Origin of the sequence: Fructilactobacillus ixorae, assembly GCF_024029915.1 — a bacterium.
GTDB lineage: Bacteria > Bacillota > Bacilli > Lactobacillales > Lactobacillaceae > Fructilactobacillus > Fructilactobacillus ixorae.
This window is the reverse complement of the sequence record NZ_CP097478.1, coordinates 980,415-1,095,757: the sequence shown is the minus strand read 5'-3', so window position 1 is coordinate 1,095,757 and position 115,343 is coordinate 980,415. Positions and strand designations below refer to the sequence as shown.

Below are 115,343 nucleotides of genomic sequence, written 5' to 3'. Positions count from 1 at the left end.
ACACCTTACATTGTGGGGGAGCGCACTCCGTATGCCGATGCTGACATCCGGGGCAGTTTTATTGGAATGGATGCGACGCAGGACCGGGGTGATTTTACCCGGGCAGTGTTAGAGGGAATTAGCTTTAGTTTTCGCGATTGCTTAGCAATTTACCAAGCTGCTGGGGCGGATTTGCAACGCATCGTTGCCATTGGTGGCGGGGCGCAAAGTCCACTGTGGTTACAGATGTTAGCAGACATCTTGCAGGTACCAATTCAAAGCTTGGCTAACGAACAGGGTCCCGGATTAGGGGCCGCCATGTTAGCAGCGGTCGGGTTAGGTTGGTACTCTGATTGTGCGAGCTGTGCGCAACAATTTGTACACGTTGGGCATCAGTACGATCCGTTGCCAGACCACGTGACTAAGTATAATCAGCTCTACGCCCTGTACCAGCAGGTTTATCCGGCTACCCGCAAGCTTAGTCAGGGACTCCGTGAATTTTTAAGGTAACTAACCAAGCAAAAAGCCACCCATTTCGGGTGGCTTTTTAGGGTCAATTAATTTGATTTCGCAATTTCTTCGCGAATTTGCGGGCTCTGATAAGTATCAGTGGAGAAGATGATTTTGTCGTGTAAGCGGAGCACCGTATCACCAGTTGGTTGGATAATCTTTTTCCCCCGGAAAATCCGGTTGATGGTGATGCCAGTTCCAAACGGTAGGTCTTTAATCCGCGTCCCAGCAAATTTACTGTTTTGAAGGGTAACTTCGTGGAGCTTGACGCTGTTGGATTTAATCATGTTAAAGGTAGATGGGACTTCGATTAACTCCCGTAACATGGCAACGTTGACGGCGAAGGTACTGTAAACTTCGACGCCGAGGGCGGTCAGTTCCTTTTCCTGTTGGTTGTGAACGTTTTTGTCTTCAAATCTGGCAATCACCCGCTTCACGCCGTATTCTTTGGCTGCCTTAGCCAGACGGTAGTTGGTATCGGAATTAAGGTAGGCAAACACGATGATGTTACAGTCAAAGTATCCGTTTTCAATGAGCTTCTGCACGGCTAAACTATCGAGCAGGTGCACGTTAGCTTCACTGTTAAAGGTCTGGAAGTTTTTCTGACTGTCAGTGTACACGTTGACGTCGTACCAACTCTTGCCCAGTTCTTGGGCGACGGGGATGGTGACAAGGTTAACCCCGAAGATGTTCACGCGCAGCTTGTGGTAAATGTCAGCCTGCGGATTGAAGCAGTGGTTGAACGCCAAGGGTCCGATCAAACAGGTGATGATGGCTGCCAGTAAGAAGGCCCCTGATTGTTGACTGGTGAGGACCTTGAGGTTGTTGGCCACGCTTAAAATGGCTAACACCATGGTTAGGGTGGTCATTGGTAAGGCCGTTCCTGCCAGCGCATTTTGGCGGTTAAAGCGAAGCCGAAAGACGGGGTAGAGCCCGAATTTCGCAATTAAATACCCTAATAAAATGAGCGGAATGAGGAGCAGCGCCTTCGGATCCGCTAGAATTTTTTTTAAATCGAGTCCCACTCCACTCATGATAAAGAAGATTGGGATGAAAAAGCCGTAACCAATCGAATCCAATTTTTCGCGGGTCGCTTCGGATGGTTTCAGCAGTTTATACACCATTCCGCCGACAAACGCCCCTAAGACGGCTTCTGAACCAACCGTAACCGCTACAACCGAGAGGAGGGCAATGATGAAAAAGGCTAACCGCACGTCAATTTGGGTGGTTGATTTGTTGATTTTATCGAAGTAGTCAAAAAAGTTGTGGAAACGCAGGAGTAGTAAAGCCGCTACGGCAAAGAGAATCAGAATCAACCACAGGGATTTCGATTCGGTCCCAAAGATGGAGGCGTAAATCGTGAGGCCAAACACCGGGACGATTTCTCCTAAGGCCGAGATCAAGAGGATGGTCTGGCCAAAGGGAGTACTGAGGGCATCACGTTCCTTCAGAGCGGCGAGGACAATTCCTAATGAAATCGTCATGAAGAGGATCGAAGCCAGCCACACGTCACTGAACAGGCCGGTAACCTTCGTCAGGTAGCCGAGGACGAACGATAGCACAATAATCGTGAGGTACCCATACAAGGCTAGCCGTACCGGCGTGTATTTGGAGACCTGTTGGCGGGCCTTTTGTTCTAATTGGCTGGGATTTTTGGTTTTGGGCTGAAAGAGGTCAAAGTCGATTTCAATCCCACTTAAAAACAAGAGGACAATCACCCCAATGCTCGAGAGGGAGGTTAAAATGGTTTGGTGGGGATTAATCCAGTTTAACAAGCTGGGACCTAAAACAATTCCAACCAGGATTTCAACCACTGAAGTCGGCAGGGCCGAGATCTTGAAGCGACTCATGAGGAGTGGAATCAAGAGGGCGGCCAGTAAAATGATAACAAGGGAAAGTTGATTCATAGGTTCCTCCAATGAAATGTCAAAATAAGCAATTCACAGTTAGTTATAAAAGACTTGGACGAATTTGTCCATGAGAAAGCCATTAAAACATAAAAAAACTGGTTTCTGCGCCCCCTATAAGGGTTAGAAACCAGTTTTTTAGTGTTCTAGGTTGAGCCTATTTACAGTTGAACTTCTTTGTCGGAAGTCCCGGTTTGAATTAAGGCTTGGTTAGCATCAAGGGCGATTTGCACCATGTTCTTAACGGCCACCTTCGTGTAGAAGGCAATGTGGGGGGTAATTAAAACGTTGTCCCGTTGCATCAAGTTCTTCAAGCGTTCGTCAGGAATTTGGTCGAAACTCCCAAAATCAGTGTTGAAAATCCCAACTTCGTTTTCGTAAACGTCGAGCGCCGCTCCGGCAATTTGACCACTGTCAAGGCCACGAATCAGGGCGTCAGTATCGATTAAGGAACCTCGCGCAGCATTGATTAATCGAATGCCTGGTTTCATTTGGGCGATTGTGTCGTCGTTAATCATATGGTCGTTTTCCTTTAAAGCTGGCGCATGCAACGTCAAAATGTCGGAGTTTGCGTACAACTCAGCCGGCGTGTCCACGTAGATGCCTTCCTTTTGTAATTCCGGATTAGGAAAGGGATCGTAGGCAATCACCTTGGCGCCAAAGCCACGGACAATCTTGACTACTTCACGACCAATCCGACCGGTCGCGTAAACCCCAACGGTTTGTTGGTTCATTTCTTCGGCAATGTCTGGAGCCCAGGTCAGGTCACCGTGGCGCATTTTATCTTCAAACTTCTTCGTGTTTCGCAGGAGTCGCATCATTTCAGTAACCGCTAATTCGGCGATGGCAGCTGGGGAATAAGCGGGAACGTTCGTTACGTGAATGTCGTTGGCCTTAGCAGCCGCAGCATCGACGTTATCGACACCGACGTTCCGTAAGGACAAAGCGTGAATTCCGTACTGACCGAGCTTGTCAAGCACCGCTTTGGTGTAGGGTTTTTGTTGGTAAGCAACGACCCCGTCAAAGCCCTGGGCTTCAGCCACCGTTTGCTCGTCTAATAGGTCCGCTTCACTTTTCACCTCAACGTCTGGGTGTTGAGCTTCCCATTCTTTTAAGTATGGTTCTTCATCGTTCCGAATTCCATAAGCAATAATCTTCATGATTACATCCTCCTTTGCTTTTTCGAGTTCATTATAGCATTTTATCGTGGTGAGCGGGTTCGTAGGTCTCAAAAAGGAACAATTATTGTAATTCAAGCCAGTTGAGCCAGCTCGGGGTGAAAAACTGCTCCAACTGGTGGATCAGGACGAGGGTTTCTGGTTGGGGGTAGTCGTGGCGCAGAATATCGACCACCGTGGCGTAGAACGCAAAGGCGTGAAAATGGAGTTCCTGGTAGTTAAATTGAAAGGTAATGGGCAGAATGCCCCGTTCCTGCATGGCGTTAATGACACGAATAATCTGGGTGGTGAAGTACTGGGTCGCGAGTTCCGCAAGCGGTCCGTACTTAGAACCGTTCGCACAAAAGAGGAGCAGTTGTTTCAGATTTGGTTGCTGGTATAACTCGTTCATGACCGAGTCGAGGTTCATGACCGTTGCCTGCCAAAAAGCCGGGGCATTCTGGGTCGTGAGCTGCGTTAAACCGGCCGTTAACTGCTGGTCATAGGTCGTAGTGAGGGTGGTTAAGAACGGTTCGAGCAGTTCTGCTAACAAGTCGGCTTTGGAATGAAAGTATTGGTAAAAGGCGCCGGTGGTGCGCTGGGCCCCGCGGCAGACTTCGCGCAGGGTGGTTTGTTCGTAACCGTGGTCGAGAAAGGCGGCTAACCCGGCTTGCAAGAGCCGGTCGTGGGTGGATGCGGGTGAATTGGTCGTTGCCATGGATGACCCTCCTTGGGTTTAAACTAGTTGCCAGCATTTAGATAACAGTGTTATATTAGTAAACGAACTTTGAGTTAGTAGATAAAAGATGAATGTAACACTGGTTCAATTATAGGAGGAAACGGAGTAAATGGCAAAATTACGGCGAATATTACTGATGGCGATAACACTGTTGTGCGCAGTCGGATTGACGGCGTGTGGTAAACAAGCGAAGCAGGCCGAACCGGCGCGGCATCCCAACCAGATTAAGGTGGTGGCAGCGACCAACATTTATGGTCAAATGGCCGAAGCGGTCGTGGGAAAGTACGGCAAGGTAACGTCCCTTGTTAACAGTGGAGTGGATCCGCATGAGTTTGAACCTAGCATTCAAGCTGCTCACCAGGTGAGTGATGCGAACGTGATCATTCAAAACGGGCTTGGCTACGATGACTGGATGCAAAAACTGACCCAAAACGCCAGTTCTCGGACCACGCAAATCAACGTGGGCCAACTACTGCACAAGCATAATGGGGACAATGAGCACCTCTGGTATAATCCGGAAACGGCGCCAGCGGTGGTCCAGCGATTGGTCAAGGTGGCCAGTCAGTTACAACCAGAACACCGCCAGACGTTTGAAAAAAACGGGCAAGCTTATTTAGAGCGCTTAAAACCCGTGAACGAGTTAGCCAAAACCAGTCGTAGCAACTTACAGGAACACGATTTAAAGCGCAAGGTGGATGTAAGTGAACCGGTGTTTGATGAGGCGCTTCATGCGATGGGCTACCAGGTTAACAACCGCGACTTTGAAAATGCGACTGAAAAAGAGGTGGATCCGTCACCTGCGACGATTAAAGCAATGCGACGGGACCTGACCGAGCAACGGGTGGCCTTTTTCGTTGATAACACCCAAACGGACAGCCAAACTGTGAACCAGATGGTGAAACTCGCAGAGCAGCACCACGTCCCGGTGGTCAAGGTCACGGAAACGATTCCCAAGGGGCAAAACTACGTGGATTGTTTAACGAAAACGTACCAGGCAGTGCTGAAGGTGCAAGAGCAGGAAATCGAAGCCAAATAATTTTTCTAATCTTAGGTTAATGGTGGTAGTTTTCGGCGAAATGTGCTACATTTAAGGCAAAATAAAAGGAGGGTGTAATCATGAAAGACTTATTTTTAGGAATTAGTTTAGCTGCGAACGCCGCTTTAGGTTACTTGTTATTAAAGGATACGGATGCTTTGAACGACTTATCCGACAAGTTTGACGACTTAAGTAGTAAAGCTGCCGCAAAGATTGATAGTTTTACTGACCAAGCAGAAGGTAAAGCTAAGCAAGTTGAAGGCGCTGTGAAGGATGACCCGAAGGCCAAACTCGAAGGGGACTTTGAAAACGGCAAGGGCATCGTGAAAGACAAGCTGAATGACGCCAAGGATGCTTTAACTGACTAATGCACCTTAAAAAGGCGCTAATCAAAATGATTAGCGCCTTTTTAGTTGGTGGTGGGGCTTTACCGGTTGGCGTACCAGGAGAGCCCAATCAGGGACAACCCGATGAGTACGAAGGCAAAGCCCACTAACCAGTTTCTCAGTTTCATGCACGCATCCCTCCCGTTCCTAGTGTAGCATGAAGTGGTGCTTAGCTAACTTAGTTGACACTAATTCTGAATCTTGGTACGATGAGATGCGTATTTAAGAAAAACTTATAAATTAACTTTAAAAATGTCTCGACGCCAAACCGACCTGATTTGCAACGGAGACATTTTTCTTTTAGAAAGGTGTTGAAAATGACAGATAAACCACAACAACAGCAATCCCAGGACTTAAACCGGGGTTTAACCTCGCGCCACGTCCAGATGATTGCCATCGGGGGCGCGATTGGAACCGGACTATTCTTAGGTTCTGGGGAAGGAATCAAGTCCGCCGGACCGGCTTTAATCCTCGCCTACCTGATTACCGGGATTTTCTCATACTTAATGATGCGGGCCGTGGGGGAATTGTTATTATCAAACCTCAAGTTTCACTCCTTCATTGACTTTGTCCGGCAGTACTTAGGGGAAAAGTGGGAGTTTGCGATTGGCTGGGCATACTGGTTGAGTTGGGCCAGTCTCGCGATGGCAGATTTAACCGCCTCCGGGATTTACATGCATTTCTGGTTCCCCCAGTTGCCCCAGTGGATTATGCCCCTCATCGTGGTGACCATTTTAGTCCTGTTTAATCTAATTAACGTGGCCTGGTTTGGTGAACTAGAATCGGCCTTTTCCAGCATTAAAATCTTTGCGATTTTAGCGCTCATCGTGGCCGGAATCGGGATGATTGCCGTTGGCTTCCACACGCACGGCACGACCGCGTCGCTGGCCAATCTGTTTGACCACGGGGGCTTCTTTGCAACCGGACTAATTGGCTTTATCATGGCCTTTCCAATCGTAATTTTTGCCTTCACCGGGATTGAAATGGTCGGGCTGACTGCCGGAGAAACCCGCGATCCCCAAAAGGACATTCCAAAGGCAATTAACTCCGTGCCCATGCGGATTGGATTGTTCTACGTGGGATCAATGGTGGTGATTATGTCAGTGTACCCTTGGAACCAAATTAACCCAAACCAGTCGCCGTTCGTACAAATCTTTTCGGGGCTGGGAATTCGGTATGCAGCTGACATCATTAACTTCGTGGTGCTGACTTCAGCCCTCTCGGCGGCGAACTCAGCAATCTTTTCCACGTCCCGGACCTTGTACATCCTTGGGAAAAATGGCCAAGCGCCCCAATCGTTTAGTAAATTATCCCGGCATAACGTGCCGTACGTGGGGATTCTCTTTTCCTCAATTCTCTTTTTAGGAATCGTGCTGTTGAACTATTTCTATCCCAGTCAGATTTTCTTGCTGATTACGGGAGTAGCTACAATGTGCTTCATCTTCGTGTGGATCATCATCATGATTACGCACATTCAGTACAAGCGGACCCAACCGAACCCGGCGGACCACTTTAAGATGCCGTGGTTCCCAGGTTCCAGTTACGCTACGATTTTATTTTACGTGGCCGTGTTAATTGTGTTACTCGTGAACGCCAAAACGCGGATTTCAGTAATTGCGACGGTGATTTTCTTTGCGGCCCTTATTGTGGGGTACGTATGGTTTGAACGCCGGAAGGCGCATTAATTAGTTTGATAAGCTCCTGGCCAATTGGTCAGGAGCTTTTTTAATCCTTGCGGGTTAATATTATACGTTGTATAATATTAAATGACCAATAGATGAGAAGGAGTTAGGCACATGAACTTTCAATTATTAAAACAAAAAACGTTGCGGAGTTTTGCAGGGAACTGGGCGGCGGCCATCCTGGTAGGGCTGCCCTTTGTAGTCATTACCTACTTTACGGGTAGTACCGGCATCATTTACATCATCCTTGCGAGTTTGACGACGGTGGGAATGGTCTTTACCTTCAGCGACTGGGTTGCATTTGAGCACGCCCCAGCGACCCCACTGACGACCACCTTTCGAAACATGCTCAGCACGCCCCGACCATGGGGACCGTTTTTGTTGTGTATCGTGGTGACCATTTATACCTTTTTATGGTCACTGTTGTTATTTGTTCCTGGAATTATAAAGGGATTAGCCTATTCGCAGGCCCTGTTTCTTTATCGAGAACAAGTCATTCGGGGTGAAAGTACCCCAGATTTAAACGAAGTGATCACCGAGAGTCGCCAGTTAATGGATGGGCATAAACTAGAATTATTTTGGTTGAACCTGTCGTTCATTGGTTGGGCGTTACTGTCCGTCTTGACGCTGGGAATTGGCTTTTTATGGCTGGTACCGTACTACGTTGGGACCATGGTGAACTACCATGCAGCGCTCCGGGCGGGAGCCGATTTAATTTAACTTGTTAACCAACCTAAAAACCGGTGCACTCCGAATGATCGGGGCGCACCGGTTTTTAGGTAAGGATTAATTTAAGGCATTCAGTGCCGTTTCGATGGGTGTGGAACCACTTTCCATCGTAATTACCTGGTGGTAGGTGTGGGGATTCTGGAGACTATCCTTAAGGACAGCAGCCACGTCGGCAATTGGATTGCTGGTGGTGTTAGTGGTTGGATTTAAGGTTACGAGTCCGGTCCCGGGGGCTTCCGTCAGAGAACTTGGTTGCAGAATCGTGTAGTTCAGGTTCGTGCGGTGGCTGAGATAGTCATCGGCCATAAACTTCGCGGCTTGGTAAGCCTGTAAGCTCGCGTAACGTTCCTGGTTCAGCCAGCTGTTAATCTCTAAAGCACCAAACGAGCTCAACATGAGGTAGCGCTCAACGTGGGCGGCTTCCGCAGCTAACATCGTCTTGATGGCGCCAAAACTGTCAACGTTAATCAGATCCAGGTTTCGTGATCCGGCAACGAAGTAAACGGCGGAAAAGCCCGTCAGTAACTGGGTTAAGGTCTGTAAGTCGCTGGTTGCGAGGTCCAGGTTGTGGACCGTCACCCGGTCGAGTGCGGCGAGGTCCGCCGCTTTTTCGGGATGTGCCACGGCAATGGTTACCTCAGTAGCGGGATCCGTGAGTAATTCATGGGTTAAAGCGGTTCCAACCCGTCCTGATCCACCAAAGAGCATGATTTTCATCAGTAAACTTCCTTTCCAATGCTAAACTACCGTTATTATAGAAGCTTTAGGCGGACTTTACGAGGATTTTGGTTTGTAAAGGGGTTGAGACTTGTATCAGGGGATTATTTCTAGTAGTATTTTAATTACTAAAAGTAAGTGGAAAGAGGAAGCAAAATGAAAAATCGTGTGACAGCAATTTTAGGAACCCGGTATCCCCTGATTCAAGCTCCGCTAAACTGGTTAACGGATGCGAAAATGGTGGCGGCGGTGGCTAATGCCGGGGGGTTAGGGACGTTTGGTCCGAATGCTGGCCGTGATTCCCTTGACCAAAATTCGATGGAGGTCATGGAAAATCAGATTAAAACGGCCCAGCACCTGACGAAGCAGCCAATTGCCATGACGCTGGGATTAAATCCGCAAGGCGAGGAGCAAAGCTACGCTCACAAGATCTTGGATCGGTCCCTGGCACTGGGCATTAAAATCTTTATGGTCGGGGGAGAACCAGATGCTGAGATTTACCACCAGATCAAGGCTGCCGGAGCAACCCTAATTGCCCGAAGTTATAATCCCACGCCCGCAGAGGCCCAACGCCAAGTTGAACTGGGAGCGGATCTGATTGTTGCCACGGGCTATGATGAAGGGGGCGTCATCCCCGTTCATGGCGTGGGGACCTTTACGACCGTGCCGCGCATCGTGGACGCAGTTTCGGTGCCGGTCCTAGCCGCTGGGGGTATCAATGACGTGCGCGGAGTGCGGGCAGCGATGGCGCTCGGCGCCGAAGGGGTGTTCGTGGGTAGCCGTTTCATGGTCACTCAGGAGTCACGGACGGCGCCGGCGGCCAAACAAAAGTTGCTTGCTAGCAGTGCAGATGACCTGTTGTTAGTAGCACCGAACCAGCGGTCGCTCGCTAATCCGCGCATGGCAGAGTTAGCGGACCGGTTTGCGGCAGGTGATTCCACGACCTTCCAAGCCACACGGAAGTTAGGTGGCGTGCGCCCGGCCATGCTTCACGGTGATTTGGAAGCCGGAGAAGTGAGTGTGAACACCGGGGTGGATTTAATTCGTGACGAACCCCGAGTGGCCGATTTAATCGCAGAATTAATGCAAGACTTTCAATAAAAAAACTCGACCTCGTAATGAGGTCGAGTTTTTTTATGCTTGTTGGTGATTACGCTGGCGCATCACTTTGAAGTAGTAAACCGGCACCCCAACGGCAACGATCCCAAGCGAAACGAGCACTCCGATTGGGTCAGAAAGAATTTCGGAGCCAATCACGAAGAGCGAACCGAGGATGGCCATAATGGGCGTGAACGGAAAGAGTGGAACGGAGAAGATCCGGACTTGGTGCGGGTTGCGTTTCCGGAGTAGGAAGACCCCGACGAAGGCCATAACGTAGAAACAGTAGACCGTAAAGATGCAGAGCTCAGAGATGCGGTCGGGGTTCGTAAAGCAAATCATCAAACCCGCGATGACCAGCGTGGCCATGATGGCAAAGATGGGCGTCCGGGTTTTGGGATTGAGGTAGGACAACCACTTGGAACCAGGCAGTTGCTGTTCTTCGGCCATAGCGTACATAATCCGGGGGAAAGTCATGATTTTCCCGTTCATGCACCCAATGATTGAAATGATGATTCCGATGCTGAGAGCTTTCCCGCCCCACATCCCAAAGTCTTGATTGGCAATGTAAGGAATGGCCGTCGTGCCCAGTTCATGAATCTTAGCGGGACCGATGCTCTTTAAGACCCCGTAAGAAACCAGAAGGTAAATGACCATTACGGCCATAATTCCAAGTGAGATGGCGCGGGGGAGCAACTTTTTCGGGTTTTTAATTTCACCCCCGAGGTTTGCAACTAAAATCCAGCCGTCAAAGGCAAACAGCGTGGCTAACATGGCCACCCCAAAGCCACCGGCCGTGGTGTGGAGATCTTGAACGCTTTGGCCGAGGGCATCGGCGTGGCCAAAGAAAAGGCCAAAAATAATCAAAGCGGCGACGGGGACTAACTTACAAATTGTCGTGATGATAGCAAAGGCCCCACCGTACCGGTTGGGGAAGATGTTCAAAATGCCGACAAGGATAATTGAACCGAGGGCGATGGGAAGGGTCCAGAAGCTCGGTAGGTGGAAGAAATCAAGTACCAGGATGGCTAAGTAGGATCCCAGCGCTGCAATCATCGCCGGACCGTACACGATGATTTGCATCCAACCGGACAAGAAGCCCCAAAATTTGTTATAGATGGCTTCCATGTAGGCGTATAACCCCCCGGTACTAGGAATTTGGGAAGCAATTTCTGCAATCGTGAGGCCGGCAGCCAGGGTTAAGAGTCCTCCCGCTAACCAGGCAAGCAGGGCCGCTTTAGCGGACCCCGCGTCGTTAATCACCGCCGCCTGCCGAACGAAGATCCCTACTCCAATGATGGTTCCTACCACCAGGGCGAGCGCGGACCATAGTCCGAGGGAACGGTTGAGTGAAACATCTGCTTGTAAATCTGGTTTTTTCATGATGCATCCTCCTTTAAAGGTGGGAAAATCGAACAAAAAACGCCCCTATCAAGCGATAGGGACGTTGTTACGCGCGGTTCCACCCAAATTCTTTCAGTCAACCTGAAAGCACTTTTAGTTAGTTAACAATTTGGCAACTTAAAGCGGCTAAATAAGGGGTCTCATCCAATCACAGCGCCTTGGATTCTCTGGGCAGACGGTTCCTTAAATTTCATCTTTAAGTAATGTAAGTATTGTACAAAGAAAATGAACAACTGTCAACAATTAACTAACTAAAGTTCATATTGATGGTAACGGGCGGCTGCGGTAGCGGGTAAAGCAACCGTTAGTTTGGTGCCAGCGGCTTCGTAAGCAGTCGCTTGGACGTCAAAGTTTTGGTTCAGGTCAGCGACCAGGTCGCCTGCCGTAAACGGAATCAGATAGGTCTTTTGGACGTAATCGGCAAAGAGTTGCTCGCTCATCATGGTGACCAATTCATTAATTGAGGCGGGATCCTGAGCCGACATGATCAGATTAGCACCAGTTCGTTCTGGGAACCGACTGCCAGTGCGGTCCGCCTTGTTAAAGACGGTGATCATCGGGAGGTCCGGCACCCCAATCGCCTTTAAGGTGTTGGTAGTGGTCTCCATCATGAGTTCCTGGTTCGGATCAGAATAATCGACCACTTGGATTAACAGGTCGGCCTCAGCGGCTTCGGCCAGGGTCGCTTTAAACGCCTCAACTAGTTTGTGGGGTAAGTCGCTCACAAATCCAACGGTATCACTGGCGAGCACCTGCTTGTTACCTGGGAGTTCAAGGTTTCTGACGCTCGTGTCGAGGGTGGCAAAGAGCATGTTTTTCACAAAAACTTGCTTTGCTTCGTTGGTGCCAAAGCGCCGGACTAACTGGTTCATAATGGTTGATTTACCGGCATTAGTATAACCAACGAGGGCCACGGTTTTGACCTGGTTTTCCTTACGGCGCTTACTCTGGGTGGTGTACGCCCGTTGCAGCTCCTTGAGTTCGTGGCGGACGTGGGTAATTTGCCGCTCAATGGTCCGGCGGTTAAGTTCTAGCTGGGTTTCCCCGGCTCCCCGGTTCGCTAAGCCCCCGCCCGCTGCTTGTTGGTCTAAGCGTTGACTAGCACTCGTTCGTAACCGGGGCAGTTGATAGCGCAGTTTCGCTAGTTGCACCTGTAACTTGGCTTCTTTGGTGCGAGCCCGGTTGGCAAAGATTTCCAAAATAAGCCCGGTGCGATCAATCACCGTGGCGGAGGTCGCCGTTTCGATGTTGCGAATCTGGCTCGGGCTCAGTTCATCGTTCGCAACGATGGTGGAGGCACCCGTTCCGTTCACGAGGTCGGTTAACTCAGTCAGCTTGCCCTTGCCAAAGTAGGTTCCGGCATCCGGGTGGTCCAGCTTTTGGGTGAGGGTTGCAACAGACGTCATGTGGTTTGCAACCACGAGTTGTTGTAATTCTTCCATTGAATAATCAAAGTGCGGATGATTGACGTTGAGGCCAATCGTAATGACGGGGGTTGGTTCCATTAATGCTCCTTCTTGTTGTAATAAGCGACACTAAACTGGTCCTTGCTGTACGTGACTTTCGTGACGCTTCCATTTAAAATGGCTGCGGCCACGTTTAGGTTACTAAACCGACTTACCACACTTTTAATCAGGGTTCCGTGGGCGGCAATCAAGATGTTTTGCCCCGGTTCAGCAAGCGCCACGATCTCATCGAGGCCGACCTGGAGGCGGTGCCAAAATTGTTCGTCCGTTTCGGCTTCACCGTACGGATCGGCAGCGGCAATCAGATTCCGCGTTTTTTCCATGCCAAACTTGTCGATTAGATCCGCGTAGGAATAACAGCCATGGGGTCCCCCGACGATGTTCCAGGTTTGCCCGGTATCGTTCCCTTCAAAGTAGCCGAAGTTTTCTTCACGGAAGGCAAACTTTTGCACGGGTTCAGTAAGGGGGGCGGGATTGGCTTCTAAAATGATGCGGGCGGTTCGACTGGCCCGTTTGGTATCACTGCTGTAGGCCTGGTCGAACGAGATCCGTTGTAACTGCTTTCCAGCTGCAACGGCATCTTGAACTCCTTGGTCGGTGAGGTCTGAATCAGACCAACCTTGGATCCGGTGGTAGTGGTTCAAATGGGTTTGTCCATGACGAACAAAGAATAGGTTAATTTTGGCCATGGGGAAGTCCTCCTTGAAAATTATCAGTTAGTTCAGTTTACCATACTTAGTGGCTAGTTCATCGTGTTTACGGGCTGGGTATGTTAGAATAGTTCATCGATTAGACTAATGGAGGTGCACGATGGGAGCAGAGCAGGATCAGATTCGACAGGCAGAACAGCAGCATTTAGACTTTGTCCGCCAGCAACTGAAGGTGGCAAAACGCCAAACGGCCACCACAATTATGAAGGCCAAGCAGGGTCAACAGGAACTGGAGGACAACTTTTATGATGACGTCCGCTTAAAGACCAGTACCTACGAAGGTCAGCTGGAAACCGGGGTGTCGGTGCGCCAACAGCAACAAATGTTGGAACAACGTCAAACCCGATGGCAATCGGCAACTAGGGACATGCAGACGTTACAAAAATTGGATCAGAACGCCTACTTTGCCCGGGTCGACCTTCAAGAACAGGGTGAAAGTGAGTCCGAACGTTTGTACATTGGGCTCGCGTCCTTTGTCGATCCAGATCATCCCGACCAGTATTTAATCTATGACTGGCGGGCGCCCATTAGTAGTGTGTACTACGACAGTGGAATTGGAAAGCTGACCTATGACGCTCCTAGTGGCCCCCAACAGGTGGATGTCTCGTTAAAACGCGAACTCCAAATTAAAGCCGGACGGGTGACCCAGGTCTTTGATACCGATGAGGCGGTCGGGGACCGGTTGTTGTTAGAAAACCTCAAACACCAGTCCGATACCAAGATGAAGAGCATCGTGACGACCATCCAGCAGGAACAAAATGCGATTATTCGAGACACCAGTTCCGATTTGTTGTTCGTGCAGGGGGTCGCTGGGTCGGGAAAAACGGCCGCGGTGCTCCAGCGGGTGGCTTATTTGCTCTATCGCTACCGGGGCAAGCTGACGCCCGGTCAGGTAATTCTGTTTTCCCCGAACCAGCTGTTTAATGACTACATTAACCAGGTGTTGCCCGAACTAGGGGAGCAAAACATGGTACAGATGACCTACTACCAGTTTATGCGGCGGCGGGTGCCCCGCTTAACGGTCGAAACCCTCGAGCAGCGGTTCGACGAAAGCCTAACCGATGAAACCCAGAACGTGACGACCTTGAAAAACAGCTTAGCCATGTTTAACGCGGTCAACCGGTATGCCACCAGCCTAAACCAGACGGGGGCGGACTTTCGCAACATTAAGTTTCAGGGAGAAAGCTTCATTTCGAAGGAACAGATTGCGGAAATTTATCGCAGTTTCAACGCCAACTATAACCTCAGAAACCGACTCGCGGCGACCAAAAAGGAGTTGTTCCACATTTTGAACCGGCGGATTGCCGCAGAGACAAAGCAACGGTGGGTGGAAGAGGCGGTTGAGGGCTTAACCTCCGACCAGATTGACATGTTGTACGCCCGGGCTGGTCGGACCCGGACGGATACCGATCAAGACTACCGCTTCTTAGCTAAACAGTTGGTAACCGCGGCGTTTGCCAAGGTGCGGCAGCAAATCAAACACAACCGGTTTTTCAACATTAACCAACAGTTTGTGGACTACCTCCGCGCCGTTCCCCAGCTAGTTCAGCTGGCGGATTGGCACGTCACTCCCCAGGAATGGCAGGCCAGCGTGCGTGCGACCGTGGACCGGTTTCAAGCCGGGACAATCAGCATGACGGATGTTTCCATCTACCTGCTCCTCTTTGATTTGGTCACTGGAAAACGTCCCGATCTAAAAATGCGCTACCTATTTGTGGATGAAGTTCAGGACTACACGCCCTTTCAGTTGGCGTACTTACAATGGAATTACCCCCGGGCCAAGTTTACGGTGCTCGGTGATTTAAACCAGGCCATCTTTACCCGCGATAGCAGTCAAACCCTGATGACCGACCTCCAACAGCTCTTTGATCCGGAGCGGATGCGGGTCATTAAACTGCTGAAATCCTATCGTTCGACCGCGCAGATCACGAACTTTACGAAGCAATTGCTACCAGATGGAGCAGAGATTGAAGCATATGCCCGCCAGGGTGAGTTACCAATCATAGCGATTACTAAGACCAAACACCAGGCGTTGCAGACGCTCGTTTCGACCATCAAACGCAACAACCAGGCCCACGATACGACGGCTGTGATTGGCAAAACGCTTGCCGAGTGCCAGCAGTTAGCCGCGGCCCTTAAAACGGCGGGCGTTTCGGCAACTTTATTACAGACCGAAAACCAACGATTAGTGAACGGAGTGGTGATTGTACCGGCCTACCTCGCCAAGGGACTGGAATTTGATGCCGTGGTGATGTGGAATGGTTCGGCGGCAAACTATCCGGACAAATCCTTCGATAAGTTGGTTTACACCATCTGTACCCGGGCCATGCACCGGTTGACGGTGATTAGCATTTCGACGCCGTCGCCCCTCTTTGCTTCTGTTTCACCGGAAACGTACCGGCTAGTAAAGGAGTAGCGATGGAAAACTTTGTTAGGTATGATAAGCAAGCCTGGGCTGATCTATATCCCACCACCCTGCAACCGATTGCTCCCCAGACGCTCGAGCACCTGAAGGCGTTTCATGATCAGGTGGCGATGACTGACGTGCAACAGGTCTACATGCCTCTGATTCAGCTATTGCGGGGGGCGTTTGATGCCTATCGGCAGTGGCAACAACACAAAAGCGCCTTTTTCCACCAACCGGCCCGCACGATTCCCTTTATCATTGGAATTTCTGGGAGCGTGGCGGTCGGGAAATCAACGACGGCGCAGTTGTTACAGGATTTGTTAACGGAACTATTGCCGAACCAGACTACCCAGTTGGTTACCACTGACGGCTTTTTGTACCCGACGAAGACGTTACAAGCTAAGGGCTTGTTAGCGCGCAAGGGCTTTCCGGAAAGTTACGATTTACCGCGGTTAATCAACTTTTTACTGCAGGTGAAGGCTGGGGAACCACTGGTGAAGGCGCCGGTCTATTCCCATCAGACCTATGATCTGGTCCCAGATGAATTCACCGCGGTGCGGCAACCGGACGTTTTAATCGTAGAGGGGATTAACACCCTCCAGCAGCCGGCCACCGCCCACCGGTACGTGAGCGATTTTATGGATTTTGCGATCTACATTGATGCCGACCCGAAGTTGATTGAAACGTGGTATCTGAAGCGGTTCCAAAAACTGTTGCAGACCGCCTTTACAGATCCAGATAACTATTTTTATCGCTACACTCAAGCTGATCCGGAACAGGCCCTGGCGCACGCCCGTCATACCTGGGCCACCGTTAATTTACCCAACCTCCGCGATTACATTTTGCCAACCAGAGATCGCGCTAATTTGATCATTCATAAGGGGCAGCGGCATCTGATTGACCGCTTGTACCTGCGTAATTACTAAGACAAAGCACTTCCCACCCGGGAGGGCTTTTTTTAGTGAGCCAATTAGTTGCATAGTTTACAGCTGTAAACTATACTTAGAATTGAATTTACAAATGTAAACGAAGTGGGGTGAGCAAATCACAGCTAAAAAGGTGCCGGTGGACATTACCCCGGCAGAATGGAAGATTATGCGGTTACTGTGGTCGTTAGGCCCCAGCTCGACGACGGAAATTATTACGGAATTGCAACAACAGTCGGACTGGACGGCGTCGACCATTAAAACCTTACTGCGGCGCTTATGTGCCAAGGACCTGTTGACCACGACGAAAGATGGCCGCCAGTTTATGTATCATCCGCAGGTGAGTGAACAGCTCGCCATGAACGACACGGCGGAAGCCCTGTTTAGCCAACTCTGTGAGATGCATAAGGGGCAGGTGCTTCTTGATTTAGTTAATAAGACCGAGATTAGCCGGGCAGACATCGAGGCGTTACAGGCCAAACTAGCCGCGAAGTTACCGACGGCTCCTGAAGAAGTTGACTGTAACTGCCTGCCGACGCGGCAATCGTCCTGTCATGAACACGAAAAGGAGTAGATGTAGATTATGAAACCAACAGAACACAGCCACGAGATGCAGCACATGGATCACAACATGAACATGTCATCAGGGAGTGGCATGCAGATGAACCACGGCTCGATGAACCACGGTTCCATGTCAATGGACATGGGCGGTGGTCACATGATGAACATGGGCAACTTTAAGCGACGATTTTGGATTTCCCTTATTTTAGCGATTCCAATCCTATTATTGTCACCCTTCATGGGGATTGTTTTGCCCTTTCAAATGACGTTCCCTGGTTCTAACTGGGTGGTAATGATTCTTTCAACGATTCTTTTCTTCTATGGGGGAGAACCATTCTTCTCAGGCGCACAGGGAGAACTAAAGGCGCACGCCCCAGCGATGATGACGCTAATTACGATGGGGATTTCGGTGGCCTACCTCTACAGTTTATACTCGTTTGTCATCAAAACCTTTATTAATCCCAAGGCCCACGTGATGGACTTCTTCTGGGAATTAGCCAGCTTGATTGTGATTATGCTGTTAGGGCATTGGATTGAAATGGGTGCGGTGACGAACGCTGGGAATGCGCTGCAAAAAATGGCCGCCTTATTACCAGACACGGCCTACTTAATCACGACGGGCGACCAAACCAAGGACGTGCCGGTGAGTGAACTGCAAACGAAGCAGGTCGTTGTGGTTCAACCAGGCGAAAAGATTCCGGCCGATGGTCAAGTCGTTTCTGGTTCCAGTGCGGTCAACGAAGCACTGGTAACGGGGGAAGCCAAGGCGGTTACCAAACAACCCGGGAGCAAGGTGATCGGTGGTTCCGTGAACGGTGACGGTAGTTTGCACGTTGAAGTGACCGCCACGAGCAGTGACGGATACTTGTCCCAGGTTATTAAGTTAGTACAACAGGCCCAAAAGGAAAAATCAAAGTCCGAAACGCTTGCCAATCGGGTTGCCCGCTGGCTCTTCTACGCGGCTTTAATCATTGGGATTTTAGCACTGGTAGTATGGACCATTATCAGCGGCTTTAGCGTGGGATTGGAACGGATGGTTACGGTCCTCGTAATCGCTTGTCCCCACGCCCTTGGTTTGGCAGTCCCCCTCGTGATTGCCCGGAGTACCTCAATTGGAGCCCAAAACGGGTTGCTAGTTAGAAACCGGCAGGCCTTAGAAGAAGTTAAACACTTAGACTACGTTTTCATGGATAAGACCGGAACCCTGACCAAGGGGGTCTTCCAACTAAACGATTTGATTAGTACGAGTGACCTATCGAAGCAGGAGCTGTTAAACCTGTTTGCCGACGTGCAAGCGAACTCCAGCCATCCCTTGGCAACCGGCTTGGTTAGTGAAGCCAAAAAGCAGGGCTTAACCATCACGCCCGCCACTGACATGCAAGCCATTCAAGGGGTCGGGGTAACCGGAACGGTCAACGGCAAGTTCTACCAGATTGTGACGGCCAAGTACTTGGACGAACACCACTTGCCATATGATCGGAATCAGTTTGAAACCCTCGCGGGAGCTGGAAACTCAGTCAGCTACCTGATCCAAGCACAGCAGGTGTTGGGCTTAACGGCGCAAGGAGACGTGTTGCGGCCGGAGTCGCACCGGTTGATGCAACAACTGCAACGGATGCACATTAAACCTGTGATGTTAACGGGTGATAATAAGTTAGCAGCGCAACGAGTGGCGCATGAACTAGGTGACATTGAATACCACGCCGAACTCTTGCCCCAGGATAAGGAACAGGTCATTGCCAAGACGCAAGCCCAGGGGAATGACGTGATGATGGTTGGAGACGGAATTAACGATGCCCCGAGTCTCTCCCGGGCGAACATTGGGGTGGCGATTGGAGCCGGAACCGATGTGGCCATTGATTCCGCGGACGTCGTGTTAGTCCGTAGTGATCCGGAAGATATCATCAACTTCTTAGACCTGGCCAAGGCTACGAACCGCAAGATGGTGGAAAACCTCTGGTGGGGAGCTGGTTACAACATTATCGCCATGCCCCTAGCAGCCGGAATCCTGGCTCCGATTGGGATTGTCCTCTCTCCCGCAGTGGGAGCAATCATCATGTCGCTATCAACGGTGATTGTGGCTGCCAATGCGTTGACGTTACATTTGAAAAAAGAAAATTAATGCGTAAAAAAAGGTGTTACTCAAAAACTGAGTAACACCTTTTTTGTGGTAGAACTAGCTCTAGTTATTCTGATCTTCTTTGTGCTTGATGGACACGTGTTGTAAGTCCAAATCGCCACCATCAGGATTAATGCTACTGTGGTTAATCTTGGCATTTTTAATCTGCACGTCGCCGGATTCACTGTTCAGTTTCAGTCGGTCGTACGTGGCTGGCTTCTGGCTCGTCATGGTGACGTCACCAGAACCGCTGTTCAGGGTAAGGTCCTTGGCGATTAGATCGTGGGTTTCAATTTCTCCACTGCCGGAGTTCAGCGTAACCTTGGTTAAGTTGGTTTGGTTCAGGGCAATGTCGCCCGCGCTACTGTTAATCTTAACGGGACGGTCGGCATCGACCTTTTCAAAGGCAACGTCGCCACTGCCGGATTCTATCTGGATGGACTGCGCTTTGGTGTTTTTAAAGTAGACGTCTCCACTCGCGGACTTAATTGAAGTTTGCCCGAGGTCGCTGTCCTTACTCCGCACGTCCCCGTTGGCACTTTCCAGCTTGGTTACTTTGAAGTGCGCTTGGTTCAGCGTCAGATTACTTCCGTTACTGGAGGCCTGAAAGTTTTGAATGGGAGTTGAGGTTTTAAAGTTCAGGGGGCCGGAGTTAATCTTGACCGTCTTAGGCTTGGTGATCTTAGGGAGGGTAATGACCACCTGGTGCTTGCTCTGGTGGGTGTTTTTGATGGCATCCCAACGTTTCTGGTCCTTAAAGGTGACCTCGATGTGATCGCCGTTTTTACTAACTTCGGGTTTTTGTTGTCCCTGAAAGTTTGATTGCACGGTAAATTCGGTTCCTGATTTCACGGTGACCTGTGCCGGCACGTTGACCGCTAAGGTATCGAGCTGGGCGGTATTTTTGACTGTTTGGGTTTGTGAGCTGGCCGCCAGTGATGAAGGTGGGGTCAGGACGGTGGGGACGGCCGCCAGGGCGAGGCCGAGCACGGCCACCCCGATGGTTTTTTTGTACATGGGAAACATCCTTTCTTACGTTTCTTTTAAATTTAGCACGGTTTTTTCTCCATCACAAGCAAGAAATCGCGAAGAAACCTTTTATTTCGGCGTGGCTTTTTCTATACTGGTACGAGAACGAATGGTACGCCATTCGCATTATATTTATCGACAAAGGAGTAACAGGCATGGCAAAGATGAAACGGTTCAAATTTTCAGATTTGGTACGGGGGACGTATTCGCCAATGATGCGGTTTTCCCTGTTAGCAGTTTCACTGGTCCTCGCGAGTTCATTATCAGTATCGGCGGCGGTGCCTCAGTGGGAGAAGGCCTTTCCGGGGCATTCGTATTCCGCCATTGAAATCATTGCCACGATGCCATCCCTCGCTGTAATCATCATGTTGCTGTTGAGCAACTGGGTTGCCAAGTACATGAAACCCAAACGCACGGTGTTAGTCGGGCTCGGCATCAGTGGGGTGTTTGGGATCATCCCGCTGGTAGCGACCAACTACTACGTGGTGCTCTTGTCCCGGTTCTGCTTTGGAATTGGGCTCGGGTTAATTAACGGCCTCGCGGTTAGTTTGATTGGAACCTTCTTTGAAGGGAAACTGAAAGACCGCCTTATGGGGTACCGTAGTGGGTTTGAAATGCTTGGGAATGCCATTTGTGCCTACATTGCCGGGGCCCTGTTAGTTGATTACGGTTGGCACAGTTCGTTTCTTGTGTACGCCCTGGCCTTTCCGGTCGCAGGCTTGTTCTATTACTTTGTTCCAGAACCAAAGGAAGAGCCCAAAATGGAAGTGGATCAGCACTCACCACGGCTCAATCCGGACGTTGTGTTTTGGACGATGTTACTAGCGGCCTACCAAGTAACTTACGTGGGAGCAACGGTTCGGTTGTCGTCGTTTATTGAAAATACTCACATCGGAACGATTGCACAATCGGCTATGATTATCAGTATTGCCCCGTTCTTTGGACTGATGGGGGGGATCCTGTTTGGAAACGCCCTGAGTTCCTTTCGGAAGTTCATGTTGCCGTTTGCTCTGATTGCCACGGGAGTTAGTCAGTTAATCGTCGGGTTCGCGCACAGCTTCTTTACGGCAGCCCTAGGGATGTTCTTGGTAACGATGCTGGATACAATGGTGGTGACCTACATCTTGAACGTGGCAACGGACATTGCCCCTAAGGGAACTTTAAACGTGACCACTTCCATCCTGTTAATCGGGAGTAACGTTGGGATTTTTCTAGCGCCCGTGGTCTTAGGCAGTATCAATCAGGTCTTTAGTTCCAACAGTCCCCGGTTGGCCTTTTGGGTCTCTGGGATTGGCTTGTTAATTATGGGGGGCATCGGGATTTACGATCTCCTCTTCATTCGCCACAAGCTGTTTCGCTAACTAAACATGGCCATTAATTGCTCACGACCAGTTGGTTGTGAGCAATTTTTAGGCTCCCCCTTGATGAATTGGAGAAGTAGAATGCAAGCCCAGTTTCAAAATCACACGGCAGGATTCCTGTCCGTTAAAAAATTATTAACCACAGCGGGCGTCAGTAACCGCCTGTATCAAGAAGTGAAACGGCAGCCAGAGAGCCTGTTGGTCAACGGAACCCTAGTTACCCCGACCCGGTTAATTGCGCCCGCAGAAACCCTAACCGTCACCTTTCCCCCCGAACTTAGTGATCCAAACGTGCCGGCCAGTCAGGGACCCCTAGCGATTGTGTTTGAAGACGATCACTGGTTGGTGCTGAATAAGCCGGCGGGGTTAACCAGCGTCCCCGGGCCTACGAACCGCACCGATACGTTGGTGAATCGGGTCAAAGGGCATTTGATCGCTGCCGGTGCCACCGATTTACGCCCCCACGTGATTACCCGCCTCGACCGCTTTACCAGTGGCTTGGTGCTGGTAGCCAAGGATCGGCTCGCCAATAGCTACGCAAACCAGGCTCTCGCCCAGCACGCCCTTCACAAGGAATACCAGGCCGTGGTGACTGGCCAGCTTGATCAGCCCCATGGCGTGCTTGACTTTCCGATTGGACGGGTTGGAACAGAGATTGCCCGACAGGTGACTGCAAACGGTCAGGCCGCGCGGACCGAATACTGGGTGGAAAAGGCGGGAGCAACCTGTACCCGGGTTCGAGTGCAGTTGCACACGGGGCGGACGCACCAAATTCGGGTCCACTTTGCGTTTGTGGGGCATCCCTTACTCGGGGACCAACTATACGGTGGGCCGGTTTATCAGGGGATGACCCGGCAGGCCCTCCATGCGGCGCAACTGCGTTTTGATGACCCCTTTGTGGGGCAGGAGCGGAATTTTACGGCGCCCCTGCCAGCAGATATGCTAAAATATGAGTGACATGAAGGAGGCTAAAACCGTGGAAGATGGAATTAAGTTGGGGGAGCCCGCGTTTGCGAAGCTAATGTTTACCTTAAAAACGCCGGTTACCCAGCAGAATCATAAAGACTACAAGTTTATGGAATATGAAATGAGTGAAATTGCCCCCGACATCTGGGCGATGCCAGCGTACATGACCGATGAGGATGACTTTTCTCTATTCTTTATCGTGACGAAGATTGCCACGGGCGAAACTGTAGTGGCCTTTGCCACCGGAACTGCTGATGAAGCTGGTGAATTTCAGCTCAGCCAACCGATGAATACCGGAGCAGGATTAAACCAGTTGAACGAGCACGATTCACAACGGGCGGAAAACGTGTTACATTTCTTAACCCAAATTTCGAAGGCCAACGAAGGCGATTGGCGAATGGTCGAACAGGACGCGTAAGCGGAAGGGAGCACAACTGATGGCACAAATTTATTTAGCTGGTCCATTTTTTAGCGAGGATCAGATTGCACGCATTGAGAAAGTGGAACAGGCGTTGACGTCCAACCCCACGGTTCGGGACTTTTTCTCCCCCCGTAAGCACCAATCCACCCAGCATGCCCAGTTTACGAAACCCTGGGCCACTGAAATTTACCAGGCGGATATCAAAAATTTGCGGGCTGCGGAGGCGGTAGTGGCCATCATTGATTTTACCGAGGACCACGTGGATAGTGGTACGGCCTTTGAGATCGGTTATGCGGTTCAATTGGGGACGCCGGTTATCGTGCTCCATGAAAAGACCGGCACGGTTAACCTCATGATTGGGGAAAGTTTGCATGCCTACTTAACGAGTCCGGCAGCCCTTTCCGACTATGACTTTAACACCCTTCCCGCTAACGAATACGATGGTGAATTCATTTAACTAGGCAGACTGGGCGCCAATTAAAATCAGGGTGGCAAAGGAGAAACGGATGCCAGAACGAGAAGAACAACTAACGGGGCGGCGTTTTTTAAGCGTGACGTTGTTAAATTCGGCAATTACGCTCCTAGAGTTTATCGGGGGAGTGCTGTCGGGCAGTTTGTCGTTACTGTCTGACGCGGCCCATAACCTAGGAGATTCGTTGTCAATCATCTTTAGTTATGGGGCTCACGTGCTGAGTAAGCGAAAGCAAACGCGGGTGAATACCTACGGGTTTAAACGGGCCGAGATTCTGGCAGCCCTGTTTAACGCGCTCTTTTTGGTCCTGCTGTCGCTCTTTTTACTAGGGGAAGCTGTCATTCGGATCTGGCACCCGGCGCCCGTTGAAAGTGGCGTGATGATCTGGGTGGCGGTAATTAGTGCGGCTGCGAATCTCTTGTCAACTGGGCTCCTAAACCGGGGTGCGCAGCATAATTTAAACCTGAAGGCGACCTACCTCCATTTGTTAAGTGACGCGCTAGCCTCGTTAGGGATTATCGTTGGTGGGGGGCTAATCCTCTGGACCGGCTGGACCTTCATTGATCCCCTGATTACGATGGTGGTGGCGGTTTACATTATGGTGGAAAGCTGGCCGGTCATCAAAAAGACGGTGTCGATTTTAATGGAGTGTGCGCCGCACCTAGATTACGCCGCAATTAACCGCGACTTACTGGCGATTCCCGGTGTAAAGAAGGTGCACCACGTGCACGCCTTGATGGTTGATGAAAATAGCATCGTGTTTTCGGCCCACGTGAACATGGACAACATGGAGCTGAACGAGGTGCAACAGCTGTATGCCCAGATTAACCGGGTCTTACAGGATCGCTATCAGATTGAGCATGTGACCATTCAACCAGAAACGACGCAGGGTGCTGATGAAGCCTTCTTTTATGACCGTGATTATGATATTTAGCCGAAAAAAAGCAATCTCTTTGAAGAGATTGCTTTTTTGGTACGTACTTATAAAGTAGCAAAGGGATCGAGCTTGGTTGTTTCAGTGACATACCATTCGCGCCAGTCCGTGGTTGGGTTCCCATTCGCGAAAAAGGTTTGGGGAAGTTGACTTAGTAACGTTTGGTAGTCTTCGTGATTAAATTTGGCTGAAAATGCGCAAATTTCTGCGGGCACCTGGTTGCTAACGTCCATGATGGTGCGGTTGATGTCCGCGATGACGTGATTAAAGTCAAATGAAGCCATGACATCGAGTTCTTCGTTGTTTAAGAGGGAGACGTAAAAGGGAACAAAGTCGGCAATGGCCTTTTCCTGTGCGGTTGCATTTAACTCTGAAAATGATTGATTATCACTCATGCTAATCCTCCTGTGCGGTTGTGCCCAAATGTTATCTTGTTAATTATAACGATAACGAGGAAATTCGTAAAATCATTTTTCCAGTTTGGTTTTAAAACGTGGCCAAATATAGTAGGCTGGTAAGTACAGCAATTGGAACGAAGGTGGTGCTTACGGTGCGCAAACAGGAACGCAAAAAAACGCAATCATATAAAAATAAGGTCGTCCAGACGTGTCTGCTCGCGGGTAAAATTTTAATTGAAAACGGCTCCGAACTGAATCGGGTTTCAGATACAATTAAACGAATTGCCATGAACGCGGGGTTAGACGATTTAAACGCCTACGTGACGATTACCGGACTCATGATTTCTGCCAACGACGAGGCTGGCGCACAGATCAAGGAAGTGGAGCAACGTAACTTTGATTTACGCCGGATTGCCGCCGTCAACAAACTATCGCGGCGGTTTGCCGAACACAAGTTGACCATCTTTCAGTTTTACCGTTTGTTGCTCAAGGTGGAACACATTGGCCTCTACTATCCCTTCTGGCTGTTGATGGTGGCCGCCGCGGTCTTATCCGGAGCGATCACCGTGGTCTTTAACAATGATCTCCCGGATTTTTTCATCACCAGCCTGGTAGGGATGTTTGGCTGGCTGATTTTTCATGAGCTTAGCCTGCGGGTGCAGGCCAGTTTCATCAGTGAGTTTGTGTCCGCAATGGCAATCGGTGCGATGGCCATTTACGCGGTCCGGCTCGGGCTGGGGCAAAGTACCGATAACATCATCATTGGGGCCGTCATGCCCCTTGTTCCGGGGGTTCCGATTACGAATGCCGTCCGGGACTTAATCTCTGGGAATTTGATTAGTGGTCCAGCACGTGGGGTGGAGGCGCTGATTTGTGCCTGTGCCCTCGGGTTTGGGGTCTCGCTCGCATTGATTTGGTTAGGATAGGTGAGGCAAAATGTTACATTTAGTGATTGTCATTGTGGGCGTCTATGTGGCTACGTTAGGCTTTGCCTTGTTAATTAACGTTTCACCCCGGGCACTCAACCTTGGGGGCGTCGTGGCGGTGGCGGGCTACCTCGTGTACCTGGCGTACTTTACCTACATCGGTGGGTACGTAGTCGCCAACGTCGTGGGAGCCTTTGCAATTGGAATCTTTGGGATGATTGCGGCGCGTTACAAAAAAATGCCGGTGATTGTCTTTAATACGCCGGCCTTGGTCCCGCTCGTGCCGGGGGGACAAGCCTACCAGGTTATGAAGTACGTGGCGTTAAACCAACCCCACATGGCGTTTTTCTACCTGACTCAGGTCGCTATGATTGCCGGCTCAATCGCAATGGGCTTTTTACTAGCAGAGTTGTTTATTCAACTGTTTTATTACATGAAACGGCGCCTCATTCAAAAACGGAGTCCCTTATAGGGACTCCGTTTTTGGGTTGGTTAAACTTGAAATTCGATGCCGAGGACAAAGCTGGTTAAGAGAATCAGCAGCACCAAGCTGGTGATGATGACGTAGAGACGGTCGTGTTCCCGGTAAAAGGAGTAGATTGAGACGACGACCCGTAACCCGGGCGTGAGAATCAAGGCAAAAATGCCGACCATCATGATGGCATAAGGTTTACCGGCCATCAGGCCCTGAAGGAGTTGATGGAAGTTTTGCACGTGGTAGTTAGTAGCCACTCCCAAGCTGCCGTCTACGAGGTAGAAGAGCAGGCCCACGATCATAATGGTGGCTGCCACAATTACCCCCCAGCGGAGGATGGTTCCAATCGTCATTTCCACCCGGTGCATTTCCTGAGTTTCGTTTTTTGTTTCTGGTTTCATTAGATTGACACCCCAAATCCTTTGAGAATCATTTGGAAGCCGAGGTACAAGAGGATCGGAATAAAGATGATCCGCATGAGCCGGGTCGGCATGATTTGCATAATCCGGGAACCAAGCGCGGCTCCCCCGATAATCCCGAGAGCCATGGGAACGGCAATCTGGGGCAGAATGGAACCGTTAAAGAAGTAGATTGTAGCACTAGCAGCTGCCGTAACTCCCATCATGAGGTTACTGGTCGAACTCGAGGGTTTGAGCGGCATCTTCATGAAGGTATCCATGGCAATGACCTTAAACGCTCCAGAACCAATGCCGAGCAGTCCGCTCGCAATTCCTGCTCCAAACATGATGGAAAATCCGGTCGGGACGTTAGTAACTCCGTAGTCAATTTCTTTGTGGAGGTTCTTATCGTAGTAAGACCCGTTGAGACGCAGGTCCTGAGCCAGTTTGTCATCCTGGTGGGTAATTTGGTCACTGTTTTTTCCCCACAGCTTTTTAACCATGTTCGCGCCGGAAAAGAACAGGAGGAGACCAAACAAAAGGTAGAGGAACACGGGATTTAAGATTCCAGTCAAGAGGGCGCCGACGATGGCTCCGACGGAGGTCGCAATCTCTAAAAACATGGCTACCCGTAAGTTGAGGACGTTATCACGGAGGTAGGCAATCGTCGCCCCCGAACTCGTTGCGATGACGGCAATCAGGCTCGCGCCGATCGCGTATTTAATGTCTAATCCCATTCCAAGGGTCAGCACGGGGGTGATGATCATTCCCCCACCAATCCCGAGAATGGCACCGAGGATGCCGACCAAGACGCCGACCACTAGCATTAGTAAAATACTATTTAGCATGATGATTCTCCTTTAATTAAAATATAGTTTATTGTAACGCACTTCACAGCTAGACGCAGATTCGAACGGTTCGGTGCGTGGTTTAACCACGAGAATATGCTATACTAAGCGTATTGACTGAATCTGGAGGTAAGAGAAAGACATGATAATTAAAAAGGACCCAAGTCGCCCGTATAAATTAGTGATTGCGACCCTCCTGACGATTATAATCGCCGTGGCCGTTAAAACTAATTCCGGGTTCGTTAACTTTTTGGATACGTTGGTAATCGGTGGGGTGCAACATTGGGACTCGAACTTTATGACCAGTTTGTTTACCATTGTTAGCTTCATCGCGAGTCCCAAGCTGGACGTCATTTGGATGATTCTATTAGCCTTCATCCTGTGGGGCGGTCGGGATAAAATTCCGGCCGTGTTTACCATCTGCTTACTGATTGGTGGTGATGCCCTCGGGTTTGTGGTGAAAAACTTAGTGGCCCGGGATCGGCCGCCGATGCACCTGCTGAAGGATACGGGGTACAGTTTCCCGAGTGGGCACGTGCTGGGAACGGTTCTAGTGCTAAGTATCATTTGGATCGTGTTGGTTCCGATGCTGAATGACCGGACGAGTATGTGGATTGTGCGGATGATGCTAATCCTCTGGTTGATTCTGGTAATGCTGTCCCGAATTTACCTAAATGCCCATTTTCCTAGTGACGTAGTGGGCGCGGTGACCTTGGCCTATGCCTGGCTGCAAGTGGCCGAATACCTTTACGTGCGGTATGCGCCCCGGCTTGCGACCATCAAGGGATTTCAAAATAGTAACTATTAAAAAAGCTCCCGGCGGGGAGTTTTTTTTATGGCAACTGGTCCCGTTGGGAAGCCACGTAGTTTAAAAAGTGTTGGCTGGCCACGGACAGACTAGCATGATTTTGGTAGGCAAGTTCGATTGCTTGGGCAATTTCTGGCTCAGTGGCCGCCGCGTGGATGTGAAAGTCGGAATTACCGACCATTAGCTCAGAGACCAGGCTCACCCCGAGCCCGGCTGCTACCATGGCTAGGACGGTATAGTCGTCTTGGATTTGGTCCTTAATGTTGGGGTTAATTTTCAAGGATGCAAATGCCGCACGGACGTCACTGTGAGTGCCCTCGGGGATCAAAATCAGGTTGTGCGACTGGGCTTTTAAAGCGGCGAGAGAAACGACCGCCTGATCGGCTAACGGATGGTCGGTGGGCATCACCGCTAGCAATCGCTCACGTTTAAGCGGTACGGTGGTCAGACCCTTGGCTCGGGTCTGTTTTAAAAATCCGAGGTCAACTTTGCCACTATCAACGTCCGCGCGGATTTCGTCATAATCACCCTGAAAGAGGGTGAAGTGGACGTGCGGGTGTTGTTGTTCGAAGCCCTTGATTAAGCCCGGCAACCAGTAGCGCGAGATACTATTGCTCGCACCAATTCGGACCGTTCCGGTTTCCAGACCGTTGATTTGCTGGGCGAGGTGCTGGGCCTCCGTGTACTGACGTAACAAGCGTTGAAATTCGGGATAAAGTTTAACGCCCGCGGGGGTCAAACTGATGCCCCGGCGGGATCGTTTAAGCAGTTGCACGTTAAACTCGGCCTCAAGCCCGGCCACGGTTTGGCTAATGGCCGACTGGGTATACCCGAGTTCATGGGCCGCCTTCGTAAAGCTCCCGGTTTCAATGATTTTTTGGAACACGACAAAACGATTCATTACATCAGTTCTCCTAATGTTTAAATTGAAAAGATTAATTTTACTTATCTAAGTATAGTGGGTAAGATAAAAGACGTCAATGAAATTGGCTCGGCTTAGCCCGAGCACGAAGGGGAGACGCTTATGTTTAAACGCATTTTTCAGCGAGAATCAGTTGCTAACTACCTCAAGGCGGATGCCCGCTTAAGCCGGACCTTAACCGCATGGGACTTAGTGGCCCTCGGGATCGGGGCGGTGATTGGAACCGGGATCTTCATTCTGCCCGGTCACGAAGCTGCCCAGCATGCTGGTCCCGCGGTGGCGGTCGCCTTCTTACTAGCGGCCTTACTATCGGGGGTCGTTGGGATGGCCTATGCGGAATTCTCGTCCGCAATGCCGATTGCCGGATCCGCCTACTCATTTGGAACGGTAATCTATGGAGAAATTATTGGTTGGCTGATTGGTTGGGCCTTGATTCTGGAATATTTCTTAGCCGTTTCTGCCGAGGCCACCGGGTTTGCGGCCTACTTTAACAATAACCTATTAGCTCCGGTCGGCATTAAGTTACCGGCGGCGTTGCAAGCAGGCCCGCTGGAAGGGGGAGTGGTCAACCTGACGGCGGTCCTGATTATCGTGGTTATCGCGCTCATCATCGTGAAGGGAGCGGACCTTTCGAAAAAGGTAGAAAACACCGCGGTGCTGGTCAAAATTGCAATTATCATCATTTTCATTGGGATCGGCATTTTTTACATTAAATCCAGTAACTACGTTCCCTTTTATCCGAAGCAATTCCATGGCGCGCCCTTCGGCCTTGGTGGAATTTCAACCGCCGCGGCCACGGTCTTCTTTGCCTTTATCGGGTTCGATGCGCTGGCAGCTAACTCCGCAGAAACGATTAATCCACAGCGGAACGTGGTCCGGGGGATCCTGGGCACGGTTCTAATTGCTGTTGTTTTGTACGTGGCGTTCTCACTGGTCTTGGTCGGAATGGTGCCCTACACCAAACTGAACGTGGATGATCCCGCTGCCTATGCCCTTCACTTGGTTCACCTCGATGGGTGGAACAAGTTGATTACCATTGGGGCGCTGTTTGGAATCTTTACCGCCATGGTGACGATGTTCTTTGGGGGTCTCGGTTAGTCTACGCCCTCGGTCGGGACGGCTTATTATCGAAAAAGATGGGGCAGGTTCATGCTCAGTCGAAGGTGCCCAGGAACGCTGTCGTGGTCGCCTTACTCGTTCAAGCCTTCTTCGCGGGAGTTGTTCCGCTAGCCCAACTGGCTTCGCTGATTAACGCGGGGACCCTGCTGGCCTTTGCCAGCATTTCCTTTGGAATTATTCCCCTTAGGCACCGTCGAGACCTTCCAAACGATGGGTTTAAAATGCCGTGGTACCCAGTCCTACCGGTTTTGGCCGGCTTGTGTAGCATTTACTTCATCATGATGCTGCCCACCACCAAGGTTGCAGTGGGGATATGGCTTGCAATCGGGTTGGTAGTGTACTTTAGCTACGGTCTGTGGCACTCTAAACTGCAACACCGTAACGCAACAGACTAAAAACAGGATGGCCTTAGCCATCCTGTTTTTAGTCGTTAATCAGTTGAGCGCCGAGCGCGGTTTGAAAGTGTTGTAGGGCAAAGGCTTGGTTTTCCGGCGAAAAGCTTGCGGTGGCGTGCGGATGGATTACCAGTTGATAACCCAGGTTATAGGCGCTAACTGCCGTATGCAACAGGCAGATGTCGGTGGCTACTCCCGTGAGATGGAGTTCGGTGATGCCCCGCGCCCGGAGTTGAAGGTCAAGATCCGTGCCGGCAAAAGCGCTGTACCGGGTCTTGGGCATCTCCCACACCGTGGGTTCCGCTCGGTGTGCCTCGTACCAGGGTTCGAGTTCACCGTAAAATTGCCGCCCCCAACTGCCGGCGAGGTTGTGCGGGGCAAAGAGCTTGCTTTCGGGGTGGTAGGGATCGTGGGCGTGGTGTAAATCAGTGGGCAAGATGACCAGCTGGCCCGTTTCCCAGAAGCGCTGAGCGATGTTGATAATCGCCGGTTCGGCCGCCTGGGCGGGTTCTCCGAGTGTCAGGGCGCCGTTTGGTGCGACAAAGTCGTTGGTATAGTCGATAATTAGTAACGCGGCGGGTTGATTAGTATGAGACATGAACAAGACTCCTTTCTAAGTTCCTTGTTTTCCTTAGTATAGCAAAGCCAGCGGCTGATGGGGTGATTTGCATTTTAGTTGAGAAACTTCTATACTACTAAAAGAATTGCATAATTGAAAATCTAAATTTGAAATCTAAAAAGAGGAGCAATTTTCATCAGTAACCCGGCGGAGGGCACCAGCCCATTGAACCCAGGTGAAAGGGAACGTTGCCGAAATCGGATGGTTGGTACCCAGCTGGTTGGGCCTTGGTTCAACAAATCAAGGACTGTCGCACTTGCATGCGGAGCGCTTTAGCAGACGGAATACGAATGGCAAAGTGGGGACTCTTCTGGATTAAGAAGGGTCTTTTTTTAGGTTTTAGTAGCGTTAAAAACACAGGAGGAACGAAGATGGAAGCAGAAAAGGGAACCCAACACGTTAAGCGGGGCTTAAAGTCGCGGCACGTGTCAATGATCGCCCTCGGTGGGTGTATTGGAACGGGACTGTTTGTAGCAAGTGGCGGAGCCATTAGTAAGGCCGGTCCCGGTGGTGCGCTCGTTGCGTACGTGTTAATGGGAATCATGGTCTACTTTTTGATGACGAGTTTGGGTGAGATGGCAACCAACCTGCCGGTCTCTGGTTCATTTTCAACGTATGCCGCGAAGTACGTTGATCCGGCGTTAGGATTTGCCATGGGGTGGAACTACTGGTTTAACTGGGCGATTACCGTGGCCGTTGATGTGTCCACGGTTTCCTTGGTCATGGCGTTCTGGTTCCCCCATTTTCCCGCGTGGATTTGGAGTGCCGTGGCGCTGATCTTGATTTTTGTGATTAACGCACTGGCCGTGTCGGCCTTTGGAGAAACCGAGTTTTGGATGTCACTAATCAAGGTAATTACGATCATTATCTTCTTAATCGTGGGTTTTTTAACGATCGTTGGGATTATGGGTGGTCATGCCACGGGCTTAAGTAACTTTACCTATAAGCAGGCGCCGTTTGTTCACGGGATTCCGGGAATCATCAGCGTCTTCGTCGTTGCTGGATTTTCGTTTCAGGGAACCGAATTAGTCGGAATTACCGCTGGAGAAGCTGACGACCCGCAAAAGAGCGTGCCCAAGGCGATTCATGAGGTGTTCTGGCGGATCATCTTGTTTTACTTTTTGGCGATCTTTGTGATTGCCGCGGTGATTCCCTACACGAGTCCAGATTTACTGGGATCATCCGCTAGTGACGTCTCAATCAGTCCCTTTACGATTGTCTTTGAACGGGCCGGGTTAGCCGCGGCTGCCAGTGTGATGAATGCGGTTATTTTAACGTCCGTAATTTCCTCGGCAAACTCCGGGATGTATGCGTCAACGCGGATGCTCTATTCCATGGCTGATGAAGGGTATGCCCCGAAGTTCTTTGGCAAAATTAGTAAGAACGGAATTCCGTTCCTCGCCCTCTTAGCCACCACGGTTGTGGCCCTACTGACCTTCTTAACTAGCTTGGTTGGCCCGCAAATTTACCTCTGGCTCGTGGCCGCCTCAGGGTTAACCGGCTTTATTGCTTGGTTTGGGATTGCTTTATCCCACTACCGGTTCCGGCGGGCGTTCATTAAGCAGGGGCATCATTTGGATGAACTCAAGTACCACGCCACCTGGTTCCCCTTTGGCCCATTGTTATGTTTGATCTTATGTATCGTGGTAATTTTTGGTCAAGACATTGGGTCCTTTGTACAGGGCAAGTGGTTTGAAATTGCAGTGACCTACATCAGTGTGCCACTCTTCTTAATTTTGTTCTTTGGTTACAAGTTGGTGCACCACACGCATTTGATTCCGCTTGATCAGGTGGACGTGTCTCCCGCTAATTTAGATGACGAGCAGCAGGCGCACAATTAATGCTACAATGGAAACTGGTTAGAAACCAGTTGCAGGGGAGGAATCCACATGATCGTTTTATCAGGCCCCATTGGGGCGGGAAAGACCTCGTTAACCACCTTACTCGCCGAGCATCTTAATGCCCCGGCGTTTTACGAATCGGTCGATGATAACGAGATTTTACCGTTGTTTTACAAAGACCCACAAAAATACGCCTTTTTACTACAAATTTATTTTTTGAACAAACGGTTAGCGGCGATTAAAGCAGCGAATGCCGACCGCTACAGCGTCATGGACCGCTCGTTGTTTGAAGATTCGCTGTTATTTCATTTAAACGCCGATCTCGGGCGTTCAACGGCAACGGAAGTAGCCACCTACGATTCGTTGTTGCACAACATGCTCGAGCCAGTCGGTCCCGCTGACTATCAAAAGCTCCCCGATTTATTGATCTACTTACACGTTTCCTTTGATACGATGCTGCAGCGGATTAAGAAGCGTGGCCGCAGTTATGAGCAACTTGACCACGATGCGAGCCTCTATGACTACTACCGGGAGTTAAACGAACGGTATGATACCTGGTTTGCCCAGTACGAGCTCTCGCCGAAGTTGGAGATTGATGGTGATCAGCTCGAGTTTGTGGAGGATCCTGCAGCGCGTGACCAAATTTTTGCCCTGGTGGATGCAAAAATTAACCAAATCTTTGCCTAGATATTGTATAATGAAGAAAACACAAACTAATGGCGTAGTTTCAGTAGAACCACAGAGAGGTGACGGGGGGTGCGAGTCATCGTTCGAAATTCCGCTACGCTTCGGGGCAGTTAATCCTGCACGGTGATTCCGTTACTAATCCCAATGAGTGTCTGACGTAGTCAGGAACTTGGGTGGTACCGCGAACAAAGACCTTCGTCCCAATTAGGGCGGGGGTCTTTTTACGTAAATACAGCTAATTATAGGAGGTAGTAACATGATTGACATTAAGTTAGTGCGGCAAAAACCTGATTGGTTCAAGGAAAAAATGGCCACCCGGGGCGTGAGTGCCGAAACGGTGGATCACCTTTTGGAACTAGATCAGCGGCGCCGGGAATTGATTGTCCAAACAGAACAACTAAAGGCCGAACGGAATTCGGTCTCAGATCAAATTTCGCAGTTAAAACGGCAAAAAGCGGATGCTGAGGCGCCCATTCAACGGATGCGCGAGGTCGGAAAAGCGATTAAACAGCTGGACCAGGATTTAGAGCAAGTTGAACAAGCAGAACAGGATGTGGCGGCGCACCTGCCAAACATTCCTAACGATCAGGTGCCCGTGAGTCTGACGGAAGCGGGCGCCGTGGAACTGCGTAAGGTGGGGACGCCCCGCCACTTTAAGTTTCAACCGCAATCCCACTGGGAAATTGGGGAACACTTAGACATCCTGGACTTTCAACGCAGTGCCAAGGTTGCCGGAAGTCGGTTTGTCTACTACTTAGGGGCCGGCGCCATGTTAGAACGGGCCGTCTACAATTTCTACCTCGATGAAAATGACCGCGCGGGCTACACGGAAGTCTTGCCTCCATACATGGTTAACTCAGCTTCGATGTATGGTACGGGGCAGTTTCCCAAGTTCTTGGAAACAAAAGCCGGCTTTGAAATCGCTGATAGTGACCTCACCATGATCCCGACGGCTGAAGTTCCGTTGGTAAACTTTTACCGGGATGAAGTGATTCCAGCTGAGCAGCTCCCAGTGAAGTTTACCGCGTTAACGCCTGCCTTTCGGTCGGAAGCCGGCAGTGCCGGTCGCGATACCAAGGGCTTAATCCGGCTTCACCAGTTTAACAAGGTTGAGATGGTGCAATTTACGAAGCCAGCGGACTCCTGGGCAGCACTCGAAAACATTACGCACCAGGCGGAAAGTTCCCTGCAAAAACTGGGCTTACCGTACCACGTGATTACCCTAACCTCGAGTGATATGAGCTTTACGGCTGCTATGACCCACGACATTGAGGTCTGGATGCCATCGCAGGACTGTTACCGAGAAATCTCCAGTTGTTCGAATACGACTGACTTTCAGGCGCGTCGGGCGCACATTCAGTACCGGGATGAAACCGGGAAACTGCAGTACGTCCACACGTTAAACGGTTCGGGACTCGCCGTGGGGCGGACCGTGGCTGCCATTTTGGAAAATTACCAAAACGAAGATGGCTCGGTGAACATTCCGGAAGTCCTGCAACCATACATGCACGGGATGCAAAAAATCACCCAACAACAATTATTCTAAGTTCGAAGAGCGACGGATGCGTCGCTCTTTTTTCGTGGTTAAAATTCGTGATTTCGCCAATTTATGGCTATCCAAAAGTAAGTTACCGGTTTAAAACGATAAAATACGAACTATTTATCCGGTTTAGGTTGTAATTGTTAATTTAAATGTGGTAAAATAAAGCCATTCTTAGTTGAGGAGGAGCGCAATGAAGGTCAAAAAATTACTGAAGGTGGGTTGCTTAGCGCTGGTCTTGCTCGTAATCGGGGGCGGTCTGAGCGGATGTAAACATCACTCACGGGCGGAGAACTACCAACCCAAACGACTAGTGGTGGAATTTAATCCGTCTTCAAACGCCGGCAAGATGGAAGCCCGGGCGAAACCACTGGAAAAAATGCTGGAGCAACAATTACACATTCCGGTGAAGGTGGTCGTGGCGACCAGCGGGAGTTCGATGGTCGAAGCACTGGGGTCCAAGACGGCGGACGTGGCCTTCTTGTCACCAACGGCGTACGTGCTGGGGCACGCTAACTACGGGGTGAAAGCCATCTTACAAGCAACGCGGTATCGGTATGGATCAGATGCCACGGAAGACATTACGAACGTGCCGACGAACACCTACTTGGGTGAAATTGTGGTGAAAAAGAACGGTAAGGTGAACAAGCTGAGTGATCTAAAGGGAAAGAAGATTGCCATTCAGGATACGACGTCGACCGCTGGCTATATTTTCCCGGCCGTGGAATTAGCCGACCGCGGGATTAACATCCACAAAAACGGGATTAAGACCTTCACCGTGAAGGGAGCGGACCAAGGGGTTCTATCCGTATATAACGGGAATGCCGATGCTGCCTTTGTGTTCCAAGGAGCGCGGAAAATTGCGGCTAAGGATGATCCAAATATCATGAAGGAGACGGCTGTTTTGTATAAAACCCATCCCATCCCGAACGATACCATTTCGGTGCGGCGGGATATGAGTCCCAAGTGGGATAAGAAAATTGCCCGAGCCTTTCAAACGATTGCGAAGTCCAAACAAGGGCACCAGATTATCTATGAACTTTATAGTCATCAGGGGTATGTGCCGGTTCAGGATCATGAATTTGACAGTGTGCGGACCAATTTGAAAAAAGTCGGCCGGTTAGACGAGTAGGGGGAGACAGACTAGTGACGGAAAAAACGGTATTAGAATTAAAACACGTTAGTAAGGTCTATCCAAGTGGCGTGGTAGGCCTCGATGACATTAACTTTACGGTGCACGAAGGGGAGTTTGTCGCCGTCGTGGGACTATCGGGAGCGGGGAAAAGTACCCTGTTCAATTCGATTAACCGCATGCTTGACGTTACTGACGGTCAGGTGCTGGTTGATGGTGAAGACATCACCAAGGTTCGCGGCCAAGAGCTCCGGCGGATGCGACGCAAAATTGGGATGATCTTTCAAAACTTCAACCTCGTGGAACGAACGACCGTGCAAAAAAATGTGTTAGCCGGACGGACGGGATACTATCCCACCTGGAAAACGTTATTAGGGTGGTACTCAAAGGCGGACCAGCAACAAGCTGTCGCTCAACTCGACAAGGTGAACATGGTTAAGAAACTGTACCGCCGGGCGGACCAGTTGTCCGGAGGGCAGAAGCAACGGGTTGCGATTGCCCGGACGCTTATGCAGGATCCCACCCTAGTGTTAGCGGACGAACCGGTGGCATCGCTGGACCCAAAGACGAGTAAGGGGGTCATGGACGACCTCTATAACCTGAAAAAGTACGAGCGAATTACGGTTCTGGTTAACCTGCACTCCATGGCCCTGGCGTTGAAGTATGCCGATCGGATCATTGGGCTGCGGGACGGGAAAGTGGTCTACGACAAGCCAATTGCACAAGCCAACGAAGCCGAGCTCCGTGATGTTTACGAACACGGGAGGGATGACTAATGAAACAGGTACAGGTACCCGAACAACCACTGAGACAACGCTTTCACGTGGTGGGAATCACGGTGACCGTTGTTCTGCTGGTTTTAATTTATTATGCAGCCCTCGTTACGGGTGTTGATGTGAACGCCTTCTTTGAAAATGCCGACCAGTTCGGCGTGGTGTTAAGCCAGATGAAACATCCGGATTGGCCCTATCTGACGAAAATCATGGGGACGCTCGCCCAAACGTTACAAATGGCGATTCTAGGGACGACCCTCGGGGCCATTGTGGCCGTTCCCTTTGCCTTTCTGGCCGCCCGCAACATCGTGAAAAACCGGCTGGGGCGGTTGTTGATTCGATTGATTTTAGCGTTAATCAGAACCCTACCGACCCTCTTGTTAGCCGCACTGTTTGTGGCCATCTTTGGAATTGGGCCGATGACCGGGGTGATTACACTCGCTTTTTTCTCCTTCGGGATGATTGCCAAGTTATTTTATGATGTTTTAGAAACGATTAATTTAGGTCCGGTGTGGGCGTTACGTGCCACCGGTGCGACCATGCTCCAAACGATTCGGGTGGCTATTTTACCCCAAATCGCGGGGCAGTTTATGAGTTACTTCCTCTATACCTTAGAGATTAACGTGCGGGCCTCAACCGTTTTGGGGTATCTCGGAGCCGGGGGGATTGGATTATACCTCCAGCAGACGTTGGATCAGTTCGATTATCCCCGGACGGCGGTGATTATTTTGGCCATCTTTGCCGTTGTACTAGTCATTGACGCAATCAGTAATTACGTAAGGAAGCGACTTCAATAATGATGAATAAAACCAAACCAACCGCAACTACTCGTTTGAAATGGGGACTGGTGACCCTGCTAATCATTGCCATCTACTGGTGGTCAATCACCGGAATCCCCTTGACTGGGATTCAGCGCTCCGCTGGGCGGGTAAGTGCCGCCATTTTCAAAGGCATAATCCATCCGGACTGGTCGTATGTGTATAACGGGAGTGGGGAAGACTTAGTGTCCCAGCTCGTGATCACGCTGGCAATTGCCTTTTTAGGGACGATCATTTCAGCCCTGTTGAGTGTGCCGCTCGCGTTTTTCGCCGCCCAAACCACCAAGGGCTTTTTCCATCCCCGCTCAACGTTAGGTAAGCTTCTGCTGACGGCGATTCGGGCTTTTCCAGAAGTGGTATTAGCCATCCTGTTCATTAAAATGGTGGGACCGGGCTCCTTTGCTGGGGTGCTGGCCATCGGGGTTCATTCAATCGGGATGTTAGGGAAATTGTTCTCCGAAGCGATCGAAGAAATGGATCGCAGTGCGGAAACGGCCATCATCGCTACCGGCGGCACCAAGCTCCAAACGTTTCGGATTGCCACGTTACCAACGATTTTACCGGCCTTGCTGTCGTATACGCTGTATCGGTTTGAAATCTCCGTGCGGTCCGCTTCCATTTTAGGGTTAGTGGGCGCCGGGGGGATTGGAACGCCGTTGTTGTTCGCGTTGCAAACCCGTGATTGGTCGAAGACCGGGATTATCCTGATTGGAATCGTGGTCATGGTAATTGTGATTGATACGGCTTCATCCAGCATTCGAAAACGCTTAGGCTAATTAACCAGGGGTCCTTAGAAGGGGCGCCTGGTTTTGTTCGTTTAGGGGAGTTGACTTTTTCCGTTCGCAACGCTCAAAATAAGGAGATTAGGAAGGTGCGACCGGTTGCTGGTCGAAAAGGAGGATGTAAGATGCAAAGTGATATTGAAATTGCCCAAGCAGCGCACCCGTGGCCCATTACGAAGGTGGCGGCTGCCGCTGGGTTTCAACCAGAAGAAGTGCTTCCCTATGGACGGCAGAAGGCGAAGCTTGAACGGACGACGCCCGTTCAGCCTGACCACTTTGGCAAGCTAGTTTTAGTAACGTCGATTAATCCGACCCCGGCGGGAGAAGGAAAGTCGACGGTCGCCGTTGGGTTAGCGGATGCGATGCACCAAGCCGGGCACGAGACGATGTTAGCGTTGCGGGAACCATCGTTAGGTCCTGTGATGGGACTAAAGGGGGGCGCCACCGGGGGTGGTTATTCGCAAGTGCTCCCGATGGAAGACATTAACCTCCACTTTACGGGCGATTTTCACGCTTTAACCGTGGCCCAAAACACGCTAGTGGCCCTCGTCGATAATAGTATTTATCAGGGGAACCCCTTCAACTTAGACCCCCGTCAAGTCGTGATTAAACGGGTCCTAGACGTTAACGATCGCTCGTTACGGCACGTGGTGACCGGGCTCGGGGGTCGAACGAGTGGAGTCCCTCAGGAAGGGAGCTTCGAGATTACGGCTGCTTCGGAAATGATGGCCATTTTAACGCTGGCAACCGATCTTTCCGATTTAAAACGCCGGATTAACCGGATTGTGGTGGGTTATACCTACGACCAAACCCCGGTGACGGTAGCGGAACTGGGCGTCGGGGGCGCGATTGCCACGTTACTCAAGGACGCGATTCTCCCGAACCTCGTGCAAACGATTGCCCACACGCCGGCTTTGGTTCACGGTGGGCCCTTTGCTAACATTGCGCAGGGGACCAACTCCATTCAAGCAACCCAGTTAGCGCTCCAACAGGCGGATTATACGGTTACTGAGGCGGGATTTGGGGCCGACCTCGGGGGCGAAAAGTTCCTCGATGTCAAAACCCCGCTCCTTGGGAAGCATCCGGATGCAATCGTAGTCGTCGCTACGGTTCGCGCCCTTAAGATGCACGGTGGGCTTGCGAAGGATCAACTTGATCACGAGGATCTTGCCGCCCTGCAACGGGGCCTAGCAAACTTGGGTCGGCATGTCCACAGTATGAAACGGTATGGCGTCCCGGTGGTGGTGGCCGTGAACCGGTTTACCAATGATACGGATGCAGAACTCCAGCTGGTGGTTGAGTATGCGCGCCAGCTTGAAGTGCCCGCTTATCCTGCTGATGTGTGGGGCCACGGTGGTGCTGGTGCACAAGCACTGGCTGCCGGAGTGGTGAAAGCCACGGACCAACCAGCTGACTTTACGCCCCTGTATGCGCCAGATGCTGACTTATTAACCAAGCTCCAGCGGATTGTGACTGAAATTTATGGTGGTCAAGGGGTGGACATGGCCCCGAAAGCGGCTAAACAACTCCAACAGCTGACCGACCGGGGCTGGAATCGCTTACCAGTGATTGTGGCCAAAACGCAGTACTCGGTCACGGATGATGCGAACCGGTTGGGAGCCCCCACCGATTTTAAAATTCACATTCGGGAGTTAGTGCCAAAGCTCGGGGCTGGCTTTATCGTCGCGATGGCCGGCAACATTTTAACGATGCCAGGCTTGCCGAAGCATCCGGCCGCGGAACAAATTAAGATTACGGATGACGGCACGATTCAGGGCCTGTTTTAGTCGTCAAGACCGATTTGATAATAATATGAAAAAAGCAACTCTCGAAGTGAGAGTTGCTTTTTTATGCTTGTTCCGGGATGGTTAGGGTGCCAGTGCTGTTCTTTAAAGTGTAGGTAATCTCCTGATTACTCCGGGTGGTCATCTCAAAGTCCGTGGCGTAGAGCACTACTGCTAACTGACGGCCCCGGGGCAGGTGGTAGTACACCGGTTGAAAGTCTAAAGTTAACCGATAAAACTGGCCTGGTTTCAGGGGTTCGGTCACAGCAGGACTCGTTCGATTTTGGAAGTTGAGGTGGACCCGGGAAATGGTTTTGTGGTCGCTGGGGGTCGGTTCTAGCTGGAACTCCCGGACGTCATCTTGATACCACTGATATCCAAGGGGTAGGCCTCTTGGAGCGGAAACGGTGGGCGCGGGCTGCAACCGTCGGGCGTTGCCAACGTCCACCAGCTGGGCGCTGATCATCCCCACCGGGTGGTCGCTATTAACGGCAAGCGTGAGGCGCACCGTTCCGTTAATGGTTAGCTCGTGATCAAACTCAAGCTGGGCAACCGTTCGTTGGTCGGCTAGGGTCGGATCTGCCAGGGTGGTGAGCTGCGTTTCCCACCGCTTGGGGTGCTGACAGTAAGCAGCAAAGTGCTTTTCCGGATAGGCCTGTGTCCACTGAGAATGGTCAAAGTGGAGCTCGTGGTCCTTAGAATCGGCACTGAACCAGTTTGGTTGGGCGTGCCAGGTCTCTGGAGTCGCGTTGTCCTGAACAATCACCGTTGGCAACACTGTATCGGCGTGGTTGTTTACGGCGGCGAGCTTGTTACTTAACCAGAGGTTGACTAAGTCGGAATAGTCAAAGGACGGAAAGGCGTTTAGGTACATGTGTTGCCCCTGGTGGAGAATCAGCTTTTTACTGATTGGAAGGTGCTGGATGTCCTGCCAAAAGTTACCAGCGTTCTTAAGTTTGACGTTCCAGTCGTTGAGGCCATGGACCAGTAACACGTCGGCGCGAATCTGATCGTCCTGGTTCCGGTAGTTTCGGTCGTCCCAAAACTGATTATAGTTTCCAGTGGCGCGGTCTTGGCCCGCCTGAAGAGCTCGCAGTTGGGCGGTAAAAGCTGGTCGAGTTTGTAACTCATCACCGGGGCGCAGACTCCGGGAGAAGGTTTCTCCTGCGAGGACATCGGCATCTTCACCCTGAAACCCACCCGGGGCTACCACTAACCCGTTTTCCCGGTAGTAGTCGTACCACGAAGAGATGGCAGCTTCTGGGATAATCGTTTTTAACCCAGCAACGCCCGTTGTGGCAGCCGCAATTGCCAACGTCCCGAGGTATGAGCGTCCGGTCATTGCTACTTCCCCACTACACCAGTTTGCGGCAACGGTGATGCCGTCGGTGCGGTTGGTAAAGGCCCGGCGGTCCCCGTGCAACCATTCGATGACGGCAATCGTGCTGGCCGTCTGGTAGGGATCACCACACGTTTGGAGGCCATCCGAATCAAGGGTTCCGATTCCAGCCGCATAGACGCTGGCAAACCCCCGGGGTAACAGAAAGTCGTTGAGGGTGTAACCGGGATGGGGTTCATGGCTTAACGTGGCGTGCGGGGCCGACCCGCGGACGTGGTGCGGGGCTCCCGTCGTTAACGGTGCTGGTTCGGCTGGAACAAAGCGGTTGGCCGGTTTGTCAGTGAGCGGAACGTCAACGTGGTGGGTGAGGTGCGTCCCGAGCGCCTCATTAACCCCTTGATCGTAAGGTGAGGCCGTATAGACGGCGGGAACTGGTCCGGAAGCAGCCGGACGGGTAATCTCCACTTTGAGGAAATCGTTGTGCCCGTCTCCGTCGCTATCAAAGTCCGTTTCCACAAAGACCGTTTCATAGTGAAAATCGCGGACGTTGAACACGGCCTGGGCTTTGCCATTAAAAAAAAGCGGCCGGTGGTGGTCAAACTGCGTCTGAGTAAAGTAGCCCTGGGCGGCCAGTTGATCGAGGTAGGTTAATCCGCCCGGCGTATGCGTGGTGAGCAACTGGTACCAGGCTTGTTGCAAGGTGGCAACGTCCTGGATGGCTGGTAGGGGCGCCAATCCCAACTGCTTCCAACTCGCCACTGGTTCGGCCAGGTTAAAATCAGGACCCGCTTGAAAGCCCAGTAATTGGAGCGCAATTCGCGTAAAGCTTGCCGTGGTCAGCGGATTGTCACTCTGTAAAAAGGTTGGGATGGTCTGGGTCGGGGTAGCGAGCAGTTGGTCCAGCTGTGCGGTGAGCGCTGCTGCACTAGTCAATTCCCAGTGGACCGTTCGGCAGAAATCGTGCAGGGCTGCTTTCATGGTCGTAGCCGTGGTGGTGAAACCCACTCGGGCAAGTTCCGCTTCAATCTGAGCGGGAGCCACGTTGGTAAGTTGGGCAAATTGATTAATTTTCATAAGGACTCCTTGGGTAAAATGGGGACGGGCGAACTGAATTTCAGTTTAGCGCTTTAAGAATAGTGTAAAATAATTAATAACTAGATGAAAGATGAAAATAAATGTAGTGGGAGTAAGTTTAAGATGGTAAATTTAGCACAAGCAGTTCAACCCAACGTTCGCAACACCCGATTATCAGATATCTACGGCTTTAGCGAACAATTGGCGCAGATTCCGGATTTAGTTTCCTTAACCCTCGGAGAACCGGATTTTCCGACGCCAGAGCACGTTAAGCAGGCAGGGATCGCGGCGATTACGGCGGATCAGAGTCACTATACAGAAACGTGGGGACGCCTGGCCACCCGCACCGCTGCCACCGCTTATTTGAACGATCGGTACGGGCTTGATTACGATCCGACCAACCAGGTGGTGATTACGAACGGGGTAACCGAAGCGATGTACGCTACGTTGGCAACGCTCGTCGGGCCTGGCGACGAAGTGTTACTTCCAACCCCGGCTTTTCCGGTTTATGACTCCTTGGTGGAATTGAATGAGGGTCACTTAGTTGAAATTAATACCGAACCAGACGGATTTCTCTTAACGCCCGCGCGGTTGCAAGCAACGTTAGCGGCGCATCCCCGTGCGAAGGTCTTACTGCTGAATTTTCCGTCCAATCCGACTGGGCGCAGTTACTCGGCCAGTCAAATTGCCGCCCTCGCGCAAGTTGTGGCGCACACGGACCTCGTGGTGGTGAGCGATGAGATTTATAGTGAGTTAACCTACACGGGTCGGCACGTTTCATTTGCCAAGTACCTCCCCGAGCAGACGGTTCTATTTAACGGCCTTTCAAAGTCCCATGCGATGACCGGGTGGCGAATTGGAGTCATCGCGGGCCCGGCAGCCCTCGTCGCTGAGATTGCCAAGGTGCGGGAACTGATGTCGACCTCCGTGATGACTGCGGCGCAGGTGGCCGCCGCGGAGGCGTTTGGCAATGGGATGGACGATGCCGCGTCGATGCGGGCGGAATACGAACGGCGACGGGACTATCTGTACACAGCTGTGCAAGCCCTTGGCTTTCAGTGTGAAAAACCCCAGGGGGCGTTCTACCTCTTTGCTAAGATCCCGGACCGGTTTCACCTTGATAGCGCGGCCTTCTGTCAGGACGTGGCACAAACGGCGAAGGTTGGTCTGATTCCCGGTTCCAGCTTTGGGGCCGGTGGGGAAGGCTACGTGCGGGCGAGCTATGCCACTAGTATGGATAACCTGCACGAAGCGGTGCAGCGTTTACAAATCTACTGTGCTAAGCATTAAAATTAAAAAAGAACCGTCTCGGACATCCGAGACGGTTCTTTTTTGAACGGGAAGCTTAGGCTAAGCCAGTTTCTTCCATTCCTTTTTGGGTAATTTCTTTTAAGGTTTGGGCAGATGCATGCATCTTCGCTTGTTCTTCGTCACTCAGTTGAATTTCTAAGACATCGGCAATTCCGTGCGCATTTACCACCGCTGGCGTTCCGATGTAGGTATCAGTGAGGCCGTATTGACCATCAACGGGAGCACCCACAGGAAGGACAGCGTTTTCGTTTCGTAAAATCGCGCGCGAAATCCGCATCAAAGCAGTTCCCACGCCGTAGAACGTAGCGCCCTTTTTGTTGATGATTTGGTAAGCCTTGTTACGGGTGTCATCCTCTAATTCTAAGAGGGTCTCCTTCGAAACGCCACGATCATCAGCATATTTCAACAGCGGAACGTTTCCGATGGAAGCTTCGTCAAGGTCAGCGAATTCGGAATCACCGTGTTCGCCAAGAATGTAAGCATCCACGCTGGCAGGATCAATGTCAAACTTCTTAGCAACGGCCACCCGGAACCGGCTGGTATCGAGGGAAGTTCCTGATCCAATGACCTTTTCCTTCGGGAACCCAGAGATTTGTTGGGTTGCGTAAGTCAAGATGTCCACGGGGTTCGCAGCTACCAAGAAGATGCCGTCAAAACCGGAGTCGACAACAGGTGTAACGATCGATTTTAAGATGTTAAGGTTCTTGTTAACTAAGTCTAACCGGGTTTCGCCAGGCTTTTGTGGGGCACCAGCTGTGATTACGACCAGGTCAGCATCCTTACAGTCTGGGTAGTCACCAGAGTAGATGTTTTTAGCGGCAGTAAACGGAATGGCATCTTCTAAATCCATCGCGTCTCCTTCAGTCCGGTCCTTGTTAACATCAATGATTACAAACTCTTCGGCAATTGCTTGTTGCACCATGGCAAAGGCGTATGCGGAACCAACCGCCCCGTCACCAATTAAAACTACCTTTTGGTGTTTTTTCGTCATAATTGTCATCCTTTCGAAATTAAAGATAATTGTGTACCAAAATATTATAACATTGAAAGTGTGACTTTTCACATACCAATGTTAGGAGACGGCAGGTGGCCGCGCTCCAGTTTGACAGCAATATAAGGAAAAGACTTGTGCTTTGGGATTACCACACAAAAAAAGCAAAAAAAGATGTTGACGGTTTTTCCAACTGATGCTATGATTTAATAGTTGTCAAAACGATGTAATTGTTTTGCTTCTCATCTCATGGAAGATTAGCTCAGCTGGGAGAGCATCTGCCTTACAAGCAGGAGGTCACAGGTTCGATCCCTGTATCTTCCATTATATGAGCCGTTAGCTCAGCCGGTAGAGCATCTGACTTTTAATCAGAGGGTCGGCAGTTCGAACCTGCCACGGCTCATTTGTAAAAATAATAACATGCGGACGTGGCGGAATTGGCAGACGCGCTAGATTTAGGTTCTAGTGTCTTTGAGACGTGGGGGTTCGAGTCCCTTCGTCCGCATCCATTATTTTTGCCGACTTAGCTCAGTTGGCTAGAGCGCGTCACTAGTAATGATGAGGTCGGAGGTTCGAGTCCTCTAGTCGGCATTATGCGGAAGTAGTTCAGTGGTAGAACGCCACCTTGCCATGGTGGAGGTCGCGGGTTCGAACCCCGTCTTCCGCTTTTTTAGTTGCTTTTTCTTTTGCCGCGGTGGCGGAATTGGCAGACGCACAGGACTTAAAATCCTGCGGTCAGTAATGACCATACCGGTTCGATCCCGGTCCGCGGCATTTGCATTTATATTTTGCACCTATAGCGCAATTGGATAGAGTGTCTGACTACGAATCAGAAGGTTGCAGGTTCGACTCCTGCTAGGTGCATTGCTCGGGAAGTAGCTCAGCTTGGTAGAGCACCTGGTTTGGGACCAGGGGGTCGCAGGTTCGAATCCTGTCTTCCCGATTTAATTTAATCTTAACCAACAACGAGGTATTCGCTCATTTGGAGCGGTACCTTTTTTGTATCAGCACGGTCACGAAGTCCCTTTGCTTGTTATTTGCTGTGGATATTATATAATTAATGTCAAGATTAGTCAGAGATGAGATGGGATGAGGTTATGACACATCGAAGTATGTCAGATACAATCGAAGCATATTTAAAGCAAATGTTACTTAGTGCGGATACTGCTGAAGTGGAAATTCGCCGTTCCGACATTGCGGATCATTTTGACGTGGTGCCTTCTCAGATTAATTATGTCATCAAGACCCGTTTTACCCTGCGCGATGGTTACGTGGTGCAGAGCAAGCGCGGTGGGGGTGGCTACATTCGGATTGAACAAATTGACCTTGCCAGCGATGCTGATGTCTTCGAGCAACTGGTGGCGTCCATTGGCAACCGAATTACCCAAAAGGATGAAGAAGAAATCCTCACGACCTTGTATAACAACCAGATGTTATCGGCCCGTGAGGTGAATATGATTTCCTCCATCTTATCTCAAGAGGCAATTGCAGTTGCCGATGCTGAAACCGAAGAAAAAGTTAGAGCAAACGTCCTAAAAGCCCTCCTGGGGCGGTTACGGTACGAATGCTAGACGAAGGGAGAACTTATTCATGGCAGATTCATTAACTCCCAGTGCTAAACGAGTACTGGGCCTTGCTCAGGACCAAGCCCGCAGCTTTAAACACCAGGCAGTGGGAACCGAACACCTCCTGTTAGCATTAACCCTCGAAAAAAACGGGATTGCCTACGAAACCTTAACGCAACTTTCGATTACCGATCAGGATGTTTTAGAAGAAATTGAACAACGGGTGGGGTATGGCAACCTAACTGCTGAACCAGCCACGTATTTGAATTATTCCCCCAAACTGCGGGAACTAATTGCGCTTGCCGGCAAAATTGCCCAACAGTACGGGAGCTTAAAGATGGGACCAGAACACCTGTTGTTGGCACTGACAACCGATGAAAAGGGCGTTGCAGCCCGGATCATGGTTGGGCTGGGCACGACTCCCGAACAAGTACGCAAGATTACCATTCGTAAGATGGGCGTTCCGGACCAGGGCGTGGGTAGCGCGCAGGAACAACGGAATGCGGAAAGCCAAACTCCGACCCTTGATTCACTTGCGAAGGATCTGACCAAGGTTGCACGGGATGGGCAACTTGATCCAATTGTGGGGCGGGATGCTGAAATCAAACGGGCCATCCAGGTCCTGAGCCGTCGGACCAAGAATAATCCAGTGTTAATCGGGGAACCGGGAGTTGGGAAAACTGCGATTGCCGAAGGCTTAGCCCAGAAAATCGTGCAAAAGGCCGTTCCCGAGGACATGTTGAACAAGCGCATTATGATGTTAGACATGGGTTCGCTAGTTGCGGGCACCAAGTATCGGGGTGAATTTGAAAATCGCTTGAAGAAAGTGATTAACGAAATCCAAAGCAGTGGGAACGTCATCCTGTTTGTTGACGAACTCCACACCCTGATTGGAGCTGGGGGCGCAGAGGGCGCCATTGATGCTTCTAACATCTTGAAGCCCGCCCTTGCCCGGGGGGAACTGCAAATGATTGGAGCAACCACCCTCGACGAATACCAAAAACACATTGAATCAGATGCGGCGTTAGAACGTCGGTTTGCGACGATTCAAGTTAACGAACCCACTCCAGCCGAAGCTAAGGAAATTCTTCGGGGTTTACGGCCACGTTATGAGGAACATCACCACGTTCAAATTACGGACGCAGCGCTGGACGCAGCGGTTGATTTATCGCAGCGCTACATTAGCGACCGGTTTCTGCCGGATAAGGCCATCGATTTAATGGATGAGGCCGCTGCCAAGGTTCGAATTGACGAACTGCAGGGGACCAGTCCGGTACTGAAAAAACAACAGGAACTGGAAACCGCACGGCAAAAAAAGGATCAAGCAATTGAAGACCAACGCTTTGACGATGCCGTTACGATTCGAACGCACGAACAGGAGCTCGAACAAGAATTAGAGCGGTTACAGGCGGAAAGTGCTAAGCAACGCAAACAAGAAAACACCAACCATCAGTACGAATTACAAGAAGATGCGGAAGACGTGGCGCGGATTGTGGCAGAGTGGACCGGGATTCCGGTTACGAAGTTGCAACGAGAAGATTCCGAACAGTTAATTAATTTGGAAGCCAACTTGCACAAGCACGTGATTGGTCAGGATGAAGCTGTCTCTGCCGTGGCGCGGGCCGTTCGGCGGGCGCGCAGTGGTTTGAAGGATCCCAACCGACCGATTGGGTCGTTCCTCTTCCTCGGTCCTACGGGAGTGGGAAAAACGGAACTCGCTAAGGAATTGGCAGCCACGATGTTTGGATCGGAAGCGGATATGATCCGGGTTGACATGAGTGAGTTCATGGAGAAATACTCCACCAGTCGGTTAGTCGGATCAGCTCCAGGTTACGTTGGCTATGACGAAGGGGGGCAACTGACCGAAAAGGTTCGGAACCACCCGTACTCCGTCGTCCTCCTGGATGAGGTGGAAAAGGCGCACCCGGATGTCTTTAACATGCTCTTGCAGGTTCTTGATGACGGGTACCTGACTGATTCCAAGGGCCGGAAGGTTGATTTTCGCAATACGATTATCATCATGACCTCGAACCTGGGAGCGACCGCCTTGCAACAACAAAAGACGGTTGGCTTTGAAACGGCCCAAATGAAGGACCGGGATCGGGAAATGAAGCAGGTAATTGACGAACAGGTCAAGCAGTTCTTCCGTCCCGAATTCTTGAACCGGATTGATGAGACCGTGTACTTCCACTCCCTCACGAAACCAGAGTTACACCAAATTGTGAAGTTACTGACGAAGCAGTTGGTTAACCGGGTCAAAGCCCAGGGGTACGAAATTCGCATCACGCCGGCGGCCATCGATGCGGTGGTTGCCAAGGGGTACCAACCAGAGTACGGAGCACGACCGCTGCGGCGGGCCATCCAGACGCTGATTGAAGACCCGCTGAGTGAAGCCCTGCTGGCCGGGAAGTTTAAACCTGGCGCCCGGATTACGGTGGGCGCCCGTAAAAATGAAATTACGTTAACGAGTAAAACACCAAAGTTAGTTTAAAAAAGGAGCCAGGGACGGTTAGTCACCTGGCTTTTTCGTTGACGTTTGCTGGTTAATATTGTATACTACAGTAGTATTGACTATGAATTGAAATGTGCGATTGCGATCTATTGTCCGTAATGGCGTTTATAAGAAGCCAAAAATAAGTTTTCGACTTGTTTTTGGATTTTTTTTGCTTAAAATTGGGATTTTACCGCAATTGTAATCAAATTGTAACATTTCAGTTCGCGAGATTTATAAGGAGGGTGAACAGCTTGGCAGAAGACTTGAAGGTCAACACACCGCAAGCAATGGCCGGTAACGTTGTTAAGTACGGGAAACATAGAACCCGGCGGAGTTACGCCAGAATCAAGAAGGTCTTAGACCTCCCCAACTTGATTGAGGTGCAAACCGATTCTTACAACTGGTTCTTAGACGAAGGGCTCCGTGAGATGTTTAAAGACATCATGCCGATTGACGACTTCCAAGGGAAGTTATCGTTAGACTTCGTTGATTACCAACTGTTGGAACCGAAGTACACGGTTGCGGAAGCACGGGCTCACGAAGTTAACTACTCCGCTCCCCTGCACGTGACCCTCAAACTAACTAATCATGAAACCGGGGAAATCAAGACCCAAGACGTTTTCTTTGGGGACTTGCCCCTGATGACTGACCAGGGAACCTTCATTATTAATGGAGCAGAACGAGTAATTGTTTCGCAATTAGTTCGCTCTCCTGGGGCTTACTACCACAAGGAACTGGATAAAAACGGTCGTGAAATTTACAGTGCCACGGTGATTCCTAACCGGGGGGCTTGGATGGAATTTGCGACGGATGCCAAAAACATTTCGTACATCCGGATTGACCGGACGCGAAAGCTACCGATCACTGAATTAGTGCGGGCGCTCGGGTTTGGTTCTGATGACGAAATTACCGAAATCTTTGGTTCCACGAGTGATACTTTGAACCTAACCTTGGAAAAGGACGTTCACAAGGATGCCAGCGATTCCCGGGTTGAAGAAGCACTGAAGGACATCTACGAACGGTTGCGTCCCGGGGAACCGAAGACGGCTGAATCCTCGCGGAACCTGTTAACGACTCGTTTCTTTGATCCTAAGCGGTATGACATGGCACCCGTGGGTCGGTACAAGACCAACGAAAAGTTGAGCCTAAAGAACCGCTTGATGGGAGCTGCGTTAGCAGAAACCCTCGCGGATCCAGATACGGGTGAAATTATCGCCAACAAGGGTGACATCGTGGAAAAGGAACTCATGAAGCAACTGGCTCCATACTTGGATCGCCCTGACTTCAAGGCCTACACGTTTACCCCGGCTGCCGAAGCAGTTGTAACGGACCCCGTAACGGTTCAAATCATTAAGGTTTATTCCAATGCGGATCCTGAAAAAGTGGTTCCCGTAGTTGGCAATGACAACATTAGCTTGGATTACAAGCACATTACCCCAGCTGACATGCTAGCCCAGGTGAACTACTTCTTTAACCTGCAAGAAGGGCTCGGCTCAGTTGATGACATCGACCACTTGAGCAACCGACGAGTTCGTTCGGTGGGCGAATTGTTGCAAAATCAATTCCGGATCGGGTTATCCCGAATGGAACGGGTGGTCCGGGAACGGATGTCAATTCAAGATACGGCCACGGTAACGCCCCAACAACTGATTAACATTCGGCCGGTGGTAGCCTCTGTAAAGGAATTCTTTGGTTCTTCGCAACTATCTCAGTTCATGGACCAAACGAACCCGTTAGGGGAATTGACCCATAAACGGCGGCTTTCCGCCCTAGGGCCGGGGGGAATCACCCGGGACCGGGCTGGGTACGAAGTTCGAGACGTTAACTATACCCACTACGGCCGGATTTGTCCGATTGAAACGCCCGAAGGTCCAAACATTGGGTTGATTAACTCCTTCTCTGGATACGCGCGGGTTAATAAGTACGGCTTTATTGAATCACCATACCGGCGGGTGGATTGGAATACCCACAAGGTAACCGACAAGATTGATTACCTGACGGCCGGCGACGAAGATAAATACGTGATTGCCCAGGCCAACTCGCCGTTGAATCCCGACGGTTCCTTCCGCGATCACGAAGTAATGGCACGGGATAAGTCCGAATACGTGGAAGCCAACACCGATGACGTTGACTACATGGACGTTTCGCCTAAGCAAGTGGTTTCCGTGGCTACGGCATGTATTCCGTTCTTGGAAAACGATGACTCCAACCGGGCCCTGATGGGTTCTAACATGCAACGGCAAGCGGTTCCATTGTTAAATCCACACGCTCCTCTAGTGGGAACGGGAATGGAATACAAGACAGCCCATGACTCGGGAGTCGCTAAGATTGCGAAGTACCCGGGAACGGTGGAATACGTTGATGCACGTGAAATCAAGATTCGGCGCGACAACGGCACGTTAGATACCTACGAACTCACAAAGTTCATGCGTTCTAACAACGGAATGAACTACAACCAAACGCCAATCGTCAAAACTGGTGATCACGTTGATGCTGACGAAATCATCGCCGACGGACCAGCCATGGAAAATGGCGAATTGGCCTTGGGTCAAAACCCAACGGTGGCCTTCATGACCTGGCAGGGTTACAACTTCGAAGATGCCATCGCGATTAGCGAAAAACTCGTTAAAGAAGATGCTTACACTTCGATTCACATTGAAGAGTACGAATCAGAAACGCGTGACACCAAGTTAGGACCTGAGGAAATGACCCGCGAAATTCCGAACGTGGGCGAGGACGCCTTAAAGGACCTCGACGAAAATGGGATTGTCCGGATTGGGGCAGAAGTTCATGACGGAGACATCCTGGTCGGAAAGGTGACTCCAAAGGGAATGACGGAATTATCTTCTGAAGAACGGCTCTTACACGCCATCTTCGGAGAAAAATCACGGGAAGTTCGTGATACTTCCTTGCGGGTGCCGCACGGTGCCGACGGGGTGGTTCAAGACGTAAAGGTCTTCTCGCGTGAAAACGGGGACGAACTCCAACCGGGCGTTAACAAGATGGTCCGGGTTTACATTGCCCAAAAACGGAAGTTGCAAGTCGGAGACAAGATGGCCGGTAAGCACGGAAACAAGGGGACGGTGTCCATCGTGGTTCCAGAAGAAGACATGCCATACATGCCGGATGGAACTCCAGTTGACATTCTACTGAGTCCCATGGGAGTTCCATCGCGAATGAACATTGGTCAGGTGCTAGAAATGCACCTCGGAATGGCAGCGAAGAAACTGGGAATTCACGTTTCCTCACCAGTCTTTGATGGGGCAACCAGTGCCGACGTTTGGGACGCGGTTCGCGAAGCCGGCATGTCCCACGACGGTAAGACGATCCTGTACGACGGTCGGACGGGAGAACCATTTGATAAGCCAGTCGCCGTGGGGGTCATGGGTTACCTGAAGCTGAACCATATGTCAGAAGACAAGATTCACGCTCGTTCCATTGGACCGTACTCCTTGGTTACGCAACAACCACTGGGTGGAAAAGCTCAGTTTGGGGGTCAGCGGTTCGGTGAAATGGAAGTTTGGGCCCTGGAAGCATACGGGGCTGCGCACACCCTCCAAGAAATTTTGACTTACAAGTCCGATGACGTGGTGGGCCGGGTTAAAACCTACGAAGCCATCGTGAAGGGGGATCCAATTCCCAAACCCGGAGTTCCGGAATCCTTCCGGGTACTTGTCAAAGAATTGCAAGCCCTTGGATTAGACATGAAGGTGTTAGGAGCTAACCACCAACCAATCGATCTCCGTGATATGGATGAAGACGATGAAGTTGTCAACGTAAACGCTTTAAACAAGGTGGCGCACGAACAAGCTGCCAAACAAACCGAAGCCGAACCAGAAGCCAGTCACGCCGCTAGCCCTGATGACGCTGAGCAACAAGATCAGTAAAACTGAGTAAGGAGGGAATGCCAATGGTTGATGTCAACAAATTTAAGAGCATGCAAGTTGGTTTAGCCGCTCCAGAGACCATTCGTAGTTGGTCCTTTGGAGAAGTGAAAAAACCAGAAACCATTAACTACCGGACGCTGAAACCTGAAAAAGACGGATTATTCGACGAACGGATCTTTGGACCAACCAAGGACTGGAAATGTGCCTGTGGCAAGTACAAAGGGATCCGGTACAAGGGAATTGTCTGTGATCGGTGTGGAGTAGAAGTGACGCGGGCTAAGGTTCGGCGTGAACGCATGGGTCACATCGAATTAGCTGCTCCGGTAACCCACATTTGGTATTACAAGGGAATCCCAAGTCGGATGGGGCTAGTGTTGGACATGAGCCCCCGGTCGCTGGAAGAAGTCATTTACTTTGCGGCTTACGTAGTGACCGATCCCGGCAACACCCCGATGGAAAAGAAACAACTCCTGACGGAACAAGAATACCGGGACAAAAAGCGGGAATACGGCAACCGGTTCCATGCTGAAATCGGAGCCGAAGCCATTCGGACGTTGCTCGATGACGTGGACCTCGAAAAAGAGGTCACCGAGTTAAAGGCGGAACTGAAGTCCGCAACCGGCCAAAAACGGACCCGCGCCATTCGCCGTTTAGACATTCTGGAAGCCTTTTTGACGTCTGGAAACGAACTGGCGTGGATGGTTATGGATGCTATTCCCGTGATGCCACCTGACTTACGGCCGATGGTACAACTCGAAGGGGGTCGGTTTGCAACCTCCGATTTAAACGACTTGTACCGGCGGGTCATTAACCGGAACAACCGGTTGAAACGCCTGCTAGATTTGCACGCCCCCGGCATTATCGTCCAAAACGAAAAGCGGATGCTCCAAGAAGCCGTTGATGCGTTGATCGATAACGGGCGGCGTGGTCGTCCGGTCGCTGGTCCAGGAAATCGGCCACTGAAGTCCTTGTCGCACCTCTTGAAGGGGAAGCAAGGGCGATTCCGGCAAAACTTACTGGGAAAACGGGTCGACTACTCTGGTCGTTCCGTAATCGACGTGGGACCGTGGCTGAAGTTAAGTCAAATGGGACTGCCAGTTTCCATGGCACTCGAACTGTTCAAACCATTCATCATGCATGAACTGGTGGAACGGGGCTTAGCTTCCAACGTTAAGAACGCAAAACGGGAAATCGAACGTAAGGATGACGTTGTCTTTGACGTTCTGCCTGACGTAATTAAAGAACACCCCGTTCTCTTGAACCGGGCCCCAACGCTGCACCGGTTAGGAATTCAAGCCTTTGAACCGGTGCTGGTAAGTGGGAAGTCAATGCGGTTGCATCCCCTAGTTTGTGCCGCTTACAACGCCGACTTTGATGGAGACCAGATGGCCATCCACGTGCCGTTATCTGACGAAGCCCAAGCAGAATCACGGCTCTTGATGGCAGCTGCCGGGCACATTTTGGCACCTAAGGACGGAAAACCAGTGGTGGCCCCATCCCAAGATATGGTAATTGGGAACTACTACCTGACGATGGAAGAAGCCGGTCGGGAAGGTGAAGGCATGATCTTCAACGACCCAGACGAAGTGGAATTGGCTTACCGCGACGGTTTGGTTCACTGGCACAGTCGGATCGGGATTCCGGCCGCTGCTTATCCAGATAAACCCTTTACGGATGACCAACAGGATAAGATCATGGTGACGTCCGTCGGTAAAGTGGTTTTCAACAAGATTTTACCGAAGGCCTTTACCTACCTGAACGAACCAACGGAAACGAACTTACATGGTTACGTTCCGGATAACTACTTCTTGGAACCCGGCGAAAACATTCACGAGTACATTGACAATGCTGAACTGGTGAAACCCTTCAAGAAGAGCTTTTTATCAGACATCATTGCCGAAGTTTACAACCAGTACAAGGTGACAGAAACCTCTGAATTGCTGGACCGGATCAAGGATCTCGGAAACGATGAATCCACGAAGTCCGGGTTGACGGTCGGAATGGCCGACATCATGAACCTGCGTGAAAAGCCCGAAGTTGTCGCAGCTGCGCACAAAAAGGTGGACACGATTACGAAGCAATTCCGGCGGGGACTGATTACCGATCAAGAACGCTACGAACGGGTTGTGAACGTCTGGAACGATGCGCGGGATGAAATCCAAGATCAACTGATGAAGAACTTCGATCCAGAAAATCCAATCTTTATGATGAGCGATTCAGGAGCCCGGGGAAACATCTCTAACTTTACGCAGTTAGCCGGAATGCGGGGCTTGATGGCTTCTCCGGATGGAAAAATCATGGAGCTGCCGATTACCTCGAACTTCCGGGAAGGAATGTCCGTGTTGGAAATGTTCATTTCAACCCACGGGGCCCGGAAAGGGATGACCGATACGGCCTTGAAGACGGCCAACTCAGGGTACTTAACCCGGCGGTTGGTTGACGTGGCTCAAGACGTCATCATTCGGGAAAAAGATTGTGGGACCGACCGTGGTTTGACCGTAACGGCCATTAAAGAGGGGAACGAAATGATTGAACCCCTCTATGACCGGATTCTCGGTCGGAATGCCATGAAGACGGTCAAAAACCCGCAAACGGGAGCAATAATTGTGCGTCCGAACGACATGATTGACGACAAGAAGGCGCAAGAAATTGTTGATGCCGGAATTGAAGCCGTTGAAATTCGGTCGGCCTTCACTTGTAATACTGCCCACGGGGTTTGTGAACGTTGTTACGGGCAAAACCTCGCCACTGGTGATGAGGTTGAAGTTGGAGAAGCAGTCGGAACGGTGGCTGCCCAATCAATCGGGGAACCCGGAACGCAGTTAACCTTGCGGACTTTCCATACGGGAGGGGTTGCAAGTAACACTGATATTACCCAGGGGCTGCCCCGGGTTCAAGAAATCTTTGAGGCTCGGAATCCAAAAGGGAAGTCAACCATCAGTGAAGTAACTGGGGTGGTTGAATTAATCGAAGAGGATCCGGCTGAAGGGGTTAAGGAAATCACGATCCAAGGAAAAGCCGATACCAGAAAGTACAAGGTTCCATTGACAGCACGGATGCGCGTTGCTGAGGGTGACACGGTCCGCCGGGGAGAAGCCTTGAACGAAGGTTCGATTGATCCAAAGGAACTGTTGAAGATTCGGGATACCCTGTCAACGGAAACCTACCTCCTGACGGCCGTGCAAGAAGTGTACCGGCGTCAAGGGGTGGAAGTGAACGATAAGCATGCCGAAATCATGGTGCGGCAGATGTTACGGAAGGTGCGGGTCATGGATCCGGGCGACACTGACATTCTGCCAGGGACTTTGATTGACATTGATGATTTCAAGGAACAAAACCGGGATGCCGTGATGACTGGAAAAGTACCAGCCACGGCTCGCCCAGTGCTACTAGGAATCACCAAGGCAGCGCTCGAAACGAACAGTTTCCTCTCCGCTGCTTCCTTCCAAGAAACCACGCGGGTCTTGACCGATGCTGCCATTCGGGGCAAGGTCGATCCGTTGATTGGACTGAAAGAGAACGTGATTATCGGGAAGTTGTTACCAGCTGGAACGGGTGTTCATGAATATGAAGACATCGAACCAGAAGAACTGGGGCAAGCAACTGACCAAGAGGTTCCCGCCGCTTCTGATCCAACGGCGAACGTGGATCACGACGACGCACCTGAATAAAAACTGGAACTGAAAAAGGACGATTACAGCATGTAATCGTCCTTTTTTCTTTTTACTCTATATTCTGAATTAGTCGGCAAACGTCACCGTTTGCTCGGCTAACGAGGCAATTTGGGCCAGGGAAACGACCGGATAGCCGTGCTCTCGCAGATAGGCCCCACCTGATTGAAAGGTCTTTTCAATCACGATGCCGATCCCACCCACGTTGGCTCCAGCGGTCTCCGTGATCGTGATTAACCCCTTCGTGGCTTCACCGTTAGCTAAAAAGTCGTCAATGATTAACACCCGGTCGGTTTGCTGCAAAAAGGGCTTTTCAATGTAGATGTGGTTGGTTGTGTGCTTCGTGTAGGAGTACACTTCCGCACTATAGACGTCGTCTTTCACCACTAACGACTTACTTTTTCGGGCGAACACGACCGGGAGGTGCATAGCCAGTCCGGTCATGACCGCAGGTGCAATTCCCGAGGCTTCCACGGTCAACACCTTCGTGATTCCGGCGGTTTTAAACGCTTCGGCAAAGGTAGTACCGATTTGTTGCATCAGTTGCGGATCGATTTGGTGGTTTAAAAAGGAGTTGACCTTCAAGATGTTACCCGGTAAAACGGTTCCCTGTGTTTCAATGGCATGTTTAAGTGCTTCCATAATGTTCCCCCTAAATAAAAAGCCCATGGTGAGCGTGGTACCTTCCCACTGATAGTTGCGAATTGCGGTTCAAATTAGAAACGGTCAGCCGCTGCTGACCATAGATAAGTAGTTGGCTTTGCTGTTTATCTTACGCTGAATTACAAGGGGAAGCAACTAGCCCCAGCCAACACCAGCAGGGTACTAACAAATAAGACTGGTAAGAACGGCAGGGTCCGCTGGCGTCGCCACGCGAGTAATCCTAGGCCACCGAGGGCCGCGCCCAACACGATCAGGCACCAGGTTGAGAGCGGAAAAACGAGTAACAATAACCACAACACGTCGAGGTCGCCGTTGCCTAACCAGTGTTCGTGTCGGTTCATAATTAACAAGCAGAGGTACCCGCTGCTGATGACCAGGCAGACCAGTTGCGAGTGAATGGTAACTAGTAACCCCAGACCAACCAGGGGAATGAGACCCCAGCCCGGAAAGCACCGGCAGGTGGCGTCAAAGGTACTTAAAAGTTGCAAGCCCAGTAAGAAGGCTAACCAACTGACGTTCGCCCAACTAGTCGGCGGGCTAAGCAGTACGCAACTGCCGGCGGTTAGTTCCCAACCGAGCAGGTGAACTGGTAGCCGCACGTGACAGGTGCGACAGTGGCCCCGTTGCCAAATGAAACTCACCAGGGGAAGCAGTTCCCACCAGCGTAGTTGCTGCCCGCAGGTCTGACAGTAGGAGCGCCCCCGCCAAAACGGCTTCCCCGCGCCCATCCTTGTTCCCACTACGGTTAAAAATGAGCCCCAGCAACAGCCCCAATAAAACCAAATTAATCCCATCCAACTCCTCCTTTAACTAAGGAGAAATACGTAAGCGCGGTTGACAGGAGCAAGAGAGCGTGGTAAGCTACTCATTGTGCTTATCTTAAGTTAAGTTATTTTATCCAAAAAATGGTCCGCCTGGATGTGTGGACTTACAACTCAAATTTTACGAAAGGAGGACTTTTTAGATGCCTACCATTAACCAATTAGTTAGAAAAGGTCGTAAATCTAGAAGTTCTAAATCAAAGTCGCCAGCCCTTGGCTTCGGCTACAACAGTTACAAGAAGAAACCAACGCGAAATGCCTCACCACAAAAACGGGGAGTTGCTACTCGTGTGGGAACGATGACACCAAAGAAGCCTAACTCGGCCTTGCGGAAGTACGCTCGTGTGCGGCTTTCCAACTTGTACGAAGTAACGGCTTACATTCCTGGAATTGGTCACAACTTACAAGAACACAGTGTGGTCTTAATCCGTGGTGGTCGGGTTAAGGATTTACCTGGGGTTCGTTACCACGTTATCCGTGGTGCGCTTGATACTGCCGGAGTTCAAGATCGTCGTCAAGGACGTTCGAAGTACGGTACGAAGCGGCCGAAGGACAAGAAATAAATCGACTAATTGAGGAGGACCTTTAGATGCCTAGAAAAGGAAAAGTTCAACAACGCGAAATCCTTCCTGATCCAATCTATAACTCAAAGTTGGTTTCGAAGTTAATCAACCACTTGATGTTAGATGGTAAGCGAGGAACTGCATCAGAAATTTTATACGGTGCATTTGAAGAAATCAAAGACCAAACTGGTAACGATCCAGTGGAAGTTTTTGAAGAAGCAATGAAAAACGTAATGCCAGTGCTGGAAGTTAAGGCACGGCGGGTTGGTGGATCAAACTACCAAGTTCCGATCGAAGTTCGGCCCAACCGGAGAACTACTTTAGGGTTACGTTGGATTGTTAGCTACGCCCGGTTACGTGGGGAACACACCATGACGGACCGGCTTGCAAAAGAAATTATCGATGCTTCAAACAACACTGGAGCAGCAGTGAAGAAACGGGAAGATACTCACAAAATGGCCGAAGCCAACCGGGCTTTCGCTCATTACCGTTGGTAAGCAGCTGCTGATTACAGATTGGCAAGGTGAGGTGGCTAATTATTTAGCCACTTTTTTCGAATGATTAGAAAATAAAGGAGTTTAACATGGCTAACAAACGTGCATTTCCGTTAGACAAAACCCGTAACATCGGGATCGTGGCCCACATCGATGCTGGGAAAACCACGACGACTGAACGGGTACTTTACTACACGGGTCGGATCCACAAAATTGGTGAAACTCATGATGGAGCTTCCCAAATGGATTTCATGGAAGAAGAAAAAGAACGGGGAATCACCATCCAATCAGCCGCTACGACGGCCGAATGGAAAGGCTACCGAGTTAACATCATCGATACTCCCGGACACGTGGACTTCACGGCCGAAGTGGAACGTTCCCTCCGGGTGCTTGATGGTGGAATCGTGGTAATGGATGGTGAAGCCGGAGTAGAACCCCAAACTGAAACGGTTTGGCGGCAATGTTCGGACTTTAGTGTTCCCCGGATTGTGTTCATCAACAAGATGGATAAAATGGGAGCCGACTTTGACTGGTCCGTGCAAACCATTAAAGACCGGTTACACGCTAACGCCGTGCCGGTGCAAGTTCCGATTGGGGCTGAAGCCGACTTCGCTGGGGTTATTGACCTTGTGAAGATGAAGGCTTACATCTATGACGAAGATAAAGAAGGGGAAAACTGGGATACGGTTGAGATTCCAGCTGACTACCAAGCAAAGGCCCAAGCTGCTCGCGAAAGCATGATTGAAGCCGTTGCCGACGTTGATGATGACGTAATGGGTAAATTCTTAGAAGGTGAAGAACTAACCGAAGAAGACATCAAAGGTGGAATTCGGCGAGCCACTTTGAACTTGGAATTGTACCCAGTTTACGCTGGATCAGCTTACAAGAACAAAGGGGTGCAAATGATGATGGACGGTGTGATTGACTACCTGCCATCTCCACTAGAAGTTCGTCCTTACATGGCTACTGATCCCGAAAATGACGATGCCCAAGTAGAAGTTCGCGCTGACGATAACGGTGACTTCGCGGCCTTGGCCTTCAAGATCATGACGGACCCTTACGTTGGTCGGTTGACCTTTATCCGGGTTTACCGGGGAACGTTGGAATCTGGTTCGTACATCTTGAACGCTACCAAGGGCAAACGCGAACGGGCCGGTCGGTTGGTGCAAATGCACTCTGACCAACGCCAAGAAATCCCAGAAGTCTTCTCTGGTGATATCGCCGCTACGATTGGGTTGAAGAACACCACGACCGGGGACTCCTTGACGGACCAAGATCACCCGTTGATTCTGGAATCAATGGAATTCCCAGAACCAGTGATCCAAGTGTCCATCGAACCAAAGACCAAGGCCGACCAAAACAAGATGAACACGGCCTTACAAAAACTATCTGAAGAAGATCCAACCTTCCAAGCAAATACTGACCAAGAAACGGGTCAAACAATCATTGCCGGAATGGGTGAGTTACAGTTGAACATCATCATCGAACGGATGCGCCGTGAATTTGGCGTGGACGCTTCGATCGGGGCTCCTCAAGTTGCGTACCGGGAAGCCTTCAGCAAGCAAGTTAGTGCCGAAGGTAAGTTCGTACGGCAATCTGGTGGTAAAGGTCAATATGGTGACGTTTACATCGAATTCACGCCCAGTGCTGAAGGAGAAGGCTTCTCCTTTGAAGACGCCATCGTTGGTGGGGTTGTGCCTCGTGAATACATTCCATCTGTTGAACAAGGTTTAAAAGAAGCCATGGAAAACGGGGTTCTAGCCGGATACCCATTGATTGACTTGAAAGCCAAGTTATACGATGGTAGTTACCATGATGTCGATTCTAGTGAAGCAGCCTTCAAGATTGCCGCTTCATTAGCCCTCAGAGAAGCAGCTAAGAAAGCTGATCCTAAGATTTTGGAACCAATCATGAAGGTTGATATCCGGGTTCCAGAAGAATACATGGGTGACGTCATGGGTCAAGTTACCGCTCGGCGGGGGAACATCGAAGGAATGGAAGCTCGTGATGGGGCCGAAGACATTCACGCCATGGTTCCATTGGCAGAAATGTTTGGATACGTAACGGACCTGCGTTCGGCTACTCAAGGTCGGGGAACGTTTACGATGTCATTTGACCACTACACGGCCGTTCCAAAGAACATTCAAGAAGATATTATTAAACAAAACGGTGGCGAAGCCTAAGCGGGCTTTGTCTCCTACCAAAAAAGTTTTGCTGGCAATTTGCTGGCAAAACTTTTTTGCTTTCTTCGGCGAAAACCCTTGAAAGATCAGCGTTTATCAAGTAAGATGGAATAGTGCTTAAATTATGGGGGACAGTGTGCCCTAAATTGAGCGGATAGCGTTGATGTAGAAGGTTGCGGCACACCCGGCCGCTTTGCCATGGCAGGGACGCCGGTAATTTCTACGGAGTTAGTCAATTTTTGGAAAATAGACGAAGGAGGGATAATTATGGCAAAAGAAAAAATTCGTATCCGGTTGAAAGCTTACGAACACCGCAGTTTAGATCAAGCTGCTGACAAGATTGTAGCAACGGCACAAAGAACTGGGGCCAACATTGCTGGTCCAATTCCACTGCCAACGGAAAGAGCTTTATACACTGTGTTAGCATCACCATTTAAATACAGTAAGGCGCAGGAACAATTCGAAATGTTAACCCACAAGCGGTTAATTGATATTTTGAACCCCACTCCAAAGACGGTCGACTCATTAATGAAGTTAGACTTGCCTAGTGGTGTGGATATCGAAATCAAACTTTAATTTAATTACAAAATATTGGAGGTGTACTCATGACCAAAAAAGGAATCTTAGGGAAAAAGGTCGGCATGACGCAAGTGTTTGCTGACAACGGTGAGCTGGTACCAGTAACTGTTGTTGATGTAACGCCGAACGTTGTTTTACAAGTTAAAAACAACGAAACGGACGGTTACGAAGCAATCCAACTTGGGTTTGACGACAAACGTTCAGTATTAAGCAACAAGCCTGAACAAGGTCATGTTAAAAAGGCAAATACTACTCCTAAGCGCTTCATTCGTGAAATCAGCGATGTCGACTTGGGAGACTACAAAGTTGGTGACGAAGTTAAGGCTGACACCTTTGCAACTGGTGACATCGTTGACGTTACGGGTACTACTAAAGGTCATGGTTACCAAGGTAACATCCACAAAGATGGTCAACGCCGTGGACCGGCTACGCACGGTTCCCGTTACCACCGTCGCCCTGGTTCATTAGGGGTTATCATTAACCGCGTGGTTAAAGGCATGAAATTACCTGGTCGGATGGGTAACAAAACGGTTACCATCCAAAACCTTGAAATCGTTAAGGCTGACGTTGAAAACAACGTCTTATTGATCAAAGGAAATGTTCCAGGTGCTAACAAAACCCTAGTAACTGTTCGGACAGCTGCTAGCGAATCAAGAAAATAAAGAAAGGAGGAACCGTAAATGACAAGCGTATCATTATATAAACAAGATGGAAGTAAAAATGGTGAAGTGGAATTAAACGAAGCCATTTTCAACATTGAACCCAACGAAGCCGTTGTCTTCGACACAGTGGTAATGCAACGCGCTTCCCTCCGCCAAGGAACCAACGGAACTAAGTCCAGAGGTCAAGTTCGTGGTGGTGGAAAGAAACCATGGAGACAAAAGGGAACGGGACGTGCGCGTCAAGGTTCAATTCGGTCACCACAATGGGTTGGTGGAGGAGTTGTCTTCGGGCCACAAGCTCGTTCATACAGCTACCACTTACCAAAGAAGGTTACGAGATTAGCTGTTAAATCAGTACTCTCTGAAAAAGTTGCTAACGGTGATTTACTCGTGGTTGATTCTCTCAGCTTTGATGCACCAAAGACGAAGGAATTTGCTAACCTGTTGAAGAATCTTGATGCAGCTACGAAAACGCTAGTAGTTTTGGAAGACGGTAACGACAATGCAGCTCGTTCAGCACGCAACCTTGATAACGTTAAAGTTATTAGTGGTAAAGGGGTTAACGCCTTAGACGTCTTGAACAGTCAAAAAGTTATTATTACCAAAGCTGCTCTTTCTCAAGTAGAGGAGGTGCTCGCATAATGGATGCACGAGATATTATTTTACGTCCGGTTATCACCGAAGCTTCAACCGACCGGATGGATGAAAAGAAGTACACATTTGATGTTGATTTACGAGCAAACAAAAACCAAGTTCGCGACGCAGTTGCAGAAATCTTCGGCGTTAAGGTTAAAAAAGTGAACTTGATGAACGTGCGCGGGAAAGAAAAACGGCAAGGTCGTTACGTTGGTTTTACCAAGAAACGAAAGAAAGCAATCGTAACGCTCACCAACGATTCAGACGAAATCAAATTATTCTCTGAAGAATAACTCATAGAATAGGAGGGAAACAACGTGGCTTTAAAGAAATATAAACCAACCACTAACGGTCGGCGGAATATGACGAGCATTGACTACAGCCAAATTACGACGAACAAGCCGGAAAAGAGCTTAGTTGCTGCGAACTCCAAGACTGCTGGTCGAAACAACTCCGGTCGCATGACTGTCCGTCACCGTGGTGGTGGAAACAAACACAAGTACCGGGTGATTGATTTCAAACGGAACCATGATGATGTGCCAGCAACTGTAAAGACGATCGAATACGATCCTAACCGGAGCGCTAACATTGCGTTAGTTGTTTACGAAGATGGGATTAAAGCTTACATCTTAGCTCCTAAGGGCTTGAAGGTCGGCGATGTTGTCGAATCTGGAAAAGATGTTGACATTAAGATCGGAAACACGTTGGCATTACAAGATATTCCAGTGGGTAGTACCATTCACAATATCGAATTAAAACCTGGTAAGGGGGGTCAATTGGCTCGTTCTGCTGGAAACTCGGCTCAATTATTGAGTAACGAACCTGGTAGCAAGTACTCCTTGGTTAAATTACCTTCTGGGGAAGTTCGGATGATTCTGTCCGTTTGTCGTGCCACGATTGGAACGGTTGGAAACGAAGAACATTCCTTGATCAACTGGGGGAAAGCCGGACGGACTCGTTACCGTGGTCAACGGCCTCACGTTCGTGGATCAGTAATGAACCCGAATGATCACCCCCATGGTGGTGGGGAAGGGAAAGCCCCAATCGGTTACCCATCTCCATTATCTCCATGGCATAAAAAGACTGCTGGGAAGAAAACCCGGAAGAAGACTGCACGTTCAAGCAAGTTTATTGTACGTCGTCGTAAAGGCTCCAAGATGTAAGCTAATTGCAGCTTGAGCACCATCAGTACATGAAGAGGAGGTTTCATTAATGAGTCGTAGTTTAAAGAAGGGACCATTTGCCGACCAATCGCTCTTAAAGAAGATTGACGCGCAAAAAGACCAAGAAAAGAAAACGGTTATCAAGACTTGGTCACGTCGTTCGACGATTTTCCCAAGTTTCATTGGATACACTATCTCAGTTTACAACGGTAGACATCATGTCCCAGTGTTCATCCAAGAAGACATGGTAGGCCACAAACTTGGTGAATTCGTACCAACTCGGACATTCCACGGTCACGGAAATACCGACAAAAAAACTGTATAACAAGGAGGATATCTAATGGCTGAACAAGTTACATCAGCAAAAGCAATCGCTAAAACTGTTCGCATTGCCCCTCGTAAGGTCCGCCTTGTTTTAGATCTTATTAGAGGCAAGCAGGTTGCAGAAGCAACTTCAATCTTGAAGTTCACTCCCCGCGGGGCATCTCCCGTTGTGGAAAAAGTGTTACGCTCTGCCGTTGCTAACGCAGAAAACAACTTTGATCTTGACGGTCAAACCTTGGTTGTAAGCGAAGCTTATGCCGACGAAGGACCAACCTTAAAACGGTTCCGTCCCCGGGCAAAAGGTTCTGCTTCTCCCATTAACAAACGTACTAGTCACATCACAATCGTAGTATCAGAACAAAAGGAGGGATAGAACATGGGTCAAAAAATTAATCCGAATGGTTTACGAATTGGTGTTACCCGTGGTTGGCAAGCACAATGGTTTGCAAATGACGATAAATTCGCTTCATACTTAAATGAAGATTTGAAGATTCGTGGCTACCTCGAAAAACGCTTAGCGGACGCTTCCGTATCAGAAATTGATATCGAGCGGGCTGCGAAACGGGTTAACATCTCAATTCACACTGCTAAGCCTGGGATGGTTATTGGTAAGGGTGGATCAGAAGTTGAAAGCTTACGGCAAGCCTTGAACAAGTTAACTGGTCGCCGCGTGCACATCAACATCGTGGAAATCAAGAAGCCAGATCTCGAAGCTGACTTAGTTGGCGAAAATATTGCTCGTCAACTAGAAGGTCGGGTAGCATTCCGTCGGGCCATGCGCCAAGCAATGAAGGGTGTAATGCGGGCTGGGGCCACTGGAGTTAAAACGCAATCAGCTGGCCGGTTAAACGGAGCTGACATGGCTCGGATCGAAAGTTATTCAGAAGGTCGGGTTCCACTGCACACGTTACGTGCTGACATCGACTACTCATGGAACGAAGCCCACACTACTTATGGTTCAATTGGGGTGAAAACTTGGATTAACCGTGGTGAAGTTTTACCTGACAAACCTGAGGAAAATCGTAAGGGAGGTAAGTAAACATGCTTGTACCAAAACGTGTTAAGCACCGTCGTGAACACCGTGGTAAATTACGCGGTCACTCAAAGGGCGGAAATAGCGTTGCTTTCGGTGAATATGGTTTACAAGCCATTGATTCACATTGGATTACTAACAGACAAATTGAAGCTTGCCGAATTGCCATTACTCGTTGCATGAAGCGGGGTGGAAAAGTTTGGATCAAAATTTTCCCCCAAAAGTCATACACGGAAAAGGGTATTGGAGTTCGAATGGGTAAAGGGAAAGGTAGTCCAGCTGGATGGGTTGCTCCCGTTAAGCGCGGTAAGGTCCTTTTCGAAGTGGCCGGTGTTAACGAAGAGACGGCCATTAAAGCCTTGACTTTAGCTTCAAACAAGTTGCCAATTCGTACTAAGATTATTAAACGTGAGGAAGTAGGTGGCGAATCAAATGAAGGCTAAAGAAATTAGTAAGTTAACCACTGACGAAATGCGTGCTAAGGAACAAGATTACAAAAAGGAATTGTTCAATCTTCGGTTTCAATTAGCTACTGGTCAATTGGAAAACACCGCTCGTTTGAGAACGGTCCGGAAGACCATCGCCCGGCTCAAAACAGCTTTGCGGCAAAAGGAATTAAATCAATAAAATCCGAGAAAAGGAGGGTTATGTAGATGAGCGCAGAACGTAATGAACGTAAGAGATACAGAGGTCGAGTTGTTTCTGACAAGATGGACAAAACCATCACGGTTGCCGTTGAAACGACTAAAACACATCCAACTTATGGTAAGCGGATCAAATACACCAAGAAGTACAAAGCACGCGATGAAAACAATCGGGCTAAGATGAACGATATTGTTGAAATCATGGAAACACGGCCATTATCGAAGTCGGTCCACTTCCGTCTCGTTGATGTTGTTGAAGAAGCCGTTATTATCTAGCTTTGTGTCACTTGATCGTATTCTGATTTTAAAGCTGAAGGGAGGACACACTTACTATGATCCAACAAGAAAGTCGTTTGAAGGTTGCCGATAACTCTGGGGCCCGCGAACTTTTAACTATCAAAGTTTTAGGTGGTTCACGAGTTCGTTATGCTGGAATTGGTGACGTAATTGTTGCTACTGTTAAACAAGCAACACCAGGTGGCGTTGTCAAAAAAGGGGACGTGGTCAAAGCAGTGATCGTAAGAACTAAGGCGGTTTCCCGTCGTAACGATGGTTCGTACATTCGCTTTGATGAAAACGCCGCTGTTTTGGTTAACGATGATAAGAGCCCGAAAGGTACCCGTATTTTTGGACCGGTTGCTCGTGAATTACGGAATAACAATTTTATGAAGATCGTTTCATTAGCGCCTGAAGTTCTTTAATCCAATCACAAAAATAAGGAGGTGCCAGATTAATGTTCTTAAAAACTGGTGACAAAGTGCGCGTGATCGCTGGAAAAGACAAGGGAAAAGATGGCAAAATCACCCAAGTCATTGCTGCCGATAACCGCGTAGTTGTTGAAGGAATCAACAAAGTAAAGAAGCATGAAAAGGCTTCGCAAGGAAACCCCCAAGGTGGTGTTTTCGACGTTGAAGCACCGATCAGTGCCTCAAACGTAATGTTGATCGACCCATCAACTAACGAACCAACTCGGGTTGGCATCGAAGTTAAAGATGGTAAAAAAGTTCGTATTTCAAAGAAATCACACAAAGCAATCGACTAACGATTGTCAGTGAAAGGAGGAAACAATTCGCATGTCTACTCGTTTAGAAGAAAGATATAAGAAAGAAATTCTCCCAGCACTAGTAGAAAAATTCAACTATTCATCAATTATGCAAGGACCAAAACTTGAAAAAATTGTTTTGAATATGGGTGTTGGTGATGCAGTAACAAATTCCAAGAACCTAGATGAGGCCGTTAACGAACTAACGTTAATTGCTGGCCAAAAGCCGTTGGTTACGAAAGCTAAGAAATCGATTGCCGCTTTCCGCCTGCGGGAAGGAATGCCAATCGGAGCTAAAGTAACCCTCCGCGGTGACAAAATGTACGCCTTCTTGGACAAATTAATCAACGTTTCCTTACCACGAGTTCGTGACTTCCATGGGGTGCCAAACCGCTCCTTTGATGGTCGGGGGAACTACACGGTGGGAATTAAAGAACAATTGATTTTCCCAGAAATTAACTACGATGACGTTAACCGAGTACGTGGGTTAGATATCGTGCTGGTAACGACCGCTAAAACTGATGAAGAAGGCCACGAATTGCTCAAACAATTTGGAATGCCTTTCGCTAAATAGGAGGTTTTAATTTGGCTAAAAAATCGATGGTAGAAAAGAACAAGCGTCCAGCTAAGTTCTCTACTCAAAACTACACTCGTTGCGAACGTTGTGGTCGACCTCGTGCGGTTTACCAAAAGTTCCACTTATGCCGGGTTTGCTTACGTCAACTTGCCCACCGGGGTCAAATTCCTGGCATGAAGAAAGCTAGTTGGTAGAAAAAACAAACTAAAAGGGAGGTTCCACGCTAATGGCAATGACAGATCCAATTGCAGACTTTTTAACTCGAATTCGGAATGCCAACATGGCACGCCATACTTCAGTTGATGTACCTGCATCTAAAATTAAACGTAATATTGCTGAAATCTTGAAGCGCGAAGGATTTATCAGTCGGGTTGAATACATCGAAGACGATAAACAAGGCGTAATCCGGGTTTTCCTCAAATATGGAAAAAACGACGAACGCGTTATTTCGGGCTTGAAACGAATTTCAAAGCCTGGTTTACGTTCGTATGTTAAATCAGATGATGTTCCTAAGGTCTTGAATGGTTTAGGGATTGCGATCATCTCAACTTCAAACGGAGTTATCACTGACAAAGAAGCTCGCGACAAAAAAGTCGGTGGCGAAGTGTTAGCTTACGTTTGGTAATCATCACAACGGAAATGGAGGTGTTTAACAGATGAGTAGAATTGGTTACAAAACAGTTGAAATCCCAGAAGGGGTTACGGTCACTCAAAACGGTGACCAAGTGACCGTTAAGGGTCCTAAGGGTGAATTAACCCAAACTTTCTCTCCAATGGTGGAAATGAAGGTGAACGGGAACGAAGTTAACTTCGAACCAGCTGGTAAGTACGACAACAAAATGCGCGCCATGCACGGAACTTCCCGTGCGAACTTCAACAACATGGTTGAAGGGGTGGCCAACGGATTTAAGAAGAACCTTAAGTTAGTTGGGGTTGGATACCGGACCCAATTAAAGGGCAAAACCTTAATTTTAAACGTTGGTTACTCCAACCCCGTTGAAGTACCGCTTCCAGAAGACCTTGACGTGCAAGTTCCTGACAACACGACGATTCAAATCGAAGGAATTAACAAACAACACGTTGGTGATTTTGCCGCTAAAGTTCGTGCAATTCGTTCCCCAGAACCTTACAAAGGGAAAGGGATTCGTTACGAAGGCGAACGGATTGTGCTTAAAGAAGGTAAGACTGGTAAGTAGTTTTTAAACAGATAATAGAGGTGACTATTTTGATTTCAAAACCAAGCAAAAACAAAACACGAAAGGTAAGACATGCTCGTGTTCGTAGTAAAATTGCTGGTACTGCTGAGTGCCCACGTTTAGACGTTTTCCGTTCTAACAAAAACATCTACGCTCAAGTAATTGATGACGTAGCGGGTGTAACGCTAGCTAGTGCCTCAACTCTTGACAAAGAAGTAACTGGAAGCACCAAAACGGAACAAGCGAACAGCGTTGGGAAGTTAGTTGCTGACCGGGCTACTGCCAAAAACATCAAAAAAGTTGTTTTTGACCGTGGTGGTTACTTATACCATGGTCGTGTGGCTGCCTTAGCATCGGGCGCGCGCGAAAATGGACTCGAATTTTAATCAAAGGAGGAAGACACTCGCATGGCTAAATTTATTGATCCGAACAAATTGGATTTAGATGATAATGTTGTTGCCATCAACCGGATTACAAAGGTTGTTAAAGGTGGACGGCGGCTCCGGTTTGCTGCCCTAGCGGTTGTTGGTGACAAAAATGGTCACGTTGGTTTTGGAACTGGAAAAGCGCAAGAAGTTCCAGAAGCCATTCGGAAGGCCGTTGAAGCTGCTAAGAAGAACTTGATCGAAGTTCCTATCGTTGGAACGACGATTCCCCACGAAATCGTTGGAGTTTACGGCGGGGGTAAAATTATGTTAAAACCAGCCGAAGAAGGTTCTGGAGTAGCTGCTGGTGGTGCCGTTCGTGCCGTGATGGATTTAGCGGGCATTAACGATGTTACCAGTAAACGACTTGGTTCTGACACAGCAATCAACGTTATCCGGGCAACTTTCGAAGGGCTAAAGGGACTGAAGAGTGCTACTGAAGTTTCAGAACTTCGTGGTGTTTCTGCAGACCACTTAGCTGAATAAGGAGGAGATACAGATGGCTCAATTAAAGATTACTTTAGTTCACAGTGCTGCTCATCGTCTTCCCAAACAACGTAAGATTGTGGAAGCATTAGGATTAGGCCGGATTAACAGTAGTGTAATCAAGCCCGATAATGCAGCAACGCGGGGAGCATTATTCAAAATTGCTCACCTCGTTGACGTTGAACAAGTTAAGGATTAATTACATTTAAAGTAAGAGGAGGTGCAATTCATGAAGTTAGACGAATTAAAAGCTGCTGCAGGTTCACGTTCAGAACGGACTCGGAAGGGTCGTGGTCGTTCCAGCAAGGGTAAAACGTCTGGTCGGGGACAAAAAGGCCAAAAAGCCCGTGGCAAAACCCGTTTAGGTTTTGAAGGGGGCCAAATGCCTTTGTATCGTCGGATTCCAAAACGCGGATTCACTAACATTCACCGCAAGGACATTGTGATCGTGAACGTTAATGAACTGAACGCGTTTGACAACGGTGCCGAAGTAACTCCTGAAGCATTAGTAGAAACTGGGATTATCCGGAACCTCAAGGACGGAATCAAGGTGCTCGGTAACGGTCAACTTGACAAACAGTTGACGGTTCAAGCCAACAAGTTCTCTGCAAGTGCGAAAAAAGCAATTGAAGATGCCGGCGGTAAAGCTGAGGTGATCTAATGTTATCAACCTTAAAAAGTGCATTCCAAGACAAAGGCATTCGGAACAAAATTTTGTTCACGCTGGTTGTTCTCGCTGTGTTTCGACTGGGTGCTTACATTACAGTCCCAGGGATTAACGCAAAGGCACTTCAAGAAGTTGCTTCTTCTGGGTTAGTTAACGTTTTGAACATGTTCAGTGGTGGAGGTTTAACTAATTATTCGATCTTTGCGATGGGAGTTTCACCTTACATTACTGCTCAAATTGTGGTTCAGTTATTACAAATGGACATCGTTCCCAAGTTTGTGGAATGGGGGAAGCAGGGAGAAGTTGGGCGATTAAAGCTTGATAAAGTGACCAAGCGGCTAACCGTATTCCTCGCCTTTGCCCAGTCAATTGGAATTACGGCCGGTTTTAACGCCCTAAGTAGTTTAAAACTGGTGCAAAACCCCGGGATTGGAACTTACATTAGTATTGGGCTGATCCTGACTGCCGGAACCATGTTAACCACTTGGATGGGGGACATGATTACCGACAAGGGAGTTGGGCAAGGAGTTTCCATGATTATCTTTGCTGGAATTGTTGCGAACATTCCGACTGGATTTGACAGCATCTACCGGGATTACATTCAGGGAACGGCCATGGATCAAATGTGGAAACCCGCCCTCTTCATCGTAGCGTTGATCATCATTATGCTGATCATCGTGACCTTTGTGACCTGGGTTCAACAAGCCGAACGCCGGATTCCAATTCAATACACGCGGCGGGCCGCTGGGTCAGCTGATTCCAGTTACCTGCCCCTTAAGGTGAACGTTGCGGGAGTGATTCCTGTCATCTTTGCCAGTGCCTTTATCTCAACGCCCCAAACGATTCTGATGTTCTTTACGAAGAACTACGGTGAGTCGGGTTGGTTCAAATTCTTATCAGAATTGTTTAACATGCAAACTTCAATGGGAGCGACCTTTTACACGATTCTTATTGTGGTCTTCACGTTCTTCTACGCCTTTGTGCAGGTTAATCCGCAAAAACTGGCTGAGAACCTGCAAAAACAGGGGAGTTACATTCCTGGTGTGTGGCCCGGTCGAGGAACGCAGGATTACGTTTCGCGGTTATTGATGCGGTTAAGTACGATTGGGGCATTATTCTTAGGGGTCGTTTCAATTATCCCGTTGATTGCTCAAAACGTCTGGAACTTAAACAGCTCGATTGGACTTGGTGGGACGAACCTCTTGATTATTGTGGGAGTGACCATCGAATTCATGAACCAAATCAAGGGGTTAACCATGCGACAAGAATATACCGGGTTCATTCAGAATGATCCCAAGGCAAAGTAGGAGGCACAAACGAATGGCAATGAATTTGTTGATTATGGGTCTTCCCGGAGCCGGGAAGGGGACGCAGGCTGATTTTATTGTAGAGCAGTATGGGATTCCTCATATTTCGACCGGAGACATCTTCCGGGCGGCAATGAAGCAACAAACGCCGTTGGGAGTGAAAGCTCAAACGTACATTGATCGTGGGGACCTGGTTCCCGATGACGTGACCTGTGGAATCGTTGAAGAACGCTTACAACAACCTGATACCCAGCCCGGGTACTTGTTGGATGGGTTTCCCCGGACCATTGTCCAGGCCGAACAACTAGAAAAGATGACCACCAAGTTAGCCAAACCACTCGATGCGGTGTTAAACATTGATGTTGATCCGCACACCCTCGTGGAACGGTTGTCTGGTCGGTTCATTTGTAAAAACTGTGGTGCTACTTATCATAAATTGTACAAAAAGCCTCGTGTTGAAGGTACGTGTGATGTTTGTGGTGGACATGTCTTTTACCAACGAAGCGATGACAAGCCGGAGACCGTGAAGAATCGGTTAGAAGTTAATTTAAAGATGAATACCCCATTAATTGACTTCTATTCGAACCGCAACTTGTTGCACACGGTGGATGGAAACCAAGCCATCGCGGAGGTTACTAAGGAAATCAATCAAGTGTTGTCTCAATTGCACACCAAATAACAGCTTCGTTGTCGAATCCCCGCTAATATGCTATATTGGTAGGGATTGGGAACGGTTTTTAGAGCGGATTTGATTGATTTAAATTTTGGAGGATTGTTGTGTCGAAAGATAACGTAATTGAAATCGAAGGAAAAATTACCGAAACGTTACCAAACGCCATGTTTCGGGTCGAACTTGAAAACGGCCACGAAATCTTAGCGCACGTTTCTGGTAAGATTAGAATGCATTACATTAAGATACTTCCAGGAGACCGGGTAACTGTTGAGATGTCACCATATGATTTAACCAAAGGTCGCATTACTTATCGGTTTAAGTAAGACCGTTTATCTAGGAGGGTTATAAAATGAAAGTAAGACCATCAGTAAAAAAGATGTGCGAAAACTGCAAAATTATTAAGCGCAAGGGTCGAGTAATGGTAATTTGCTCTGCCAACGCTAAGCACAAACAACGCCAAGGAAAATAAGCTTAAATTAGAGGAGGTGGACATTAATGGCTCGTATTGCCGGAGTAGATTTACCACGTAACAAGCGTGTTGTCATTGCCCTGACTTACATTTACGGAGTTGGAAACACAACTGCCCAAAAAGTGTTGCAACAAGCTGGGGTTTCAGAAGACGTTCGGACGCAAGACTTAACTCCTGAACAAGAAGATAAGATCCGGGTTGCGCTCGATGAATACACCATCGAAGGTGACTTGCGTCGTGAAGTTAGCATGAACATCAAACGGCTCTCAGAAATCGGTTCATACCGTGGGTTGCGTCACCGTCGTGGTTTGCCTTCAAGAGGTCAACACACGAAGAATAATGCTCGGACCAGAAAAGGTAAGAGAACGAAAAAATAATAATTAAAAAGGAGGTTATCAGTCCCTATGGTTAAGAAGAATACTCGCAAACGGAAAGCAAGAAAGCACGTTGAAGCTGGGGTGGCTCACATTCACTCAACGTTCAACAACACCTTAGTAATGATTACTGACGTTCAAGGAAACGCGATTGCTTGGTCATCTGCTGGTGCATTAGGGTTCCGTGGTAGTCGGAAATCAACTCCATTTGCTGCCCAAATGGCTGCTGAAGCGGCCGCAAAAGCAGCCATGGAACATGGTATGAAGACTGTGGAAGTTGCAGTGAAGGGGCCTGGTTCGGGTCGTGAATCTGCAATTCGGGCTTTACAAACAACTGGACTGGAAGTTGCCGCAATTCGTGACGTTACTCCAGTTCCTCATAACGGTTGCCGTCCTCCAAAACGTCGTCGAGTTTAATATTAATGCAAGCTCATTTTGTAATAGACTCAACGCTGTTTGAAAGGGGTAGAAGTTAGAATGATTGAATTTGAAAAGCCAAACATTCACAAAATTGAAGAAACAAATAACTATGGTGAAGTAGTTGTCGAACCATTAGAACGTGGTTACGGGACAACCTTGGGGAACTCGCTACGACGAGTTTTACTAGCTTCTTTACCAGGCGCTGCAGTTACTAGTGTTCAAATTGATGGTGTTTTACACGAATTCTCAACCGTTAAAGGGGTTACTGAGGATGTCACAAAGATCATTTTGAACTTGAAAAAGTTGAAAGTGAAAATTGAAAGTGAAGACGATCAAAACGAAACCCACACGATGAGTGTGAACGTTACTGGTCCGGCCGATGTAACTGGGGCGGACCTCGTCACTGACAGTGATACCACGATTTTGAATCCCGATTTGCACATTGCAACGGTTGCTGAGGGTGCTACTTTACACATGACGGTAACGGCGAACAAGGGCCGTGGTTATGTATCAGCTGAAGAAAATAAAGCTAGAAATGACGAAATGCCAATTGGCGTGTTACCAGTCGATTCGATCTATACCCCAATCGAACGTGTTAACTATCAGGTTGAAGATACGCGTGTTGGACAGCGTGATGACTTTGATAAATTGACTCTCGATGTTTGGACTAATGGTTCAATTACTCCTTCCGAAGCGATTAGCTTGGCAGCCAAAGTGTTATCACAACACTTAGAAATGTTCGTGGACCTCACGGACAAGGCCCAACAAGCTAACGTCATGGTGGAAAAAGAAGAAAGCCATAAAGAAAAAATGCTCGAAATGTCAATTGAAGAATTGGATCTTTCCGTTCGTTCTTACAATTGTTTAAAACGAGCTGGAATTAATACCGTGCAAGAATTAACCGATAAATCCATGGCTGACATGATGAAAGTTCGCAACCTCGGACGTAAGTCCCTGGAAGAAATCGAACAGAAGCTGGAAGGGCTTGGATTATCATTTCGTAAAGAAGACTAATTAAAAAGGAGGCTCCCACTTATGAGTTATCGTAAATTTGGTCGCGAAAAAGGCCCTCGTCGTGCTATGCTTCGTAACTTGACTACTGAATTAATCGTCAACGATCGGATCGAAACGACCGAAGCTAAAGCAAAGACGGTGAGATCATTAGCCGAACAAATGGTGACGTTAGGTAAGAAGGGTGACTTAGCTGCACGTCGGCGGGCTGCTGCTTACTTACAAAACACGATTGCCGATGTGAAAGAAGACGGCGATGACATCAAAGTTACGACGGCATTACAAAAATTGTTTGATGAACTCGCACCGAAGTATCAAGATCGTCAAGGTGGTTACACTCGGATTTTGAAGACGATGCCACGTCGTGGTGACGGTGCACAAATGGTTATCTTAGAATTTGTTTAAGGATTAGGTTACCCCTAATTTCATATTTTCACTGAATCACTAAGGTTGAGGTATAAAGCGTTATGATGATGGAAGGTCCAAGTCTAGCTTGAATGTGGTCTGACCATGCGCCTCAATCTTTTAGTGATTTTTTTATACATAAAATTAAATTCCAATCTCAAGGAGGTGGTTGTAGTGACCGCGACAATTGAATTTCAGGGCGTTGACTTTTCGTACCAACCGGAAACTCCGGTGCTGGAGCAGGTTTCCTTCCAGATTCCAGCTGGGCAAACGGTTGCCCTGGTCGGGGCGAATGGAAGTGGGAAGAGTACGATTGCCAAGCTTATAACGGGCTTGTTGACGGCCGATCAGGGGCAGATCTTCCTTGATCAGGAAGAAGTCACGGCCACGACCATTACCCGGCTCCGGCAGCGGATCGGGATCGTTTTTCAAAACCCCGATGACCAAATTGTCGGCGCGACGGTTGCCGAAAACACCGCCTTTGGGTTGGAAAATCGGAACGTGCCGCGTTCCGTAATGCACCAACGGGTTCGCACGGCCTTAGACCAAGTGGGGATGTGGACGTACCGGGATCGCGAACCCGGCTTGCTCTCCGGGGGTCAAAAGCAACGGGTTGCTCTCGCCAGTGCACTAGCAGTGACGCCCGAAGTTTTAATCTTAGACGAAGCGACGAGCATGCTGGACCCCCAGGCTAAAGCTGAACTCAACCAGATTGTGAAACGCCTGCAACAACAAACCGGCCTGACGATCGTGCTCATCACCCACGACTTAGAAATGTTAGGGATTGCCGAGCAGGTCGTGGCGCTAGCTGATCACCAGGTGGCCTTTACGGGCACTCCGGCGGCGTTATTTCAGCAGGACCAGCTCCTGACGCAGCTACAGCTGGAACGGCCGTTTAGCTTGCAAGTCCAACGTGATTTAGCAACGGCCGGCGTCCCTGTCCCGGACCATGATTTAAACGAAAGGGAATTGATTCAATGGCTCACCAAGTTACTTTAAACCACGTTCACTATACCTATGGGGTTAACACGCCGGTGGCACACGCTGCGCTCCATGACGTGAGTTTAAGCGTGGCTGCAGGTGAGTTTGTAACAATCGTCGGGACGACCGGGAGCGGGAAATCAACGTTAGTGAAGCTTCTGAATGGACTCCAGTTCGCTCAGATGGGGACGGTTGACGTCTTAGGCGTTGCACTCCAGCCCCGGCTCAAGGCCAGTCAGTTACAACAGCTTCGGTCCCAGGTGGGGATGGTCTTTCAATCCCCTGAACAGCAGTTGTTTGCGGAAACCGTGCTCCAGGACGTTGCCTTTGGACCGCGGAACTTTGGAGCGACCGCGGAGGTGGCCGATCGCCAGGCCCGAGCAAGTTTGGCGCAGGTGGGAATTGCGCCAGAATTACTGTCCCGGTCCCCATTTGAACTATCCGGGGGCCAGATGCGACGGGTCGCACTTGCCGGCGTGCTGGCGAGCCAACCCAAGCTCCTGATTCTCGATGAACCAACGGTCGGTCTCGATGGCCATGGGCGGCGGGCCATTTTGGAATTACTGCACAGCTTAAATCGGGAGCAGCACGTTACCATCATCATGATTACCCACGAAATGGACATCGTGGCGCGGTATGCGCAGCGGGTGGTCGTGCTGCAAGCCGGCCGCATTACCCAGGACACGACGCCTCGAACCTTCTTTCAAACCACACCGAACCAGTTCGTGCTGCCTGGGGCGGTGCGGGTCGGGCGTGCGCTCCAAGCCCAGGGGATCACGTTCGACCAGCTGCCCCTGACCCGCCTGGAACTGGTAGCCCAGGTCCTCGCTCACCTTCGAAAGGAGGCGGCCAAATGAATCAACTGGTTTTTGGAAACTACCTGCCGGGTCACTCGCTTCTCCATCGCCTCCATCCCACCGGAAAAATTGTTGGGTTGCTGCTGTTAATTACCTGGATTTTACTGGCGAACAACGGGCTGAACTACGCCTGGTTGACCGCCGTCATCCTGGGGCTGGTCCGCCTCGCCCAGGTGCCATTACACCTGCTCGTGACCTCGTTACGCCCGTTTGTGTGGTTAATCGCGTTCACGGTTGTGATTCAGTTGGCCTTTGGCCACGGAGGCACGACCTACTGGCACTGGGGTCCGATCAACGTCACCAGCGTTGGGGTGACGACGGCCGGCTTAATCTTTGTCCGGTTCTTACTGATTATTATCGTTGCGATGCTTTTGACGGTGACCACGTCTCCAAACGCGATTGCGAAGGGGGTTGAAACGTTACTGACACCCTTGAAACGGGTCGGGGTCCCGGTCGCCATGATTGGAATCATGATCTCAATTGCGCTCCGGTTTATTCCAACCTTGTTGAACGAGATGCAGACGATTATGAACGCCCAGCGCTCCCGGGGTGTGGTCTTTAACAGCGGGAAGCTCTGGCACCGGGTCAAAAACGTCCTGGCGTTGATCATTCCCTTACTGGTCTCGGCCTTTCGCCACGCGGATAACCTGGCGGATGCTCTGGGTGCGAGCGGGTATGATGCGAGTCAGCCCCGCAGTAGCTACTACCAGTACCACTGGCACCGCTTAGATACCGCGGCTCTGGGCCTGATTCTGCTGGTGGGTTTGATTGTAATTGGATTGCGAGGGGTGTAAATGACACAACGCTATAAAATCACGTTTGCCTACGATGGGACCCAGTTTGCCGGCTTTCAACGCCAACCCCACCAGCGAACGGTGGAAGGGGTGCTGACCAAGCTTGTGAATCGGATGGCCAAGCAGCCGGACGGGACCTTCGGGGTGTACGGGTCGGGTCGCACCGATGCTGGCGTGCACGCCCTCGCGCAGGTTGCCCATTTCGACTTTCCGTTCCCGATTCCGGCGGACAAAATGCTGAAGGGCCTCAACAGTATGTGTCCCTTAGACATCCAGATTAAGGACGTCGAGATTGTTTCAGACACATTTCACGCGCGGTACGACGTGACGGGGAAAAAGTATCTGTACCGCTTGGCGCTTGGACCGTTTACGGACCCGTTTAAGCGGTTTTATACGGCGCACTGGCGCTTTCCGCTCGACTTTAACCGGATGGAAACGGCGATTCAGGATCTGGTGGGAACGCACAACTTTGCCTCGTTTGTGGCAGCGGGGGCCAAACCGGGAAGTCGAATCCGCACCATCTTTAGCACCCAGGCCACTTATGATGAAGCAGCCCAGGAAATTCAGTTGGAATTTTATGGGGACGGCTTTATGTACAACCAGGTCCGGATCATGACCGCGGTCCTGGTTGAAATCGGAATGAAAAAGCGGCCGGTCGATGACATTCAGCGCCTGTTAGCGGTCCAGGATCGCCAGCAGGCCCGGCTCACGATGCCCGCCCACGGGCTCTTTTTAAAACGGGTTTATTACCCGGGAGATGACCCCAAACACAGCGAGAAAAAGCGCCGCGAGCGTGATTAATTCCGCGAAGTGATTGACATTACGGGGGATTCTTTGTATTATGGTAGTTGGTATTGTTTGCCCCACATAAGCCCCGGAAACTTATAAGGTGTCGAACAAACACAGAAACATGGAGGAAGAAAAAGTGCGTACAACATACATGGCTAAGCCCGGTGAAATTGAACACAAATGGTACATCATTGACGCAGCAGGCGTTCCGTTAGGGCGACTTGCCAGCGTTACTGCTTCAGTTTTACGCGGTAAAAATAAACCCACATACACACCACACGTTGACTCTGGTGATCATGTCATTATTATCAACGCTGCTAAAGTGGCTTTAACTGGTCACAAGGCTAAAGATAAGATGCACTATCACCACACGCAATACATTGGTGGGATTAAGCAAGAATCATTTGGCATGTTACGCGAAAAGAAGCCAGCTAAGTTAATTGAGCAATCCGTAAAAGGAATGCTTCCTCATGGTACATTAGGACGTAAGATTGCTAAGAAACTTCACGTTTATGCAGGTGAAGAACACAAAAATGATGCACAAAAACCAGAAGTTTTAGATATTAACAACCTAATTTAAGGAGGAAACACAATTGGCTAAAGTACAATATACTGGCACAGGTCGCCGGAAAGATTCAGTTGCTCGTGTACGCTTAGTACCTGGGACTGGGAAAGTGATCGTCAACAAACGCGATGTTGAAGATTACATCCCATTCCCAAACTTGCGGGAAGTTATCTTACAACCATACAACGTTACGGAAACGCTCGGTAACTACGATACGTTAGTAAACGTAAATGGTGGTGGCTTCTCAGGTCAAGCTGGAGCCATCCGGCTTGGAATTGCGCGGGCATTGCTCGAAGTTGATCCGGACTTCCGGGAAGCTTTGAAGACTGCTGGTCTGTTAACTCGGGACCCACGGATGAAAGAACGGAAGAAACCAGGGCTTAAGAAAGCTCGTAAGGCTGGTCAATTCTCAAAACGTTAAGATTATTTTCAATCTTATTTGGCACTCACACGTTGGTGTGGGTGTTTTTTGTTATTGAATTGGAAGGATATATAAGATGGACCTAAAAACATATTTATTAGACATATTAAAAAATTATGATAATGAAAAAAATAAAGAATTTAAATCCAATGAATTAGCCAATTTTGTGCGAAACCAAGCAGTAAATACTATTCCATCTATAGTTTTAGGTAATGATCTTGAAGTACGTGCCTCATGTGGTCAAAGTAAATGGGCATTAGTTCCTTGGATGGGTCTTTTTAATAAGAATATTAGTACATCTACTCAAAAGGGTTATTATATTGTCTTCTTATTTAGGTCTGATATGAAGGGTGTTTATTTATCTTTAAATCAAGGATACACATTTTTTAAAACAAGATTTAAGCATAATTTTCCAAAACAAAAAATCAAGGAAGTTGGTAATTATTGGAAATCTAATTTAAAGTTTATAAAAAATGAGGATACGTTTGGTTTTACTAATAACCCAATAAATTTAATTGGTGATAGTACAATCAAAACTGATTTACCGGAAGGATATGAATTAGGAAATATATACAGTAAATATTATAGTTTTGATTATTTATCTAATTCTGACAATAATGAATTGTTGTATGATTTAAAACATCTAATCGAAGTTTTTAATGAATTAATTGCTTGTTTAATTAATGAAAAAGATTTTGTAAAAACTAATGATCAAATCATAAATAATGATAAATATAATGAGTCGAATCATGAATTACTCAATAATGAATATAGTTATGAAATGACTTTGGGGATAGATACCAAAGTTCCTAATGATCAAAAGTTGGAAAAAATTGATCATGTGGTGAAAATTAGTAAACATGATTATGTTAAAGAACTAAGCGAAAACATAAAATTGGGTTTGGGAGCCGATGATTTAGTAGTAGCGAATGAAAAAGAACGACTTGATAAGGATCCTAATGTTTATGATTTTGAGGTTCATCATATTTCTAAAGATAGTGGTGACGGTTATGGTTATGACATTGAAACAATAATATTTAATGATCGTGGAGAGACAATAAAAAGATTATTTATCGAAGTTAAAGCAACAGCGAAGACTAAAGAAACTCCCTTTTTCATGTCTGAAAATGAAATTCAAATAGCTAGGAAAAAAGGTGAGGATTATTTAATATATAGGTTATATAGAAATGAAGCAGAAACCGACAAATTTAATTTTTATATAATTAGAAATCCATATAGATACCTAAATTTTAAACCGATTAATTACATCGTATACCCCAAAAATCAATAGATTAATTGATGCTAATGTGCTTAAATATGATCATATATGTACAAATAATTTAACGAATTTATTTTAATTTGAATACTATAATTAACTAAAACAAATATATTAAGTATAATACATGCAAACAAAAATCGTCGTCCATTTGGACGACGATTTTTTAATGGCCACGATGTTTTTGCTTTCTTTTTTGTTGCTTTAGTTCAAACTGTTGTTGCTGATGTTCGCGCTTTAACTGCGAATGATTTCGTTTACGCTGAACCTTTTTCTGTTCAAATTCGGTTTGTAAAACAGCCTGAGCTTTGGTGACTGGATGCTTCTGCTTAAGTTGTTTTTGTACGGCGCGCTGCTGCCGTTTGGGGTTTATTTTATTCGGATGTTTAACTGTTGTTTGCGCTACCTCTGTGAAATGCAGTTGATGATAATGATGATTCAAGTAGCCACAAAGCTGTGGTAGGGATGGGACTGAACTACCTAAAATAATTTGCTCCACTTGATAGTTTTTCCCCGAGTTAACCTCAAAAATACCCCGATAAAACGATCCATCAAAAATGATGGTTAATTGACTTTGAACAAACATGGCGTTTATTCCTCCTATAAATTTATTGCCAAAGCTGGACATCCCTAGGAGGAAGGATACTGATAGCGAATGAGCTACGTCCGGACTACCAACCGAAGCTATGTTTTTGCTTTGGATTTAGTGTATCATAGAATATAAACTAATTATATTTTTACAATATCAGTAATATTATTTTAACTACAAGTACGAAAGGAGGCCATCATGTCCACCCAAACTAACATCAACATTCACCTCAACAACGACCTCCTCCACACCATCACCATGCTGGCCAGCGCCAAGGGCATCAGCGTTGCTGCTGAAATTGAAGCCATCCTCACGCAGCACTTTGCGAAACCAGAACTGGTCGGGATGACCGACCTTGTCGGCACCAAGATTTCGGACCGCCAGCTGCAGGACGACGGGTTGGTCAAACTGCACGGTGTGTTATACTTTTATCAACTTGTGGACACGAACCGTCACGCGCATGAAACGTACGTGGTAGCGGAAGTGTCCGAACAGAAAATCTATCTAGTCGCTAAAGGAGAATATTATGCTGGGAATTAAAATTGTACAACAGAATAACGTGGGCTTGGTAACGTTCTTAGGGAAGTACTCTCGCCAGTTCGAAAGTGGGTTGCACTTTTACATCCCGGTTTTTGAACGGGTTAAGACCGTTAGTTTACAATCCCAACCCTTAGCGCTTCCAGTCCAAACCGGGATCACACGCGATAACGCCAGCATTAGTATTCAGGTAACCTTGAACTATCGGATTACCAATGCCGAACGTTACACCTTCGGTAACAGTAACTCGATTCAATCGATGGCATACCAGGTGAGTGGGACGCTCCGGGACATCATCGGTAGCATGGATTTGGATGAAGTTTTGAATTCAACCGATAAGATCAACACTAAGTTAATGCAAAACATTGGCGATCTCACCAACACCTATGGGGTGATGATTGAACGGGTTCAAATTGGGGACCTGACGCCTTCCAAAGGAGTTAGCGAGGCAATGGAGAACCAGATCACGGCTTCGAAGAACAAGCAGGCCACGATTTCAGAAGCCCAAGGGAACGCGGAACAAATTCGCTTGAACACCGAAGCCCAGAATGCCGCTAAGATTGCGACCGCCAAAGCCGACAAGCAACAAACGGAGATTCACGCTGATGCTGCTGCTTACGCGACCAAGGTGCAGGCGGAAGCCGACCAGTACCGGATTGAACAGTTGCAAGCCGCCTTGGCCCATGTTGACCAGCAGTATTTGAATGCGCAATCGATTGAGGCGCTGAAAGCAGCTGGTGAACAAGGGAATCTGATTGTCGTTCCAAACGACAGCAACGCCGATTACGGCCAGTTAGCTAGTTTCAGCAAGATGTTGCATAAACAAGACCAATAGAAAAGAACCACCAATTTAGTTTGGTGGTTCTTTTTTTACGTAACTTTAGTTGTCGTCTTCGGCAGGCGCTTCTGCTTTTTTCGTGCGGGGTGCTTGCTTGACCATCTTTAGGTTTTGCCAGTTAATCACCGTTTTGTTGTGGTAGGTATCAATGATGTCTGGATCACTGCTTTCGAACCCAACTAAGAAAGCGTTCTTGTAGGCTTTTTCGATGGTTCCCGTAAAGTCTTGTTTTTTAATTTGAAAGGATACTTCGTCACCAATTTCAAAGGGTGACTTTTCGGTTGCAGTTTGTTCATCGTTCTTCTTTGGCACAGTCATCGCCTCCCTCAAGTATAGTTAACCTATGAAATATAAACGATTCCGCCACTTTTGTCAATTCTTAACTATTTTGTAGTACAATTTAACCATCTTGAACAACGCAGGTGGTAAACGTGACCAAAAAGCAACAACGACCGCATCGCAAACGCCGTAAGCGGCCGCGAAAACGGCAACCAACAACCGGATTCGGTGGGTTTAGTCTAATCATTTTAATCGTGGTCTTACTAGGAGGCGCCCTGTGGGGAATTAACTACGTTACGAGTCCCCGTTACACGCAAACGAACGTGAGTCAGCAACACCAAGCCTTCATTAACCAACTCCTGCCCGGAGCGCTAAAAGCGCAGAAGGAATATAAAATCCTGCCGAGCATTACGCTGGGCCAGGCAATTTTGGAATCCAACTGGGGGCAAAGTCAGTTAGCCGCCCAGTATCACAATTTATTTGGGGTGAAAGCGGGCCCGAACCAACGCGGAGTCGAACTGAAAACAACCGAGTTTACGGATGGTACGGCCAGTATGGTGACCGGCCGGTTCCGCGTTTACGATAATTTTGACGAATCGATCGAAGACCACGCCAAGCTCTTGGCCAACGGCACGGACTGGAACAACCTTCAGTACCGGGATGTGGTCCAGGCCGATAACTACCGTGACTCAGCGAATGCGTTAAGTAGTGAGGGCTATGCGACCGATCCGGGTTACGCCCAAAAGGTGATTGAGATTATCGAAAAGTACCACTTGAATCAATACGATCGGCAGGTGGGACAACGATGATGCCGACCTTACAACCCGGCCAGCGCCTTGGCATCATGGGAACGGGAGCCCCGGCCCAGCAGTTAGCCACCGTTGCCCGACAAGCGGGGCTGCAGGTGTTCACGGCCCCGGCGACGCCAGCAGGTGCAACCAATCCGCTCGCCGATCTCAGCGGCACCCGCGCCTTTGCTCAGCAGTGTGATCTCGTTACCAGTGTGACCCAACCGGTTGCTCCGTCCATCCTGACCACCATTGCGCAGTATACCCGGTTTCCGCAGGGGTCGGAACTAACCGAACTCAGCCAGGATCGCGCCTTAGAACAAGCTTTTTTCCAATCCTTGAATTTAAACACCCGCCCGGTGCAAACGGTGATTACGGTGGCGGATGTCGACCACGCGATCGCCACGCTCGGTTTACCAGCTCAGCTTCTTCCAATTATTAAGGGTAGTTCAATTTCAGCCGAGCTTAGCTTACAGACGCCAGCGGATGTAGCCCAGTTTGCCCCGTTAGCCGGACAGGGGAGTTATCTCTACGTGCCAGCGGTAGACGTGCAGCATCAATTCGTGGTATTCGCTACCAAAGCGGAACCTGGTGAGCTAAAACTGTTTCCACCGGTGGCGGTAGCGGCCAATGGGCGTCTGTTGACGATCATGGCTGCGAAAACGCTGGCTCCGGACCTGGCGGCAGCACTCCAGCAGGCAACCAGCAAGGTCGGGCAGGCGCTGAGCACCATTGGCAACTTTGGGGTTGCATTTTTACTCACCACGACGGGGCTCTTGTACGTAACCGGGCTGCAATTACCGTTATCCAGTTTAACGGTTAGTCTCTCCCGGGGTTGTAATTTCACCCCGGCCGAGTTGCATTTGCGTGCCCTCAGTGAGTTGCCGTTGCCCACCGTTGAACCATTAGTTCCGCAACAGTGGTGTGGCTTTTCAACCAACGCCGAACCAGCGGCACTAGTCGCCCGCCGGCAACATCCGGATTGGGAATTTGACTTTAGCTATCGATCGCCAACTGATGCAACCCGCACCGGGGGCGTCTGGGTGCCAACTACGGACCCGGAACGAACCAAACAGCAACTCCAGCAAAGCGGATTGCTGAATCTTCCCTCAGAAAAAGGAAAATAAGCAGAGTCAGCCATCAGCTGGCTCTATTTTTGCTATAATTAAAGTACAATTGAGAATTTGAAAGGACGAATCGAATGGCGATTGCAGACTTGCTAACGAATATGAATGATAAACAGCGCGAGGCCGTGGAGTTTGTGAACGGACCGTTGTTAATCATGGCCGGCGCCGGCAGTGGCAAGACGCGGGTGCTGACTCACCGCATTGCCTATCTGATCGAAGCCCAACACGTGTTACCGTGGAACATCCTGGCCATCACCTTTACGAACAAGGCGGCCCGGGAAATGAAAGACCGGGTGAACCAACTCCTAGAAGTCGGCGGCGACGACGTGTGGGTTTCGACCTTCCACGCCCTCGGGGTGCGCATTTTGCGCCGTCACATTGAAAAGTTAGGGTATCACCAGGCCTTTTCGATTGCGGGAACCAGTGAACAAAAAACACTCGTAAAACGAATTTTGTCCGATTTCGACTTGGATCCCAAGAAAAACGATCCGCGGGCGATTTTAGGGGCGATTTCAAACGCTAAAAATGACTTGGAAACCCCTGCCGACTACCGAAGTCGCCATGACGATGGCAATCCCTTTCACACCGTGGTGGCCGACGTGTACGCAGAGTACCAAAACCGGCTGCGGGCCAATGATTCGGTCGACTTTGACGATTTGATCATGTTAACCATTCAACTCCTGGAACAATTTCCCGATGTGTTAGCCTACTACCAACAAAAGTTTCGCTACATTCACGTCGACGAATACCAGGATACGAACGAAGCCCAGTACAAGTTAGTCCAAATGCTGGCTGATAAGTACCACAACCTCTGCGTCGTGGGGGATGCCGACCAGAGTATCTACGGTTGGCGGGGAGCCAACCTGAATAACATTCTGGACTTTGAGTCCGACTACCCGGATGCCCATGTGACCCTCCTGGAACAGAATTACCGTTCTACCAAAACGATTTTGCAGGCGGCCAACCAGGTGATCCAAAACAACGAAGAACGCAAGGATAAGAACCTCTGGACCGAAAACCAGCAGGGCGAGAAGATTACCTACTACCGGGCTCAGAGTGAACGCGATGAAACCCAGTACGTGGTGGCTAAGATTAAGGAAGAGATGCAAAAGCATCATTATAAGTACAACGATTTTGCCGTTTTGTATCGGACCAACGCCCAGTCCCGGGTGATTGAAGAAACCTTTTTGAAAGCCAACGTTCCCTACACGATGGTCGGGGGTCACAAGTTCTACGAACGAAAAGAAATCATGGATATCTTGTCGTACCTGACGTTAGCCGCCAATCCTAATGACTCGCTGAGCTTTGAGCGGGTGATTAACGTCCCAAAACGGGGGATTGGGGCGACGAGCTTTACGAAACTGCGGGACTTTGCGAGTGCGAACGACTGGGGCTTATCAGAAGCCGCCCAGAACGTGGCCTTGGCCAATGACATCTCGGCGCGGGCGCGGAATGCGATTGCCGACTTTGGGATGACGATGGCCCAGCTTCACGCGGCGGTTCCCAACCAGACCGTGACGGAGATTACCGAAGCACTCCTCGAAAAAACCGGGTACGTTGCCAGTCTGCGCCAGGAAAATAACCTGGAAGCGCAGGCCCGCTTAGAAAACATTGAAGAATTTCTGACCGTGACCCAGGACTTTGACGAGAAGTTTGATCCGGATCAGAGTGAAACCGGGAACCGGCTCGTGGACTTTCTGGCGGACTTGGCGCTTGTTTCCGCGCAGGATGACGTTGATGAAAGCGCTCCGCAGGTGACCCTGATGACGCTCCACGCCGCCAAGGGATTGGAGTTTCCGGTGGTTTTTATGATTGGAATGGAAGAAAACCTCTTCCCCCTGGCCCGGGCCACGGAAAATCCGGATGAACTAGAAGAAGAACGCCGGTTAGCGTACGTGGGAATTACCCGGGCGCAAACGAAGCTCTATCTAACTAACGCTTACTCCCGAACGTTGTATGGCCGGCTCCAAAATAATCCGGCATCGCGCTTTATGGATGAAATTAACGCTGATTTGTTAGAAAATGAGCTGAGTCAACCCGCGGTCGCAAAGGGACCTAGCACTCCGTTTGACAATGACCGGTACCAGCGCCGCACCGTCGCAGCCACCAAGTCGACGTATCAGGCTCCCAAGGCTGTGCAAGCCGCCACGGGCACCGGGGCCGACCGTCAAAACTGGCAGGTTGGGGACCAAGTGAGTCACAAGGCCTGGGGCCAGGGCACCGTGGTCAAAGTCAACGGGACCGGGGAAGACATGGAACTCGATATTGCCTTTACGGACAAGGGCATCAAACGGCTGTTAGCCGCCTTTGCCCCGATTCAAAAGGTCGAAAAGTAGAAGGGAGCACACGTCGTGCAGGAAGCGGATCTTCACAACTTAACTGTCCAGGAAGCGGCGGCAGAAGCAGACAAACTGCGCCCCCAACTAGTGCAGTGGGGGAAAGAATACTATGAAAACGACCAACCGACGGTCCCGGATGCGGAGTACGATCAGGTCTATAACCGCCTAGTGCAGTTAGAAACGGCCTTTCCGGCAATTGTGACGCCGGATTCGCCCACTCAACGTGTCGGCGGTCAGGTCGACAGTGACTTTACGAAGGTGCCGCACCCGATTCCGATGCTCTCGTTGGGCGATGTTTTCTCAGCAGCCGAGTTGAACCAGTTTGTGGAGCGCTTGCAACAGGATTATCCGGAAGTCCAGGAGTTTAATTGCGAACTGAAAATTGACGGATTATCAATTGCATTGCGCTACGAACAGGGACGCTTAGTGCAGGGTTCCACCCGGGGTAATGGAACGATCGGAGAAGACATTACGGCGAACGTGAAGACGATTGCGTCGGTTCCCCAAACCCTCAGTCGCCCGATTGACATTGAGGTCCGGGGCGAGTGCTACATGGGCAAAGACGCCTTTCTCGCGTTAAACCAACGGCGGGAACTCGCCGGGCAGGCCACCTTTGCTAACCCGCGCAATGCGGCAGCTGGGAGTCTGCGCCAGTTAGATCCGCAGGTAACGGCCGCTCGGCACCTTAGCACCTTTATGTACAACGTGGCAGATGATGCCGACTTAGAGGCGACCACGCAGAGTGGAATGTTAGCTGAACTTCGCGAACTCGGGTTTAGCGTGGATCCTGACTATCAGGTGGCGCACAACCTGGACGAAATTAACGCCTACATTGCAAAGTACCAAGCAGCCCGGGATCAACTGAGTTATGGAATCGACGGGATCGTGATTAAGACCAACTCGTTGGCTTTACAACAAACCATCGGCCACACGGTCAAAGTCCCGAAGTGGGCGATTGCCTATAAGTTTCCGCCAGAAGTCGCGCGGGTCCAGATCGAGGACATCGAATGGACGATTGGGCGGACTGGAGTAGTTACACCGACCGCAGTCTTTGCCCCCGTGAAACTGGCAGGGACCACGGTCGCCCGGGCCACGTTGCACAATCCGGATTACATTGAAAAAAAGGACATTCGGATTGGCGACACGGTCGAAGTTTATAAGGCCGGTGACATTATTCCGGAAGTAGATCACTACTTACCAGCCGACCGGCCCGCGACGGCGACTCCGTACGTGATCCCGACTACGTGTCCGTCGTGTGGGGCGGAGCTAGTTCACCTAGACGATGAGGTGGCGTTGCGGTGCATTAACCCGCAGTGCCCGGCGCAGTTAGCCGAACAGGTGACCCACTTTGCCTCTCGGAACGCGATGGACATTGAGGGGCTGGGACCCAAGCTTGTGAAGCAGCTGTTTGACCGCGATTTGATCACGGACGTCGCCAGTCTGTACCGGTTACGGTTCGCTGATCTGATTAACTTGGATAAGTTTGGCGAGAAGTCGGCGCAGAACCTGTTACAAGCCATTGAGCAAAGTCGGCACAACTCGTTAGAACGGTTGCTGTTTGGCCTTGGAATTCGCCATGTTGGTGGCAAAGCGGCCCTGTTGCTCGCGCAACATTTTGGTTCGTTAGACCGGTTGCGGCAAGCGAGCGCGGCTGAGATGGAGGCGATTGACTCGATTGGGAGCACGATTGCCGATAGCTTAGTGACCTACTTCGCCGAACCGCACAGCCAAACGTTGCTCCAGGAACTCGCGGACGTCGGGGTTAACTTTGACTATCAGGGTCGTGGTCCGGTTCCCAATCAGGATGATTTCTTCTACGGGAAGAAAGTCGTGCTAACTGGTAAGCTGGAGGCGATGACCCGGGGAGAAGCCCAGGACTACATTGAAACCCACGGCGGGAGCGTGACCAGTAGTGTTTCCAAGAAGACCGATCTGGTGATTGCCGGGACCGATGCCGGGAGTAAACTAACCAAAGCGCAGGAATTAAACGTACCGGTGTGGGATGAACAACGCTTCCACACCGCGATGACGAACGAATAAGCAGGAAGAGGAAGGTGAAGTTGTGAAAAAGCTTGGAATCGGGATTATGCTGGCGGCGAGTGCCATCGTGCTGGCCGCCTGTGGGAATCAGAATAAGATGAGCTCTAACAGTGGGTCGACCAAGACCGAGCTGACGGGGACAAACTCCAACAATAACTACCAGAGTGTGATTCAGGACGGCCATTACCAAACCAGTAAGTCTGCCGGCGTGAACCAACAACAAACCAGCAACCAGTTTAATCTGGAAGGGTTTCAACACGGGCTGTTAGACATCTCGAAAAAGGAATTTTCGCCGAACAAGTACGTGTTCCAAGAGGGCCAACAAATTTCGACCGAACAAACCTATAACTGGCTTGGCCGCAAAACCAAGCAGAACCCCGAGGGTCTGAATCCGGACCAACCGGACAAGAAGATCGTTCCAGAGTACCTGCAACAGATTGACGAGCAGGACTTCTTGCAACAAAACGGTGGCAAGTTACAGCTCAAGGGCATGACGATTGGGCTCGGATTGAATTCCGTGTACTACTACACGAAGGAAAAGTACGGTGCCCAATATACCAAGAACCTGTCGGACGATGAGATCGAGGCCAAGGGGAAGGAAATGGCCAACGAGGTCTTGAAGCGGATGCGCCAACGTGCAGCAACCAAGGACATCCCGATTGTAATTGCCTTGTACAAGGCCGCTCCGGATGACAGTCTGGTCGGCGGAAACTTCTTTGCCTACTCCGTTAACCGGGGGGGCGCCACGAGCGTCTCTAGTTGGAACAAGGTGAACCAACGTAACTACGTCTTCCCAACGGCTGGGAACGAAAAGGTGCCCAATGCCAACGATGAAGCCGCCTTTGAGCAGTTCAAGAACAAGGCCCAGAGTTACTTCCCGAATTTGAGTGGAGTGACCGCCCAGGCCCAGTACACGGACGGCACCTTGACCGGGATGCACGTGAACATCGTGACCCAGTTCTACAGCTACACGGAAATTAACAGCTTCACCCAGTACCTGCAGACGGCCGCCCAGAAGTACTTGCCCCACAACGTTCCAATCGAAATCACGGTTGGATCTACGAACGGGGTGCAGAGTTATCTGAACCGGGGCCAAGACGAGAAGAAGTTCACGGCCCACGTGTTTAACAATTATTAGGAACCACGTAAGGAGGAAGTTTGATGAGTGAAAAAGTAGATCAAGCCCGGACCCAACACATTGCGGGGCTGGCCAAGTTGAAAATTGCGGACCAGGAGCTCGCTCAGTTTACCGACCAACTCAACGAAATGTTGGCACTGCTCGACAAGTTGGAAGCCGTTGATACGGAAGGCGTAACGCCGACGTATTCCGTGACCGACCAGCTCAACGTAATGCGTCCCGACGTCGCTAACAACTGGGGCGAACGCGATGCGCTCTTACGGAACGCACCAGAAGCTGTCGACGGGTTGATTCGCGTCCCAACCATTATTGACGAAAGCGAGGACAAGTAATGAACTATTTTGATCGTGATTTAGAGTCCGTGCACCAGCAATTAGTGAACGGGGACGTGACGTCGGCCGAACTGACGAAGCAGACCCTCGCTAACATTGCAGCGCAGGAACCCGATTTACAAGCTTACTTAGCCATGAACGAAGCAGCAGTGGAACAGGCCGAAGCAGTGGATGCCGCTGGGATTGATCCCGAGAACGTGTTATCCGGGATGCCCGTGGCCATCAAGGACAACCTAGTAACGACCAACATGCCGACGACAGCGGCGTCAAAGATGCTCGAAAACTTCCACTCCCTGTTTAACGCAACGGTCGTGGAAAAACTCCAGGCCGCTGGTGCCATCATCGTTGGAAAAACCAACCTCGATGAATTTGCGATGGGGAGCTCGACCGAAAAATCAGCTTACCAAACGACGAAGAACCCGTGGGATCTCACCACAGTGCCGGGGGGCTCCTCAGGTGGTTCGGCAGCGACGGTTTCCGCCGGTCAGGTGCTGGCTAGTCTCGGTTCAGATACCGGGGGTTCAATTCGCCAACCGGCGTCCTTTACCGGCGTGGTCGGCATGAAGCCAACGTACGGCCGGGTTTCGCGGTGGGGGCTGATTGCCTTTGGTTCGAGTTTTGACCAAGTGGGGCCTTTCACCCGGACCGTTAAGGATAACGCCTACCTGTTAAACGCGATTGCGGGTCATGATGACCACGATGCCACTTCTTCCGATCAAGAAGTTCCGGACTTTACGGCGCACCTAAACGACGGTGTGCAGGGAATGCGGATTGCTTTACCCCAAGAATACCTCGGCGACGGCATTGCTCCGGCGGTAAAAGATGCGATTCGGGCCGCTGCTAAACAGTACGAAGCCCTCGGCGCTACGGTGGAAACGGTCTCCTTGCCCCACGCGAAGTATGGGGTCATGGCGTACTACGCCCTAGCGTCGTCGGAAGCCTCCTCAAACCTGGAACGGTTTGACGGCATTCGGTACGGCTACCGGGCTCCCGAGGCTAAGAACCTCGAGGACCTGTACGTGCAGACCCGGTCCACCGGCTTTGGCAACGAAGTCAAGCGCCGGATCATGTTAGGAACCTTTGCCCTGTCGGCTGGTTCGTTTGATAAATACTTTAAGAAGGCGGCGCAGATTCGGACGCTAATCATTGAGGACTTTCAAAAGGTCTTTCAGGATCACGATTTGATCATGGGACCGACCGCCCCGACGACGGCCTTTCAGATTGGCGCCGAAAGCACCGATCCAACCGAAATGTACGTGAACGACGTGATGACGATTCCCGTCAACCTGGCCGGGTTACCGGGGATGTCACTACCAGCTGGGTTCAGTGCTGGGCTCCCAATTGGAATGCAACTGATTGGGAAACCGTTTGCCGAAAGCACCCTGTACCAAGCGGGACACGCTTTTGAACAAACCACTGATTTTCACCAGCACACCCCACAGTTGGGAGGTAAATAAGGATGAACTTTGAAACAACAATTGGGCTCGAAGTCCACGTGGAATTAAAGACGAATTCGAAAATTTTCAGCCCGTCTCCCGTTAGTTATGGAGCCGACGCCAACGAAAACACCAACGTGATTGACTGGGGTTATCCGGGAACGTTACCGACCATTAACAAGCAGGTGATTGCAAATGGGATCACGGCCGCCTTGGCCCTCCACGCTGACATTGAAAAGCACCCCCACTTTGACCGGAAAAACTACTTCTATCCTGATAACCCCAAGGGCTACCAGGTGACCGAAAACGATACGCCAGCTGCTACGAACGGGTGGATTGAGGTGCAGACCGCGGACGGTGGCACTAAGAAGGTCGGGATCGAAGAGTTGCACGTCGAAGAGGATGCCGGAAAGAACACCCACGGTAACCAGTATTCCTACGTCGATTTGAACCGGCAGGGGACGCCGTTGATTGAAATTGTGTCGAAACCGGAAATGACAACGCCCCAAGAAGCCTACGATTACCTGGAAGGATTACGGGAACGGATCCAATTTACCGGGATTTCGGACGTGCGGATGGAAGAAGGGTCGATGCGTGTCGACTGTAACATCTCGATTCGGCCCGTCGGCAGTGACCAACTCGGTCAAAAAATCGAGTTGAAGAACCTGAACTCGTTTAACTACGTGCGTAAGGCGCTCGCCTACGAAGAACAACGCCAGGCCCAGGTAATCATGGCTGGGGGCACGATTGGTGCTGAGACCCGTCGATTCGACGAATTAACCGGCAAGACCTACTTGATGCGGGTCAAGGAAGGGAAGGATGATTACCGTTACTTCCCTGAACCAGATCTCCCGAGTTTGGAAATTTCGGACGCCTGGATTGACGAGTTACGAACGGCCTTGCCAGAAATGCCGGCGAAGCGACGGGAACGCTACGTGCACGAACTCGGCTTAACCGACTACGATGCCATGGTGTTAACCCAAACCAAGGAAATGTCTGATTTCTTTGACCGCTTGATTGAACTCGGCAGTGATCCGAAGATGGCTTCGAACTACCTCCAAGGGGACGTGAACGCCTACTTGAATGACCAACAGGTGAAGTTGGAAAACACCAAGATTACGCCGGAAGCCCTGGCCGCCATGATTAAGATGTTGATGGACGAAACGATTTCCACCAAGATGGCCAAGAAGGTCTTTAAGGCCATTACGCAGGGGGAAGATCCCAAGGTCTTTGTGAAGGAAAAGGGCTTAATCCAACTGTCTGATCCCGCTGAATTGAAACCAATCGTTGATGATGTGTTAGCGAATAACCAACAGTCAATCGAAGACTTCCACAACGGAAAGGACCGCGCGGTTGGCTTCCTGGTGGGCCAAATCATGAAGCAAACGCAAGGCAAGGCCAACCCGAAAGTTGTAAACCAAATCCTGATGCAAGCATTAAATCAATAGAAGGCGGTGGCACCAGATGCGACGACGTGCGCGCGTAATTTATAATCCAACTTCGGGCCGCGAAACGCTCAAAGCCAAGTTGGTTGATATCTTAGACGTTTTAGAACGGGGCGGGTACGAAACCAGTGCCTACGCCACCACGCCCCAGCAAAATTCGGCTCGGGATGAAGCGGCTCGGGTCGCTCACGAAGGCTTTGACTTGGTCGTGGCCGCCGGGGGCGATGGGACCATTAATGAAGTGATCAACGGGATTGCTCCGTTGGAACACCGGCCGAACCTGGGCATTATTCCGGCCGGGACCACCAACGACTTCGCGCGGGCGCTCGGCATTCCGCGCGCGGACTTTGTGGAAGCGGCGCGGGTAATTACCCAGGGACGCTTAATTCCAATGGACGTGGGGAAAGCCAGTAACGATGAGCTTACCAAGTACTTCATCAACATTGCAGCGGGCGGGCGTCTGACCGAGCTAACCTACGACGTTCCCTCGGATCTAAAAACCGTCTTTGGCTACATTGCCTACCTCGTGAAGGCGATGGAGATGCTGCCCCAGGCGCGGCCAATTGAGATGAAGGCGACCTTTGACGGGGGCGAATACGAGGGGAAAGCCTCGATGTTCTTCCTCGCGATGACCAACTCGGTTGGCGGGTTGGAACAGGTGGTTCCGAACGCCTCGTTAAACGACGGGAACTTCACGATGATCATCGTGAAAACCGGCAATATGATGGAAATTCTCCAGCTACTGACGAAGGTCTTAAACGGGGGGCGGCACGTAAACGATGCGCGGATTATCTACAAGAAAACCAAGCACTTTACGGTCGCCCAGCAAAACACGAACCTGCAGATGCCGATTAATCTGGACGGCGAGTTTGGCGGAACGGCACCGATGCACTTTGAAAATCTCAAGGAACATCTGTCGATTTTTTCCAATCTGCCTCCAGAACCGCAACGATTACTAGAATAAACACGAAAAAGTTTTGTCGTGAATGGCGACAAAACTTTTTGTTAAGGAGTAGCAATGAGCAAAAAGAAGCAAGCACCAGTAACGAAAAACGAAACACGCGACGTGGCGGTGACCGACCTGACCTACGAAGGAATGGGTGTGGCCAAAGTGGACGGCGGCTACCCGCTCTTTATCGAAGACGCCCTTCCGGGGGAACAAGTCACGGTCAAGGTGATCAAGGTCAAACGCAACTTTGCCTTTGCCAAGTTACTCGAGATTAAGCAGGCCAGTCCGGACCGGGTAATCACGGTGGATCGCCGGTTGACGCAGGCCGGAATTGCGCCCTTACAACACTTGAGTTATGCGAAGCAATTGGAGTTTAAACAACACCAGATTGCCGAGTTGTTCCAAAAGGCCCATTTGAACCAGGTCCAGGTGGCCCCGACGATTGGGATGGAGCATCCAGTGCAGTACCGCAACAAGGCCCAGATTCCGGTGCGAGAACGACACGGACAGTTGGAAACCGGGTTTTACCGGCGCCACAGTCACGATTTGATCCCAATCGAAGACTTCTACATTCAGGATCCAACAATTGATGATGCCATTGTAAAGGTCCGCGATGTCTTACGGGACTTTCAACTGCCGGCTTACAACGAAACGACCCACCAGGGCGTGGTGCGTAACATCATGGTCCGGTACGGGAAGTATAGCCACGAGCTGATGGTGGTGTTGGTAATCAACGACCGGCATCTTCCGCGGGCCACCGAAATTACGGCCGCGATTCAGGAAAAATTACTGCACTTGGACAGTTTGATTGTGAATGTCAACCTGAGCACTGGGAACCGATTACTAGGAGACAAGAACACGGTGCTGGCGGGAAAAGACTACATCATGGACCAGCTGTTAGACACGAAGTTCTTGATTTCACCGTTATCGTTTTACCAGGTTAACCCGGTGCAAACGGAAAAACTGTATTCGTTAGCGATTGAGAAGGCGCAGTTGACCAAGGATGATATCGTAATCGATGCCTACTGTGGGATTGGGACGATTTCACTTGCAATGGCGCCACAAGTGAAGCACGTTTACGGCGTTGACGTGGTCAAGGAAGCCATCCAGGATGCCCGGACGAACGCCAAGCTGAATCACATTGAAAACGTAACCTTTGTGACCGGGAAGGCCGAGGACCAGATGCAAAAGTGGGAAGCGGACGGGATTAAACCGGACGTAATAGTGGTGGATCCGCCCCGGAAAGGGTTGGACGCCAGCTTCATCGAGAGTGCCGTGAAGATGCAACCAGAACGGCTGGTGTACGTTTCGTGTAATCCAGCCACGTTGGTGCGTGATGCGCAGTTGTTGCTTGACGGGGGTTACGCGATTGATCAACCGGTCCAACCGGTGGACCAGTTCCCACAGACGCCACATGTGGAGAGTGTGACGGTGTTTACGCGGAAGTAGGTAAAAAATGAATAGTGATGAATTATTAAAATTAATTGAAGTTCCTGAAGATGATTATCATGATTTTAAGGAAGAGTGGTATTCTAAAAATCACAAAGCTGAAATGATTAAAGATATCTTTAGTTTTGTTAATACTGTTCATCATCATGACTGTTATTTGATTTTTGGTGTTGAGGATAAAACATGCAATGTTGTTGGTGTTGAAAATGATAATAATAGATATAATACTCAACAAATAACAGATTTCTTAAATAATTTACCAATAGAACCTGAAGCTCCATCTATTAAAGTTGAAACTTTAAATATTCAGGGTCATGAAATTGATGTTTTAAAAATAAAAGATACTGATAAGGTTCCCATTTTTTTAAAAGAATTAAAAAGATATGGTAGCAAATCAATTGTTCATCCTGGACAGATTTTTATGAGGGAAGCAGATACAAATACACCTACTAATAGAACCGCAAGCTATTCTAAAGTTTTAAATTTATGGGAAAAACATTTAGGATTTGATCTTAAATTTCCTGAAAAATTTGAGAAGAAACTATTAGATTATGCAAATTGGGAATATTATGAAGTTGACGATGAAGAAATTATAAGATATTTAATTGATTCAAATTATAAGATAGTTTTTATAAGTGATGAATTAGCTAATATTAAAGTAGCTTCTTATTCTTTAGATCAATTAGATACTAGTTTAGTATGGGATGTTGCTCATTTGAAATATAATAATGAGACATTTAAGGAAATTCCAATTGTTAATTTAGATGGATGTAGATTTAAAGTTGTTTGTCCATATGTTGGTTCAATTGGATTACCAGATTTAGTTACTCAACATGATATGTTTTATAATTATTATTTGTTGGATTCTTTCAGATTTAAACTAGAGAAATTAATAAATAATTTGGTTAGTTTTATATCCCCTGATGAAAGTGAATTATCACAGTATGCAAATTCAATTGTTGTTTATGAAAATAAAGAAGAACAAAAAGAAGTAGAATCTTTTTTAAATAATCATTTAGATGAAGTTTATGAAAAAATTGTTCCTAGTGATGATGATATTTCTAGATATAAGAGTAGATTAAGCCTTAATTTAGATAAAAATTCTATTGAATTAAAAGATGATTCAATAAAAGAAATGGTTAGAAGAATTAATCTGGCTAAATATATAAAGAATATTTTAAATTGTAATGAAGAAATTTCACATATTTGGCGATAAGATAATTATATTTTAATGACCACTATAAATGTAAATTTATTTAGAATTGTTTTCAAAAACTCTAGTGTTATTTCATTAGTTATGATTTTTAACATCTGGTTATTAATTTTTAATTCTATTAAAATAAAGGAAAATCCTCATGATTATATACGGAACCAAAAAGACGCTTGCAAGTTATCATCTAAGTTTACCTGAGCAAATCTCTGATCCATTTTTCAAAAATACAGTGATGCACACTAAAGAACAGCAATCTGAAGATCAGATTCATTAGTGGGGCACGAAAATTTTCTATTTTGAGAGAATACGTTACTTGCATCTTTGTAATTATTGCTAATAAGTTTACGATTATTGTCGTTTATGTTTAAGATCAATAAATTAATCAATTGGGACAAATTATCATTGGCTATTTATATTACATCTACGCCGAATATAAAGAGATGGAACACTTAATCGATAGGTATGCGGATGAAGATGATTTCATTTGTTTTGATAAAAAAACTAATCGTCAAATCATTAGTAGTATGAATTACTTCCAAGCGTTTTATATGGGAGATGGAGATGTGTTGTATGACTACATTGATGGTGACTTACTTCAAACGGAAACGCTAAATATGAAAATTAATTGGTTCTATTTGGCAGGGATAACAAGTAATGGCAAAAAAAATGTATGGATATCCCGAAAAATTTGCTGAATTGCTGAAAGCTAGGTATCAATGATGACAACACGATTCTTGTAAAGAGGATTGTGTTTTTATTTCAATTAGAAGATGTAAATGAGGAATCTTTAATGAGCAAAGAAAAATTAGAAGAAGCAAAGCAATTATTAGATTTAGATTATCAATCAGCAGTTAAATCGCTTTTAAATAAGTATGGAAAATCTACTAAAGATTATTATTCGGAGAAAATGTATGTTGATTTTTTAAAGGAGAACCGGAAGACCTTAATAAAGACAAAGGAAATTAGTCGTACTGATGAAGGACTTTATATCCATCACATTGACGAAGATAAATATATTCAACTTTCAACACCGAAAATCATAAAATCTTTCGGGTATCCGTTTACAGTTCAAAAAGCCGATAGACTTGTCTACTGTAATTTAATTGAACATTCAATTTTACATACATTAATTTCCAGAGAAGCTGATGGATTACAAGGCAGAGGTGGGTACTGGGCTTTTATTCGTCCGACCATTATCGAATGGTTTATTGCCGGGAAGAAACCAACACCTAAATGGATGATAAACTGTTATAATACTGCCTACCTTACTAAAGATGAGGCGATATAATTTATTATGCTTAGTGATAAATTAACTCCACCGTTACCGAATGGCGATTCAATTAAAAAATATTAGTAAAAAGTAGGCCGGAAGATTTATTTTTTCTTGGAGGGAAATTGCATGAAACCCAAAATAATTAATATTTCACAAAAGGATCAAATTGTTATTCCCGTTTTTGTTCGAAAGGATTTGGGACTTGAAAAAGGCACCAAATTGTCTTTAGAAGTTAACCGAGATCAAATTTCATTAAAAAAGATTCCTAACTCGTTAGATTGGTCTAATTTGCTGAAGCAAGTTTCAGTCGAAAGGGTTGAATTTGATAAGGATGGGCATTATGATGCCCCAAAACATCCTGACTTTCATGATTGGATGGTAAACGGATGATGGGCTATGGATCTTTAGATTGTTGAAGTTCCAATTGATGATAACAAGCGTAGGTTCACCTTAATTATTTAGAAGTAAATCTAAGTATAAATCTGCGATAATTAAAAATTATATTATTCAATCATTGATTGGCAAGAAGCATGATTACGAAAAATCATATTTTGATATATACAAGGGTTATCAGGTTTATGTATAAATCTGTGAAAATAAGATTATGATTATGGACGTAAAAAAGTCCAGCGGTTGACAACCCAATGGGTTAAGTAAGTTGTAACAATTACAAACGGTAGAAATTGGACGGGACAAACTAGGGTTAAGCAAACAATGCTTACGATTGGTTGTCCAATAATTATCGTTAGGGCGACAGCCATGATTAGAGTTACGGTTAAATGTGGCATTGGACCGACTAATTGCGCTACAATTCCGCCAACGGCTAAGCTAGTAAAAATAGCTGGGAAAATGGTTCCACCACGCCATCCGAGGGAAAAGCCGAGGTTGGTTGTTATCGTTTTGGCAAGTGCAATGGCGATTAACGAATAAATGGGCGCTTGGGTTACGTGACTAGCAAATGATTGAATGTTGAATTCACCAGAAAATAAAACATCCTTACTTATCAATGTTCCAACCGCTAATAATACTCCACCGAGAAAGCCCTCGATGACGGGATAATTGAAATTACCGATTACTTTTTCGGACCATTTTCCAGATTTAACGAATAGCCAACCAAAGGCCCAACCAACTACTAATGCCGGGATAACCACGAGGTTTCCTTGCCATTTCCAATTGAGCGAAGGAGTATGAATTCCAATCACGCCTTCTTGCGGGAAAAAGAAGAAGAAAGTAAATAAACCAAGCAGGCCAAATAAAATCCAGGCACTGTAGTAAATTTGTTTTTGGCGTTTACTCGCAAAATAATTCGTAATTGATGTGGTGGTAATTTGGTTGGGACAATCTTTTATTCGTTGCCAAATAATTAGATGCAGTTGTTGAAGCAGTGATTTATTTTGCGTATTTTCTACTGAATGTACGGCTAATTTATAACGGCAACCTATTCAGTACACCATTCCTGCAAAAATCCCGGTGGCACTTGCTTCTGGTCCGACACTGGCACCAGCACCAAGAATCACCAATCCTAAGACTACGATTCGCCACCAATTGTGATAGCCAAAGTGACCTTCGGTTTTAACTTGAGCTAAGACCTCTTCAATGGTTAGGGGATATTGACCCAAGTACTTTTGCAACAGGCCGATCACGATTCCCATTGGCAGACAAAAAAGCCAGGGCCAAATCACTTGCTTGATCCCCAAAAGACCCGGCAACTCGTGCCAGGTAAATTCAATAATCCAATTGATAATTTGTAAATAAGCGCCAATAACGAGACCAATGATGATGCTTAAAACCGCTATGTATGTGAAAGCTAGACCACTTACTTTATTCATTTCTATTCCTCCAAAATTGGTAGGCCTCTTTGCATGAATAGGGTTACGTAAAAACGTTATTGTAGTAAGAATAGCATAACCAACAGGGATAAGGAATCCCCTGCTTGAGGTAGCTGAAGCCTTATCAAGTAACAACAAAATTATTTTGTTCGTAGTAAATTAGGCGGGGAATTTTTTGGTTTAACTTACTAAAAGTAGGCAATATCATTGCTATTTCACGGAATCCAGCTATAATTTAGCTATCAATGTTAGCATTTATGACAAAATGGCTTTATTTAAGGAGGAATCCATCATCACACGACAATTAACGGATTTAGTGAAGTTTCGGCGCGGCGTCGAAGTCCAGGGACGCTTGTTTCTGCCTCCAATGCTAACTTCGTCGGGAACGGCAGATGGAAGAGCAACTGCTGATACACTGCAGTACTATGCGGCCCGGAGTAAGACAGCGGGGATGCTGATCACCGAGTATCATTACGTTAGCGAAAACGGGGGACCGAGTGGTGGCGGTCCGTTTGGTGAACAACTTGGGATTTATGACGACGAGCACCTCGACTCGATTAAGGCACTTGCTAAGGCCATGAAGCAGGATGGGGCCAAAGCCATTCTACAGATCAATCATGGTGGCCTGCGAAGTAATGGATTTGCTGCCAAGCATGGGTACGCCTTCGGTCCCAGTGCTATTACTTCCCCGAGTTTGAACTATGATGTGCGAGAGTTAACTACTCAGCAGATTGAAGCCATCATCAAGGATTTTGGGTTAGCGACAAAACGCGCCATTGAAGCTGGCTTTGATGGGGTGGAAATTCACGGTGCCAACCATTACCTATTGCAACAATTCATGTCGACGTATTCCAACCGACGGACCGATGAGTGGGGTGGATCGTTAGCTAAGCGGATGCGCTTTCCCCTCGCGGTTACGAAGGAAGTTCTGCGTGTGGTTGCTAAATACGCACCCCAAGACTTTATCGTTGGTTACCGGATTAGTCCGGAAGAGCCACATCAAGACGGGAGCGGGTATTCGATTTCTGATTCTAACCAGTTAGTTAAGGAACTTAACCAGCTCCAACTCGACTACTTGCATGTCTCCATCTTTGGACACTATTATGATGGCCCCAATGATAGCAAGCTGAGTTACACGCAAATCTATCGGGAATCGCTGGATGCTGAAACTAAGGTGCTGGCAGTCGGTAGCGTCTTTAGCGCCGAAGCTGCGTTGGATGCCGTTAACCACTACATGGATATGGTCGGGATGGCCCGTGGTAGCTTGATTGACCCGTTGTTTGGAGACAAGGTATCTCATCATCGAGCCGACGAAATTGTACACGAGATTTCGCCAGCACAGTTGAAACAAACGGCCTGGACCAAGGGCTTGTTAGACTCATTCTCCTTGCCCGATAACGGGTTACCACCGTTACCAAACGGGGAATCAATTAAAAAATAACGCAAAAGAAAAGACCCCAGGAGGATTTCTTCCCGGGGTCTTTTTTGTTTATGCTTGGAGTGCTTTTTTGATAGCTGGTTCTAACTTGGCAGGGTTAGTAATTGGCGCATACCGATGAAGCAACTGGCCATCTTTGCCAATCAAGAACTTGGTGTAGTTCCATTTAATTGGACCGTGACCGGATTCCCTTTTCAAGTAGGCAAATAATGGATCGGTATCTTCGCCATTAACCTTGATGGTTTCGGTGATGGGGAAGGTTACTCCGTAGTGGACCTGGCAGTACTCGGTGATGTTTTTCGAATCCTTCAATTCCATCAAGAACTGGTTGGATGGGAAACCAATGACTTCTAATCCTTGGTCGTGATATTCGTGGTATAACTTTTCTAGATCCTTGAGCTGACCGGCTAGACCACACTTGCTGGCGGTGTTAACCACGAGAATAACTTTACCTTTAAAATCGGCAAAGTTAATCGGATCGCCGTTTAGTTCTTTAGTTTGGTAATCGTAAATTGAGTTGAGCATGAGAAGGACTCCATTCTGTTAAATTTGATGGTGTACAACTAAATGCTAACATTTTTGGGCAGGATTCGCTAATGATTTAATTGAGGATATAATAGTGATGATTAAATTGTCATATTTGATATTTAAGGGGTTAAATAATTGGAAAAATTTGATTTACAGCCGACGACGGACAATCTTAAAGAATCAATTATCCATGATACGACAGGAAGAAATAGCAATGTTTTTCATTTCCTAGAGATGTTAAATAGTCTAAACGGTCCATGGTCGATTGCAATCGATGGAAAATGGGGAACGGGGAAAACGTTTTTTGTTAAACAATGTCAAATTGTACTGGATATAGTTAATAAGAATAATGAGGATAATTCAGAAAAACAAGTTATTCATGAAATTATAAATGGTAAAGAAGGCAGAATCAAAAAAATATCTTACAAAACAGTTTATTATGATGCGTGGAAAAATGATAGCGAAGAAGATCCAATTATTTCGTTAACTAAGAGTATCGTTTCTGCTGATTCAATTATGGATGAAAAAATAAGAAAAGGCGGAATAGAAATTTTAAAGAACTTGGTTAAAATTGCTGCTAAATCAATTGCCCAGGTTGATATAGACAATTATATTGATTCTTTAGGTTCTGAAAAAGAACTTAGTTCTGAAGAACAATTTAATCGAGTACTAACAAAATTGATTCCAGAAAATGGTCGTTTGGTAATTTTTGTTGATGAACTTGATCGATGCCAACCCACTTATGCAATTAAATTATTAGAACGGATTAAGCATTTTTTTAATGATGATAAAATTACCTTCGTATTCGCAGTTAATATATTTGAATTGAAAAATACTGTTCAAAAGTTCTATGGTAATAATTTTGATGGGAGTCGTTACCTAGATCGCTTTTTTGATTTTGTTATTGCACTTCCAGATGCTAATTTAGAAAATTATTATAGGCAAAATGATAATTTTCCGAATGATGATTCAATGGTTGCAGATTCATACTATAAAAGCGTTGCTGAATTTTTTGAACTTAGTTTAAGAGAAATAAATCATTTTTATAGTACCTTGAATACAGCTATCTATAGTTTTAATTTCAGTGTAAATTCATTGTTTTCTAATGAAAAATTTTCAAGCTTCATTGTAATTAATTTTATACTCCCTTATCTATTAGCATTAATAATTATAGATAAGAATATGTATAATAAAACTGTTAATGGTATTGACAGTGCTAATTTTATTTCATTTTTTCTAATAATTATCATTTTAAACATTTTTTCGCTGCTAATTTTAATATTAACGAGAAGCGAAAAGTTGAAATTATTTTGGAAAATATTTATAAAGGAATATTTGTTGAAAATTCAAATATAAAAAGTGTTAAGGTCAATGAGACATTTTCAATAACTGGATCATATGGTGAAGATATTCATTCTTATAAGGAATTAATTGATGATGTACTTAGTTTAGTTTCGGGTTATTCTACCTATTAATTTTAAAAATCTAATTATTATACAAGTGTGTAAGCTGTGGATTCAAATGTACCAAATGAAGCTGACTGGCAAAAATTATTAAATCGTATTCCAATTGAAAACGTTGAATTTGACGAAAATGGTCATTATGATGCTGAAAAGCATCCAGATTTTCAGGACGGGATGGAAAACAGTTAAGTATCAGTAAACAAAAAGAGGAGATTATCTTAATTGATAATCTCTTCTTTATAATTAAAATATAATTAGCGATCATCAGAGCATTCGCTCTTTCCTTAATTAAAATATACTAATCTTTTTCTAAATAGTTAATTAATTTATTTAAAATTTCCTTGAATTTTTTAATAAAAGTGACATTTTGATACCAATCTGGGTTACGCTCAAAGCGTTTTAGAAAAGCTGCACCTTGGCGTCGCCGTCGCTTGCTCACTTTACCATTCTTAACGTAGTCATGCAAAAAGAAGAGGGAGGTCAAATCGTTAATTTTCATGTCTTTCAGGTCCATCTTCGGAATCTTCATCAAGTATACGGCCGTATTTACTTGCGCAGTGGGATGAGGGATAAAATTTTTACCTTGATACCGTGTTCGATGTCGAGGGATAGGGACAACAAGTACTCATGCAGTTGCATGTCAATGGAATCCAGATCAATTAGATAGGCGAAGTCTAAATTTGGATATTTACCTTCTCGTTTGGGAAAGTTTTTGCGATAGGTCGTTAGCTTAAAGTAGTAATTTTTGTGGACGAGTACTTGTTTGGATTGCTGAACATCAATCTCATTGAACGTGATTTTTTTACTTTTTATGTGTTTGATGAGTTCGGTCTTAGTCAATTTCGGTTTAGAAGTCATAATTACCTCGAGGCATTTTTCACATCATTCTAGCAAATGAAGATTAAGGGAAGGTAAATATGAGGTTAAAATGTGGAATTAAAAAAACTTTTTAATGCTAAATGGATAACGATTCTTACTGTTTTAATATAAATTATATTGTTTTTTAATAAACGTAAATTATATAATTGTTTCGAACGCTAAATAAAATAAAAAAACCAAAGTAATAACTTACAATGGTAGTGACCAAACAAACCAGTAAGTATATATTACTTTGAGCTATTCCATTTTAACATCTTATGATCGCGGTGCGTTAGCACAATTAATTAATGAAGGCCTTTCACTTCGTGAAATAGCTGATAAACTAGGTTTTTCTAAATCAACGATTCATTATGAACTATTGCGAGTAACTCCTTATAATCCCGTATTAGCTCAAGCTGATGCAGATTATAAACGGAAAAAATGTGGCAGAAAAACCAAATTGACCGCTTCGTTAAAACAAGTTGTGGAGAATCATTTGAAATTAACGTGGTCACCAGCATTGATTAACCGTTTTTATGGAGTAGCTACGGCCCCATTTATAATTGGTTAAACCGCATTTTGCTTGATTTTAGTTTAGATTGTTTGCCTAATCGAAATGTTCGTCGGAAACGAAAAGCAGAGAAGTGAGTAACCTTCAAAATCAATCAAACCATTGAAACGAGAGCTAGCTATATCAATGATCGTAGTGACTTGGATCACTGGGAATTAGATCCAGTTTTATCTGGACGTGGGAAATCCAAAGCCTGCTTAGCAACATTTGTGGAACGAAGTACTCGCTTGGTTTGGGCAATTAAAATTCCTAATCGAACCAAATCGTTATTAAATGCTGCCTTTGAAAAATTCATGCGCATTTTTGGTTCAAACGTTGAATCGTTTACAGTCGACCATGGAAAATAATTCTCTGGTTATTAGGTATTACAAAGCAAATACAAGGTCGATGTTTACTTCTGTTAAGCTTATTCGCCTTGGAAAAGAGGCAGTAATGAATATTTCAACCGGAGATTAAGATGGTTCTTCCCGAAGCAAACTAACTTTAAAAATGTTTCTAATGATAAACTTTTTGAAGCCTTAGAGTTAATTAATAATCTTCCGTTAAAAATTAACAATTATCGAACTGCCATTGAGGTTTTTAAAAATCGTTCGAAATAAATTTTTGATTTGCCTTTTATAATTAATTTTATTTATAGTATAAATAAATTAGTGTTATAGTAAAACTAAATTACTTTGCTTACTTGTTTTTGAGGGAATATAATGGTAAAAAAGATAAATTTTTGTAAATTAACAAAAATTGACAATCATGTAGATTATAAAAAATATTTAAGAGACGAGTACGTTGAATGTTTAAATGAAAATCAAGAATTTAATGATGTTAATTGTATTGTAAGAAGTTTAAAAAATATTAATAAGAACAATTTGATAATTGATGATCTCATAAAAAATATTGATAAACATGATGAAAAGAATAAAGACTATCATATAGTAGAAAGAGATTTAAGCAGCGACATTAGGCTCTTGCATGGATATAATGGGAAATTATATTTACAAAGAGTTTATCCCGTTTCTCCCGGATGGTCTGATATCATATCATATTTTACTGATGATAAATTTGATTTGAGGCAAATTAAATATAATGTCTTAATAATTATAAGTGATAAAGAAAATAAAAATATTTATGCTATTTCTTTTGGAAATGGACGAAGTTTACTAAACAATAAATATATTGAAAAAGATTTTCCTAATGAAATAATTAGACGATCCTTAGATTTAGATGATATTAAGAATATATCGGCAATTGATTTTTCTGAATATCCATATATAAGAAATAATAAAAAAACAACAAATAATAGATCAATCCCTCTATCAAGAATAGTAGATGAAGAAATGCCTTTTCTAGCTACGAAGTTTATTGGTAAAGGAATTTTAAAACACAAAAATTTTAATAAATTATCAAGTTCTTATACAAATTCTTATAAATGTAATAATTTGTTAATTAAATTTAAATTATTGAATTATATAGGAAACCTTTATCGATATAAATGTAAGTTTATATCATATTTTTTAAATGAAAATGTTAATGATAATATTATTACTAGTTGTGATTATAACCTACTTATAGATTATTTTTGTTATATTCGTATAATAAATATATATTCAAAACTTATTAAAATAAATGAAAATGATATTCATATTTTAATAAACAATGGGATATTTTTAAGTATAAGTTCTGAATTTAAATCTTTATTTGATATTTTAAATATTATTGATAGAATGTCATATTTAGAATCAATGTCTCCAAAAATAAATTGGGAAAATGAAGTGATAGAATTAAAAGAGGTTAATGAACAAGAAAATAATTTTGAAGATTATTTGGAGCATTTATTTATTAGTAATTCTCGAAAAAATAATGATAATAGATTGTCTTTTACTTATGAAAAAAGAGAAGAAAATGATGATGTTCATTATATTAAAATTAATAAGTTAAGCACAAAATATATGTATGATCAACTTGATTTAAGTATCTTTGATAAGATATCGTCTATGAAAATAAATAAATTTTTTGATGAAAATAATATTGAGGACTATTTTGATAGGAATATTTTAAAAAAATTTGGTGGAGATTCACTTGAAATTAATATAGAAGATTATTTTAAAGCCCAAGCCCAAGCCCAAGCCCAAGCCCAAGCCCAAGCCCAAGCCCAAGCCCAAGCCCAAGCCCAAGCCCCCAAAAATCCATTAATTTATATTCTTAAAAATAAGTTAGTTGTTAATGAATATAATTCAAATGGTGAAAATTTGAATATAGGCAAGCATGTTTATGAATGCTGTCAATATTTCTACAGGGATACCTCCAATAATAAGAATTATGTTCTAATTTTTGGAAAATGGTATGCATTTAACAATAGTTTTATAGAACGTGTATTTTCACGTATAGATAAAATTGAGGAATATACATTTCCGTTATACTTTCCATTTACTCAATATCCAGAAATTATTATTAAGGATGAAAAAAGAAAATCTTTGAATTCTGTTGGATTATCCAAAGAAAATTCAAAAAAGGATACCAATTATAAACTAAAGAAATACTCAGAAAATGATTACAATAAAATTGTTGTATATAATAATCATCATAAGATTCTAAATTTAGATAAAGAATCATTTCCAGTTGAAGGAGCACGAAGTCCAATGGAAATTTGCGATTGGATTTATTTTGACAAAAAATATCATTTTATTTTTAATAAAAAAGGATATAGTGGCGAAAATTTTAGTCACTTGCTTAATCAGGTAAGATCTTCAGCTGAAATGATTGACGGGAATAAGGATAAGGTTATTAAATTTATAAAAAAAGTTTATTTAAATCAAAATAAAAAAAGGATAAATTTTGAATTAAAAAATGATAATAGTAATATGGTGTTTGTTTTGGGTATTATAACCAATAAAGAACACTTAAATAAGTCATCTAATTCTAAAATCTTTCCGCTTTTATCTTGCTTAGGTTTATCTAGTTTATCACGTGAAATGAAATATCATGGTATAGAATTAAAAATTTTGTTTATTAAGGATGTTAGTGAATGTAAACGTTACTATTTTAGTAGAGGTAAATTTTATATTGTTAATAGATAATTAACATAATTTAAGTTGTTAAAGAAAAGTTAAAGTTGGACATGTCATTTATTCATTTTTAAAGGATTTATTCCGATATTCAATTGGAGTAAATCCTTTTTTGTATAATTAGTGAAAATAAAAAAGAACATATCGGTAGCCCCCGATATGTTCCCAACCCCAAAAGGAGTTAATTGTTATTAATGAAATAACAATCAAAGAGATATTAGGTCTCACAGACCCTAATATCATTGTTGATGATACCACGAAATCCAGAACAATTGTTAAAGAAGATGGCATCACTAAAAATTATTGGCGTTTTATTCTAACTTATAAATTAAGGTGCAAGAATTGTGGAGATTACTTGAATAAGAATGACTTTAAAACGGTTCAACACTTGGTACCCGCAGGGCTTTGGGGCTTAAATTTTCTTATCATCAAGAAGCAAAAATACATTTGTAAATACTGTCATCATACGGAATTAGCTAAATTGAAAGACATTAATCCTAACGATCATATTCTCAGAAATTTAAAGATTAAAGCAGCACTCCAGTTAAGCTCTAATATCACTATCAAACAAATCGCTGAAAATTTTGGTATCTCGACGAATACCGTGATGAGACAAGCCGAAGGCTTAGCTAAATATCATAAAACTGGTTATCGCTATTTACCCCAACACATTGCCTTTGATGATTTTAAATCAGGGAAAATGTCGCCAAGTGGAATGAGCATCGCACTGATGAACTCAGACACACACCAACTAATGGATATCATTCAAAGCAGAAATGGTAGATTATTGGAGGATTATTTTCTAATATATTCAGCTTTAGCTAGAGCCGCGGTTAAAACGGTAACCGTAGATTTATTCTCTCCCTATCGAGGTATAATCGAACGAGTATTTCCTTAAGCTCAAATCATAGCGGACCGCTTTCATGTTGTTAACCAAGCCTACACAGCTTTAAATAAATAACGAATCAAGGTCATGAAAGAGTATGGCAGTAATACTCCTGAGTATCGCCAATTAAAAAGGTTATACAAGTTGCTTTTCAAAAAAGTTGAAGAATTAGATTACACGGTCTTCAAACGAAGAAGAAACTATCAATATGCTTGTTTGACTGATACAGAAGTTGTTGAAAGATTACTCTCCTTATCACCATCACTTCGTGATGCTTATGACTTCTATCAAGATATGACTCAGATTGTAACCAAAACGCATAATCAGCAGAAGTTAACCGATCTGCTTAATTCAGCTAAGCATCAAGATCAATATCAAAATCTTCCTGAAGCAATTAAAAGGGTCAGAAGTACATTAAAAAGACATCAAGAAAAATTGAAAATAGCTTTACTTATTCCTTCAGTAATGGGCCTTTAAAAGAGATTAATAACGAAATTAAAGTCATTAATAGAACTGCTTATGGTCATAGTAGTTTAAAAAATTTCAGAATTAGAATCTTAATCTCATTTTCGAACAACTATTTCTCCCAAAATTATAAACAAAAGGCGACAGAATCCATTAAGGATTCCATTGCCTAGGGTCAGACCCATTTATTAAATTATTTACTAATTAGTACTATTTGACAAAGAGCCTCTTTCAATTAATTACTTTTCCGTATCATGCGGATCTTCAGCCTCGTTTTGGCGCTGGAAGTTCGCAATGTTCTTGTATTCTGGTTGTAATGCGCGGCTCAGCCGAATGTAAATTGGCACTAATTCTCGGTAAGCCTTGTAGTTTTCGGGATTTGGTTTGTGAGTGTTGGTAACCCCGACAAACTTTTCGACGTCGTACAGACTATCAATCATCTTGAAACTGTACATCCCTAAGACCGCCGCTCCCAGTGCCGTTCCTTCGACACTTTCGGGGATGTTGACGTCTTGTTCGAAGATGTCGGCTAACATTTGCCGCCAGAGTTCGGAGTGGGCGAAGCCACCCGTAGCCTGAATCTTAGTTGGTTCGCCCACCACTTCGGCGAGCGCCAACATAACCGTATACAGGTTGTAGACGATTCCTTCCAGCGCAGCCCGAATCATGTTGGCCCGGGTGTGTTGCCGGGTTAACCCGAAGAAGGTTCCCCGGGCATCGGCATCCCAGATCGGAGCCCGTTCGCCACCTAAGAAAGGTAGGAAGATTAGGCCGTCCGACCCAGCTGGAATCGAAGCAGCGATTTTAGTCAACAGGTCGTACGCATCGAGATTCATTTCCTCGGCGGTTACCTTTTCGGGGAGACAGATTTGGTCTCGAATCCACCGGAAGACGATTCCACCGTTGTTAACTGGTCCCCCGATGACCCACATATCCTTAGCGAGGTAGTAACAAAAGACCCGCGCCTTTGGATCAATGCGGGGTTTGTCACTCACAATCCGGACGGCACCCGAGGTTCCAATCGTTACGGCTACTACGCCGGGTTTGATGGCATCGACGCCAAGGTTAGCTAGGGGACCATCGGAAGCCCCAATGACAAACGGCAGGTCCTGATCAATCCCCATCATGTTGGCGTAGCGTTCGTTGAGCCCCTTTAATTGGTAGGTAGTATCAACGAGTTCTGGTAACTGGTCACGCGTTACGCCCGCGACGGAAAGAGCTTGGTCGTCCCAGTCCATGGTAAAGATGTTGAACAAAGCTGTTGCGTTCGCGATCGAGTAGTCCTCCTTGAGGACCCCGAACAGCTTGTAGTTAATGTATTCTTTGATGCCGACGAAGTACCGCGTTTGTTTGTAGATGGCGGGGCGTTCGTTGCGAATCCACATGATCTTGGTTAATGGCGTCATGGGGTGAACCGGCACGCCGGTCTTTTTGTAGAGTTCCATCCCAATTCCGTTGTTTTTCAACTCGTCTGCGTATTTTACAGCCCGGTTATCGGCCCAGGTAATCGCCCGGGTGAGGGGTTTGTAATTTTCGTCCAGACAAATCAAGCTGTGCATGGCACAGGAGTAAGAAATGCCTTTAAGTTCGCCGGGTTGTAAGTCTGCTTTTTCGACGACCTTGGAAACCCCCGCCAGCATGGCACTAAAGATTTCTTCTGGATCTTCTTCGGCCATGTCTGGAGTGTCTTGGTACAGGTTGTAAAGGTCATTTGAATACCCCTTTACGGCTCCGGTATCATCGTATAAAACCGTTTTAGTACTGGTGGTTCCAATGTCAACGCCAATTACGTATTCCATAATTTTTCCCCTTAATCATTGATTTTGGCTGGGTCAGCCAACGATTTTTGATTTATTATAACGCTTTCATTATATGAGAATTCGTTGGGTACTTCAAGCGGGAACACGCTAATCATGGTAAGATAAGGGTAATCTTAAAAATGGTAGGCCAGAAAAAATGCAAGCACAAACACGGAGTGATTATCAACGAGCGCACCGGCGGCGACTTTCCCGAAAGCTTGGGTGGACCAGTGTGATCCTAGTCGGGCTAGTGCTGCTGGGGGTGCTGATCGGGCATCATGTGATTAACCGGCACGCCCGCCAGCAAGTCTTCCTGCGCAATTATCCTGTGCGGGGGGTGATGCTGGACCAAACGGATGAGTACGCTGATTTTAACCAGTTGCAAACCAACGGGGTTAAATACGTGTACCTGCGCGCGACCCAGGGTGCAAGCTTGACGGACGATGATTTTAACAACAACTACACCCGCAGCATCGGCTCCGGACTTAAAGTAGGGGTATATCATCAATACAGTTTCAGCAGCTCGGTGCGAGAGCAGGAACAGAACCTGAAGCGCACCCTCGGCAATAACATTGGTGATCTGCCGATTATGATTAACCTTTCCTACTATAATGATTACAACGCCGAAACGGTGGACCGGAAGCAACTAGCGCGGCGGATGCGCCAACTGGTGGCTTGGACGCAGCACTACTCCCAACGGCCGGTCCTGATTAAAACGAGTGCCACAAACTATCAGGTGCTGAAGCGGATTCCCCACACGGAGTTCCTGTTACCGCGCGCTAAGTCCGGGCGGCATGTGACGTTTGCGAGCTTAGCGAAGCAGGAACAACTATATAATAACGGGAAGGGGAGCGCCTTTCGCATGACGGCCTTTCGGGGGAGTACGGTACAATGGAATCAATATCTGCAAGTGTTAAAACAACATGAGATTAGGAGTGATGCAGCATGATTAAATTAGGAACGATTGGCACCAACTGGATTACGGAACGCATGATTGAGGCCGCCCATGCCACTGGCGAATACCAGCTAACCGCGGTTTATTCCCGCCACGAAGCTAGCGGCCGCGAGCTTGCCAAGGGGCATGAACCTGCCACGGTGTACACGGATTTGGAGCAATTTTTAAGTGACCCCAACGTGGAAGTTGTTTACATTGCTTCACCAAACGTGTTGCACTACGAACAAATTCTGCAGGCTCTCCAACACGACAAACACGTGATTGTGGAAAAGCCAGCGGTGCTAACTCCCTACCAGTATCAAAGTGTAATGGATGAACTCGCCCGCCATCCCCAAGTACGGTACTTCGAAGCAGCTAGAAACGTCCACATGCCGGCCTTTGCAGCGGTGCGTGATTATCTGAGTGGCTTAGATACTGGGGTTGATGGCGCTGAGTTCACCTTTAGCCAGTACTCCTCGCGCTACGACCAGGTGTTAGCTGGACAAGTCCCAAACGTTTTTAATCCCCAGTTTGGTGGAGGCGCGTTGACCGACCTCGGGATCTATCCCGTGTATGATGCGGTCGGCTTGTTTGGGGTTCCCGAACGAGTAGCTTACTATCCAACCATGATTTCAACCGGAGTGGATGGCAAGGGGACGGCGATTTTGAACTATGGAGCCTTTGACGTTACCTTGAACTTTAGCAAGCTTTCGAATTCGACTCACAACTCAGAAATTTATCACGGACGAGAGATTATCACGTTTGATAGCGCTGGAGAAGTGACCGAGGCCTCCATCATTCAAAATAACCAACGCCAAATCCTCAGTCAGTTATATGGAAAGAACCCGATGATTCCCGAAATGACTGATTTTGCCCGGGTACTACAGGAACCTACACAACCTCAAAATGTGGCTGACTACGAGCTCTGGTTAGAGCAGATGCAGAACGTGAACCTGGTGATGAGTCGATTAGCTTCGGCTGCCGGGCTCGAATACCCAACCAAACTGGAGGCGGATGAGTAGTGTTAGAACAATTTGAAACCCGGTTCGCCCAGTTAGGCTACGCGGCCCCCACGGCGATTCAAACGGCGGTCTACGAACCAATGATTGACGGCGGGTCCGACATTGTGGCATTGTCACCGACGGGGTCGGGGAAAACGGTTGCCTTTTTGATGCCGATTCTGGCTAATTTACTGGCCGGAGGCGGACCCCAGGTGATTATTCTGGAACCGTCCCAGGAACTCGCTATGCAGGTGACCAACGTGATTCGCGCTTGGGCGGGTCCGTTTCACGCCCAGGTGCTCCCGATTATCGGAGGTGCGAACGTGAAACGGCAGCAGGAAAAGCTGAAAAAGCGCCCAGAAATCATTGTGGGAACCCCCGGGCGGGTGTTGAACCTGTTACAGGATCGAAAGTTGAAACCGCAGGGAATCGAAACCGTGGTGGTGGATGAAGCGGATGATTTACTGCAGGATGATTCGCGGGCGAAGGTCCGAGCAATTGTCGGAACCGTCCCCCGGGATGCGCAGGTGGCCTACTTTTCAGCCACCGATAGCGATGTTTTACACCACTTAGAGACCGAGATGGGAAAACCGGCCACAGTAATTGACGTTCGTAAGCAGGATCAGAGTCGGGGAGTGGTTCGCCACGGCCAGTTTGAGGTTTCTCGGGGCAAACGAAATGACGTGTTGAACCGGTTGACCAAGTTGCCGAACTTTAAAGCCCTGGTCTTTTTTAATCAGAGTCAGGACTTGAACCGGGCTTACAACTTTTTTAAACACCAGGGCTATGCGCCGGTGGAAAAGCTGAGTGGTAGCGAAACTAAAATGCAACGGGAACGCGCCTTAAAGGCCTTTCGCAAGGGACAGTTTAAGCTATTGCTGACGACGGACGTGGCTGCCCGGGGACTCGATATTCCCAAGTTGCCGG

119 protein-coding genes, 8 tRNA genes, 3 pseudogenes and 1 riboswitch (2 of these 131 cut by a window edge) are annotated in these 115,343 nt (G+C 47.8%); of the genes and pseudogenes, 105 read left to right on the top strand and 25 right to left on the bottom strand.

What is annotated here, in order from left to right; genetic code table 11:
- A protein-coding gene (gene xylB / locus M8332_RS05540) for a xylulokinase (protein WP_252779826.1) crosses the window boundary here: on the top strand, positions 1–489 show its 3' end. Its footprint begins 1,011 nt before the window's first position; the window shows 489 of its 1,500 coding nt (coding positions 1,012–1,500); the start codon falls outside the window, past its left edge; it ends in the stop codon at positions 487–489.
- Between the two features lie 47 nt (positions 490–536).
- Here xylB and M8332_RS05535 read toward each other — a convergent pair whose 3' ends face one another.
- From M8332_RS05535 to M8332_RS05525, 3 genes are all read right to left on the bottom strand, one after another.
- Complete coding sequence (locus M8332_RS05535; protein WP_252779825.1) at positions 537–2,396, bottom strand: cation:proton antiporter family protein; 1,860 nt, start codon at positions 2,394–2,396, stop codon at positions 537–539.
- 161 nt (positions 2,397–2,557) lie between these two features.
- Positions 2,558–3,556 (bottom strand): D-2-hydroxyacid dehydrogenase, encoded by a 999-nt coding sequence (locus M8332_RS05530; RefSeq protein ID WP_252779824.1) that lies wholly within the window; start codon positions 3,554–3,556, stop codon positions 2,558–2,560.
- 82 nt (positions 3,557–3,638) lie between these two features.
- Positions 3,639–4,271, bottom strand: a complete 633-nt coding sequence (locus tag M8332_RS05525) for a TetR/AcrR family transcriptional regulator (protein ID WP_252779823.1) — start codon at positions 4,269–4,271, stop codon at positions 3,639–3,641.
- A gap of 130 nt (positions 4,272–4,401) precedes the next feature.
- Between M8332_RS05525 and M8332_RS05520 the strand changes: the two genes are divergently transcribed.
- The 5 genes from M8332_RS05520 to M8332_RS05505 all read left to right on the top strand — a co-directional run bounded on the left by M8332_RS05520 (position 4,402) and on the right by M8332_RS05505 (position 8,116).
- Positions 4,402–5,328: a metal ABC transporter solute-binding protein, Zn/Mn family gene (locus tag M8332_RS05520; RefSeq protein WP_252779822.1), complete on the top strand. Its 927-nt coding sequence runs from the start codon at positions 4,402–4,404 to the stop codon at positions 5,326–5,328.
- Positions 5,329–5,408: 80 nt separating this feature from the next.
- Entirely contained in the window at positions 5,409–5,696 is a 288-nt protein-coding gene (locus M8332_RS05515; RefSeq protein ID WP_252779821.1) for a CsbD family protein, read from the top strand.
- A complete protein-coding gene (locus M8332_RS07200; RefSeq protein WP_289847012.1) occupies positions 5,696–5,824 on the top strand; it encodes a hypothetical protein in 129 nt (42 codons plus the stop codon). The genes M8332_RS05515 and M8332_RS07200 overlap by 1 nt, the downstream gene beginning before the upstream one ends.
- A gap of 207 nt (positions 5,825–6,031) precedes the next feature.
- Entirely contained in the window at positions 6,032–7,399 is a 1,368-nt protein-coding gene (locus M8332_RS05510) for an amino acid permease (RefSeq protein WP_252779820.1), read from the top strand.
- A 111-nt stretch (positions 7,400–7,510) separates the two neighbouring features.
- Positions 7,511–8,116 (top strand): DUF975 family protein, encoded by a 606-nt coding sequence (locus tag M8332_RS05505; protein ID WP_252779819.1) that lies wholly within the window; start codon positions 7,511–7,513, stop codon positions 8,114–8,116.
- A 66-nt stretch (positions 8,117–8,182) separates the two neighbouring features.
- Here the strand turns inward: M8332_RS05505 and M8332_RS05500 are convergent, their stop codons facing one another.
- Positions 8,183–8,842 (bottom strand): SDR family oxidoreductase, encoded by a 660-nt coding sequence (locus M8332_RS05500; protein WP_252779818.1) that lies wholly within the window; start codon positions 8,840–8,842, stop codon positions 8,183–8,185.
- Between the two features lie 156 nt (positions 8,843–8,998).
- Here M8332_RS05500 and M8332_RS05495 point away from each other — a divergent pair, with 156 nt between their 5' ends.
- Positions 8,999–9,943: an NAD(P)H-dependent flavin oxidoreductase gene (locus M8332_RS05495; protein ID WP_252779817.1), complete on the top strand. Its 945-nt coding sequence runs from the start codon at positions 8,999–9,001 to the stop codon at positions 9,941–9,943.
- A gap of 33 nt (positions 9,944–9,976) precedes the next feature.
- On the opposite strand, the gene M8332_RS05490 is transcribed toward M8332_RS05495, so the two are convergent.
- The 3 genes from M8332_RS05490 to M8332_RS05480 form a co-directional block, all read right to left on the bottom strand.
- Positions 9,977–11,323: an APC family permease gene (locus M8332_RS05490; RefSeq protein ID WP_252779815.1), complete on the bottom strand. Its 1,347-nt coding sequence runs from the start codon at positions 11,321–11,323 to the stop codon at positions 9,977–9,979.
- 272 nt (positions 11,324–11,595) lie between these two features.
- Positions 11,596–12,849 carry a GTPase HflX gene (gene hflX, locus M8332_RS05485; protein WP_252779814.1) on the bottom strand — a complete coding sequence of 418 codons (1,254 nt, stop codon included), beginning with the start codon at positions 12,847–12,849 and terminating at the stop codon, positions 11,596–11,598.
- Positions 12,849–13,499 (bottom strand): histidine phosphatase family protein, encoded by a 651-nt coding sequence (locus M8332_RS05480; RefSeq protein ID WP_252779813.1) that lies wholly within the window; start codon positions 13,497–13,499, stop codon positions 12,849–12,851. Before M8332_RS05480 ends, hflX begins: the two co-directional genes overlap by 1 nt.
- 121 nt (positions 13,500–13,620) lie before the next feature.
- On the opposite strand from M8332_RS05480, the gene helD reads away from it, so the two are divergent.
- The 4 genes from helD (at position 13,621) to M8332_RS05460 (ending at position 19,536) form a co-directional block, all read left to right on the top strand.
- Entirely contained in the window at positions 13,621–15,936 is a 2,316-nt protein-coding gene (gene helD, locus M8332_RS05475) for an RNA polymerase recycling motor HelD (protein WP_252779812.1), read from the top strand.
- A 2-nt stretch (positions 15,937–15,938) separates the two neighbouring features.
- Positions 15,939–16,853 (top strand): type I pantothenate kinase, encoded by a 915-nt coding sequence (gene coaA, locus M8332_RS05470; RefSeq protein ID WP_252779811.1) that lies wholly within the window; start codon positions 15,939–15,941, stop codon positions 16,851–16,853.
- A 133-nt stretch (positions 16,854–16,986) separates the two neighbouring features.
- Positions 16,987–17,427 (top strand): CopY/TcrY family copper transport repressor, encoded by a 441-nt coding sequence (locus M8332_RS05465; protein WP_289847011.1) that lies wholly within the window; start codon positions 16,987–16,989, stop codon positions 17,425–17,427.
- Between the two features lie 9 nt (positions 17,428–17,436).
- Positions 17,437–19,536: a heavy metal translocating P-type ATPase gene (locus M8332_RS05460; RefSeq protein ID WP_435370789.1), complete on the top strand. Its 2,100-nt coding sequence runs from the start codon at positions 17,437–17,439 to the stop codon at positions 19,534–19,536.
- A 60-nt stretch (positions 19,537–19,596) separates the two neighbouring features.
- Here the strand turns inward: M8332_RS05460 and M8332_RS05455 are convergent, their stop codons facing one another.
- Positions 19,597–20,550 (bottom strand): DUF4097 family beta strand repeat-containing protein, encoded by a 954-nt coding sequence (locus M8332_RS05455; protein WP_252779809.1) that lies wholly within the window; start codon positions 20,548–20,550, stop codon positions 19,597–19,599.
- A 167-nt stretch (positions 20,551–20,717) separates the two neighbouring features.
- Between M8332_RS05455 and M8332_RS05450 the strand changes: the two genes are divergently transcribed.
- The 5 genes from M8332_RS05450 to M8332_RS05430 all read left to right on the top strand — a co-directional run bounded on the left by M8332_RS05450 (position 20,718) and on the right by M8332_RS05430 (position 24,716).
- The gene (locus M8332_RS05450) at positions 20,718–21,923 is read left to right on the top strand and encodes an MFS transporter (protein ID WP_252779808.1); all 1,206 of its coding nucleotides are present in this window, start codon (positions 20,718–20,720) and stop codon (positions 21,921–21,923) included.
- Between the two features lie 81 nt (positions 21,924–22,004).
- Positions 22,005–22,880, top strand: a complete 876-nt coding sequence (locus M8332_RS05445; RefSeq protein ID WP_252779807.1) for an RluA family pseudouridine synthase — start codon at positions 22,005–22,007, stop codon at positions 22,878–22,880.
- 19 nt (positions 22,881–22,899) lie between these two features.
- Positions 22,900–23,307, top strand: a complete 408-nt coding sequence (locus tag M8332_RS05440; RefSeq protein ID WP_252779806.1) for a hypothetical protein — start codon at positions 22,900–22,902, stop codon at positions 23,305–23,307.
- 19 nt (positions 23,308–23,326) lie between these two features.
- Positions 23,327–23,767 (top strand): nucleoside 2-deoxyribosyltransferase, encoded by a 441-nt coding sequence (locus M8332_RS05435; protein ID WP_252779805.1) that lies wholly within the window; start codon positions 23,327–23,329, stop codon positions 23,765–23,767.
- A 49-nt stretch (positions 23,768–23,816) separates the two neighbouring features.
- A complete protein-coding gene (locus M8332_RS05430) occupies positions 23,817–24,716 on the top strand; it encodes a cation diffusion facilitator family transporter (protein ID WP_252779804.1) in 900 nt (299 codons plus the stop codon).
- Positions 24,717–24,763: 47 nt separating this feature from the next.
- Here M8332_RS05430 and M8332_RS05425 read toward each other — a convergent pair whose 3' ends face one another.
- Positions 24,764–25,111 (bottom strand): hypothetical protein, encoded by a 348-nt coding sequence (locus M8332_RS05425; protein WP_252779802.1) that lies wholly within the window; start codon positions 25,109–25,111, stop codon positions 24,764–24,766.
- Positions 25,112–25,209: 98 nt separating this feature from the next.
- On the opposite strand from M8332_RS05425, the gene M8332_RS05420 reads away from it, so the two are divergent.
- Entirely contained in the window at positions 25,210–26,040 is an 831-nt protein-coding gene (locus M8332_RS05420; protein ID WP_353937849.1) for a threonine/serine exporter family protein, read from the top strand.
- Positions 26,041–26,050: 10 nt separating this feature from the next.
- Entirely contained in the window at positions 26,051–26,512 is a 462-nt protein-coding gene (locus M8332_RS05415) for a threonine/serine exporter family protein (protein WP_252779801.1), read from the top strand.
- 20 nt (positions 26,513–26,532) lie between these two features.
- Here the strand turns inward: M8332_RS05415 and M8332_RS05410 are convergent, their stop codons facing one another.
- Both M8332_RS05410 and M8332_RS05405 read right to left on the bottom strand, forming a co-directional pair.
- Positions 26,533–26,916 (bottom strand): DUF1634 domain-containing protein, encoded by a 384-nt coding sequence (locus M8332_RS05410; RefSeq protein ID WP_252779799.1) that lies wholly within the window; start codon positions 26,914–26,916, stop codon positions 26,533–26,535.
- A complete protein-coding gene (locus tag M8332_RS05405; RefSeq protein ID WP_252779797.1) occupies positions 26,916–27,761 on the bottom strand; it encodes a sulfite exporter TauE/SafE family protein in 846 nt (281 codons plus the stop codon). The genes M8332_RS05410 and M8332_RS05405 overlap by 1 nt, the downstream gene beginning before the upstream one ends.
- Positions 27,762–27,903: 142 nt before the next feature.
- On the opposite strand from M8332_RS05405, the gene M8332_RS05400 reads away from it, so the two are divergent.
- On the top strand, positions 27,904–28,569 hold the full coding sequence (locus M8332_RS05400; protein WP_252779796.1) for a phosphatase PAP2 family protein: 666 nt from the start codon (positions 27,904–27,906) through the stop codon (positions 28,567–28,569).
- A 25-nt stretch (positions 28,570–28,594) separates the two neighbouring features.
- Here the strand turns inward: M8332_RS05400 and M8332_RS05395 are convergent, their stop codons facing one another.
- Positions 28,595–29,470 (bottom strand): LysR family transcriptional regulator, encoded by an 876-nt coding sequence (locus M8332_RS05395; RefSeq protein ID WP_252779794.1) that lies wholly within the window; start codon positions 29,468–29,470, stop codon positions 28,595–28,597.
- Between the two features lie 123 nt (positions 29,471–29,593).
- On the opposite strand from M8332_RS05395, the pseudogene M8332_RS05390 reads away from it, so the two are divergent.
- Positions 29,594–31,005: pseudogene (locus M8332_RS05390) on the top strand (APC family permease).
- A gap of 28 nt (positions 31,006–31,033) precedes the next feature.
- Here M8332_RS05390 and M8332_RS05385 read toward each other — a convergent pair.
- Positions 31,034–31,603 carry a cysteine hydrolase family protein gene (locus M8332_RS05385; protein WP_252779792.1) on the bottom strand — a complete coding sequence of 190 codons (570 nt, stop codon included), beginning with the start codon at positions 31,601–31,603 and terminating at the stop codon, positions 31,034–31,036.
- A gap of 132 nt (positions 31,604–31,735) precedes the next feature.
- Positions 31,736–31,905: riboswitch (Lysine riboswitch) on the top strand.
- 90 nt (positions 31,906–31,995) lie between these two features.
- On the opposite strand from M8332_RS05385, the gene M8332_RS05380 reads away from it, so the two are divergent.
- The 8 genes from M8332_RS05380 (at position 31,996) to M8332_RS05345 (ending at position 40,984) form a co-directional block, all read left to right on the top strand.
- Positions 31,996–33,465 carry an amino acid permease gene (locus tag M8332_RS05380; RefSeq protein WP_252779790.1) on the top strand — a complete coding sequence of 490 codons (1,470 nt, stop codon included), beginning with the start codon at positions 31,996–31,998 and terminating at the stop codon, positions 33,463–33,465.
- 48 nt (positions 33,466–33,513) lie between these two features.
- Positions 33,514–34,152, top strand: coding sequence for a deoxynucleoside kinase (locus M8332_RS05375; RefSeq protein ID WP_252779789.1), 639 nt, complete (start codon positions 33,514–33,516; stop codon positions 34,150–34,152).
- Between the two features lie 256 nt (positions 34,153–34,408).
- Positions 34,409–35,698 carry a serine--tRNA ligase gene (serS, locus tag M8332_RS05370; protein WP_289847009.1) on the top strand — a complete coding sequence of 430 codons (1,290 nt, stop codon included), beginning with the start codon at positions 34,409–34,411 and terminating at the stop codon, positions 35,696–35,698.
- Positions 35,699–35,885: 187 nt separating this feature from the next.
- Positions 35,886–36,824, top strand: coding sequence for a phosphate/phosphite/phosphonate ABC transporter substrate-binding protein (locus tag M8332_RS05365; RefSeq protein ID WP_252779787.1), 939 nt, complete (start codon positions 35,886–35,888; stop codon positions 36,822–36,824).
- 14 nt (positions 36,825–36,838) lie between these two features.
- Entirely contained in the window at positions 36,839–37,600 is a 762-nt protein-coding gene (gene phnC / locus M8332_RS05360) for a phosphonate ABC transporter ATP-binding protein (protein WP_252779785.1), read from the top strand.
- The gene (gene phnE, locus M8332_RS05355; RefSeq protein ID WP_252779784.1) at positions 37,600–38,394 is read left to right on the top strand and encodes a phosphonate ABC transporter, permease protein PhnE; all 795 of its coding nucleotides are present in this window, start codon (positions 37,600–37,602) and stop codon (positions 38,392–38,394) included. The genes phnC and phnE (M8332_RS05355) overlap by 1 nt, the downstream gene beginning before the upstream one ends.
- 2 nt (positions 38,395–38,396) lie before the next feature.
- Entirely contained in the window at positions 38,397–39,191 is a 795-nt protein-coding gene (gene phnE, locus M8332_RS05350) for a phosphonate ABC transporter, permease protein PhnE (RefSeq protein WP_435370804.1), read from the top strand.
- Between the two features lie 131 nt (positions 39,192–39,322).
- Positions 39,323–40,984, top strand: coding sequence for a formate--tetrahydrofolate ligase (locus tag M8332_RS05345; RefSeq protein ID WP_252779782.1), 1,662 nt, complete (start codon positions 39,323–39,325; stop codon positions 40,982–40,984).
- A 61-nt stretch (positions 40,985–41,045) separates the two neighbouring features.
- Here M8332_RS05345 and M8332_RS05340 read toward each other — a convergent pair whose 3' ends face one another.
- The gene (locus tag M8332_RS05340) at positions 41,046–43,394 is read right to left on the bottom strand and encodes a Xaa-Pro dipeptidyl-peptidase (RefSeq protein WP_252779781.1); all 2,349 of its coding nucleotides are present in this window, start codon (positions 43,392–43,394) and stop codon (positions 41,046–41,048) included.
- Between the two features lie 123 nt (positions 43,395–43,517).
- On the opposite strand from M8332_RS05340, the gene M8332_RS05335 reads away from it, so the two are divergent.
- Complete coding sequence (locus M8332_RS05335; RefSeq protein WP_252779780.1) at positions 43,518–44,684, top strand: aminotransferase class I/II-fold pyridoxal phosphate-dependent enzyme; 1,167 nt, start codon at positions 43,518–43,520, stop codon at positions 44,682–44,684.
- A gap of 55 nt (positions 44,685–44,739) precedes the next feature.
- On the opposite strand, the gene M8332_RS05330 is transcribed toward M8332_RS05335, so the two are convergent.
- Positions 44,740–45,696 carry an L-lactate dehydrogenase gene (locus M8332_RS05330; RefSeq protein ID WP_252779779.1) on the bottom strand — a complete coding sequence of 319 codons (957 nt, stop codon included), beginning with the start codon at positions 45,694–45,696 and terminating at the stop codon, positions 44,740–44,742.
- Positions 45,697–45,947: 251 nt separating this feature from the next.
- Here M8332_RS05330 and M8332_RS05325 point away from each other — a divergent pair.
- The 12 genes from M8332_RS05325 (at position 45,948) to rpoC (ending at position 57,313) form a co-directional block, all read left to right on the top strand.
- Positions 45,948–46,020: transfer RNA gene (locus tag M8332_RS05325), tRNA-Val, on the top strand.
- Positions 46,021–46,026: 6 nt separating this feature from the next.
- Positions 46,027–46,099, top strand: a tRNA-Lys gene (locus tag M8332_RS05320).
- A gap of 19 nt (positions 46,100–46,118) precedes the next feature.
- A tRNA-Leu gene (locus M8332_RS05315) sits at positions 46,119–46,201 on the top strand.
- 12 nt (positions 46,202–46,213) lie between these two features.
- Positions 46,214–46,287: transfer RNA gene (locus tag M8332_RS05310), tRNA-Thr, on the top strand.
- Positions 46,288–46,291: 4 nt separating this feature from the next.
- Positions 46,292–46,363: transfer RNA gene (locus M8332_RS05305), tRNA-Gly, on the top strand.
- A 21-nt stretch (positions 46,364–46,384) separates the two neighbouring features.
- Positions 46,385–46,470, top strand: a tRNA-Leu gene (locus M8332_RS05300).
- 16 nt (positions 46,471–46,486) lie between these two features.
- Positions 46,487–46,560 (top strand) — tRNA-Arg (locus M8332_RS05295).
- Positions 46,561–46,565: 5 nt separating this feature from the next.
- Positions 46,566–46,639, top strand: a tRNA-Pro gene (locus tag M8332_RS05290).
- Positions 46,640–46,793: 154 nt separating this feature from the next.
- Entirely contained in the window at positions 46,794–47,267 is a 474-nt protein-coding gene (locus M8332_RS05285; protein WP_252779778.1) for a CtsR family transcriptional regulator, read from the top strand.
- Positions 47,268–47,286: 19 nt separating this feature from the next.
- Positions 47,287–49,752, top strand: coding sequence for an ATP-dependent Clp protease ATP-binding subunit (locus M8332_RS05280; protein WP_252779777.1), 2,466 nt, complete (start codon positions 47,287–47,289; stop codon positions 49,750–49,752).
- Between the two features lie 290 nt (positions 49,753–50,042).
- Positions 50,043–53,642, top strand: a complete 3,600-nt coding sequence (gene rpoB / locus M8332_RS05275; RefSeq protein WP_252780815.1) for a DNA-directed RNA polymerase subunit beta — start codon at positions 50,043–50,045, stop codon at positions 53,640–53,642.
- Positions 53,643–53,665: 23 nt separating this feature from the next.
- Positions 53,666–57,313, top strand: coding sequence for a DNA-directed RNA polymerase subunit beta' (gene rpoC, locus M8332_RS05270; RefSeq protein WP_252779776.1), 3,648 nt, complete (start codon positions 53,666–53,668; stop codon positions 57,311–57,313).
- Positions 57,314–57,382: 69 nt separating this feature from the next.
- On the opposite strand, the gene M8332_RS05265 is transcribed toward rpoC, so the two are convergent.
- Positions 57,383–57,955 carry a xanthine phosphoribosyltransferase gene (locus M8332_RS05265; RefSeq protein WP_252779775.1) on the bottom strand — a complete coding sequence of 191 codons (573 nt, stop codon included), beginning with the start codon at positions 57,953–57,955 and terminating at the stop codon, positions 57,383–57,385.
- A 140-nt stretch (positions 57,956–58,095) separates the two neighbouring features.
- The gene (locus M8332_RS05260) at positions 58,096–58,770 is read right to left on the bottom strand and encodes a prepilin peptidase (protein WP_252779774.1); all 675 of its coding nucleotides are present in this window, start codon (positions 58,768–58,770) and stop codon (positions 58,096–58,098) included.
- 170 nt (positions 58,771–58,940) lie between these two features.
- On the opposite strand from M8332_RS05260, the gene rpsL reads away from it, so the two are divergent.
- The 39 genes from rpsL to M8332_RS05065 all read left to right on the top strand — a co-directional run bounded on the left by rpsL (position 58,941) and on the right by M8332_RS05065 (position 81,828).
- Complete coding sequence (rpsL, locus tag M8332_RS05255) at positions 58,941–59,360, top strand: 30S ribosomal protein S12 (protein WP_252750545.1); 420 nt, start codon at positions 58,941–58,943, stop codon at positions 59,358–59,360.
- A gap of 26 nt (positions 59,361–59,386) precedes the next feature.
- Entirely contained in the window at positions 59,387–59,857 is a 471-nt protein-coding gene (gene rpsG / locus M8332_RS05250) for a 30S ribosomal protein S7 (protein ID WP_252750544.1), read from the top strand.
- 86 nt (positions 59,858–59,943) lie between these two features.
- Positions 59,944–62,037, top strand: coding sequence for an elongation factor G (gene fusA / locus M8332_RS05245; protein WP_252779772.1), 2,094 nt, complete (start codon positions 59,944–59,946; stop codon positions 62,035–62,037).
- A 267-nt stretch (positions 62,038–62,304) separates the two neighbouring features.
- Positions 62,305–62,613, top strand: coding sequence for a 30S ribosomal protein S10 (rpsJ, locus tag M8332_RS05240; RefSeq protein ID WP_252779771.1), 309 nt, complete (start codon positions 62,305–62,307; stop codon positions 62,611–62,613).
- Positions 62,614–62,642: 29 nt separating this feature from the next.
- A complete protein-coding gene (gene rplC, locus M8332_RS05235; RefSeq protein WP_252779770.1) occupies positions 62,643–63,278 on the top strand; it encodes a 50S ribosomal protein L3 in 636 nt (211 codons plus the stop codon).
- An 18-nt stretch (positions 63,279–63,296) separates the two neighbouring features.
- The gene (gene rplD, locus M8332_RS05230; RefSeq protein WP_252779769.1) at positions 63,297–63,920 is read left to right on the top strand and encodes a 50S ribosomal protein L4; all 624 of its coding nucleotides are present in this window, start codon (positions 63,297–63,299) and stop codon (positions 63,918–63,920) included.
- The gene (gene rplW, locus M8332_RS05225) at positions 63,920–64,207 is read left to right on the top strand and encodes a 50S ribosomal protein L23 (RefSeq protein ID WP_252750539.1); all 288 of its coding nucleotides are present in this window, start codon (positions 63,920–63,922) and stop codon (positions 64,205–64,207) included. The genes rplD and rplW overlap by 1 nt, the downstream gene beginning before the upstream one ends.
- Positions 64,208–64,231: 24 nt before the next feature.
- Positions 64,232–65,077, top strand: a complete 846-nt coding sequence (rplB, locus tag M8332_RS05220) for a 50S ribosomal protein L2 (protein WP_252779768.1) — start codon at positions 64,232–64,234, stop codon at positions 65,075–65,077.
- Positions 65,078–65,126: 49 nt separating this feature from the next.
- The gene (gene rpsS / locus M8332_RS05215) at positions 65,127–65,402 is read left to right on the top strand and encodes a 30S ribosomal protein S19 (RefSeq protein ID WP_252750537.1); all 276 of its coding nucleotides are present in this window, start codon (positions 65,127–65,129) and stop codon (positions 65,400–65,402) included.
- A gap of 15 nt (positions 65,403–65,417) precedes the next feature.
- Positions 65,418–65,774, top strand: coding sequence for a 50S ribosomal protein L22 (gene rplV, locus M8332_RS05210; protein ID WP_252750536.1), 357 nt, complete (start codon positions 65,418–65,420; stop codon positions 65,772–65,774).
- A gap of 3 nt (positions 65,775–65,777) precedes the next feature.
- Positions 65,778–66,440: a 30S ribosomal protein S3 gene (rpsC, locus tag M8332_RS05205; protein ID WP_252779767.1), complete on the top strand. Its 663-nt coding sequence runs from the start codon at positions 65,778–65,780 to the stop codon at positions 66,438–66,440.
- Positions 66,441–66,442: 2 nt separating this feature from the next.
- A complete protein-coding gene (gene rplP / locus M8332_RS05200; protein WP_252750534.1) occupies positions 66,443–66,877 on the top strand; it encodes a 50S ribosomal protein L16 in 435 nt (144 codons plus the stop codon).
- The gene (gene rpmC, locus M8332_RS05195; RefSeq protein ID WP_252750533.1) at positions 66,867–67,061 is read left to right on the top strand and encodes a 50S ribosomal protein L29; all 195 of its coding nucleotides are present in this window, start codon (positions 66,867–66,869) and stop codon (positions 67,059–67,061) included. The genes rplP and rpmC overlap by 11 nt, the downstream gene beginning before the upstream one ends.
- Positions 67,062–67,087: 26 nt before the next feature.
- Complete coding sequence (rpsQ, locus tag M8332_RS05190) at positions 67,088–67,354, top strand: 30S ribosomal protein S17 (protein ID WP_252750532.1); 267 nt, start codon at positions 67,088–67,090, stop codon at positions 67,352–67,354.
- 56 nt (positions 67,355–67,410) lie between these two features.
- Positions 67,411–67,779 (top strand): 50S ribosomal protein L14, encoded by a 369-nt coding sequence (rplN, locus tag M8332_RS05185; RefSeq protein ID WP_252750531.1) that lies wholly within the window; start codon positions 67,411–67,413, stop codon positions 67,777–67,779.
- A 32-nt stretch (positions 67,780–67,811) separates the two neighbouring features.
- Complete coding sequence (rplX, locus tag M8332_RS05180; protein ID WP_252779766.1) at positions 67,812–68,120, top strand: 50S ribosomal protein L24; 309 nt, start codon at positions 67,812–67,814, stop codon at positions 68,118–68,120.
- 31 nt (positions 68,121–68,151) lie between these two features.
- Complete coding sequence (gene rplE / locus M8332_RS05175) at positions 68,152–68,694, top strand: 50S ribosomal protein L5 (protein ID WP_252779765.1); 543 nt, start codon at positions 68,152–68,154, stop codon at positions 68,692–68,694.
- A gap of 11 nt (positions 68,695–68,705) precedes the next feature.
- Complete coding sequence (locus M8332_RS05170) at positions 68,706–68,891, top strand: type Z 30S ribosomal protein S14 (RefSeq protein ID WP_252750528.1); 186 nt, start codon at positions 68,706–68,708, stop codon at positions 68,889–68,891.
- Between the two features lie 32 nt (positions 68,892–68,923).
- The gene (gene rpsH / locus M8332_RS05165; protein WP_252750527.1) at positions 68,924–69,322 is read left to right on the top strand and encodes a 30S ribosomal protein S8; all 399 of its coding nucleotides are present in this window, start codon (positions 68,924–68,926) and stop codon (positions 69,320–69,322) included.
- A gap of 31 nt (positions 69,323–69,353) precedes the next feature.
- Complete coding sequence (gene rplF, locus M8332_RS05160) at positions 69,354–69,893, top strand: 50S ribosomal protein L6 (RefSeq protein ID WP_252779764.1); 540 nt, start codon at positions 69,354–69,356, stop codon at positions 69,891–69,893.
- A 29-nt stretch (positions 69,894–69,922) separates the two neighbouring features.
- Positions 69,923–70,279, top strand: a complete 357-nt coding sequence (rplR, locus tag M8332_RS05155) for a 50S ribosomal protein L18 (RefSeq protein WP_252780814.1) — start codon at positions 69,923–69,925, stop codon at positions 70,277–70,279.
- Between the two features lie 21 nt (positions 70,280–70,300).
- A complete protein-coding gene (gene rpsE, locus M8332_RS05150) occupies positions 70,301–70,804 on the top strand; it encodes a 30S ribosomal protein S5 (RefSeq protein ID WP_252750524.1) in 504 nt (167 codons plus the stop codon).
- Positions 70,805–70,817: 13 nt separating this feature from the next.
- Positions 70,818–71,003, top strand: a complete 186-nt coding sequence (gene rpmD, locus M8332_RS05145) for a 50S ribosomal protein L30 (RefSeq protein WP_252750523.1) — start codon at positions 70,818–70,820, stop codon at positions 71,001–71,003.
- Positions 71,004–71,033: 30 nt separating this feature from the next.
- The gene (rplO, locus tag M8332_RS05140; RefSeq protein WP_252779763.1) at positions 71,034–71,465 is read left to right on the top strand and encodes a 50S ribosomal protein L15; all 432 of its coding nucleotides are present in this window, start codon (positions 71,034–71,036) and stop codon (positions 71,463–71,465) included.
- Positions 71,465–72,778 carry a preprotein translocase subunit SecY gene (gene secY / locus M8332_RS05135; protein ID WP_252779762.1) on the top strand — a complete coding sequence of 438 codons (1,314 nt, stop codon included), beginning with the start codon at positions 71,465–71,467 and terminating at the stop codon, positions 72,776–72,778. Before rplO ends, secY begins: the two co-directional genes overlap by 1 nt.
- 19 nt (positions 72,779–72,797) lie before the next feature.
- Positions 72,798–73,457, top strand: a complete 660-nt coding sequence (locus tag M8332_RS05130; protein WP_252780813.1) for an adenylate kinase — start codon at positions 72,798–72,800, stop codon at positions 73,455–73,457.
- Between the two features lie 98 nt (positions 73,458–73,555).
- Positions 73,556–73,774 (top strand): translation initiation factor IF-1, encoded by a 219-nt coding sequence (gene infA, locus M8332_RS05125; protein ID WP_252750520.1) that lies wholly within the window; start codon positions 73,556–73,558, stop codon positions 73,772–73,774.
- Between the two features lie 26 nt (positions 73,775–73,800).
- Positions 73,801–73,920, top strand: coding sequence for a 50S ribosomal protein L36 (gene rpmJ / locus M8332_RS05120; protein WP_252750519.1), 120 nt, complete (start codon positions 73,801–73,803; stop codon positions 73,918–73,920).
- A 26-nt stretch (positions 73,921–73,946) separates the two neighbouring features.
- Entirely contained in the window at positions 73,947–74,297 is a 351-nt protein-coding gene (gene rpsM, locus M8332_RS05115) for a 30S ribosomal protein S13 (RefSeq protein ID WP_252750518.1), read from the top strand.
- Between the two features lie 27 nt (positions 74,298–74,324).
- Positions 74,325–74,711 carry a 30S ribosomal protein S11 gene (rpsK, locus tag M8332_RS05110; protein WP_252750517.1) on the top strand — a complete coding sequence of 129 codons (387 nt, stop codon included), beginning with the start codon at positions 74,325–74,327 and terminating at the stop codon, positions 74,709–74,711.
- A 60-nt stretch (positions 74,712–74,771) separates the two neighbouring features.
- Positions 74,772–75,728 carry a DNA-directed RNA polymerase subunit alpha gene (locus M8332_RS05105; RefSeq protein WP_252779761.1) on the top strand — a complete coding sequence of 319 codons (957 nt, stop codon included), beginning with the start codon at positions 74,772–74,774 and terminating at the stop codon, positions 75,726–75,728.
- A gap of 21 nt (positions 75,729–75,749) precedes the next feature.
- Positions 75,750–76,130: a 50S ribosomal protein L17 gene (rplQ, locus tag M8332_RS05100; RefSeq protein ID WP_252750515.1), complete on the top strand. Its 381-nt coding sequence runs from the start codon at positions 75,750–75,752 to the stop codon at positions 76,128–76,130.
- Between the two features lie 174 nt (positions 76,131–76,304).
- Positions 76,305–77,129 (top strand): energy-coupling factor transporter ATPase, encoded by an 825-nt coding sequence (locus M8332_RS05095; RefSeq protein ID WP_252779760.1) that lies wholly within the window; start codon positions 76,305–76,307, stop codon positions 77,127–77,129.
- Entirely contained in the window at positions 77,108–77,968 is an 861-nt protein-coding gene (locus tag M8332_RS05090) for an ATP-binding cassette domain-containing protein (RefSeq protein ID WP_252779758.1), read from the top strand. Before M8332_RS05095 ends, M8332_RS05090 begins: the two co-directional genes overlap by 22 nt.
- Positions 77,965–78,762, top strand: coding sequence for an energy-coupling factor transporter transmembrane component T family protein (locus M8332_RS05085; RefSeq protein ID WP_252779756.1), 798 nt, complete (start codon positions 77,965–77,967; stop codon positions 78,760–78,762). The genes M8332_RS05090 and M8332_RS05085 overlap by 4 nt, the downstream gene beginning before the upstream one ends.
- Entirely contained in the window at positions 78,763–79,563 is an 801-nt protein-coding gene (truA, locus tag M8332_RS05080; protein ID WP_252779755.1) for a tRNA pseudouridine(38-40) synthase TruA, read from the top strand. It begins immediately after the preceding gene.
- 124 nt (positions 79,564–79,687) lie between these two features.
- Positions 79,688–80,131: a 50S ribosomal protein L13 gene (gene rplM, locus M8332_RS05075; RefSeq protein WP_338030051.1), complete on the top strand. Its 444-nt coding sequence runs from the start codon at positions 79,688–79,690 to the stop codon at positions 80,129–80,131.
- A gap of 13 nt (positions 80,132–80,144) precedes the next feature.
- Positions 80,145–80,537 (top strand): 30S ribosomal protein S9, encoded by a 393-nt coding sequence (rpsI, locus tag M8332_RS05070; protein ID WP_252750509.1) that lies wholly within the window; start codon positions 80,145–80,147, stop codon positions 80,535–80,537.
- Positions 80,538–80,613: 76 nt separating this feature from the next.
- Entirely contained in the window at positions 80,614–81,828 is a 1,215-nt protein-coding gene (locus tag M8332_RS05065; protein WP_252779754.1) for an MrcB family domain-containing protein, read from the top strand.
- A gap of 151 nt (positions 81,829–81,979) precedes the next feature.
- Here the strand turns inward: M8332_RS05065 and M8332_RS05060 are convergent, their stop codons facing one another.
- Positions 81,980–82,399, bottom strand: coding sequence for a YjdF family protein (locus M8332_RS05060; RefSeq protein WP_252779753.1), 420 nt, complete (start codon positions 82,397–82,399; stop codon positions 81,980–81,982).
- Between the two features lie 201 nt (positions 82,400–82,600).
- On the opposite strand from M8332_RS05060, the gene M8332_RS05055 reads away from it, so the two are divergent.
- Both M8332_RS05055 and M8332_RS05050 read left to right on the top strand, forming a co-directional pair.
- A complete protein-coding gene (locus tag M8332_RS05055) occupies positions 82,601–82,942 on the top strand; it encodes a hypothetical protein (RefSeq protein WP_252779752.1) in 342 nt (113 codons plus the stop codon).
- Positions 82,929–83,774 carry an SPFH domain-containing protein gene (locus M8332_RS05050; RefSeq protein WP_252779751.1) on the top strand — a complete coding sequence of 282 codons (846 nt, stop codon included), beginning with the start codon at positions 82,929–82,931 and terminating at the stop codon, positions 83,772–83,774. The genes M8332_RS05055 and M8332_RS05050 overlap by 14 nt, the downstream gene beginning before the upstream one ends.
- Positions 83,775–83,819: 45 nt before the next feature.
- Here M8332_RS05050 and M8332_RS05045 read toward each other — a convergent pair whose 3' ends face one another.
- Positions 83,820–84,089: a DM13 domain-containing protein gene (locus M8332_RS05045; RefSeq protein WP_252779750.1), complete on the bottom strand. Its 270-nt coding sequence runs from the start codon at positions 84,087–84,089 to the stop codon at positions 83,820–83,822.
- Between the two features lie 119 nt (positions 84,090–84,208).
- Between M8332_RS05045 and M8332_RS05040 the strand changes: the two genes are divergently transcribed.
- The 14 genes from M8332_RS05040 (at position 84,209) to M8332_RS04975 (ending at position 99,975) form a co-directional block, all read left to right on the top strand.
- On the top strand, positions 84,209–84,865 hold the full coding sequence (locus M8332_RS05040) for a glycoside hydrolase family 73 protein (RefSeq protein WP_252779749.1): 657 nt from the start codon (positions 84,209–84,211) through the stop codon (positions 84,863–84,865).
- Positions 84,862–85,971, top strand: coding sequence for a 5-(carboxyamino)imidazole ribonucleotide synthase (locus M8332_RS05035; protein WP_252779748.1), 1,110 nt, complete (start codon positions 84,862–84,864; stop codon positions 85,969–85,971). Before M8332_RS05040 ends, M8332_RS05035 begins: the two co-directional genes overlap by 4 nt.
- Before the next feature lie 74 nt (positions 85,972–86,045).
- Entirely contained in the window at positions 86,046–88,307 is a 2,262-nt protein-coding gene (gene pcrA / locus M8332_RS05030; protein WP_252779747.1) for a DNA helicase PcrA, read from the top strand.
- Between the two features lie 15 nt (positions 88,308–88,322).
- Positions 88,323–90,350: an NAD-dependent DNA ligase LigA gene (gene ligA, locus M8332_RS05025; protein WP_252779746.1), complete on the top strand. Its 2,028-nt coding sequence runs from the start codon at positions 88,323–88,325 to the stop codon at positions 90,348–90,350.
- 46 nt (positions 90,351–90,396) lie between these two features.
- Positions 90,397–91,488: a CamS family sex pheromone protein gene (locus tag M8332_RS05020; protein ID WP_252780812.1), complete on the top strand. Its 1,092-nt coding sequence runs from the start codon at positions 90,397–90,399 to the stop codon at positions 91,486–91,488.
- Between the two features lie 23 nt (positions 91,489–91,511).
- Positions 91,512–91,820, top strand: a complete 309-nt coding sequence (gene gatC, locus M8332_RS05015) for an Asp-tRNA(Asn)/Glu-tRNA(Gln) amidotransferase subunit GatC (protein WP_252779745.1) — start codon at positions 91,512–91,514, stop codon at positions 91,818–91,820.
- Positions 91,820–93,277 (top strand): Asp-tRNA(Asn)/Glu-tRNA(Gln) amidotransferase subunit GatA, encoded by a 1,458-nt coding sequence (gatA, locus tag M8332_RS05010; protein WP_252779744.1) that lies wholly within the window; start codon positions 91,820–91,822, stop codon positions 93,275–93,277. The genes gatC and gatA overlap by 1 nt, the downstream gene beginning before the upstream one ends.
- Before the next feature lie 2 nt (positions 93,278–93,279).
- The gene (gatB, locus tag M8332_RS05005; protein WP_252779742.1) at positions 93,280–94,704 is read left to right on the top strand and encodes an Asp-tRNA(Asn)/Glu-tRNA(Gln) amidotransferase subunit GatB; all 1,425 of its coding nucleotides are present in this window, start codon (positions 93,280–93,282) and stop codon (positions 94,702–94,704) included.
- Positions 94,705–94,720: 16 nt separating this feature from the next.
- Positions 94,721–95,665, top strand: a complete 945-nt coding sequence (locus tag M8332_RS05000; RefSeq protein ID WP_252779741.1) for a diacylglycerol kinase — start codon at positions 94,721–94,723, stop codon at positions 95,663–95,665.
- Between the two features lie 54 nt (positions 95,666–95,719).
- Complete coding sequence (rlmD, locus tag M8332_RS04995) at positions 95,720–97,099, top strand: 23S rRNA (uracil(1939)-C(5))-methyltransferase RlmD (RefSeq protein ID WP_252779740.1); 1,380 nt, start codon at positions 95,720–95,722, stop codon at positions 97,097–97,099.
- Between the two features lie 7 nt (positions 97,100–97,106).
- A complete protein-coding gene (locus M8332_RS04990) occupies positions 97,107–98,315 on the top strand; it encodes an AlbA family DNA-binding domain-containing protein (RefSeq protein ID WP_252779739.1) in 1,209 nt (402 codons plus the stop codon).
- A gap of 383 nt (positions 98,316–98,698) precedes the next feature.
- A complete protein-coding gene (locus M8332_RS04985) occupies positions 98,699–99,007 on the top strand; it encodes a hypothetical protein (protein ID WP_252779738.1) in 309 nt (102 codons plus the stop codon).
- A gap of 95 nt (positions 99,008–99,102) precedes the next feature.
- A complete protein-coding gene (locus tag M8332_RS04980; protein WP_252779737.1) occupies positions 99,103–99,600 on the top strand; it encodes an SAV1803-related protein in 498 nt (165 codons plus the stop codon).
- Between the two features lie 111 nt (positions 99,601–99,711).
- Entirely contained in the window at positions 99,712–99,975 is a 264-nt protein-coding gene (locus M8332_RS04975) for an AbrB/MazE/SpoVT family DNA-binding domain-containing protein (protein WP_252779736.1), read from the top strand.
- Between the two features lie 218 nt (positions 99,976–100,193).
- Here M8332_RS04975 and M8332_RS04970 read toward each other — a convergent pair whose 3' ends face one another.
- Positions 100,194–100,832, bottom strand: a complete 639-nt coding sequence (locus M8332_RS04970) for a chloride channel protein (RefSeq protein ID WP_289847038.1) — start codon at positions 100,830–100,832, stop codon at positions 100,194–100,196.
- 195 nt (positions 100,833–101,027) lie between these two features.
- Positions 101,028–101,414 carry a voltage-gated chloride channel family protein gene (locus M8332_RS04965; protein WP_252779734.1) on the bottom strand — a complete coding sequence of 129 codons (387 nt, stop codon included), beginning with the start codon at positions 101,412–101,414 and terminating at the stop codon, positions 101,028–101,030.
- Between the two features lie 292 nt (positions 101,415–101,706).
- On the opposite strand from M8332_RS04965, the gene M8332_RS04960 reads away from it, so the two are divergent.
- On the top strand, positions 101,707–102,855 hold the full coding sequence (locus M8332_RS04960) for an oxidoreductase (RefSeq protein WP_252780811.1): 1,149 nt from the start codon (positions 101,707–101,709) through the stop codon (positions 102,853–102,855).
- 48 nt (positions 102,856–102,903) lie between these two features.
- Here the strand turns inward: M8332_RS04960 and M8332_RS04955 are convergent, their stop codons facing one another.
- On the bottom strand, positions 102,904–103,377 hold the full coding sequence (locus tag M8332_RS04955) for a glutathione peroxidase (protein WP_252779733.1): 474 nt from the start codon (positions 103,375–103,377) through the stop codon (positions 102,904–102,906).
- A gap of 138 nt (positions 103,378–103,515) precedes the next feature.
- Here M8332_RS04955 and M8332_RS04950 point away from each other — a divergent pair, with 138 nt between their 5' ends.
- Positions 103,516–104,736 (top strand): KAP family P-loop NTPase fold protein, encoded by a 1,221-nt coding sequence (locus M8332_RS04950; RefSeq protein WP_252779732.1) that lies wholly within the window; start codon positions 103,516–103,518, stop codon positions 104,734–104,736.
- Positions 104,737–104,891: 155 nt separating this feature from the next.
- Positions 104,892–105,032 carry an AbrB family transcriptional regulator gene (locus tag M8332_RS04945; RefSeq protein ID WP_252779731.1) on the top strand — a complete coding sequence of 47 codons (141 nt, stop codon included), beginning with the start codon at positions 104,892–104,894 and terminating at the stop codon, positions 105,030–105,032.
- A gap of 109 nt (positions 105,033–105,141) precedes the next feature.
- On the opposite strand, the gene M8332_RS04940 is transcribed toward M8332_RS04945, so the two are convergent.
- Together M8332_RS04940 and M8332_RS04935 are read right to left on the bottom strand one after the other, a co-directional pair.
- Positions 105,142–105,342, bottom strand: a complete 201-nt coding sequence (locus M8332_RS04940; protein WP_252779730.1) for a hypothetical protein — start codon at positions 105,340–105,342, stop codon at positions 105,142–105,144.
- A gap of 47 nt (positions 105,343–105,389) precedes the next feature.
- Positions 105,390–105,701, bottom strand: a complete 312-nt coding sequence (locus tag M8332_RS04935) for an Abi family protein (protein ID WP_252779728.1) — start codon at positions 105,699–105,701, stop codon at positions 105,390–105,392.
- A gap of 253 nt (positions 105,702–105,954) precedes the next feature.
- On the opposite strand from M8332_RS04935, the pseudogene M8332_RS04930 reads away from it, so the two are divergent.
- From M8332_RS04930 to M8332_RS04920, 3 genes and pseudogenes are all read left to right on the top strand, one after another.
- Positions 105,955–106,871 (top strand): annotated as a pseudogene (locus M8332_RS04930) (IS30 family transposase).
- A 102-nt stretch (positions 106,872–106,973) separates the two neighbouring features.
- Positions 106,974–109,343: a DUF6119 family protein gene (locus M8332_RS04925; RefSeq protein ID WP_252779726.1), complete on the top strand. Its 2,370-nt coding sequence runs from the start codon at positions 106,974–106,976 to the stop codon at positions 109,341–109,343.
- 595 nt (positions 109,344–109,938) lie between these two features.
- Positions 109,939–110,855 (top strand): annotated as a pseudogene (locus M8332_RS04920) (ISL3 family transposase).
- Positions 110,856–110,921: 66 nt separating this feature from the next.
- Here the strand turns inward: M8332_RS04920 and gntK are convergent.
- On the bottom strand, positions 110,922–112,481 hold the full coding sequence (gene gntK / locus M8332_RS04915) for a gluconokinase (RefSeq protein WP_252779724.1): 1,560 nt from the start codon (positions 112,479–112,481) through the stop codon (positions 110,922–110,924).
- Between the two features lie 157 nt (positions 112,482–112,638).
- Here gntK and M8332_RS04910 point away from each other — a divergent pair, with 157 nt between their 5' ends.
- The 3 genes in view from M8332_RS04910 to M8332_RS04900 are tightly spaced (each overlapping or abutting the next) and all read left to right on the top strand, a layout consistent with a single transcriptional unit that may run on beyond the window.
- Positions 112,639–113,430: a GH25 family lysozyme gene (locus tag M8332_RS04910; protein ID WP_252779723.1), complete on the top strand. Its 792-nt coding sequence runs from the start codon at positions 112,639–112,641 to the stop codon at positions 113,428–113,430.
- On the top strand, positions 113,427–114,437 hold the full coding sequence (locus M8332_RS04905) for a Gfo/Idh/MocA family protein (RefSeq protein WP_252779721.1): 1,011 nt from the start codon (positions 113,427–113,429) through the stop codon (positions 114,435–114,437). Before M8332_RS04910 ends, M8332_RS04905 begins: the two co-directional genes overlap by 4 nt.
- A protein-coding gene (locus M8332_RS04900; RefSeq protein ID WP_252779720.1) for a DEAD/DEAH box helicase crosses the window boundary here: on the top strand, positions 114,437–115,343 show its 5' portion. The gene runs 383 nt beyond the window's last position; only the first 907 of its 1,290 coding nucleotides appear in the window; the start codon lies at positions 114,437–114,439; its stop codon lies off the right edge, out of view. Before M8332_RS04905 ends, M8332_RS04900 begins: the two co-directional genes overlap by 1 nt.

Bases quoted from the DNA above. Each gene is read 5' to 3' on its own strand.
- M8332_RS05535 (WP_252779825.1), bottom strand. From the start codon at position 2,396: ATGAATCAACTTTCCCTTGTTATCATTTTACTGGCCGCCCTCTTGATT.
- M8332_RS05530 (WP_252779824.1), bottom strand. From the start codon at position 3,556: ATGAAGATTATTGCTTATGGAATTCGGAACGATGAAGAACCATACTTA.
- M8332_RS05525 (WP_252779823.1), bottom strand. From the start codon at position 4,271: ATGGCAACGACCAATTCACCCGCATCCACCCACGACCGGCTCTTGCAA.
- M8332_RS05520 (WP_252779822.1), top strand. From the start codon at position 4,402: ATGGCAAAATTACGGCGAATATTACTGATGGCGATAACACTGTTGTGC.
- M8332_RS05515 (WP_252779821.1), top strand. From the start codon at position 5,409: ATGAAAGACTTATTTTTAGGAATTAGTTTAGCTGCGAACGCCGCTTTA.
- M8332_RS07200 (WP_289847012.1), top strand. From the start codon at position 5,696: ATGCACCTTAAAAAGGCGCTAATCAAAATGATTAGCGCCTTTTTAGTT.
- M8332_RS05510 (WP_252779820.1), top strand. From the start codon at position 6,032: ATGACAGATAAACCACAACAACAGCAATCCCAGGACTTAAACCGGGGT.
- M8332_RS05505 (WP_252779819.1), top strand. From the start codon at position 7,511: ATGAACTTTCAATTATTAAAACAAAAAACGTTGCGGAGTTTTGCAGGG.
- M8332_RS05500 (WP_252779818.1), bottom strand. From the start codon at position 8,842: ATGAAAATCATGCTCTTTGGTGGATCAGGACGGGTTGGAACCGCTTTA.
- M8332_RS05495 (WP_252779817.1), top strand. From the start codon at position 8,999: ATGAAAAATCGTGTGACAGCAATTTTAGGAACCCGGTATCCCCTGATT.
- M8332_RS05490 (WP_252779815.1), bottom strand. From the start codon at position 11,323: ATGAAAAAACCAGATTTACAAGCAGATGTTTCACTCAACCGTTCCCTC.
- hflX (WP_252779814.1), bottom strand. From the start codon at position 12,849: ATGGAACCAACCCCCGTCATTACGATTGGCCTCAACGTCAATCATCCG.
- M8332_RS05480 (WP_252779813.1), bottom strand. From the start codon at position 13,499: ATGGCCAAAATTAACCTATTCTTTGTTCGTCATGGACAAACCCATTTG.
- helD (WP_252779812.1), top strand. From the start codon at position 13,621: ATGGGAGCAGAGCAGGATCAGATTCGACAGGCAGAACAGCAGCATTTA.
- coaA (WP_252779811.1), top strand. From the start codon at position 15,939: ATGGAAAACTTTGTTAGGTATGATAAGCAAGCCTGGGCTGATCTATAT.
- M8332_RS05460 (WP_435370789.1), top strand. From the start codon at position 17,437: ATGAAACCAACAGAACACAGCCACGAGATGCAGCACATGGATCACAAC.
- M8332_RS05455 (WP_252779809.1), bottom strand. From the start codon at position 20,550: ATGTACAAAAAAACCATCGGGGTGGCCGTGCTCGGCCTCGCCCTGGCG.
- M8332_RS05450 (WP_252779808.1), top strand. From the start codon at position 20,718: ATGGCAAAGATGAAACGGTTCAAATTTTCAGATTTGGTACGGGGGACG.
- M8332_RS05445 (WP_252779807.1), top strand. From the start codon at position 22,005: ATGCAAGCCCAGTTTCAAAATCACACGGCAGGATTCCTGTCCGTTAAA.
- M8332_RS05435 (WP_252779805.1), top strand. From the start codon at position 23,327: ATGGCACAAATTTATTTAGCTGGTCCATTTTTTAGCGAGGATCAGATT.
- M8332_RS05430 (WP_252779804.1), top strand. From the start codon at position 23,817: ATGCCAGAACGAGAAGAACAACTAACGGGGCGGCGTTTTTTAAGCGTG.
- M8332_RS05425 (WP_252779802.1), bottom strand. From the start codon at position 25,111: ATGAGTGATAATCAATCATTTTCAGAGTTAAATGCAACCGCACAGGAA.
- M8332_RS05415 (WP_252779801.1), top strand. From the start codon at position 26,051: ATGTTACATTTAGTGATTGTCATTGTGGGCGTCTATGTGGCTACGTTA.
- M8332_RS05410 (WP_252779799.1), bottom strand. From the start codon at position 26,916: ATGAAACCAGAAACAAAAAACGAAACTCAGGAAATGCACCGGGTGGAA.
- M8332_RS05405 (WP_252779797.1), bottom strand. From the start codon at position 27,761: ATGCTAAATAGTATTTTACTAATGCTAGTGGTCGGCGTCTTGGTCGGC.
- M8332_RS05400 (WP_252779796.1), top strand. From the start codon at position 27,904: ATGATAATTAAAAAGGACCCAAGTCGCCCGTATAAATTAGTGATTGCG.
- M8332_RS05395 (WP_252779794.1), bottom strand. From the start codon at position 29,470: ATGAATCGTTTTGTCGTGTTCCAAAAAATCATTGAAACCGGGAGCTTT.
- M8332_RS05385 (WP_252779792.1), bottom strand. From the start codon at position 31,603: ATGTCTCATACTAATCAACCCGCCGCGTTACTAATTATCGACTATACC.
- M8332_RS05380 (WP_252779790.1), top strand. From the start codon at position 31,996: ATGGAAGCAGAAAAGGGAACCCAACACGTTAAGCGGGGCTTAAAGTCG.
- M8332_RS05375 (WP_252779789.1), top strand. From the start codon at position 33,514: ATGATCGTTTTATCAGGCCCCATTGGGGCGGGAAAGACCTCGTTAACC.
- serS (WP_289847009.1), top strand. From the start codon at position 34,409: ATGATTGACATTAAGTTAGTGCGGCAAAAACCTGATTGGTTCAAGGAA.
- M8332_RS05365 (WP_252779787.1), top strand. From the start codon at position 35,886: ATGAAGGTCAAAAAATTACTGAAGGTGGGTTGCTTAGCGCTGGTCTTG.
- phnE (WP_252779784.1), top strand. From the start codon at position 37,600: ATGAAACAGGTACAGGTACCCGAACAACCACTGAGACAACGCTTTCAC.
- phnE (WP_435370804.1), top strand. From the start codon at position 38,397: ATGAATAAAACCAAACCAACCGCAACTACTCGTTTGAAATGGGGACTG.
- M8332_RS05345 (WP_252779782.1), top strand. From the start codon at position 39,323: ATGCAAAGTGATATTGAAATTGCCCAAGCAGCGCACCCGTGGCCCATT.
- M8332_RS05340 (WP_252779781.1), bottom strand. From the start codon at position 43,394: ATGAAAATTAATCAATTTGCCCAACTTACCAACGTGGCTCCCGCTCAG.
- M8332_RS05335 (WP_252779780.1), top strand. From the start codon at position 43,518: ATGGTAAATTTAGCACAAGCAGTTCAACCCAACGTTCGCAACACCCGA.
- M8332_RS05330 (WP_252779779.1), bottom strand. From the start codon at position 45,696: ATGACGAAAAAACACCAAAAGGTAGTTTTAATTGGTGACGGGGCGGTT.
- M8332_RS05285 (WP_252779778.1), top strand. From the start codon at position 46,794: ATGACACATCGAAGTATGTCAGATACAATCGAAGCATATTTAAAGCAA.
- M8332_RS05280 (WP_252779777.1), top strand. From the start codon at position 47,287: ATGGCAGATTCATTAACTCCCAGTGCTAAACGAGTACTGGGCCTTGCT.
- rpoB (WP_252780815.1), top strand. From the start codon at position 50,043: ATGGCCGGTAACGTTGTTAAGTACGGGAAACATAGAACCCGGCGGAGT.
- rpoC (WP_252779776.1), top strand. From the start codon at position 53,666: ATGGTTGATGTCAACAAATTTAAGAGCATGCAAGTTGGTTTAGCCGCT.
- M8332_RS05265 (WP_252779775.1), bottom strand. From the start codon at position 57,955: ATGGAAGCACTTAAACATGCCATTGAAACACAGGGAACCGTTTTACCG.
- M8332_RS05260 (WP_252779774.1), bottom strand. From the start codon at position 58,770: ATGGGATTAATTTGGTTTTATTGGGGCTGTTGCTGGGGCTCATTTTTA.
- rpsL (WP_252750545.1), top strand. From the start codon at position 58,941: ATGCCTACCATTAACCAATTAGTTAGAAAAGGTCGTAAATCTAGAAGT.
- rpsG (WP_252750544.1), top strand. From the start codon at position 59,387: ATGCCTAGAAAAGGAAAAGTTCAACAACGCGAAATCCTTCCTGATCCA.
- fusA (WP_252779772.1), top strand. From the start codon at position 59,944: ATGGCTAACAAACGTGCATTTCCGTTAGACAAAACCCGTAACATCGGG.
- rpsJ (WP_252779771.1), top strand. From the start codon at position 62,305: ATGGCAAAAGAAAAAATTCGTATCCGGTTGAAAGCTTACGAACACCGC.
- rplC (WP_252779770.1), top strand. From the start codon at position 62,643: ATGACCAAAAAAGGAATCTTAGGGAAAAAGGTCGGCATGACGCAAGTG.
- rplD (WP_252779769.1), top strand. From the start codon at position 63,297: ATGACAAGCGTATCATTATATAAACAAGATGGAAGTAAAAATGGTGAA.
- rplW (WP_252750539.1), top strand. From the start codon at position 63,920: ATGGATGCACGAGATATTATTTTACGTCCGGTTATCACCGAAGCTTCA.
- rpsS (WP_252750537.1), top strand. From the start codon at position 65,127: ATGAGTCGTAGTTTAAAGAAGGGACCATTTGCCGACCAATCGCTCTTA.
- rplV (WP_252750536.1), top strand. From the start codon at position 65,418: ATGGCTGAACAAGTTACATCAGCAAAAGCAATCGCTAAAACTGTTCGC.
- rpsC (WP_252779767.1), top strand. From the start codon at position 65,778: ATGGGTCAAAAAATTAATCCGAATGGTTTACGAATTGGTGTTACCCGT.
- rplP (WP_252750534.1), top strand. From the start codon at position 66,443: ATGCTTGTACCAAAACGTGTTAAGCACCGTCGTGAACACCGTGGTAAA.
- rpmC (WP_252750533.1), top strand. From the start codon at position 66,867: ATGAAGGCTAAAGAAATTAGTAAGTTAACCACTGACGAAATGCGTGCT.
- rpsQ (WP_252750532.1), top strand. From the start codon at position 67,088: ATGAGCGCAGAACGTAATGAACGTAAGAGATACAGAGGTCGAGTTGTT.
- rplN (WP_252750531.1), top strand. From the start codon at position 67,411: ATGATCCAACAAGAAAGTCGTTTGAAGGTTGCCGATAACTCTGGGGCC.
- rplX (WP_252779766.1), top strand. From the start codon at position 67,812: ATGTTCTTAAAAACTGGTGACAAAGTGCGCGTGATCGCTGGAAAAGAC.
- rplE (WP_252779765.1), top strand. From the start codon at position 68,152: ATGTCTACTCGTTTAGAAGAAAGATATAAGAAAGAAATTCTCCCAGCA.
- rpsH (WP_252750527.1), top strand. From the start codon at position 68,924: ATGGCAATGACAGATCCAATTGCAGACTTTTTAACTCGAATTCGGAAT.
- rplF (WP_252779764.1), top strand. From the start codon at position 69,354: ATGAGTAGAATTGGTTACAAAACAGTTGAAATCCCAGAAGGGGTTACG.
- rpsE (WP_252750524.1), top strand. From the start codon at position 70,301: ATGGCTAAATTTATTGATCCGAACAAATTGGATTTAGATGATAATGTT.
- rpmD (WP_252750523.1), top strand. From the start codon at position 70,818: ATGGCTCAATTAAAGATTACTTTAGTTCACAGTGCTGCTCATCGTCTT.
- rplO (WP_252779763.1), top strand. From the start codon at position 71,034: ATGAAGTTAGACGAATTAAAAGCTGCTGCAGGTTCACGTTCAGAACGG.
- secY (WP_252779762.1), top strand. From the start codon at position 71,465: ATGTTATCAACCTTAAAAAGTGCATTCCAAGACAAAGGCATTCGGAAC.
- M8332_RS05130 (WP_252780813.1), top strand. From the start codon at position 72,798: ATGAATTTGTTGATTATGGGTCTTCCCGGAGCCGGGAAGGGGACGCAG.
- rpmJ (WP_252750519.1), top strand. From the start codon at position 73,801: ATGAAAGTAAGACCATCAGTAAAAAAGATGTGCGAAAACTGCAAAATT.
- rpsM (WP_252750518.1), top strand. From the start codon at position 73,947: ATGGCTCGTATTGCCGGAGTAGATTTACCACGTAACAAGCGTGTTGTC.
- rpsK (WP_252750517.1), top strand. From the start codon at position 74,325: ATGGTTAAGAAGAATACTCGCAAACGGAAAGCAAGAAAGCACGTTGAA.
- M8332_RS05105 (WP_252779761.1), top strand. From the start codon at position 74,772: ATGATTGAATTTGAAAAGCCAAACATTCACAAAATTGAAGAAACAAAT.
- rplQ (WP_252750515.1), top strand. From the start codon at position 75,750: ATGAGTTATCGTAAATTTGGTCGCGAAAAAGGCCCTCGTCGTGCTATG.
- M8332_RS05090 (WP_252779758.1), top strand. From the start codon at position 77,108: ATGGCTCACCAAGTTACTTTAAACCACGTTCACTATACCTATGGGGTT.
- M8332_RS05085 (WP_252779756.1), top strand. From the start codon at position 77,965: ATGAATCAACTGGTTTTTGGAAACTACCTGCCGGGTCACTCGCTTCTC.
- truA (WP_252779755.1), top strand. From the start codon at position 78,763: ATGACACAACGCTATAAAATCACGTTTGCCTACGATGGGACCCAGTTT.
- M8332_RS05065 (WP_252779754.1), top strand. From the start codon at position 80,614: ATGGACCTAAAAACATATTTATTAGACATATTAAAAAATTATGATAAT.
- M8332_RS05060 (WP_252779753.1), bottom strand. From the start codon at position 82,399: ATGTTTGTTCAAAGTCAATTAACCATCATTTTTGATGGATCGTTTTAT.
- M8332_RS05055 (WP_252779752.1), top strand. From the start codon at position 82,601: ATGTCCACCCAAACTAACATCAACATTCACCTCAACAACGACCTCCTC.
- M8332_RS05050 (WP_252779751.1), top strand. From the start codon at position 82,929: ATGCTGGGAATTAAAATTGTACAACAGAATAACGTGGGCTTGGTAACG.
- M8332_RS05035 (WP_252779748.1), top strand. From the start codon at position 84,862: ATGATGCCGACCTTACAACCCGGCCAGCGCCTTGGCATCATGGGAACG.
- pcrA (WP_252779747.1), top strand. From the start codon at position 86,046: ATGGCGATTGCAGACTTGCTAACGAATATGAATGATAAACAGCGCGAG.
- M8332_RS05020 (WP_252780812.1), top strand. From the start codon at position 90,397: ATGCTGGCGGCGAGTGCCATCGTGCTGGCCGCCTGTGGGAATCAGAAT.
- gatC (WP_252779745.1), top strand. From the start codon at position 91,512: ATGAGTGAAAAAGTAGATCAAGCCCGGACCCAACACATTGCGGGGCTG.
- gatA (WP_252779744.1), top strand. From the start codon at position 91,820: ATGAACTATTTTGATCGTGATTTAGAGTCCGTGCACCAGCAATTAGTG.
- gatB (WP_252779742.1), top strand. From the start codon at position 93,280: ATGAACTTTGAAACAACAATTGGGCTCGAAGTCCACGTGGAATTAAAG.
- M8332_RS05000 (WP_252779741.1), top strand. From the start codon at position 94,721: ATGCGACGACGTGCGCGCGTAATTTATAATCCAACTTCGGGCCGCGAA.
- rlmD (WP_252779740.1), top strand. From the start codon at position 95,720: ATGAGCAAAAAGAAGCAAGCACCAGTAACGAAAAACGAAACACGCGAC.
- M8332_RS04990 (WP_252779739.1), top strand. From the start codon at position 97,107: ATGAATAGTGATGAATTATTAAAATTAATTGAAGTTCCTGAAGATGAT.
- M8332_RS04980 (WP_252779737.1), top strand. From the start codon at position 99,103: ATGAGCAAAGAAAAATTAGAAGAAGCAAAGCAATTATTAGATTTAGAT.
- M8332_RS04975 (WP_252779736.1), top strand. From the start codon at position 99,712: ATGAAACCCAAAATAATTAATATTTCACAAAAGGATCAAATTGTTATT.
- M8332_RS04965 (WP_252779734.1), bottom strand. From the start codon at position 101,414: ATGAATAAAGTAAGTGGTCTAGCTTTCACATACATAGCGGTTTTAAGC.
- M8332_RS04955 (WP_252779733.1), bottom strand. From the start codon at position 103,377: ATGCTCAACTCAATTTACGATTACCAAACTAAAGAACTAAACGGCGAT.
- M8332_RS04940 (WP_252779730.1), bottom strand. From the start codon at position 105,342: ATGAAAATTAACGATTTGACCTCCCTCTTCTTTTTGCATGACTACGTT.
- M8332_RS04935 (WP_252779728.1), bottom strand. From the start codon at position 105,701: ATGACTTCTAAACCGAAATTGACTAAGACCGAACTCATCAAACACATA.
- M8332_RS04925 (WP_252779726.1), top strand. From the start codon at position 106,974: ATGGTAAAAAAGATAAATTTTTGTAAATTAACAAAAATTGACAATCAT.
- gntK (WP_252779724.1), bottom strand. From the start codon at position 112,481: ATGGAATACGTAATTGGCGTTGACATTGGAACCACCAGTACTAAAACG.
- M8332_RS04910 (WP_252779723.1), top strand. From the start codon at position 112,639: ATGCAAGCACAAACACGGAGTGATTATCAACGAGCGCACCGGCGGCGA.
- M8332_RS04905 (WP_252779721.1), top strand. From the start codon at position 113,427: ATGATTAAATTAGGAACGATTGGCACCAACTGGATTACGGAACGCATG.